At 63.7% G+C, this 113,765-nt stretch carries 106 protein-coding genes and 1 tRNA gene (1 of these 107 cut by a window edge); 65 read left to right on the top strand and 42 right to left on the bottom strand.

Going from position 1 to position 113,765, the window contains the following annotated elements; genetic code table 11:
- The first annotated feature begins 8 nt into the window (after positions 1-8).
- Positions 9-299, top strand: coding sequence for a DUF1778 domain-containing protein (locus tag D0T21_RS21635; protein ID WP_199538517.1), 291 nt, complete (start codon positions 9-11; stop codon positions 297-299).
- A gap of 148 nt (positions 300-447) precedes the next feature.
- Positions 448-666, top strand: a complete 219-nt coding sequence (locus D0T21_RS32535; RefSeq protein WP_229211588.1) for a GNAT family N-acetyltransferase — start codon at positions 448-450, stop codon at positions 664-666.
- Positions 667-670: 4 nt separating this feature from the next.
- On the opposite strand, the gene D0T21_RS21625 is transcribed toward D0T21_RS32535, so the two are convergent.
- Genes D0T21_RS21625 through D0T21_RS21615 form a run of 3 tightly spaced genes read right to left on the bottom strand, consistent with a single transcriptional unit; the run spans position 671 to position 2,752 of the window.
- Positions 671-1,123 carry a GNAT family N-acetyltransferase gene (locus D0T21_RS21625; RefSeq protein WP_116991363.1) on the bottom strand — a complete coding sequence of 151 codons (453 nt, stop codon included), beginning with the start codon at positions 1,121-1,123 and terminating at the stop codon, positions 671-673.
- Positions 1,120-2,001 (bottom strand): N-acetylmuramic acid 6-phosphate etherase, encoded by an 882-nt coding sequence (gene murQ / locus D0T21_RS21620; protein ID WP_116991362.1) that lies wholly within the window; start codon positions 1,999-2,001, stop codon positions 1,120-1,122. The genes D0T21_RS21625 and murQ overlap by 4 nt, the downstream gene beginning before the upstream one ends.
- A gap of 10 nt (positions 2,002-2,011) precedes the next feature.
- A complete protein-coding gene (locus tag D0T21_RS21615) occupies positions 2,012-2,752 on the bottom strand; it encodes a GntR family transcriptional regulator (RefSeq protein ID WP_008443158.1) in 741 nt (246 codons plus the stop codon).
- 166 nt (positions 2,753-2,918) lie between these two features.
- Between D0T21_RS21615 and D0T21_RS21610 the strand changes: the two genes are divergently transcribed.
- The 11 genes from D0T21_RS21610 (at position 2,919) to D0T21_RS21560 (ending at position 15,080) form a co-directional block, all read left to right on the top strand.
- Entirely contained in the window at positions 2,919-3,353 is a 435-nt protein-coding gene (locus D0T21_RS21610; RefSeq protein WP_116991361.1) for a YchJ family protein, read from the top strand.
- Between the two features lie 45 nt (positions 3,354-3,398).
- Positions 3,399-5,021, top strand: a complete 1,623-nt coding sequence (locus D0T21_RS21605; RefSeq protein ID WP_020703867.1) for a carboxyl transferase domain-containing protein — start codon at positions 3,399-3,401, stop codon at positions 5,019-5,021.
- Between the two features lie 13 nt (positions 5,022-5,034).
- Complete coding sequence (locus D0T21_RS21600; RefSeq protein WP_229211587.1) at positions 5,035-5,904, top strand: dienelactone hydrolase family protein; 870 nt, start codon at positions 5,035-5,037, stop codon at positions 5,902-5,904.
- Between the two features lie 2 nt (positions 5,905-5,906).
- Complete coding sequence (locus tag D0T21_RS21595; protein ID WP_116994513.1) at positions 5,907-6,704, top strand: enoyl-CoA hydratase/isomerase family protein; 798 nt, start codon at positions 5,907-5,909, stop codon at positions 6,702-6,704.
- A gap of 51 nt (positions 6,705-6,755) precedes the next feature.
- Entirely contained in the window at positions 6,756-8,084 is a 1,329-nt protein-coding gene (gene bioA / locus D0T21_RS21590) for an adenosylmethionine--8-amino-7-oxononanoate transaminase (protein WP_116991358.1), read from the top strand.
- A 2-nt stretch (positions 8,085-8,086) separates the two neighbouring features.
- A complete protein-coding gene (gene bioF, locus D0T21_RS21585; RefSeq protein WP_116991357.1) occupies positions 8,087-9,271 on the top strand; it encodes an 8-amino-7-oxononanoate synthase in 1,185 nt (394 codons plus the stop codon).
- A 1-nt stretch (position 9,272) separates the two neighbouring features.
- Positions 9,273-10,055, top strand: a complete 783-nt coding sequence (gene bioD, locus D0T21_RS21580) for a dethiobiotin synthase (protein WP_116991356.1) — start codon at positions 9,273-9,275, stop codon at positions 10,053-10,055.
- A 17-nt stretch (positions 10,056-10,072) separates the two neighbouring features.
- A complete protein-coding gene (bioB, locus tag D0T21_RS21575; protein ID WP_116991446.1) occupies positions 10,073-11,122 on the top strand; it encodes a biotin synthase BioB in 1,050 nt (349 codons plus the stop codon).
- A 64-nt stretch (positions 11,123-11,186) separates the two neighbouring features.
- Positions 11,187-13,223, top strand: coding sequence for an acetyl/propionyl/methylcrotonyl-CoA carboxylase subunit alpha (locus tag D0T21_RS21570; protein ID WP_116991355.1), 2,037 nt, complete (start codon positions 11,187-11,189; stop codon positions 13,221-13,223).
- Between the two features lie 11 nt (positions 13,224-13,234).
- Positions 13,235-14,167, top strand: a complete 933-nt coding sequence (locus D0T21_RS21565; protein WP_116991354.1) for a glyoxylate/hydroxypyruvate reductase A — start codon at positions 13,235-13,237, stop codon at positions 14,165-14,167.
- Between the two features lies 1 nt (position 14,168).
- A complete protein-coding gene (locus D0T21_RS21560; RefSeq protein WP_116991353.1) occupies positions 14,169-15,080 on the top strand; it encodes a hydroxymethylglutaryl-CoA lyase in 912 nt (303 codons plus the stop codon).
- Between the two features lie 10 nt (positions 15,081-15,090).
- On the opposite strand, the gene D0T21_RS21555 is transcribed toward D0T21_RS21560, so the two are convergent.
- From D0T21_RS21555 to D0T21_RS21530, 6 genes are all read right to left on the bottom strand, one after another.
- The gene (locus D0T21_RS21555; RefSeq protein ID WP_116994512.1) at positions 15,091-17,445 is read right to left on the bottom strand and encodes a beta-galactosidase; all 2,355 of its coding nucleotides are present in this window, start codon (positions 17,443-17,445) and stop codon (positions 15,091-15,093) included.
- Entirely contained in the window at positions 17,446-20,211 is a 2,766-nt protein-coding gene (locus D0T21_RS21550; RefSeq protein ID WP_116991351.1) for a TonB-dependent receptor, read from the bottom strand.
- Between the two features lie 271 nt (positions 20,212-20,482).
- Positions 20,483-21,217 carry a hypothetical protein gene (locus D0T21_RS21545; protein WP_116991350.1) on the bottom strand — a complete coding sequence of 245 codons (735 nt, stop codon included), beginning with the start codon at positions 21,215-21,217 and terminating at the stop codon, positions 20,483-20,485.
- Between the two features lie 85 nt (positions 21,218-21,302).
- Positions 21,303-22,043, bottom strand: a complete 741-nt coding sequence (locus D0T21_RS21540) for a LytTR family DNA-binding domain-containing protein (RefSeq protein ID WP_116991349.1) — start codon at positions 22,041-22,043, stop codon at positions 21,303-21,305.
- Positions 22,044-22,045: 2 nt separating this feature from the next.
- Positions 22,046-23,353 carry a sensor histidine kinase gene (locus tag D0T21_RS21535; protein ID WP_158568034.1) on the bottom strand — a complete coding sequence of 436 codons (1,308 nt, stop codon included), beginning with the start codon at positions 23,351-23,353 and terminating at the stop codon, positions 22,046-22,048.
- A 164-nt stretch (positions 23,354-23,517) separates the two neighbouring features.
- A tRNA-Pro gene (locus tag D0T21_RS21530) sits at positions 23,518-23,594 on the bottom strand.
- A gap of 123 nt (positions 23,595-23,717) precedes the next feature.
- On the opposite strand from D0T21_RS21530, the gene D0T21_RS21525 reads away from it, so the two are divergent.
- On the top strand, positions 23,718-24,353 hold the full coding sequence (locus tag D0T21_RS21525) for a hypothetical protein (RefSeq protein ID WP_116991347.1): 636 nt from the start codon (positions 23,718-23,720) through the stop codon (positions 24,351-24,353).
- Between the two features lie 3 nt (positions 24,354-24,356).
- On the opposite strand, the gene rsmI is transcribed toward D0T21_RS21525, so the two are convergent.
- Entirely contained in the window at positions 24,357-25,265 is a 909-nt protein-coding gene (gene rsmI / locus D0T21_RS21520) for a 16S rRNA (cytidine(1402)-2'-O)-methyltransferase (protein WP_116991346.1), read from the bottom strand.
- A 10-nt stretch (positions 25,266-25,275) separates the two neighbouring features.
- On the opposite strand from rsmI, the gene D0T21_RS21515 reads away from it, so the two are divergent.
- The 6 genes from D0T21_RS21515 to cynS all read left to right on the top strand — a co-directional run bounded on the left by D0T21_RS21515 (position 25,276) and on the right by cynS (position 29,438).
- Positions 25,276-26,700, top strand: coding sequence for a penicillin-binding protein activator (locus D0T21_RS21515; RefSeq protein WP_229211586.1), 1,425 nt, complete (start codon positions 25,276-25,278; stop codon positions 26,698-26,700).
- A 7-nt stretch (positions 26,701-26,707) separates the two neighbouring features.
- Positions 26,708-27,058 (top strand): YraN family protein, encoded by a 351-nt coding sequence (locus tag D0T21_RS21510; protein WP_116991344.1) that lies wholly within the window; start codon positions 26,708-26,710, stop codon positions 27,056-27,058.
- 57 nt (positions 27,059-27,115) lie between these two features.
- Positions 27,116-27,712 carry a phosphoheptose isomerase gene (locus D0T21_RS21505; RefSeq protein WP_116991343.1) on the top strand — a complete coding sequence of 199 codons (597 nt, stop codon included), beginning with the start codon at positions 27,116-27,118 and terminating at the stop codon, positions 27,710-27,712.
- Positions 27,705-28,355: a BON domain-containing protein gene (locus D0T21_RS21500; RefSeq protein WP_116991342.1), complete on the top strand. Its 651-nt coding sequence runs from the start codon at positions 27,705-27,707 to the stop codon at positions 28,353-28,355. Before D0T21_RS21505 ends, D0T21_RS21500 begins: the two co-directional genes overlap by 8 nt.
- 50 nt (positions 28,356-28,405) lie before the next feature.
- The gene (locus D0T21_RS21495) at positions 28,406-28,921 is read left to right on the top strand and encodes a peroxiredoxin (RefSeq protein ID WP_116991341.1); all 516 of its coding nucleotides are present in this window, start codon (positions 28,406-28,408) and stop codon (positions 28,919-28,921) included.
- A gap of 73 nt (positions 28,922-28,994) precedes the next feature.
- A complete protein-coding gene (gene cynS, locus D0T21_RS21490) occupies positions 28,995-29,438 on the top strand; it encodes a cyanase (protein ID WP_116991340.1) in 444 nt (147 codons plus the stop codon).
- Between the two features lie 21 nt (positions 29,439-29,459).
- On the opposite strand, the gene D0T21_RS21485 is transcribed toward cynS, so the two are convergent.
- The 4 genes from D0T21_RS21485 to D0T21_RS21470 all read right to left on the bottom strand — a co-directional run bounded on the left by D0T21_RS21485 (position 29,460) and on the right by D0T21_RS21470 (position 32,577).
- Positions 29,460-30,743 (bottom strand): DUF3034 family protein, encoded by a 1,284-nt coding sequence (locus D0T21_RS21485; protein ID WP_373886682.1) that lies wholly within the window; start codon positions 30,741-30,743, stop codon positions 29,460-29,462.
- 64 nt (positions 30,744-30,807) lie between these two features.
- Complete coding sequence (locus D0T21_RS21480; RefSeq protein WP_116991339.1) at positions 30,808-31,230, bottom strand: PaaI family thioesterase; 423 nt, start codon at positions 31,228-31,230, stop codon at positions 30,808-30,810.
- A 58-nt stretch (positions 31,231-31,288) separates the two neighbouring features.
- Positions 31,289-31,993 (bottom strand): anti-sigma factor domain-containing protein, encoded by a 705-nt coding sequence (locus tag D0T21_RS21475; RefSeq protein WP_116991338.1) that lies wholly within the window; start codon positions 31,991-31,993, stop codon positions 31,289-31,291.
- The gene (locus tag D0T21_RS21470) at positions 31,990-32,577 is read right to left on the bottom strand and encodes a sigma-70 family RNA polymerase sigma factor (RefSeq protein ID WP_116991337.1); all 588 of its coding nucleotides are present in this window, start codon (positions 32,575-32,577) and stop codon (positions 31,990-31,992) included. The genes D0T21_RS21475 and D0T21_RS21470 overlap by 4 nt, the downstream gene beginning before the upstream one ends.
- Before the next feature lie 145 nt (positions 32,578-32,722).
- On the opposite strand from D0T21_RS21470, the gene D0T21_RS21465 reads away from it, so the two are divergent.
- The 5 genes from D0T21_RS21465 to D0T21_RS21445 all read left to right on the top strand — a co-directional run bounded on the left by D0T21_RS21465 (position 32,723) and on the right by D0T21_RS21445 (position 38,960).
- Entirely contained in the window at positions 32,723-34,741 is a 2,019-nt protein-coding gene (locus D0T21_RS21465; RefSeq protein WP_229211585.1) for a TonB-dependent receptor, read from the top strand.
- Positions 34,742-34,836: 95 nt separating this feature from the next.
- Positions 34,837-36,363 carry a DUF4331 domain-containing protein gene (locus D0T21_RS21460; protein ID WP_116991336.1) on the top strand — a complete coding sequence of 509 codons (1,527 nt, stop codon included), beginning with the start codon at positions 34,837-34,839 and terminating at the stop codon, positions 36,361-36,363.
- Positions 36,360-36,599 carry a hypothetical protein gene (locus tag D0T21_RS21455; protein ID WP_116991335.1) on the top strand — a complete coding sequence of 80 codons (240 nt, stop codon included), beginning with the start codon at positions 36,360-36,362 and terminating at the stop codon, positions 36,597-36,599. The genes D0T21_RS21460 and D0T21_RS21455 overlap by 4 nt, the downstream gene beginning before the upstream one ends.
- A 61-nt stretch (positions 36,600-36,660) precedes the next feature.
- The gene (locus D0T21_RS21450) at positions 36,661-37,836 is read left to right on the top strand and encodes a hypothetical protein (protein WP_116991334.1); all 1,176 of its coding nucleotides are present in this window, start codon (positions 36,661-36,663) and stop codon (positions 37,834-37,836) included.
- The gene (locus D0T21_RS21445; protein ID WP_116991333.1) at positions 37,833-38,960 is read left to right on the top strand and encodes a HupE/UreJ family protein; all 1,128 of its coding nucleotides are present in this window, start codon (positions 37,833-37,835) and stop codon (positions 38,958-38,960) included. The genes D0T21_RS21450 and D0T21_RS21445 overlap by 4 nt, the downstream gene beginning before the upstream one ends.
- On the opposite strand, the gene D0T21_RS21440 is transcribed toward D0T21_RS21445, so the two are convergent.
- The 5 genes from D0T21_RS21440 to yfcF all read right to left on the bottom strand — a co-directional run bounded on the left by D0T21_RS21440 (position 38,944) and on the right by yfcF (position 42,577).
- Complete coding sequence (locus D0T21_RS21440) at positions 38,944-39,606, bottom strand: uracil-DNA glycosylase (RefSeq protein ID WP_116991332.1); 663 nt, start codon at positions 39,604-39,606, stop codon at positions 38,944-38,946. The two genes, D0T21_RS21445 and D0T21_RS21440, sit on opposite strands and share 17 nt — an antisense overlap.
- Before the next feature lie 242 nt (positions 39,607-39,848).
- Positions 39,849-40,085, bottom strand: a complete 237-nt coding sequence (locus D0T21_RS21430; RefSeq protein ID WP_116991330.1) for a type II toxin-antitoxin system Phd/YefM family antitoxin — start codon at positions 40,083-40,085, stop codon at positions 39,849-39,851.
- A 143-nt stretch (positions 40,086-40,228) separates the two neighbouring features.
- On the bottom strand, positions 40,229-41,215 hold the full coding sequence (gene lipA, locus D0T21_RS21425; RefSeq protein WP_116991329.1) for a lipoyl synthase: 987 nt from the start codon (positions 41,213-41,215) through the stop codon (positions 40,229-40,231).
- Between the two features lie 31 nt (positions 41,216-41,246).
- Entirely contained in the window at positions 41,247-41,933 is a 687-nt protein-coding gene (gene lipB / locus D0T21_RS21420; RefSeq protein WP_116991328.1) for a lipoyl(octanoyl) transferase LipB, read from the bottom strand.
- A gap of 14 nt (positions 41,934-41,947) precedes the next feature.
- Positions 41,948-42,577, bottom strand: coding sequence for a glutathione transferase (gene yfcF, locus D0T21_RS21415; protein WP_116991327.1), 630 nt, complete (start codon positions 42,575-42,577; stop codon positions 41,948-41,950).
- A gap of 122 nt (positions 42,578-42,699) precedes the next feature.
- Between yfcF and gcvA the strand changes: the two genes are divergently transcribed.
- Complete coding sequence (gcvA, locus tag D0T21_RS21410; protein ID WP_116991326.1) at positions 42,700-43,599, top strand: transcriptional regulator GcvA; 900 nt, start codon at positions 42,700-42,702, stop codon at positions 43,597-43,599.
- A 91-nt stretch (positions 43,600-43,690) separates the two neighbouring features.
- On the opposite strand, the gene D0T21_RS21405 is transcribed toward gcvA, so the two are convergent.
- From D0T21_RS21405 to D0T21_RS21390, 4 genes are all read right to left on the bottom strand, one after another.
- Positions 43,691-43,966 (bottom strand): DUF493 family protein, encoded by a 276-nt coding sequence (locus tag D0T21_RS21405; protein ID WP_116991443.1) that lies wholly within the window; start codon positions 43,964-43,966, stop codon positions 43,691-43,693.
- Positions 43,967-44,045: 79 nt separating this feature from the next.
- A complete protein-coding gene (locus tag D0T21_RS21400) occupies positions 44,046-44,858 on the bottom strand; it encodes a hypothetical protein (protein ID WP_116991325.1) in 813 nt (270 codons plus the stop codon).
- Positions 44,859-44,884: 26 nt separating this feature from the next.
- Positions 44,885-45,670 (bottom strand): DUF2491 family protein, encoded by a 786-nt coding sequence (locus D0T21_RS21395; RefSeq protein WP_116994511.1) that lies wholly within the window; start codon positions 45,668-45,670, stop codon positions 44,885-44,887.
- A gap of 1 nt (position 45,671) precedes the next feature.
- A complete protein-coding gene (locus D0T21_RS21390) occupies positions 45,672-46,472 on the bottom strand; it encodes a hypothetical protein (RefSeq protein WP_116991323.1) in 801 nt (266 codons plus the stop codon).
- 86 nt (positions 46,473-46,558) lie between these two features.
- Here D0T21_RS21390 and D0T21_RS21385 point away from each other — a divergent pair, with 86 nt between their 5' ends.
- Positions 46,559-47,044 (top strand): phage regulatory CII family protein, encoded by a 486-nt coding sequence (locus tag D0T21_RS21385; protein ID WP_116991322.1) that lies wholly within the window; start codon positions 46,559-46,561, stop codon positions 47,042-47,044.
- Positions 47,045-47,307: 263 nt separating this feature from the next.
- Here the strand turns inward: D0T21_RS21385 and D0T21_RS21380 are convergent, their stop codons facing one another.
- Together D0T21_RS21380 and D0T21_RS21375 are read right to left on the bottom strand one after the other, a co-directional pair.
- Entirely contained in the window at positions 47,308-49,269 is a 1,962-nt protein-coding gene (locus D0T21_RS21380; RefSeq protein ID WP_116991321.1) for a DUF6600 domain-containing protein, read from the bottom strand.
- Between the two features lie 88 nt (positions 49,270-49,357).
- Positions 49,358-49,999 carry a LysE family transporter gene (locus D0T21_RS21375; protein WP_116991320.1) on the bottom strand — a complete coding sequence of 214 codons (642 nt, stop codon included), beginning with the start codon at positions 49,997-49,999 and terminating at the stop codon, positions 49,358-49,360.
- 149 nt (positions 50,000-50,148) lie between these two features.
- Between D0T21_RS21375 and D0T21_RS21370 the strand changes: the two genes are divergently transcribed.
- Positions 50,149-51,087 carry a DUF808 domain-containing protein gene (locus tag D0T21_RS21370; protein WP_116991319.1) on the top strand — a complete coding sequence of 313 codons (939 nt, stop codon included), beginning with the start codon at positions 50,149-50,151 and terminating at the stop codon, positions 51,085-51,087.
- Positions 51,088-51,145: 58 nt separating this feature from the next.
- Positions 51,146-53,224 (top strand): EAL domain-containing protein, encoded by a 2,079-nt coding sequence (locus D0T21_RS21365; RefSeq protein ID WP_116991318.1) that lies wholly within the window; start codon positions 51,146-51,148, stop codon positions 53,222-53,224.
- Here D0T21_RS21365 and D0T21_RS21360 read toward each other — a convergent pair.
- Positions 53,221-54,006 (bottom strand): glutamate racemase, encoded by a 786-nt coding sequence (locus D0T21_RS21360; RefSeq protein ID WP_158568033.1) that lies wholly within the window; start codon positions 54,004-54,006, stop codon positions 53,221-53,223. The genes D0T21_RS21365 and D0T21_RS21360 overlap by 4 nt on opposite strands.
- 119 nt (positions 54,007-54,125) lie before the next feature.
- Between D0T21_RS21360 and D0T21_RS21355 the strand changes: the two genes are divergently transcribed.
- The 11 genes from D0T21_RS21355 (at position 54,126) to D0T21_RS21305 (ending at position 65,742) form a co-directional block, all read left to right on the top strand.
- On the top strand, positions 54,126-55,757 hold the full coding sequence (locus D0T21_RS21355; RefSeq protein ID WP_116991316.1) for a PAS domain-containing methyl-accepting chemotaxis protein: 1,632 nt from the start codon (positions 54,126-54,128) through the stop codon (positions 55,755-55,757).
- 2 nt (positions 55,758-55,759) lie between these two features.
- On the top strand, positions 55,760-57,193 hold the full coding sequence (hemN, locus tag D0T21_RS21350; RefSeq protein ID WP_116991315.1) for an oxygen-independent coproporphyrinogen III oxidase: 1,434 nt from the start codon (positions 55,760-55,762) through the stop codon (positions 57,191-57,193).
- Positions 57,190-57,948: a sulfite exporter TauE/SafE family protein gene (locus D0T21_RS21345; RefSeq protein ID WP_116991314.1), complete on the top strand. Its 759-nt coding sequence runs from the start codon at positions 57,190-57,192 to the stop codon at positions 57,946-57,948. Before hemN ends, D0T21_RS21345 begins: the two co-directional genes overlap by 4 nt.
- Positions 57,927-60,416, top strand: coding sequence for a heavy metal translocating P-type ATPase (locus tag D0T21_RS21340; protein ID WP_116991313.1), 2,490 nt, complete (start codon positions 57,927-57,929; stop codon positions 60,414-60,416). The genes D0T21_RS21345 and D0T21_RS21340 overlap by 22 nt, the downstream gene beginning before the upstream one ends.
- Entirely contained in the window at positions 60,416-60,571 is a 156-nt protein-coding gene (gene ccoS / locus D0T21_RS21335; RefSeq protein ID WP_116991442.1) for a cbb3-type cytochrome oxidase assembly protein CcoS, read from the top strand. The genes D0T21_RS21340 and ccoS overlap by 1 nt, the downstream gene beginning before the upstream one ends.
- Before the next feature lie 97 nt (positions 60,572-60,668).
- Positions 60,669-62,096, top strand: coding sequence for a cytochrome-c oxidase, cbb3-type subunit I (ccoN, locus tag D0T21_RS21330; protein WP_116991312.1), 1,428 nt, complete (start codon positions 60,669-60,671; stop codon positions 62,094-62,096).
- A gap of 14 nt (positions 62,097-62,110) precedes the next feature.
- A complete protein-coding gene (gene ccoO / locus D0T21_RS21325; RefSeq protein WP_116991311.1) occupies positions 62,111-62,725 on the top strand; it encodes a cytochrome-c oxidase, cbb3-type subunit II in 615 nt (204 codons plus the stop codon).
- Position 62,726: 1 nt separating this feature from the next.
- Positions 62,727-62,891, top strand: a complete 165-nt coding sequence (locus tag D0T21_RS21320; RefSeq protein ID WP_116991310.1) for a cbb3-type cytochrome c oxidase subunit 3 — start codon at positions 62,727-62,729, stop codon at positions 62,889-62,891.
- Entirely contained in the window at positions 62,884-63,816 is a 933-nt protein-coding gene (gene ccoP, locus D0T21_RS21315; protein ID WP_116991309.1) for a cytochrome-c oxidase, cbb3-type subunit III, read from the top strand. The genes D0T21_RS21320 and ccoP overlap by 8 nt, the downstream gene beginning before the upstream one ends.
- Entirely contained in the window at positions 63,813-65,198 is a 1,386-nt protein-coding gene (ccoG, locus tag D0T21_RS21310) for a cytochrome c oxidase accessory protein CcoG (protein WP_116991308.1), read from the top strand. The genes ccoP and ccoG overlap by 4 nt, the downstream gene beginning before the upstream one ends.
- A gap of 10 nt (positions 65,199-65,208) precedes the next feature.
- Positions 65,209-65,742 (top strand): FixH family protein, encoded by a 534-nt coding sequence (locus tag D0T21_RS21305; RefSeq protein ID WP_199538516.1) that lies wholly within the window; start codon positions 65,209-65,211, stop codon positions 65,740-65,742.
- Here D0T21_RS21305 and fnr read toward each other — a convergent pair.
- From fnr to D0T21_RS21290, 3 genes are read right to left on the bottom strand one after another with little or no spacing between them, the layout of a single operon-like run.
- A complete protein-coding gene (gene fnr, locus D0T21_RS21300; RefSeq protein WP_116991307.1) occupies positions 65,739-66,497 on the bottom strand; it encodes a fumarate/nitrate reduction transcriptional regulator Fnr in 759 nt (252 codons plus the stop codon). The genes D0T21_RS21305 and fnr overlap by 4 nt on opposite strands.
- Positions 66,498-66,543: 46 nt before the next feature.
- The gene (locus D0T21_RS21295) at positions 66,544-67,062 is read right to left on the bottom strand and encodes an RNA polymerase sigma factor (RefSeq protein ID WP_116991306.1); all 519 of its coding nucleotides are present in this window, start codon (positions 67,060-67,062) and stop codon (positions 66,544-66,546) included.
- Positions 67,059-67,289, bottom strand: a complete 231-nt coding sequence (locus D0T21_RS21290; RefSeq protein ID WP_116991305.1) for a DUF2892 domain-containing protein — start codon at positions 67,287-67,289, stop codon at positions 67,059-67,061. Before D0T21_RS21290 ends, D0T21_RS21295 begins: the two co-directional genes overlap by 4 nt.
- A 199-nt stretch (positions 67,290-67,488) precedes the next feature.
- On the opposite strand from D0T21_RS21290, the gene D0T21_RS21285 reads away from it, so the two are divergent.
- The 4 genes from D0T21_RS21285 (at position 67,489) to D0T21_RS21270 (ending at position 75,227) form a co-directional block, all read left to right on the top strand.
- Positions 67,489-68,235 carry an alpha/beta fold hydrolase gene (locus D0T21_RS21285; RefSeq protein WP_116991304.1) on the top strand — a complete coding sequence of 249 codons (747 nt, stop codon included), beginning with the start codon at positions 67,489-67,491 and terminating at the stop codon, positions 68,233-68,235.
- Between the two features lie 34 nt (positions 68,236-68,269).
- The gene (locus D0T21_RS21280) at positions 68,270-71,878 is read left to right on the top strand and encodes a response regulator (protein ID WP_373995379.1); all 3,609 of its coding nucleotides are present in this window, start codon (positions 68,270-68,272) and stop codon (positions 71,876-71,878) included.
- Positions 71,879-72,093: 215 nt separating this feature from the next.
- Positions 72,094-74,469, top strand: a complete 2,376-nt coding sequence (locus D0T21_RS21275; protein ID WP_116994510.1) for a catecholate siderophore receptor Fiu — start codon at positions 72,094-72,096, stop codon at positions 74,467-74,469.
- Between the two features lie 77 nt (positions 74,470-74,546).
- Entirely contained in the window at positions 74,547-75,227 is a 681-nt protein-coding gene (locus D0T21_RS21270) for a Fe2+-dependent dioxygenase (protein WP_116991302.1), read from the top strand.
- A 1-nt stretch (position 75,228) separates the two neighbouring features.
- Here D0T21_RS21270 and D0T21_RS21265 read toward each other — a convergent pair whose 3' ends face one another.
- Positions 75,229-75,876, bottom strand: a complete 648-nt coding sequence (locus D0T21_RS21265; protein WP_158568032.1) for a TMEM175 family protein — start codon at positions 75,874-75,876, stop codon at positions 75,229-75,231.
- A gap of 63 nt (positions 75,877-75,939) precedes the next feature.
- Entirely contained in the window at positions 75,940-76,347 is a 408-nt protein-coding gene (locus tag D0T21_RS21260) for a DUF4440 domain-containing protein (protein ID WP_147328151.1), read from the bottom strand.
- 90 nt (positions 76,348-76,437) lie between these two features.
- Here D0T21_RS21260 and D0T21_RS21255 point away from each other — a divergent pair, with 90 nt between their 5' ends.
- The 3 genes from D0T21_RS21255 (at position 76,438) to D0T21_RS32765 (ending at position 77,496) form a co-directional block, all read left to right on the top strand.
- Positions 76,438-76,941: a hypothetical protein gene (locus D0T21_RS21255; RefSeq protein ID WP_116991299.1), complete on the top strand. Its 504-nt coding sequence runs from the start codon at positions 76,438-76,440 to the stop codon at positions 76,939-76,941.
- Positions 76,942-77,164: 223 nt separating this feature from the next.
- A complete protein-coding gene (locus D0T21_RS32525; RefSeq protein WP_229211583.1) occupies positions 77,165-77,359 on the top strand; it encodes a hypothetical protein in 195 nt (64 codons plus the stop codon).
- Positions 77,360-77,367: 8 nt separating this feature from the next.
- Positions 77,368-77,496 carry a hypothetical protein gene (locus D0T21_RS32765; RefSeq protein ID WP_301546347.1) on the top strand — a complete coding sequence of 43 codons (129 nt, stop codon included), beginning with the start codon at positions 77,368-77,370 and terminating at the stop codon, positions 77,494-77,496.
- Between the two features lie 11 nt (positions 77,497-77,507).
- Here D0T21_RS32765 and D0T21_RS21245 read toward each other — a convergent pair whose 3' ends face one another.
- The 3 genes from D0T21_RS21245 to glmS all read right to left on the bottom strand — a co-directional run bounded on the left by D0T21_RS21245 (position 77,508) and on the right by glmS (position 82,810).
- Entirely contained in the window at positions 77,508-79,094 is a 1,587-nt protein-coding gene (locus D0T21_RS21245; protein WP_116991298.1) for a bifunctional aspartate transaminase/aspartate 4-decarboxylase, read from the bottom strand.
- A gap of 22 nt (positions 79,095-79,116) precedes the next feature.
- The gene (aspT, locus tag D0T21_RS21240) at positions 79,117-80,799 is read right to left on the bottom strand and encodes an aspartate-alanine antiporter (RefSeq protein ID WP_116991297.1); all 1,683 of its coding nucleotides are present in this window, start codon (positions 80,797-80,799) and stop codon (positions 79,117-79,119) included.
- Between the two features lie 181 nt (positions 80,800-80,980).
- Positions 80,981-82,810 (bottom strand): glutamine--fructose-6-phosphate transaminase (isomerizing), encoded by a 1,830-nt coding sequence (glmS, locus tag D0T21_RS21235; protein WP_116991296.1) that lies wholly within the window; start codon positions 82,808-82,810, stop codon positions 80,981-80,983.
- A gap of 139 nt (positions 82,811-82,949) precedes the next feature.
- Between glmS and D0T21_RS21230 the strand changes: the two genes are divergently transcribed.
- Positions 82,950-83,402 (top strand): Lrp/AsnC family transcriptional regulator, encoded by a 453-nt coding sequence (locus D0T21_RS21230; protein WP_116991295.1) that lies wholly within the window; start codon positions 82,950-82,952, stop codon positions 83,400-83,402.
- A gap of 371 nt (positions 83,403-83,773) precedes the next feature.
- Here the strand turns inward: D0T21_RS21230 and glmU are convergent, their stop codons facing one another.
- Positions 83,774-85,138, bottom strand: a complete 1,365-nt coding sequence (glmU, locus tag D0T21_RS21225) for a bifunctional UDP-N-acetylglucosamine diphosphorylase/glucosamine-1-phosphate N-acetyltransferase GlmU (protein WP_116991294.1) — start codon at positions 85,136-85,138, stop codon at positions 83,774-83,776.
- 40 nt (positions 85,139-85,178) lie between these two features.
- Here glmU and D0T21_RS21220 point away from each other — a divergent pair, with 40 nt between their 5' ends.
- The 5 genes from D0T21_RS21220 to D0T21_RS21200 all read left to right on the top strand — a co-directional run bounded on the left by D0T21_RS21220 (position 85,179) and on the right by D0T21_RS21200 (position 88,375).
- A complete protein-coding gene (locus D0T21_RS21220; protein WP_116991293.1) occupies positions 85,179-86,060 on the top strand; it encodes a DUF6279 family lipoprotein in 882 nt (293 codons plus the stop codon).
- A 53-nt stretch (positions 86,061-86,113) separates the two neighbouring features.
- A complete protein-coding gene (rsmD, locus tag D0T21_RS21215) occupies positions 86,114-86,770 on the top strand; it encodes a 16S rRNA (guanine(966)-N(2))-methyltransferase RsmD (RefSeq protein ID WP_116991292.1) in 657 nt (218 codons plus the stop codon).
- A 108-nt stretch (positions 86,771-86,878) separates the two neighbouring features.
- Complete coding sequence (coaD, locus tag D0T21_RS21210; protein ID WP_116991291.1) at positions 86,879-87,379, top strand: pantetheine-phosphate adenylyltransferase; 501 nt, start codon at positions 86,879-86,881, stop codon at positions 87,377-87,379.
- Between the two features lie 12 nt (positions 87,380-87,391).
- Positions 87,392-87,649, top strand: a complete 258-nt coding sequence (locus tag D0T21_RS21205; protein WP_116991290.1) for a YfhL family 4Fe-4S dicluster ferredoxin — start codon at positions 87,392-87,394, stop codon at positions 87,647-87,649.
- A 132-nt stretch (positions 87,650-87,781) separates the two neighbouring features.
- Positions 87,782-88,375 (top strand): chalcone isomerase family protein, encoded by a 594-nt coding sequence (locus D0T21_RS21200; RefSeq protein ID WP_116991289.1) that lies wholly within the window; start codon positions 87,782-87,784, stop codon positions 88,373-88,375.
- Between the two features lie 43 nt (positions 88,376-88,418).
- Here D0T21_RS21200 and D0T21_RS21195 read toward each other — a convergent pair whose 3' ends face one another.
- Positions 88,419-88,700, bottom strand: coding sequence for a hypothetical protein (locus tag D0T21_RS21195; protein WP_229211582.1), 282 nt, complete (start codon positions 88,698-88,700; stop codon positions 88,419-88,421).
- Between the two features lie 170 nt (positions 88,701-88,870).
- Here D0T21_RS21195 and D0T21_RS21190 point away from each other — a divergent pair, with 170 nt between their 5' ends.
- Positions 88,871-89,839: a LysR family transcriptional regulator gene (locus tag D0T21_RS21190; protein WP_116991287.1), complete on the top strand. Its 969-nt coding sequence runs from the start codon at positions 88,871-88,873 to the stop codon at positions 89,837-89,839.
- Positions 89,840-89,852: 13 nt separating this feature from the next.
- Here the strand turns inward: D0T21_RS21190 and D0T21_RS21185 are convergent, their stop codons facing one another.
- Both D0T21_RS21185 and D0T21_RS21180 read right to left on the bottom strand, forming a co-directional pair.
- On the bottom strand, positions 89,853-91,418 hold the full coding sequence (locus tag D0T21_RS21185; protein WP_116991286.1) for a methyl-accepting chemotaxis protein: 1,566 nt from the start codon (positions 91,416-91,418) through the stop codon (positions 89,853-89,855).
- Between the two features lie 56 nt (positions 91,419-91,474).
- A complete protein-coding gene (locus tag D0T21_RS21180; RefSeq protein ID WP_008443393.1) occupies positions 91,475-91,930 on the bottom strand; it encodes an Lrp/AsnC ligand binding domain-containing protein in 456 nt (151 codons plus the stop codon).
- A gap of 212 nt (positions 91,931-92,142) precedes the next feature.
- Here D0T21_RS21180 and putA point away from each other — a divergent pair, with 212 nt between their 5' ends.
- A complete protein-coding gene (gene putA / locus D0T21_RS21175; RefSeq protein ID WP_116991285.1) occupies positions 92,143-95,796 on the top strand; it encodes a trifunctional transcriptional regulator/proline dehydrogenase/L-glutamate gamma-semialdehyde dehydrogenase in 3,654 nt (1,217 codons plus the stop codon).
- Between the two features lie 55 nt (positions 95,797-95,851).
- Here the strand turns inward: putA and D0T21_RS21170 are convergent, their stop codons facing one another.
- From D0T21_RS21170 to D0T21_RS21160, 3 genes are all read right to left on the bottom strand, one after another.
- Complete coding sequence (locus D0T21_RS21170; protein ID WP_116991284.1) at positions 95,852-96,493, bottom strand: formylglycine-generating enzyme family protein; 642 nt, start codon at positions 96,491-96,493, stop codon at positions 95,852-95,854.
- A gap of 2 nt (positions 96,494-96,495) precedes the next feature.
- Positions 96,496-97,182, bottom strand: a complete 687-nt coding sequence (locus D0T21_RS21165) for a 5'-methylthioadenosine/adenosylhomocysteine nucleosidase (protein WP_116991283.1) — start codon at positions 97,180-97,182, stop codon at positions 96,496-96,498.
- A 332-nt stretch (positions 97,183-97,514) separates the two neighbouring features.
- The gene (locus D0T21_RS21160; protein WP_229211581.1) at positions 97,515-100,307 is read right to left on the bottom strand and encodes an EAL domain-containing protein; all 2,793 of its coding nucleotides are present in this window, start codon (positions 100,305-100,307) and stop codon (positions 97,515-97,517) included.
- A gap of 389 nt (positions 100,308-100,696) precedes the next feature.
- Here D0T21_RS21160 and D0T21_RS21155 point away from each other — a divergent pair, with 389 nt between their 5' ends.
- The 8 genes from D0T21_RS21155 to D0T21_RS21120 all read left to right on the top strand — a co-directional run bounded on the left by D0T21_RS21155 (position 100,697) and on the right by D0T21_RS21120 (position 110,411).
- Positions 100,697-101,734, top strand: coding sequence for a nitronate monooxygenase family protein (locus D0T21_RS21155; RefSeq protein WP_116991281.1), 1,038 nt, complete (start codon positions 100,697-100,699; stop codon positions 101,732-101,734).
- 29 nt (positions 101,735-101,763) lie between these two features.
- Positions 101,764-103,392: a GMC family oxidoreductase gene (locus tag D0T21_RS21150; protein ID WP_116991280.1), complete on the top strand. Its 1,629-nt coding sequence runs from the start codon at positions 101,764-101,766 to the stop codon at positions 103,390-103,392.
- 123 nt (positions 103,393-103,515) lie between these two features.
- Positions 103,516-104,286 carry an ABC transporter ATP-binding protein gene (locus tag D0T21_RS21145; protein WP_116991279.1) on the top strand — a complete coding sequence of 257 codons (771 nt, stop codon included), beginning with the start codon at positions 103,516-103,518 and terminating at the stop codon, positions 104,284-104,286.
- Entirely contained in the window at positions 104,286-104,993 is a 708-nt protein-coding gene (locus D0T21_RS21140) for an ABC transporter ATP-binding protein (RefSeq protein ID WP_116991278.1), read from the top strand. Before D0T21_RS21145 ends, D0T21_RS21140 begins: the two co-directional genes overlap by 1 nt.
- Before the next feature lie 59 nt (positions 104,994-105,052).
- The gene (locus D0T21_RS21135; RefSeq protein WP_116991277.1) at positions 105,053-106,261 is read left to right on the top strand and encodes an ABC transporter substrate-binding protein; all 1,209 of its coding nucleotides are present in this window, start codon (positions 105,053-105,055) and stop codon (positions 106,259-106,261) included.
- Between the two features lie 92 nt (positions 106,262-106,353).
- A complete protein-coding gene (locus tag D0T21_RS21130) occupies positions 106,354-107,238 on the top strand; it encodes a branched-chain amino acid ABC transporter permease (protein ID WP_116991276.1) in 885 nt (294 codons plus the stop codon).
- A gap of 10 nt (positions 107,239-107,248) precedes the next feature.
- Entirely contained in the window at positions 107,249-108,232 is a 984-nt protein-coding gene (locus tag D0T21_RS21125) for a branched-chain amino acid ABC transporter permease (protein WP_116991275.1), read from the top strand.
- A 121-nt stretch (positions 108,233-108,353) separates the two neighbouring features.
- Entirely contained in the window at positions 108,354-110,411 is a 2,058-nt protein-coding gene (locus D0T21_RS21120; RefSeq protein WP_116991274.1) for a 3-hydroxybutyrate oligomer hydrolase family protein, read from the top strand.
- Between the two features lie 3 nt (positions 110,412-110,414).
- On the opposite strand, the gene D0T21_RS21115 is transcribed toward D0T21_RS21120, so the two are convergent.
- Entirely contained in the window at positions 110,415-111,581 is a 1,167-nt protein-coding gene (locus D0T21_RS21115; protein WP_116991273.1) for an iron-containing alcohol dehydrogenase, read from the bottom strand.
- A gap of 145 nt (positions 111,582-111,726) precedes the next feature.
- On the opposite strand from D0T21_RS21115, the gene D0T21_RS21110 reads away from it, so the two are divergent.
- Together D0T21_RS21110 and mnmG are read left to right on the top strand one after the other, a co-directional pair.
- Positions 111,727-112,491: a TSUP family transporter gene (locus tag D0T21_RS21110; RefSeq protein WP_116991439.1), complete on the top strand. Its 765-nt coding sequence runs from the start codon at positions 111,727-111,729 to the stop codon at positions 112,489-112,491.
- Between the two features lie 167 nt (positions 112,492-112,658).
- A protein-coding gene (gene mnmG, locus D0T21_RS21105) for a tRNA uridine-5-carboxymethylaminomethyl(34) synthesis enzyme MnmG (protein WP_116991272.1) crosses the window boundary here: on the top strand, positions 112,659-113,765 show its 5' portion. The gene runs 825 nt beyond the window's last position; only the first 1,107 of its 1,932 coding nucleotides appear in the window; it begins with the start codon at positions 112,659-112,661; its stop codon lies beyond the right edge, outside the window.

Genomic DNA, 113,765 nt, shown 5'->3' with positions numbered 1-113,765 from the left:
ATCGAGACATGTCCACACCAGCCGATACCCAAAACACGCCAGAAACGCTCACCATACGCATGGGTTCGAAAGAACGCAACCTCATCGAGCGCGCCGCCAAAGCCTCTGGCAAAAATAGCAACGATTTCATCCTCGATGCCTTACGGCGAGCAGCAGACGACGCGCTACTGAACCAAGTCAATATTGTCGTAACGCCGGAAGCCTACGCGGAGTTCCTGGCAAGGCTGGATATGCCCCCCGCACCCAACGCGCACCTTCTTGAAACCATGCAAACCAAGGCGCCTTGGAATAAAAAATGATCATACGGCCACCGGAGCCGATGACCAGCCAGCATGCCACCAATCGCTTTTCGTGCGGAGTCGATAGCCTGGATGTATGGCTTAAACGTCGCGCCATGCAAAATCAGGCGAGCGGTGCATCGCCATCGACAAGCGTCTTCAAGGCAGAATGCTGGGGCGCGCATTGGTTCGAGATGCCAGCTATCGCATTCTTCAAGCCGCCGAATCAATCGGTATCCGTGGCATCATCACGCACGCACTGACACCGGCGGCCAAATCGTTCTATGAGCAAGTCGGTTTCGTTGTTTCGCCGCTGGACGCTATGACGCTGATGATCACGCTTTCGGATTTAACCGCAGCGTTGAGGGCGCCCCGCAGTCAGGTGTGATTGGCTACAGCAGCTTGCGGTAGACGATGAAGCCGGACTTGTCCGCGACTTTGTCATACAGCTGCATGGCGGTGTGGTTGGTTTCGTGGGTTTGCCAGTAGACCCTCGGACTGCCTGCGGCACGGGCTTGCTCGTACACTGCCTCAATCAGCTTGCGCGCCACGCCCTGGCCTCTGGCGGCTTCAGCGGTGAACAAGTCCTGCATGTAGCAACTGAGGCCTATCTGTGTCGTGCCGCGATGGTAGAGATAGTGGGCGAGGCCGACCAACTGGCCCTCATGCACAGCCACCAGCGCATGCACCGGCTCGCTCTCGTCGAAAAAGCGCGACCATGTCGTGCGGGTGATTTCCTCAGGAAGCGCCGTATCGCCATGGCGACCGTAGAATTTGTTGTACCCCAGCCATAACAAATGCCAGGCGTCGTAATCCTCTTGCGCTACCGCCCGTATCTCGATCATGGCGTCAAAGCCCGACGGACATTGCCGTCCGATGCGTCGAGCAGGTTTTGCGCGTCTTCGATGGAGGTGTTTTTCAGCAACGCGACGATCGCGACCTTGACGTGGAAGTGGCAGCGCTCCAGCACGCCGCGCGCGATGTCGGCATCGACGCCGGTGGCGTGCATGGTCAGCCGCACCGCGCGCTCGACCAGCTTGACGTTGGTGGCGTGCATGTCCACCATCAGGTTGCCGTAGACTTTGTTCAAGCGCACCATCAGCGCGCTCGACAAGGTGTTCAACACGATCTTCTGCGCCGTGCCCGCCTTCAGCCGCGTGCTGCCGGAGATCACTTCCGGCCCGGTGTCGATGGTGATGCCGATGTCGGCGCCCGCCGTCAGCGGCGTGCCGACGTTGTTGGCGATGCCGACCGTCAAAGCCCCCACCGTGCGCGCCGCCTGCAAGGCGCCCAGCACATACGGCGTGGTGCCCGACGCCGCCACCAGTAACACCACGTCGTTGTAGACCGGATAGAGCAGGCGCAGATCGGAAGCGCCCTTGGCGCGATCATCCTCCGCCCCCTCCACCGCCTCGAACATGGCGCCGAGGCCGCCGGCCAGCAAGGCAATGGCGCGCTCATGCGGCCATGAGAAAGTAGGGAACAGCTCCACGCTGTCGAGTATGCCCAGCCGCCCCGAGGTGCCGGCGCCGACATAGATCAGCCGTCCGCCGGCGGCAATGCGCGGCGCCATCGACTGCACGGCGGCGGTGATGCTGGGCTCGGCGGCTTGCACCGCCCGCAGCGCGTGGGTCTGGTCCTCGACCAGCGCCGCCACCAATGCCTCAACCGAATATTGATCCAGCTGCGCGTGCTGCGTACTCGGCGTTTCGGTTTTTAGCATAGGTTTTAAATTACGTAGCGCGACGCATCTCCGCGACGAAGTCATAGTGATCGCTGTGGCAATACGAGTGAGTCAACTCCATCGCCTCGCCCGATTCCAGATAGGCAATACGGGTAATGTACAGCACCGCCTGCCCCTCGGGAACACCCAATTGCTTGGCCAGCTCGGCCGAAGCGTTCATCGCGCGGATGTGCTGCAAGGCCCGCGCCGGCGCCTGGCCTATGCTTTCCAGGTACTGGTACAGCGAGGCGCCGACCGCGTTCGGGTCGTTCAGCACGGTCTGCGGCAGCACCGACACCTCGTACGCCATCACCACGTCGTCGGCCAGGCGCAAACGCTCCAGCCGCGCCACCTTGGAATACGGCGACAGGCCCAGGCTCAGCTGCTCTTCCGGCGTCGGCGTCACCACCGCGCGCTTGAGCCAGCGCGAACCGGGGATGTGGCCGCGCTGCTGCAATTGTTCGGAAAAACTGGTCAGGTTGGACAGCGGCTGCTCGATGCGCGGCGCAATATAATTGCCCGATCCGCGACGGCGCACCACCAATCCCTGGTCCACCAGCTGGTCGATGGCCTTGCGCGCGGTCACCCGCGACACGTTCAGCAACTCCGACAAGGTCCGCTCGGACGGCAGCGCCTGGTCCACCTGGTAGCGGCCGTTATGCACATCATCGCTTAATTTGCGGGCAATTTGCATGTACAGCGGCGTACTGTCATTGGCATCCGCCTTGAATTCAAAACTGGTCTGGCTCATTCAAATCTCCTCACGCCTCTAGTGTAATAGCGTTACAGAAAACATGTACGCATCAGGACGTTGAAAATAACAATATTTGTACACATAGCATAACGGCAAGCCCGGCGGAATGCGGCTATTTGGCGGATAATGCTGGATCGCCACACCAGCCCGACCACCTGAATTCATGTCCAAGAAGTCCACCGCCCCCGCGGCCTGCCCCTGCGGCGGCCCCTCCCTGGCAAGCTGCTGCGGCCCGTATATCGACGGCGCGGCCATCCCGCCGACCGCCGAAACGCTGATGCGTTCGCGCTATACCGCCTATGTCCAGCGCAACGAGCCCTACCTGATGGCCACCTGGCACGCCAGCACCCGTCCGGCCGAGCCGATTATGAGCAACGAAGAAAAATTGCAGTGGCTGGGACTTGAGGTAAAATCTGCTTTACGTTTACGTCAACGTAAAGCAGAAGATGCCGACCTGACCACGGATACGGTGGAGTTTGTGGCACGGTTCAAGACCAATGGCCGGGCCCAGCGTCTGCACGAAATTAGCAATTTTGTACGCGAGCCGGCCGAAGGCGGGCTGCGCTGGTTTTACGTTGACGGTAGTTTTCCAGAATAAATCATCAGGACGCGGCGGAGACACCGCGCAGAAAAAGGAAAAGCAATGCCGCAGATCGAAAGCAAACTCAATCCCCGCAGCGAGGATTTCAAAGCCAACGTGGCCGCCATGCAGGCCGTCGTCGATGACCTGCGCGACAAGGTCGCCAAGATCGCCCTCGGCGGCGGCGAGGCGGCATCGGCCAAGCACGTCGCCCGCGGCAAACTGCTGCCGCGCGACCGCGTGCAGATGCTGCTCGATCCCGGCACGCCTTTCCTCGAACTGTCGCAGATGGCGGCCTACGGCATGTACCAGGACGCCAACGGCGCCGACGCCGCGCCGGCCGCCGGCATCATCACCGGCATCGGCCGCGTGGCCGGCCAGGAATGCGTGATCGTCTGTAACGACGCCACCGTCAAGGGCGGCACCTACTACCCGATCACGGTCAAGAAGCACCTGCGCGCGCAGGAGATCGCCGACCAGAACAACCTGCCGTGCATCTACCTGGTCGACTCGGGCGGCGCCAACCTGCCGAACCAGGACGACGTCTTCCCGGACCGCGACCACTTCGGCCGCATCTTCTACAACCAGGCCAACCTGTCGGCCAAGGGCATCCCGCAGATCGCGGTGGTGATGGGCTCCTGCACCGCCGGCGGCGCCTACGTGCCGGCGATGAGCGACGAATCGATCATCGTCAAGGAACAGGGCACCATCTTCCTCGGCGGCCCGCCGCTGGTGAAGGCAGCCACCGGCGAAGTGGTCACCGCTGAAGACCTGGGCGGCGGCGACGTCCACACCCGTTTGTCCGGCGTGGCCGACCACCTGGCGCAGAACGATCTGCATGCGCTGTCGCTGGCGCGTACCATCGTATCGAATCTGAACCGCACCAAGCCGCAGCAGGGCGCGTTGCGCGAGGCGGCGGAACCGAAGTACGCCACCGAAGAACTGTACGGCGTGATCCCGGTCGACACCCGCAAGCCGTTCGATGTGCGCGAAGTCATCGCCCGCATCGTCGACGGCAGCGAATTCGATGAATTCAAGGCGCGCTACGGCACCACGCTGATCTGCGGCTTCGCCCACATCTTCGGCATGAAGGTCGGCATCATCGCCAACAACGGCATCCTGTTCTCCGAGTCCGCACTGAAGGGCGCGCACTTCATCGAGCTGTGCGCGCAACGCAAGATCCCGCTGGTGTTCCTGCAAAATATCACCGGCTTCATGGTCGGCCGCAAATACGAAAACGAAGGCATCGCCCGCAACGGCGCCAAGATGGTGACGGCAGTGGCGACGGCCGCCGTGCCCAAGTTCACCGTCATCATCGGCGGCAGCTTCGGCGCCGGTAACTACGGCATGTGCGGCCGCGCCTTCTCACCGCGCTTCATGTGGATGTGGCCTAACGCCCGCATCTCCGTCATGGGCGGCGACCAGGCGGCGTCGGTGCTGGCCACGGTCAAGCGCGACGGTATCGAAGGCAAGGGCGGCTCGTGGACGGCGGAGGAAGAAGCCGCGTTCAAGCAGCCGATCAAGGATCAATACGAACACCAGGGCCACCCATACTACGCCACCGCGCGCCTGTGGGACGACGGCGTGATCGACCCGGCCGACACCCGCATGGTGCTGGGCCTGGGCCTGTCGGCCGCGCTCAATGCCGAAATCCCGGACACCAAGTTCGGCGTCTTCAGGATGTAAGCGGACGATGACCATGCAGACCCGATACCGTCACGGACTGGCAGCGCTGCTGCTGGTGGCGGCTTGCGCCTCGGCGCAGGCCGGCCCGCTGCCGGTGGTCGATGCGAGCATGGGCGAGCAGGTCATCGCCATCCCCGCCAGGATAGCCGGCGCCGACATCACGCTGCAAACCACCATCTACAAGCCGCCGGGCGACGGTCCGTTCCCGGTGCTGTTCATGAATCACGGTAAAGCCGGCGGCGACGCTCACCAGCAGGAGCGGGCGCGCTATCCGGTCATCAGCCGCGAGTTTATCAAGCGTGGCTACGCGGTGGTGATCCCGATGCGGCTGGGTTTTGCCGGCTCGGGCGGCACCTACGCCAACTCGCACTGCCAGGCTACGGAAAACGGCGAACAGCAGGCTGCATCGCTGTACTCCGCCATGGCCTACGTAATGAAGCAGCCATGGGCCGACCAGCAGCATGTGATCCTGGCCGGCCAGTCGCACGGCGGCCTGACCGCGATCGCCGCCGGCAGCCATAACATCAGCGGCGTGCAGGGCATCATTAACTTCGCCGGTGGCGTCAACAGCCGCTCCCACTGCGACTGGAAGACCGCGCTGGTCGATGCCTTCAAGGCCTATGGGGCGGTGAGCACCACGCCAAGCATCTGGTTCTACGGCGCCAACGACCAGCACTTCGGCCCCAAGCTGGCGGCCGATATGTACGCGGCCTACACCGCCGGCGGCGGCAAGGCGCAGCTGGTGGCCTACGGACCGTTCAAGCGCGACGCGCACGGCATGAGCTCCAGCGCGGACGGCGTCGCCATCTGGCTGCCCGAGACCACGCGCTTCCTGCAAAGCGTCGGCATGCCGACCGAAATCAAATACACGATCAAGGACTAGAGATGAGCTTAGAGATCGGCTTTACCACGCTGACCATCAGCCGCGAAGGCAAGGTCGCCACCGTCACGCTGAACCGCCCGGACGTGCGCAACGCCTTCAACGAAACCACTATCGCCGAGATCACGCAAGCCTTCGGCGAGCTCGGTGCCGAAGCAGACTTGCGCGCGATTGTGCTGGCGGCGAACGGCCCGGCCTTCTGCGCCGGCGCCGACTTGAACTGGATGAAAAAAATGGCGGGCTACACGCACGCCGAAAACCACGCCGACGCTCTGCAACTGGCGGAGATGCTGCGCACGATCTACCTGTGTCCCAAGCCCGTGGTGGCCAAGGTGCAGGGCGATTGCTACGCCGGCGGCATGGGGCTGGTCTCCGCGTGCGACATCATCGTCGCGGTCGACCAGGCCAATTTCTGCCTGAGCGAAGTGAAACTGGGACTGATCCCCGCCACCATTTCGCCATATGTGATCAAGGCCATAGGCGAGAACGCATCGCGCCGCTACTTCCTGACCGCCGAGCGATTCGGCGCACAGGAAGCGCTGCGCATCGGCTTCGCGCACGAAGTGGTGGCCGCCGACGCGCTCGACGCCAAAGTAGCGGAAATCGTCAAGGCGCTGGTCAACAACAGCCCGAACGCCGTGCAGCAAGCCAAGGTGCTGGTGCGCGACGTGGTTGGGCAAACCGTCAACGATGCGCTGCTGGCCGATACCGCCGAGCGCATCGCCCATATCCGCGCCTCGGAACAGGGCCGCGAAGGCGTGGCCTCGTTCCTTGAGAAGCGCAAGCCGTCATGGCTGAGTTAATACCGTTCTCCCCGCGCAGCGGGGAGAACAAAAAAATAGTTTGGAGCTTCTTTGGAATTGAATAAACAAAGCGACTGGGTAGCACGCAGCCTGCGCAGCGTATGGCATCCGTGCACCCAGATGCAACACCACGAGACTGTGCCCCTGATTCCGGTCAAGAGCGGCAAGGGTGCGTGGCTGTACGACCATGAAGGCCGCCGCTACCTCGATGCGATCAGCTCCTGGTGGGTGAACCTGTTCGGCCACGCCAACCCGCGCATCAACGCCGCGCTGAAGGACCAGCTGGACACGCTGGAACACGCGATGCTGGCCGGCTTCACGCACGAACCGGTGATCGAGCTGTCGGAAAAACTGTCGGCGCTGACCGGCCATGTGCTCGGCCATAGCTTCTACGCCAGCGACGGCGCATCGGCCGTGGAAATCGCGCTGAAGATGAGCTTCCACTCCTGGCGCAACAACGGCAAGAGCGGCAAGCAGGAATTCGTCTGCCTCAAGGGCAGCTACCACGGCGAGACCATCGGCGCCCTGGCCGTCACCGACGTCGCCCTGTTCAAGGATGCCTACGGCCCGCTGCTGCGCGCCTCGCAAACCGTGATGTCGCCGGACGCCCGCAATGCGGCTCCCGGCGAAACCGCCGAAGACATGGCCCACAAAGCCGCCGCCGACGTCGAACGCCTGTTCATCGAACGCGCCGACAAGATCGCCGCCATCATCATCGAACCGCTGGTGCAATGCGCCACCGGCATGGCGATGCACGACCCGCTGTACCTGAAGCTGGTGCGCGAACTGTGCGACCGCCACTCGGTACACCTGATCCTCGACGAAATCGCCGTCGGCTGCGGCCGCACCGGCACCTTCTTCGCCTGCGAGCAGGCCGGCGTATGGCCGGACTTCCTGTGCCTGTCGAAGGGCATCAGCGGCGGCTACCTGCCGCTGTCGCTGGTGATGACGCGCGACGAGATCTACCAGTCCTTCTACAGCAACGACGTCACGCGCGGCTTCCTGCACTCGCACTCGTACACCGGCAACCCGCTGGCCTGCCGCGCCGCGCTGGCGACGCTGCAAATCTTCGAGGAAGACGATGTACTGGCCGCCAACCGCGTGAAAGCCGCGCGCCTGACCGCAGCGCTGCAACCGCTGGCGCAGCACAAGCAGGTGCGCAACTTCCGCCAACGCGGCATGATCTGGGCCTTCGACGCCATCGACGCCACGCCGGACTTCTCACGCCGCTTCTTCGCCACGGCGGTGGAGCACGAGCTGCTGATGCGCCCCATCGGCTCCACCGTCTACATGATGCCGCCGTATATCCTCAACGACGAGGAAATCGACGGCCTCGCCGCCAACACGCTGGCCGTGTTCGACAAAGTGATGGCGGGCTGACCATGGAAATGCTGAACCAACTCAAGCAGCAGCTGCAAGCGCTGGAAGAACAGGACCTGATCCGCACCCGCCGCACGGTCGACACGCCCTGTGGTCCGCGCGTGTCGGTGGGCGGCCGCGAACTGCTGGCCTTCTGCACCAACGACTACCTGGGTCTGGCCAACCACCGCAAGATCAAACTCGCGTTGCAGGAAGGCGCGGCGATGTATGGCGTCGGCAGCGGCGCCTCGCACCTGATCAGCGGCCACGGTCGCGCCCACGCCATGCTGGAAGAGCGCCTGGTGGAATTCGTCGGCGCCCATCTGGTGTCGCCGCGCGCGCTAACCTTCTGCACCGGCTACATGGCCAACCTGGCCATCGTCACCGGCCTGACCGCCGGCGACCGCGACGCCGACATCTTCTCCGAATCGCTGAACCACGCCTCGCTGATCGACGGCGCCCGCCTGTCGCGCGCCAACGTCAAGGTCTACCCGCATGCCGACCTGGAAGCGCTGGCGCAGATGCTGGCCGCGTCCAAGGCCGCTACCAAGCTGGTAGTGACGGACAGCGTCTTCAGCATGGACGGCGACCTGGCGCCGCTGCCGCAGTTGCTGGCCTTGTGCGAACAATACGGCGCCTGGCTGGTGGTGGACGACGCCCACGGCTTCGGCACGCTGGGCGCCAACGGCCACGGCGCGCTGGAGCACTTCGACCTGCGTTCGCCCAACCTGGTCTATATGGGCACGCTGGGCAAGGCGGCCGGCGTCAGCGGCGCTTTCGTCGCCGCGCACGAGACGGTGATCGAAACGCTGATCCAGAAAGCCCGTCCCTACATCTTCACCACCGCCACGCCGCCGGCGCTGGCGCACGCGCTGCTGACCAGCCTTGAACTGCTGGAAGGCGACGAAGGCCGCAACCGCCGCGCACAGCTGCAAGCTTTGGTGGCACAATTGGACGATGGCCTGCGCCTGAAGCGCTGGCAGCGCCTGCCCTCGATGACTGCGATCCAGCCCATCCTGATCGGCGATAATGCCGAGACCATGCGCGCCGGCGCGGCCCTGTACGAGCAGGGCCTGTGGGTCGGCACCATCCGTCCGCCGACCGTGGCGCCAGGCACCTCGCGCCTGCGCGTGACGCTGTCCGCAGGGCATAGCAGCATGGAAGTCGCGAAGCTGATAGCCGCGATCAATGCATTGGAAAGGACTTGATATGAGTCTCGACGATCCCGTCATAGCTGTGGACACACCGCGCACGCAGGTGCAACCGGCGCCCGCCGCCACCGGCATCCCGCCGCGTTTCAGCTGTTTTGTCACCGGCACCGACACCGAAATCGGCAAGACGCTGATCTCATCGGCGATGCTGCATGCGCTGGTGCAGGCCGGCGTGCGCGCCTGCGGCATGAAGCCGGTGGCCGCCGGCGCCGAACTGCGCGACGGCGTTTTGCACAACGACGACTGCGACCAGCTGGCCGCCGCCGGCAATGTCCACCTGCCGCAATCGATCACCACGCCTTTCCTGCTGAAGGAGCCTGCCGCGCCGCACATCGCCGCCGCGCTGGAAGGCGTGACGATTTCGCCAGTGCCCATCCTGGCGGCCTACGTCGAAATCAACGCCGCCTCCGATGCGACGGTGGTGGAAGGCGTGGGCGGTTTCCGCGTGCCGCTGAACGATGATTTCGACACCGCCGACCTGGCCGAGCAGCTCGACCTGCCGGTAGTGCTGGTGGTCGGCCTGCGGCTGGGCTGCATCAGCCACGCGCTGCTGACGGTGGAAGCGATCGAAGCGCGCGGCCTGCGGCTGGCCGGCTGGGTCGCCAACGAAACGCAGGACGACATGGCCTTCGCCGACGAAAACGTCGCCGCACTGGAGCAACGCATCAGCGCACCGCTGCTGGGCCGCGTGCCGCGCCTGGCCGAACCCGGCGCGCAAGCCGCCGCCGCATATATCGATTTTACGCAGCTGCCAAATTGGCCAGCTCAAAACAAACTTTGAACGAAGAAGGAATCACGATGTCCCAGAACACCCTCCAAGAACCGAAAACCGTAGCGCTGCACCGTCCGACGGCCGCCATCACCTTGCCGCCTGCCGCGACGTGGCCGCTGGATGACGTGATGGCTTTGTTCGACCTGCCGTTCAATGACCTGATGTTCCGCGCACAGCAAACCCACCGCACCAACTTCCCTGACGGCGACGTCGAACTGGCCACGCTGCTGTCGATCAAGACCGGCGGCTGCGAGGAAGACTGCGGCTACTGCCCGCAGGCGGCGCGCTACGACACCGGCGTCGAAGCCAAGAAGATTCTCGACATCGACACCGTGCTGGACGCAGCCAAGCAGGCCAAGGACAACGGCGCCACCCGCTTCTGCATGGGCGCCGCATGGCGCAGCCCTAAAGACCGCGACATGGACAAGGTCGAAGAGATGGTGCGCGAAGTGAAGGCGCTGGGCCTGGAAACCTGTGCCACGCTGGGCATGCTGGAAGAAAAACAGGCCGAGCGCCTGAAGGCCGCCGGCCTCGATTACTACAATCACAACCTGGACACCGCGCCTGAGTTCTACGACAACGTGATCTCGACCCGCGAATACCAGGACCGCCTGGACACGCTGGGCCGCATCCGCGAAGCTGGCCTGAAGGTTTGCTGCGGCGGCATCGTCGGCATGGGCGAGTCGCGCTTGCAGCGCGCCGGCTTGATCGCGCAGCTGGCCAACCTGAATCCGTATCCTGAATCGGTTCCGGTCAACCACCTGGTGCAGGTGGAAGGCACACCGCTGTACGGCATGGACCCGCTGGACCCGTTCGAATTCGTGCGCACCATCGCCGTCGCCCGCATCACGATGCCGAAGGCGCGCGTGCGTCTGTCGGCAGGCCGCCGCCAGATGGGCGAAGCGGTGCAAGCCATGTGCTTCCTGGCCGGCGCCAATTCGATCTTCTACGGCGACAAGCTGCTGACCACCGATAACCCGGAAGCGGAAGACGACCGCGCGCTGTTGAACAAATTGGGCCTGAAAACCCGCGGTGCCGTGCTGGACTCGGCACCGAAGGAGAAGTGCGGCTGCTAATCCAGCCCGTCGATACACCACACGATAAAAAAACTTCCAGCCACAAGCTGCAAAGAGAGAGACCATGTTTACAAAAATACTGATCGCCAACCGTGGTGAAATCGCCTGCCGTGTAGCCGCTACCGCGCGCCGCATGGGCATCAAGACCGTCGCCGTGTACTCGGAAGCGGACGCCAATGCCAAGCACGTCGCAGTGTGCGACGAAGCGGTGCTGATCGGCCCTGCAGCCGCCAAGGAAAGCTATCTGCGCGGCGAGAAAATCATCGCCGTCGCCAAGGCCACCGGCGCGCAAGCGATCCATCCGGGCTATGGCTTCCTGTCCGAGAACGCCGAATTCGCCGACGCCTGCGCCGAAGCGGGCCTGGTGTTCATTGGCCCGCCTGCATCGGCGATGCGCGCGATGGGCTCCAAGTCCGCCGCCAAGCAGCTGATGGAGAAGGCCAACGTGCCACTGGTGCCCGGCTACCACGGCGAACAGCAGGACGCCGACTTCCTGCACGCGCAGGCCGACAAGATCGGCTACCCGGTGCTGCTGAAGGCTTCGGCCGGCGGCGGCGGCAAGGGCATGCGCGTGATCGAGAACTCGGCGCAGTTCAAGGACGCGCTGGCATCGTGCAAACGCGAGGCGATCAGTTCCTTCGGCGACGACAAGGTGCTGGCGGAGAAATACCTCCAGCGTCCGCGCCACATTGAAATCCAGGTGTTTGCCGATACCCTCGGCAACTGCATCTACCTGTTCGAGCGCGATTGCTCGGTGCAACGCCGCCACCAGAAAGTGCTGGAAGAAGCGCCTGCGCCGAACATGCCGGCCGAACGCCGCGCAGCGATGGGCGAGGCCGCCGTCGCCGCCGCCAAGGCCGTCGGCTACGTCGGCGCCGGCACGGTGGAGTTCATCGCCAACCAGGACGGCTCGTTCTACTTCATGGAGATGAACACCCGCCTGCAAGTCGAACACCCGGTCACCGAAATGATCACCGGGACCGACCTGGTGGAATGGCAGCTGCGCGTGGCCGCCGGCGAGCCGCTGCCGAAACAGCAGCACGAACTGGCCATCAACGGCCACTCGATCGAAGCCCGTATCTACGCCGAGAATCCAGAGAAGGGCTTCCTGCCGTCGATCGGCACGCTGCGCCACATGGAAACGCCGGGCGCGGTCGCCTTTGAGCTGGGCGGCGCCGTCAACCTGCCGGCCGGCGTGCGTATCGATTCCGGCGTGCGCGCCGGCGATGCGATCTCGCCGTTCTACGATCCGATGATCGCCAAGCTGATCGTCTGGGGCGCGGACCGCAAGCAGGCCTTGGCCCGCATGGCGCAAGCGCTGTCGCAGTACCAGATCGTCGGCCTGGCCACCAACATCGCCTTCCTGAAACGCCTGGTCGAAGGCCAGGCCTTCTCGACGGCCGACCTGGACACGGGCCTGATCGAACGCAATCACGACGCGCTGTTCCCGGCCGCGCAAGCTGCGCCGGATGCAGCACTGGCGCTGGCCGCCGTGTCTCTGATCGAATCCGAAAAGGACCGCTCCGCCGCGCAATCCGGCCCCAACGCCGCCGATCCTTGGGGCCAGGCGCTGGGCTGGCGCATGAACCATCCGTACGTGCGCGCGCTGTCCTTCGGCGACGAATTCGCGGCGGCCAAGCCGTATGGCGTCAACGTCAGCTACCGCGCCACCGACTGGCTGTTCAGCGTCGGCACGGCGCAGCCGCAGGTACTGAGCCTGATGTCGCAGGACGGAAATGACTTCAGCATCAAGCTGGGCGAGCAGGCGGTACACGGCACCGTGCGCCGCGACGGCGACATGCTGCACGTGTTCACCAACGGCGCGCACTATCCGCTGGCCTACAACGATCCGATGGCGCACGCCGGCGAGACCGAGGCCGAAGGCGGCCGCCTGACCGCGCCCATGCCGGGCAAGGTGGTCGCGGTGCTGGCCACCAAAGGACAGGAAGTGAAGAAGGGCGACGCCCTGGTCATCATGGAAGCCATGAAAATGGAACACACCATCGCCGCGCCGCACGATGGCGTGGTCGACGAAATCCTGTACAGCGTGGGCGACCAGGTGGCCGACGGGGCGCCGCTGCTGGCGTTCAAGACGGCGTAAAGGAGGACATCATGCGTATTCTTTTACATCGGGCGGACGGCAAGACCGAGCCTTGGATCAAGGACTTTGCCAAGTACCTTCCGGAAGCCGAAGTCGAAATCTGGCATGCCGGCGAAAAGTGCCAGGCATGCGACTACGCGGTTGTGTGGTCGCCGCCGGAAGCGATGCTGCCGGACCTGGCGCAGGTCAAGGCGATCTTCGTCACCGGCGCCGGCGTTGACGCGCTGCTCAAGTTCAGCGACGCACTGCCGCCGCACATTCCCATCATCCGCCTGGAAGACGCCGGCATGGCGTTGCAAATGGCGGAGTATGTGACCTATTCGGTGCTGCGTTATTTCCGCCGCTTCGACGAGTACGAAACCCAGGCGCGCGCCGGCCAGTGGCTGCCGCTGCCGCAGCATCCGAAAGAAGATTTCGCGGTCGGCGTATTGGGCATGGGCGTGCTGGGTAAGCGCGTGCTGGAGGCGCTGGCGCCGTTCGGCTTCCCGCTGCGCGGCTGGAGCCGCACCGAGAAGAGCATGCCGGGCGTGCAGTGCTTCCACGGCGCCGACGGCCTGGACACCTTCCTGCGCGGCAGCCGCGTGCTGGTCTGCATGCTGCCACTGACGCCGGACACCAACAACCTGCTCAACCGCACCAACATGGGCAAGCTGCCGCAAGGCTCGTACCTGATTAACGTCGCGCGCGGCGCGCATGTGGCCGAGCCGGACCTGCTCGCGCTGATCAAGTCCGGCCACATCGCCGCCGCCACGCTGGACGTGTTCCGCAACGAGCCGCTGCCGGCGCAGCATCCGTTCTGGCAGGAGCCGCGCATCACGATCACACCGCACATTTCGGCGCTGACCTTGCGCCGCGAGAGCGTGCAGCAGATCGCCGAAAAAATCCGCAAGACCGCGAAGGGTGATACCGTCGCCGGCGTGGTCGACCGCAATAGAGGATATTGATATGAACAGTTTGCCGAAACAGGTAAAGATCGTCGAAGTCGGCCCGCGCGATGGCCTGCAAAATGAAAAAGAGAGCGTGCCCGCCGAAGTGAAGATCGAGCTGGTGAACCGCCTGACCAGCGCCGGTTTCCAGAACATCGAAGCGGCATCGTTCGTGTCGCCGAAGTGGGTGCCGCAGATGGCCACCAGCAAAGAGGTGATGGCCGCGATCACGCGCAAGCCGGGCGTGATCTACTCGGCGCTGACACCGAACATGCAGGGCTTCGAAGCGGCGCTGGCAGCCAAGGCGGACGAGGTGGTGATCTTCGGTTCGGCCTCGGAAGCGTTCTCGCAAAAGAACATCAACTGCTCGATCGCCGAATCGATCGCGCGCTTCGAAGGCGTGGCGAAAGCGGCCAAGGATAACGGCCTGCGCCTGCGCGGCAGCATCAGCTGCTCGTTCGGTTGCCCGTATCAGGGCGAAGTGCCGCTGGATGCGGTGGCCGACGTCGTGGGCCGCATGCGCGACCTGGGTTGCGACGAGATCGACATCGCCGACACCATCGGCGTCGCCACGCCGCGCAAGACGCAGGCGGTGATGGAGACGGCGATCCGCGCGTTCCGGCTCGACGGCTTGTCCGGCCACTTCCACGACACGTACGGACAGGCGCTGGCCAACATCTACGCCAGCCTGGAGCTGGGCATCACGATTTATCACTCGTCGGTATCGGGCCTGGGCGGCTGCCCATACGCCAAGGGCGCCACCGGCAACGTGGCCACCGAGGACGTGCTGTACATGATGCAGGGCCTGGGAATTGAAACCGGCATCGACCTCGATATCGTGGTCGACGCCGGCCAGTTCATTTCGCAGTTCTTGGGCCGCAAAGGCGCCAGCCGCGCGGGCAACGCCATCGCCGCCAAGCGCGCCGGCTGATCCGCACCGGCTATTCGCGGACCAGTTTGTCCGCGACGTACATGCGGTACTGCCTGATACGCCCGGTGACGGTGTCGGGCCCCTGGCGCGGCATGTAGCGCACGCCCGCCACCTCCACCTGCTGACCCAGATCGATGATCAGCTGGTGCGGGTGGCCGGTCCCACCGGCAAACGCGGTGTGCCAGTGATCCGACGCTTGGCCGTTGATCGCATTGAGCGCCGAGCCATCCTCCTTCTTCAACTCCTCGCTGCTGGCGTAGGCGATCGTCCAAGATTGCTGGTTGATGGTCTTGCCGTCCTTGCCCAGCAATGAAATCTCAGCCACCGCCGCATACTGCTTGCCGTCGAAGGCGCTCAGCGATTCAAGACAGAACTGGCGTCCCTTGACCGGCGCGGCGAACAGCACATCCTGGGTCGCGCCACCGGCGGCAAACTCGCCCGCCTGCGCCGGCGTGACGCCTTCCAGCGCCGGCTTGACCGTGCTGGGTGGCCGCGCCAGATCCAGCTCAGGATTGAGCTGGTCGAGTATCGGCTCCGTCAACCCGGCGATGCGGGCGCTGCGTGGGCCGGTCAGGTCGAGCACCACGATTTCGTTGCGGCCCTTCCTGATCCACGGGCCGGGCAGGTACATGGTCTGCGTCGGTCCGATGCTCCAGTAGCGGCCCAGGCAACGGCCGTTAATCCACACGATGCCCTGTCCCCAGCTCGACATGTCGAGGAAGGTATCAGCCTGCCGGCCGGCCTCGAAGCCGCCGTGCCAGAAGGCCGGTCCTTTGGTGCGTCCGCGCTTGAACGACAGCGGCGGCAGCACGCCATCGGCATCGAAGTCGATGGCGCGGATTTCCCAGTTCTCCAGCGTCTGCGCCGCGCCGTCCTTGGTGGTGAACGTCACCGGACCATGCAGGCCCTTGCGGTCGTGGACCTCCAGCCCAAAGTTCACCCGCGCGATGGTGTACAGCAGGATCTCCACCGTCACGGCCTTGCTGCGCGCCGGCACGGCAACCGAGAAGCGGCGATGGCGCGTATCCAGCGTCCCCACCTGCTTGCCGTCGATGTAGACCCAAGCCAGGTCGCGCACCTTGGCGGCGGCGAGCAACCCCGCCGGACCGGCCGGCAGCCGCACGCGATAGGCAACCAGGCCGCGGCTGATGTCGTACTGCTCGATCGGCTCCGGCGAAACGGCCTTGATCGTGCGCGCCGGCAGGTTGGCCAGCACCGGCGCCGACTCGCTCAGCGCAAACGCATCGATGCGCATGACGGGATTGCGCGCCGGCGGCTCGGGCAGCACTTCACCCGCCGCCAGGAACGGCCGCATGCCTTCGCGATAGGCGTTGAACTTGGCGCCCATCCATCCGGCTTCACTGATCGGCGCGTCGTAGTCGTAGCTGGTGGTGTCCGGCCGGAAGGGACGATCGCAGCCGCCCCACAGGCCGAAGGTGGTGCCGCCGTGCGCCATGTAAAGGCTGAACGAACCATTCGCCTTCAGCATGGCCTGGATGTCGATGACGGCGCTCGTATTGTCGCCGCGACGGTGCGGATTGCCCCAGGTGTCGAACCACCCCGAGTAGTATTCGCCGCACATCAGCGGCGCCTGCTGCACCGCCGCCAGCGCCTTGAAGCCGCTGGCCGGATCGCTGCCGAAGTTGGCCACCGAGAGCATGCCGGCGATATGGGTCTTGGCCACCGCGTTGGTCGGATTGCACTGGAACAGCGGCACGTCGAACCTGGCGTCGAGCAGCGCCTGGCGCAGCACGCGCATGTAGTCCAGGTCTTCGCCGAAGAAGCCGTACTCGTTCTCCACCTGGACCATCAAGATCGGGCCGCCCTGGGTCACCTGCATAGTCCCCAGCACGCGGCCGACTTCATTCAGGTAGCGCCGCGCCGGGTCGATAAAGGCCGGATCGCGCGTGCGAAGGAAGGCGTCGCCCGGATTTTTCTTCAACAGCCACCACGGCAGGCCGCCCATCTCCCACTCTGCGCAGGCGTAGGGACCGGGACGCAGGATCACCCACAGCCCTTCCTGCTGCGCGAGCCGGCAGAATTCCACCGCGTCGCGCTGGCCGCTCCAGTCGAACTTCCCTTCGCGCCACTCGTGGTAGTTCCAGAACAGATAAGCGCACACAGTGTTCAAGCCCATCGCCTTGATGGCTTTCAGGCGGTGCGTCCAGTACTCGCGCGGCACGCGGGCGAAGTGCATTTCGCCGCAGCGGATCTGGAACGGTTTGCCGTCGATGAGAAAATCGCTGGCGCCGACCGCAAAGCGCGGCGCGGCTTGCGCGCCGGCGTGGATCGGCAGCAGGGCGCCGCCGGCGACGGCAGCAGCGCCTTGCAGCAGGCGGCGGCGGGGCAGGTTCGCTCGCGTCATTTAGAACGCCACTCGCAGGCCAACGTTGGCGCGGCGGCCGACATCTTCCAGCGTAAGGAACTGCGATTCGTTGTTGGCATATTCGTGCATCCGGGCGTTGTTCAGGTTGATGAAGTCCGCGTACAGGGCCATCTTCGGCGTCAGGTTGTAGCGCAGGCTGGCGTCGCTCTGGCCGTAGGCTGCGCGGGTGCGCGGCAGGGTGCTGCCGCCACCGCAATCGACGGAGAAGTGGTTGCGCCAGTTGTAGCTGACCCGCGCCTGGAATTTGTCGTTCTCGTAGAACACCGAGCCATTGTACGACTGCGGCGACAAGCCAGGATAGCCGCAGGCCGGCGCGCCGGTGTCGGTGTCGCGGGTCGCGCTCGCGTCCACATAGGTGTAGTTGGCGGCGACGCCGAATCCCTTCAGCCAGGAGATGTTGTTGTCGAAGGCGTACTGGCCGGCCAGTTCCACGCCCTTGATCTTGCCTTCCTGTCCGTTGCGCACGCGGGTGTCGTGAACCACTTCGGTGTACTGCGGGATTTTCATGTCCACCATCTTGGTCTCCAGGAAGTTGGAGACATCCTTGCGGAAGATGGCGAGGCTGACGTAGTTGGTCTTCGACAGATACCATTCATACGACAGATCGTAGTTCTTCGACTGCATCGGCTTCAGGTAGGGATTGCCGCCACCGGTTTGCACGTCGCCGTAACGGCCGCCGTAGGAATTACTCACGCCCATCTGGTTCAGCGTCGGACGGGTCTCGGTCTTCGATGCGGCCAGGCGCAGCAGCATATCCGCCGTCAGGTCGAACTTCAGATTGGCGGACGGCAGGAAGCTGTTGTAGCTGTTGGTGACGGTGTTGACGGCGGTCGGGCCCCAGTTCAGGATGTAGGTCGTGTCGTTGGGGCTCTTGGTTGCCGACAGCAGGACGCGGCTGATGCCGGTCGACGCCGAGTTCACGTGCACCACGCGCATGCCGGCGTTGGCCGACCAGCCGGCGCCTTCCCATTTGGAGTCCAGGAAGAAGCTCGATACCTTCTCCTTCACGCCCCACATATCCGGCTTGGTGTAGTCGATCGCCATCGGGCCGTTCGGGTACTTGCTCTTGTCCAGATACAGCGCCGGATCGTTGGATTGCGCCAGCAGCGACGGCTGGTTCAGATAGTTCATGTACTCGTACGGATTGAAGCTGAGATAAGCGCTTGGAATCTGCGCGCCATTGCCCAGGAAGTTATCCATCGGCGTTACCGTGAACAGCGACGATGGCAAGCCGACGTGATAGCCGCTGAAGGCATTCCAGGCGTCGTTATTCCACTGGGTCCGCTCGACGTTGCGCTGCGAGTAGGCCATGCCGGTATCGATGCCCTTGAAATAGCCCATCTCGTGATTCCAGGCCAGGCTGAAGCGTCCTTCCTGCAGATCGTCGAGATTGCGGATGTCGCCATAGGAGACGGCGTGCGCGCGCACCGCGGTCGGATCGGCGATGCCGTCGCCGAACACCAGGCCGGGGGTGGCGCCGAAGGTCAGCGTGTCGCCATTCTTGGGCACCATGCCGGCCACGATCCACATATTCGGCGACTTGGAAGTGGTGCGCGAGCTGGAGATATCGCCTTCCAGTTTCAGCTCCGGCGCCAGCGCCCATTTCGAGTTCAGGCCGAACGCCTGCGTGGTGGACAGGCGATCGCCGCCCTTGACGATCATGTCGTTCGAGTTGGCTTCGCCCAGCAGCTGGCCGCTACCGGCCAGCGCCGGGTTGTTGGCGTAGAAGATAGAACCGGGCCGCAGGAAGCTGGTGACCTGGTTGTTGGAGTCATACTTGACGCCGAGCTGCACCGGGTTGTTCCAATCGGAGAACGCGATCACGTCGTTCTTTTGGTCGAGGCGCGAGTACAGGGCGTCCGCCGTCAGTTTCCAGGTCGGCGACGGGTTGTATTGCACCGTCAGATTGCCGACCAGGCGCTTGCGGCTTTCGTTCTCCTGCTGGAAGCCATAGCTCTGCGGCATGTAGAGCTTTTTGGTGGTCACGTCGGCCATCGTCAACCCTTTGGAGTTGAGGTCGCCATTGATCATGGACACGTCGCGGTAGTTCCAGGCGTCGTTGACGGCTTTGTTTTGCTTGGAGGCGCGGTCGGTGTAGGAGAGAGAGCCGGTCACGCCGAAGCTGCGGTCCGCATTGGCAAACGAGTACATGCCGCTGATATTGGGCGTGTTCTTCTTGGAGTTGCTATCGTAGGAGTCCGAGACATTGACCACCGAGCTGTGGCCCAGCTTGCCCGACAGCGGCCGCGCGGTCTGGATATCCACCGTCGAACCGATGCCGCCCTCCGGCAGGAAGGCTTGCGACGTTTTGTAGACCAGCGCTTTCGAGATCAGGTCGGAGGACAGCAGGTCGAAGGAGAATTCGCGGCCGCCGGTGTCGCTGGTCATGGTGCGGCCGTTGACCAGCACATTGTTGAACTCCGGGCCCAGGCCGCGCACGGAGATATAGCGGCCTTCGCCGTTGTTGCGCTGGATCTGCACGCCGGTAACGCGCTGCAGGGATTCGGCGATATTCGTGTCCGGGAATTTGCCGGCATCCTCGGCCGACACCGCATCGACCACGCCGTCCTGGATGCGCTTGGTGGTCAGCGACGAGGACAGCGAGGCGCGGATGCCGCTGACGACGACAACGGGACCGGTATCGAGCGGCTTGGCCTCGCTCGACGTTTGCGCGGACGCGCCCATCATCATCAACATTTCAGCTACGACGGCGGCGATGATTGTTTTCGAAGTATTCAATTTCATTGTGTCTCCAGATTTTTAATTTTAGGAATGAATGAATGTGCGAATGCCTGCCTGTCACGGCGCTAAGCTCTAATAGTTGGAAACAGGCGCTCGCCGGATGCGGCGAGCTAGCAGGCGATGGGCCAGTTGAGCGTAGTCGGTTGCATGGTCTCTCCGTAATTTTTGAATGCGCGTTTTCCCCGCGCTCGTTTCATATTACGCAAGAGCTTATTTGGCAACCAATTTCATATTTAATAGGATCTATGAACTATTCGTATAGCTCGCTTGCGGCTCAGCGCGTCACGGCCGGCACGAAATCGAATTCCAGCAGCGCGTCGTCCGGCCAGTCCTGGTCATGGACCGGGGCCAGGTAGACCTTGCCGCCATCCTCGAGCAGGCTGGCCGACAGCTGGCTGCGGCGGCCATTCCAGCTGAGATACATCGCGGCGACCGGACGCGGTGCGATATTGTCGACCTTGATCCGCGATGTCACGCAAGGCTGGCCCGCCGCGTTCATCAGCTTACGGATCACGTAGGGGAGTTCGTATTGCTCGACCGCCCAGCGCACCGCGCACTCCAGCCGCAGATCGCCCAGGCGACGCGCGTTGGGCGGCACACCCGGCGTGTGCACGTCCGGACGCCAGCGGAACGTGCCTGGTTTGCGATTGAGCAGCAGCTCGGCATCCTCCTTGCTGGCGGCCTCGCTGCGCGGCACGGAGAACGTGCCGTCTTCGGCGACCGCAAGCGGCAGGCTCATCTCATCGCCCGCGATGCGCAGCTTGATGTTCTGGAGCGAGGCGTTGGCCGTCCTGGGCAACAGCACAAAGCGCAGTGACGCGCCGGGCGCCATCTGGTGCTGCTGCTCGAAGACGTCCAGTCCGGCGCTGAAGGCGCGGTAGGTTTTCCAGTCAGGGTCCTTGGCACCGCTGACGACGACCGCTTCTGGAACGTCCTGGCCGCCGCTGAATGCCGGATTCAGTACCAGGCACTGCAACAATAACAGGCCGGTTTGTGTCATGCGTTTCATGGTTTTCATGCAAGGAGATTAACACAACTATATAAGCACTTATATAAATATTTGAACGATGCCGGCGGCGTGCCGTGCGCCGGGCTTACATCTGCCGGAACTGCCGGCTGTACGCCTCGCTGACCTGGAGTTTTTCCGCCCGCCCCTTGAGCTGGATTTCCATCGCCCCGCCATAACGGTCGATGTGGTCGATGGCCTGATAGTTGACGATGGCGCCGCGATGGATTTGCGCGAACTGGCTGGGGTCCAGCTGCGCGACCAGGCTTTTCAGCGGCAGCCGTATCAGCGCATCGCCGGCCGCCGTGACCACCCGCGTGTATTTGTCTTCGGACTGGAAGTACAGCACATCGCTGACCATGACCAGCCGCACCGTGTTCGCCACCGAGGCCTTGATCCACTTCATGTAAGGCGCCGCCGCGGGATTGCCGAACACCTGCTGCCAGACGCCGGGCGGCACCTGGAACGGATCGCGGCTGCGGGTCTTCAGGCGCTTGATGGTTTGCAGCAGCCGCGCGGCGTTGAGCGGCTTGACCAGGTAGTCGGCGGCGCCGGCCTCGAAGGCCTGCACCGCGTATTCCGCATACGCGGTCACGAAGACGATCTGCGTCGATTCCGGAATATGCCGCGCCACTTCCAGCCCGCTCAGGCCGGGCACCTGGATGTCGAGGAACACGATGTCGGGCTGCCGCGATTCCAGCAGCGCCACCGCTTCGATGCCGTTCTCGGCCTGTCCCACGATCTCCAGCTCAGGCCACAGCGCGCGCAGGTGATCGGCCAGTTCGGCCATCAGCAGGGGTTCGTCTTCGACGATGACAGCGGTGGGCATGTTCACTCCTTCCCGGCCGGCAGTGGCACGCTAAGTGCGGCGTCGACGCCGCCGGACTGCGCCGCCGTCACCGCCAGCGACGCCGCATCGCCGTACAGCAGTTGCAGGCGCTCGTGGATATTCGCCAGGCCGAAGCCCTGGCCCATCTGGTCGGCCAGGCCGGTGCCGTCGTCGCTCACCAGCACCCGCAATCGGGCGCCGTTCGAGGTGGCGACGATGGCGATCTCGCCGGGCCGGCTGGCGCGTTCCAGGCCGTGCTTGACGGCGTTCTCGACCAGCGAAATCAGCATCGCCGGCGGGAAGGGCAGCGCCAGCAACTCAGGCGCCGCATCGATACGGAAACGCAGGCGGTGGCCCATGCGCACCTGCATGATCGACAGATAGTTGCGCGCCAATTCCAGCTCCCGCTCCAGCGTCGACGACACCGAGCGCATATCCGGCAGGGCATTCTGCAGGTAGCCCACCAGATAGTCGAGCATTTGCTGGGCGGCGCCGGCGTCGGTGCGGATCAGGTATTTCAGATTGGCCAGCGTGTTGAACAAAAAATGCGGCTCGACCTGCGCCTGCAAGGCGGACAGCTTGGCGTTGAGGGCCACCCGTTCAAGTTCGCGCTCGCGCCTGGCCGCCTTCAGCGCGTGGTCGCGCTGCTCCAGTTGAGTCCGCAGATGCGCGGCCACCGCCTCAACGGCGCGCAGCGCGCTGCCGTCCTGCGCCCAGAAAAAATCCAGGCCGAAGCGGCGCCGGATGCGGACCTGGATCGCCTCGCCAGGCTCACCGACGATGGCCACTTCGATACTGCGTCCCGACCACAGCGGCCGCCATGGTCCCAGCCAGATCTTCCCCTGGAACATATTGCGCGCAAACACGGGCGGACGGTGATAGCCCAGCGCCACGCCGATGGCCAGGCCGGACAGCGTTTCGGCGCACAGGTCGATGGTGCTGAGCGGATCGAGCGGCGAGACCAGCAAGACGCAGGGCCGCGAGGAGATCATCGCCTCGCTCAGCGGCGTGCCGGCTTCGCGCAATTCGGCCAGCGTGCGGCGCACGCTACCCAGACCGACCATGCCGCCGAGGAAGAGGGGATAGCATGCGATGAGCACCGACCAGCCCCAGCGCGGCCAGTGCCCCATGACCGGTCCCGCCGAATAAGCGGCGGCCATGAACAGCATGCAGAGCAGCGCCAGCACGATCGCCATGCTGGCGGCCGGGCGCAGTATCGATTGCCACAGGTAGCGGCGCATCAGCGACCGGTCGTGCTCGACGACCTGCGGCCTGACAAGAAAAGACGGTTTGGTGGTGGACATCATCATAGGCTCCAGCCTGGGGCAACGGGAAAACATTCTATCCGCTGGCTGGCGATGCGACGCCGCTTGCGATCAACGGCCCAAAAACGAGGATGAACAGGGCAATTTTCCGGCGCTGGATAAAAAAAAGACCCAAGAGCCGAAACTCTTGAGTCTTTTTTCTTGAATCTTGGTCGGAGTACAAGGATTCGAACCTTGGACCCCCTGGTCCCAAACCAGGTGCGCTACCGGACTGCGCCACACTCCGAAGAAGCAAGATAATACAAGCTGCTCCAGTATCCGTCAAGTGTCACTATGAAATCAGTATGTACCATGGCGATTTTTTTTCAATGTGAGATTATGGCGGTGTGCATAAATTATCTAAAAAGCCATGAGCGCGACCTTTGAGCAATTCCAACCCGCCCCGATGCGGCGGCCGGGGATCGTCGCGGGCATCGCCGTCTCGCTGGTGCTGCATGCGGCGCTGATCTTCGGCTACCGGCTGGCGGCCCCCACCGCCCCTGACGAGCAGCGGCCGGCCAAGACCATGACGGTCTGGCTGCGAACACCCGAGCCGCCCAAGCCGGTCGTGGCCAAGGTGGAGCCGCCGCCCAAGCCGAAACCGGAGCCTGTCCAGGCGCGCAAGCGCGAACGGCCGCGGCTGGCCAGCCGCGCCAGCCCGCCAGCGCCAGCCGCCGAGCCAGCCCCGGTCACAGCGCAGGCGATCACGCTGCCGGCGCCGGCCAGCACCGCGCCCGATCCGTTGCATCCGGAACTGCAACCGAAGAAATTCGACATGAACGAGGCGCTGAAAACCGCTCGCAAAGAGGCCAACGCCAAGGATCCGGCCCGCGCCGGCTTGCCGGTGGCGCAGCTGGAAGACCATCCGCTGTATCCTCAGCGGGAGAGTCAGCTGGCGCGCGACATCCAGGGCGCCAAGCGGCCCGACTGCAAAAACACCGGCGCCGGCCTGCTGTCCCCGCTCATCTGGCTGCTGGACAAGAAAGACAGCGGCTGCAAATTCTGATGACTATTCGTCGCCCTTGAGCTGCAAGGCGCGGTCGTACAGCGCGTTTTTCTTGCGGCCGGTGATCAGCGCCGCCAGGTTGGCCGCCTGCTTAACCGAGCATTCGGTCAGCAGAATCTTGAGGATGCGTTCAGCCTCCACATCCTGCTCATCCTCGGCCGCCGGCGCACCGGCCAGCAGCACGACGAACTCGCCTTTTTCGCGATGCGCATCGGCCTTGATCCACGCTTCCGCCTCGGACAGCGGACAACGGTGGATTTCCTCGAACATCTTGGTCAGCTCGCGCGCGAACACCACCTGGCGCTCCGGCTCGAACACCGCCGCCAGCGCCGTGGCGCAATCGAGGATGCGGTGCGGCGCCTCGTAGAACACCATGGTGGCCGTCACCGCGCGCAGCGTGCCGAGGAAGTTCTCGCGCTGCTTGGCCTTGGCCGGCAAAAAGCCCACGAAGTAAAACTGGTCGTTCACCAGGCCGCTGGCCGACAAGGCCGTCACCGCCGCCGAGGCGCCCGGCAGCGGCAGCACACGCAAGCCGGCCGCCCGCACCGCGTCGACGATGCGCGCGCCCGGATCGGACACGGCCGGCGTACCCGCATCCGACACCAGCGCGATGCGCTCGCCGGCCTGCAGGCGGGCGATCAGCGTTTCCGCCACTTCGCGCTCGTTGTGCTGGTGGGCGGCGATCAGCGGCTTGTGCAGGCCGAAACGGGTCATCAATTGGGCGGTGTTGCGGGTGTCCTCGCAGGCCACGGCGTTGACCAGGCTCAAGACATGCAGCGCCCGCAGGCTAATATCCGTCACATTGCCGATCGGGGTCGCCACGACGTACAAGGTTGCGCTAGGATAGGTCTGGTGCGCCATTTCGCCCATCACGGGCAGGGTGGCGATGGAGCTGGATTCTTGTGCGGTCATTGGGGGTAGGATGAATAGTGTGAGGTTGTCGCTGCTGTGTGCGATTGCGGCCCTGGTCAGTGCGTGCAGCACGCCGTTCTGCAATGCGCCCGGAGGATTGTGCGCGCCCGGCTCATCAAATACAAGTGCCGCGCCCGCCGCACTGCCGCCGGCGCGCCCGGCGCCGCTGCCCAAGCCGCCGCCGGAACCGACGCCGCCGCCCGCCGAAACCTTCGCCGTCACGCTGCCCGGCATGGCCCCGCCAGCCCGCACCGCCCCCACCGGCGCCGGCCTGACCGTGACGCCGGACGCCGTTCCCGGCCCGGCGCGCGCCGCCGACGAGACGGCGCAACCGTCCAACGCGACTATCCGCATGACCTTGCTGCTGCCGCTGCGTTCCGAAACGCTGGGCCTGGCCGCGTCGTCGGTGCGGGCCGGCTTCCTGGCGGCCTGGGAGCGCGACCGCGACAACATCACCGTCACCGTGGTGGAAACCGGCGACGTGCCGCAGGACGTGCTGGCCAGCTACGCCCGCGCCCAGCAACAGGACGACATCATCGTCGGCCCGCTGGCGCGCTCCGCCGTGGCGGCCATCGCCGCCAGCCCGCTGCTGCAAAAACCGACCATCGCGCTGAACTATCCGGAAGGCTACGGCATGGCCGGCGCCGCGCCGCTGCCGCCGCTGATGCTGGCCATGGGCCTGTCGATCGAAGAGGAAGCGCGCCAGGCCGCCCAGTGGGCCGCCGCCGACCTGCCCGGCAGCACTGCCATCATTTTAAGCACCAGCACGCCCTGGCAGCGTCGCGTGGCGGCCGCCTTCGCCGCCCAGTGGCAGCGCCACGGCCTGCCGGTCAAGATGGTGGAGCTGAGCGCGCCCGACGGCTACCTCAGCGACCCGGAGCTGGTGCAACTGCGCGCCCGCCTGCGCGACGATCCGCCCGGCCTGCTGTTTTCCGCCATGAGCGCCGACCAGACCCGCCAGCTGCGCGGCGCCCTCGGCGACGCCTTCAACAGCGAGCCGACCAATCCGACCTTCAGCACCGCCGATGCGCTGCCGCCGCCGCCCGTTCCGGCGCCGGCGCCGCAATTGCGCGCGCTGCCGATCTACGGCACCTCGGCGCTGAACCCCGGCAGCGGCAGCAATAGCCCGACCCAGGAGCTGGACGGCGTGCGCCTGCTGGACCTGCCGTGGCAAATCCAGCGCGACCATCCGGCGGTGATGGTCTACCCGCATCCGCTGCAATCGAACAGCGCCGACATCGAGCGCCTGTACGCGCTGGGCATCGACGCCTATCGCGTGGCGCGCGAGATCGTCCGTCACCGCTCCGGCCGCTTCCAGCTGGACGGCGTGACCGGCCGGCTGACCATCGATTTCGGCCAGGGCGCGGCCAGTTTCGAGCGCGTCGAGCAGCCGGCGGTGTATAAAAACGGCGTGCCGCTGCCGGTCACGCCGTGAGACCGCCATGCCGCAGACCACCCAACAACGGCTGGGCCGGCTCGGCGAAGACCGGGCGCTGGCCCACCTGAGCGCCGCCGGGCTGGTGTTGGTCGAGCGCAATTTCCTGTGCAAGGCCGGCGAGATCGACCTGATCATGCAGCACGGCGCCCACCTGGTGTTTGTCGAAGTGCGGCGCCGGGCCCTCAGCCGGTTCGGCGGGGCGGCCGCCAGCGTCACCCCGGCCAAGCAGCGGCGGCTGATCCACGCCGCCCAGTTCTACCTGCTGCGCTACCGCAATGTGCCGCCGTGCCGCTTCGACCTGGTCGCCATCGACGGCGAAAAATTGTCATGGATACAAAATGCGCTGGAAATGTAAGCATTTTTAACAGCGCTTGTCCGGCTCGATGTGCGGCTGCACTATAATCAGCACACTATGAATAATCAACGCATACTCTCGCACTTCCACGAAAGTGCCGAAATCAAAATCCAGTCCGCCACCGTCCTCGCTCCGCACATCGCTCAAGCGATCGAGCTGATGTTCTCGGCGTTGTCCAACGGCAATAAGATTCTGGTGTGCGGCAACGGCGGTTCGGCCGCCGACGCCCAGCACTTCGCGGCCGAGCTGGTGGGGCGCTTCGAGCGCGAACGCTTCCCGCTGCCGGCCATGGCGCTGACCACCGACACCTCGATCCTGACGGCGGTGGCCAACGACTACAGTTACCGCGAGATCTTCTCCAAGCAGGTGCAGGCGTTCGGCCAGGCCGGCGACATCCTGCTGGCGTTCTCCACCTCGGGCAACTCGGCCAACGTGATGGCGGCGATCGAAGCGGCGCTGGAGCGCGAAATGCGCGTGGTGGCCATGACCGGCAAGGGCGGCGGCGCCATCGGCAAAATGTTGACCGACGCCGACGTGCACATCTGCGTGCCGGCCGACCGTACTGCCCGTATCCAGGAAGTCCATCTGGTGACCATACACTGCATTTGCGACGGCATCGACGTCGCGCTATTCGGAGGAGATGTGAATGACTAATCCCGGCGCAATCTGGAAAAAAGTACAACGGCCGCTGGCCATGAGCGTGCTGTGCGGCGCTATGCTGGCGTCGTTGTCGGGCTGCGTCGCGCTGGTCGCGGGCGGCGCCATTTCCGGGACGCTGGCCGCAACCGACCGCCGCACCCTGGGTGCGCAGACGGAAGACCGGGCGATCGAGGTCAAGGGCAGCATCAAGCTCAACAACGTCGTCGGCGATGCGGGTCATACCAACATCAACAGTTTCAACCGCCGGGCGTTGCTGACCGGCGAAGTGCGCGACGAGGCCATGAAGGCCGCCGCCGAGCGCGAACTGCGCGGCATCGAAGGCGTGGTGACGGTCATCAACGAGCTGGAAATCGCCGGCCCGTCGAGCTACACCTCGCGCTCCAACGATGCCCTGATCACCACCAAGGTCAAGGCCAGCCTGGTCGACATGAAGGATATCTCGGCCAACTCCTACCAGGTGGTGACCGAGCGCGGCGTGGTCTTCCTGATGGGTCGCGTGACCCAGCGCGAAGGCCAGATCGGCGCCGACGTGGCGCGCGGCGTGAGCGGCGTGAACAAGGTGGTCAAGGTGTTCGAATACATCACCGAGGAAGAGTGGAAGAGCTTCCAGCCGAGCAAGTCGGCGTCCAACCCGTAATCCGGAGGAGGTCTATAATGGCCTCATCTCCTTAGTCGCCTGGGTCCATCATGCAAAAGACGCAATCCCCCGCCTGGATCAAGCCAGTGCTGGCCGCCGTGCTGATCGGCGCCATCGGCTTTGGCGGCTACCTGTCGCTGAACAAGCGCCAGAGCGCGCCGGAAGTCACCTTCCTCAGCATCAAGGGCGAGAAGATCTCGCCGGAGAGCCTGCGCGGCAAGGTGGTGATGGTCAATTTCTGGGCCACCTCGTGCACCACCTGCGTGGCCGAGATGCCGAAGATGGTCGACACCTACAACAAGTTCAAGGGCCAGGGCCTGGAGTTCGTCGCCGTGGCGATGAGCTACGACCCGGCGAACTACGTGCTGAACTACGCCGAAACCCGCCAGCTGCCATTCAAGGTGGCGCTCGACGCCGACGGCTCGGCAGCCAAAGCCTACGGCAACGTGGCGATGACGCCGACCACCTTCGTCATCGGCAAGGATGGCAAGATCCTCAAGCGCTACCTGGGCGAACCGGACTTCGCCGCCCTGCACAAGCTGCTGGAAGAATCACTGCACGGCTAAAAGCCTGGAAGGCCGCTATCTGGCACGGCACTTGCATCGCATAGGACTCTCCTCAACCACCGGAAAGCCCATCATGGATCGCAACCAAGTCACGCAAAAAATCCTGTCCGTCAAAGTCGCCAAACAGCTGCGCTGGGCCGAACTCGCCGCCGAATTCGGCCAGAGCAAGGAGTGGACCACCGCCGCGCTGCTGGGCCAGATGACCTTCAGCCGCGTCCAGGCCGACAAGGCGCAGGCGCTGTTCGGCCTGACCGACGAAGAGGCGGCGTGGCTGCAGATCGTGCCATACAAGGGCTCGCTGCCGACCGCGGTGCCGACCGACCCGCTGATCTACCGCTGGTACGAGATCGTCAGCGTCTACGGCACCACCATCAAGGAACTGATACACGAGGAGTTCGGCGACGGCATCATGAGCGCGATCGACTTCTCGATGGACATCCAGCGCGAAGCCGATCCCAAGGGCGACCGCGTGCAGGTGGTCCTGAGCGGCAAATTCCTGCCCTACAAATCATACTAACGTGCATGGCGGCGCGCAGCGTCAAAAACCGGTTTGCAGCGACAGATACAGGCCGTGCTGCTGTTTCGGATTGAAGACCGTGATATCGCCCAGCTGCGCGTACGCCGCCGTCAGCGAGACATGCTTGGTCGGGAACCAGGCGACGAAAGCGTCGTAATACGCCTTCTCGTGGTCCACGCCCAGGTTGTGCGGCTTGCGGCGGTACTCTGCGCCGACCGCCAGCTTGCGGTTGACCAGGTAGGCAATCGACACCTCCGGCATCAGCCGCATGCTGTCGCCCTGGTCGCCGCCGAATCCCAATAAGCCCATCTGATTGGCGCGCGTCGCCCGCAGCGTGCCGTTTAGCAGCAGGCTCTGCTCGAACAGGATCTTGGTGGCCGCCACGTAGTAATCGTAGCCATGATCATCCTTGGCGCCCAACTGCATCACATTGGTCACGCCCAGCGCGCCCAGTCCGCCCACACCCTTGTTGCGCTTGTACAGGATGCCGACCGCCACCTGCGGCATCATGCTGTCCTGCTCGTAGACGGCGTCGCCCGCCACCTTCAGCTTCACGCCCAGGATGTCCTGCTTGATGTTGAGCTGGTTCAGCGGCGCCAGGCTGCCCTTGAATTCCTGTGTCGCCAGCGAGAGCTCCAGCCGGTCGGCGATGCCCACCGCCACGCCGTAGCTGTTGAGCTTGTAGTCCTGGGTGTCGATGTAGGTGTAGTGCGCATTGGCGCCCCAGCTGTCGCGCGTGCCGTAGCCGCTGATCAGCGCCCACGGCGTGATGCCGCCGCCGCCGGCGCCTTCCACCTGGCTGACGCCGCCGGTGGCGAGGAACTTGCCCATCTCCGGCTTGGCCTGCGTGGTCGTGGTCACGATGGCGCGCTGCATCGGCGCCAGCTTGGCGATCAGCTTGTTCGATACACGGCTGGGCACCTGATTCTGCTCCATCGCGATCTGCAAGTCCTCGGTCAGCGCGTTGAACATCGCATTGGTGATCTTCAAATCCTGGTGCACAGTGGTCATGTCGCGCACGGTGCCGACGCCGTCCATCGTCTTGTCGCGGTATTTGCCGGTGTACTTGCACGGACCGCCAGCGAATTCGCAGAACTGTTCCTGCAGGCGCACGTTGAGCTGCGCCATGTCGAAGTCGGCAAAGTTGTCCTTGATGCGCGGATCGGCCAGCACCAGCGGAATGAAGGTATCGACGATTTTCTTGATGCCGTCCTTGCCACCGAGGCCTACGTAGGTGGCGTCATCGGTGTAAGGCGTTTGCGCGGAGGCCAGCGACGAGACCAATAGCAAGCCGAGCACGGCCATCCTGGAGAATGTCATCATCTCGGGTCCTTACGCGTGGGATGTGTGTCCAACGCCAATTTAGCAGTTATTTCGGGTACAGAACCATCTGTGTGCAGCGGAACAACGCTATCGTCTTACCAGTAGCCTTGTTGCTGACGATGGCGTCCCACACCTGCGTGGTGCGGCCCAGATGCACCACCTTCGCGGTCGCCTCGACGACGCCGTCGCGCGCCGTGCCCAGGTGATTCGACTTCAACTCGATGGTGGTGAAACTGTGCGCGCCTTCCGGCAGGTGCGAGAAACAGGCGTAGCCGCAAGCGGTGTCGGCCAACGTCACCACGCTGCCCGCGTGCAGGAAGCCGTTCGGCGCCAGGTGCTGCGGCGTGACGGCGAACTCGGCGACGATCTCGCCTTCGCGCACGCCGGTGATGACGATGCCCAGGAGGTCGGGCAACGTCCCCTTGCCGAACTGGTTGAAGTATTCCGGGTTGAACTTGCTGGCGTCCATGACTGCCTTTCGCGAATGGGGCTTGCGCCCGACATCCGCGATGATAGCAACTTTCCCCTTACATCACCCGGACCCAGTTACCCTTGTACAGAATCGGTCCAGTCGGCCCGTTCGGATCCGGCGAGCCACCCTTCGGTTCCAGCGTGACCGCCAGCAGCGCCACGTCGTCGCCGATGGCCTTGCTGGTCATCGCCAGCTTGACCTCGCCACGCTCGCTCAGCAAACCCAGCGAACGCGGATGGCCCGACTTCGGCACCGCCCACAGTTCCAGCGATTTGTCGCCCGGCACCGCCGCCGCGCCGACCACCCGCACCGTCATCGCCTGATGGCGGCTGTCGCCGGTCAGCAGCAGCGCGGTCTGCGCCTTGTCGTCGGTCAGCGTGGCCACGTAGTCGAGCTGCGGCGCCTGCAGCGTGCGCACGCTGATCGTCACCACCAGCAAGGCCGCCACGGCGGTCGACACCACGCCCAGCGAACGCCAGAACGTCAGCGAATCGTTGCGCCAGAACTGCCACGCCGCATATGCGCGCGGCAGGTTCAGGCGGCGCTCGATGCCTAGCCACACCTGCTTGCGCGGCTGCTGCGCGCTGGAGAACTCGGCCAGCGGCACCAGCCGGTCCTGCCATTCGACGACGATGCGGCGCAGCGCGGCATCGTTATGCAGATGGCCTTCGAAGCGGCGGCGCGCGCCGCCCTTGAGCGTGCCCAGCACGTATTCCGCCGCCAGCTTGTCGCGCAGCGCAGCGTTGTCGCGGAGGTTCATGCGCGCTCTCCCTTGGCCAGGCAAGTCTTCAACTTGTCGAGGCTGCGGCGTATCCAGGTCTTGACGGTGCCGATCGGCAGCGCCATCTGCTGCGCCACTTCGCTGTGCGACAGGTCATGGAAAAAAGCCAGGCCCAGCACCTGCCGGTGCAGCCCTTCCAGCGCCGACATGCAGTAGGCCAGCGCCTTGGCGTCGCGGCTCATTTCCAGCGCCTCGATGGGCGTGGCTCCGGGATCGTGCAGTGCATTGATAACCTCGCTGTCAAACTGTTCGCCGTCGATTTCGGTGGTCACATCGCTGCGGCGTAACAGATCGAAAGCCTTGTTGCGGACGATGGTCGTCATCCAGGTCATGGGTGCGGCCAAATGGCTTTGATAGGTGCCGGCGTTGTTCCAGATCGCGACGAAACTTTCTTGCAGCACCTCTTCGGCCAGTTCGCGCTTGATCAATATACGCAGCGCGAAGCCAAACAGTTTCGCCGAAGTCGCATCGTAGAGCGAACGAAAGGCGACCGCGTCGCGCTTGGCCGCGCCTTGCAGCCAGATGCGCAGCTGCTGGGGATCGAGAGTATTCGCGTCTGACACTGCGGGCCTTCGGGAAGTGGGGAAAAGTAGCAAGCGTGAGAAAAATACCATATCGCGCATGCGCGCGACCACATATTTATTTTGAATCCGACCGCCACGCCGCTGCGTACATGGCTCATCGAAAAGGCAACGCGGGAGCAGAATTGTGAGCAAGAGCGTGATCAAGAACGGTATCGCCGGACTGGCCGCCGCAGCCTGCGCGGCCGGCGCCGGCGCCACCGAAGACGGCGCGCCGGCCGCACGCGTGATCGTGCTGGCGCACTACGACAACGCGGTCGGCACCTCGGACGCGGCCAGCCAGGGCACGGTCACGTCCAGCCTGATCGCCAGCCGCCCGGCGCTGCGCACCGGCGAGCTGCTGGAATTCGTGCCCGGCATGATCGTCACCCAGCACAGCGGCGACGGCAAGGCCAACCAGTACTTCCTGCGCGGCTTCAACCTCGACCACGGCACCGACTTCGCCACCTACGTCGACGCCATGCCGGTCAATATGCGCAGCAACGCCCACGGCCAGGGCTACTCGGACCTGAACTTCCTGATCCCGGAGCTGGTGCAGCGCATCGACTACAAAAAGGGCAGCTACTTCGCCGACGAGGGTGATTTCTCATCGGCCGGGGCCGCCCACATCCGGCTCGCCGACCGCCTGGCGCAAGGTTCCGCCAGCCTGACGCTGGGCAGCTACGGCTACCAGCGCGGCGTGCTGGCCGACTCGTTCGCGGCGGCCGGCGGCACGCTGCTGTACGGCCTGGAACTGAGCCGCAACAACGGCCCGTGGCAGACGCCGGAACAGGTGCGCAAAACCAGCGGCACACTGCGCTACACGCGCGGCGACGCGCAGGACGGCTACAGCATCACCGCCATGGCCTACCGCAACCGCTGGAACGCCACCGACCAGCTGCCGCAGCGCGCGCTGGACGACGGCCGCCTGGACCGCTACGGCAGCGCCGATCCGAGCGACGGCGGCGACACCTCGCGCACCAGTCTTGCGTGGGCTATGCACCAGCGCCGCGAGGGCAGCATCACCGAAGCTTCAGCCTATGTGGTGCGCTCCAGCCTGGACCTGTACAGCGACTTCACCTACCTGCTCAACGACCCGGTCAACGGCGACCAGTTCCAGCAAAGCGAGCGCCGCACGATGGCCGGCATCAATGCGAGCCAGACGTGGGTCAGCCAGCTTGCCGGTGTGGACATGCGCAACAAATTCGGCGTGCAGACGCGCTACGACCACATCGCGCCGCTCGGCTTGTACCACACGGTCGCGCGCCGGCGCATCGCCACCGTCAGCGAAGACCGCGTCAACGAAACCAGCGCCGGCCTGTATTGGGAAAACACCAGCTACTGGTCGCCGGCCTTGCGCAGCATCGCGGGGCTGCGCTATGACGCCTACCGTTTCAACGTCAACGGCGGCGGCGCCGAAGCGCACAAGGCCTCGCCCAAGCTGTCGCTAATCTTCGGCCCGTGGAACCAGACCGAGTACTTCGTCAACTACGGCGCCGGCTTCCACAGCAACGACGCGCGCGGCGTGCTCAAGGCCGCCGATCCGGCCACGCCGCTGGTGGGCACGCGCGGCGCCGAGCTGGGGGTGCGCAGCGAATGGCTGCCCGGCCTGCAAAGTTCGTTGTCGCTATGGACCCTCGATATCGATTCCGAACTGGTGTTCGCCGGCGACAGCGGCGACACCGAGGCGAGCCGCCCCAGCCGCCGCCGCGGCATCGAGTGGAGCAACCACTACATCGCCGCGCCGTGGCTGTTGTTCGATCTCGACTTGTCGGCCTCGCGCGCCCGCTATCGCCGCAACGACCCGGCCGGCAACTACGTGCCGGAGGCGTTGGACAAGGTGGCCTCGTTCGGCGTGACGGTCAAGGATATCGGCCGCTGGTCCGGCGGCTTCGAACTGCGCTACTTCGGTCCGCGTCCGCTGATCGAGGACAACAGCGTGCGCTCCGCCGCCGCCACGCTGGCCTACGGCCGCATCAGCTACCAGCTGGACCGCAAGACCAGGCTGACGCTGGACGGCTTCAACCTGTTCAACCGCCGCGCCAGCGACATCGATTACTACTACGCGTCGCGCTTGCCGGGCGAGCCGGCGCAGGGCGTCAACGGCGTGCACGTCCATCCGGTCGAACCGCGCACGCTGCGACTGACATTGAGCAGGAATTTTTAAGCGATAAATCTTATCTAATTTGAATCCGGCGCGCGGCCAGCACCGTATATCAAGACGCAGTACCTGGCAGATCAACCTATAGGGGAGAAAACGAAATGCAAACTATCGTCAAACACGCGATGCGCGCGGCCGTCATCGGCGCAGTGGCAAGCGCATTCGCACCAGCGGCCATGGCATCCAGCCACCGCGAGGCACCGTTCGTCGCGCAGAGTCCCAAAGTCGACGGCACCGACTTCTACATTTTCCGCAGCTATGAAAGCGGCCGCGCCAACTTCATCACCCTGATCGCCAACTACATCCCGCTGCAGGATGCCTACGGCGGCCCGAACTACTTCGCCATGGACCCGAACGCGCTGTACGAGATCCACATCGACAACAACGGCGACGCCAAGGAAGACCTGACCTTCCAGTTCCGCTTCAGCAACGCCAACAAGGACACCAAGCTCACCGTCGGCGGCAAGCAGGTGTCGATCCCGCTGGTGATCAACGGCGGCGCCATCGCCGGCCCCAACGCGCCCGGCGCCAATGTGCGCGAGACCTACACCGTCAACGTGGTGCGCGGCGACCGCCGCACCGGCACCAAGGCCGCCGTGACCAACGCGGCCGACGGCACCAGCACCTTCGACAAGCCGCTCGATAACATCGGCAACAAGTCGATACCGAACTATGCGGCCTATGCCGCCGCCCACATGTACAACGTCAACATCCCCGGCTGCAGCACGCCGGCGCGCATGTTCGTCGGCCAGCGCAAGGACCCGTTCGTGGTCAACCTCGGCGAGACCTTCGACCTGGTGAACATCAAGGCCCCGGCCACCGAGTTCAGCGCCAACGCCGAGAAGGCCGCCAGGGACGACCTGGCCGACAAGAACGTGACCTCGATCGAACTTGAAGTGGCCGCCTCCTGCCTGACCGCCGCCGGCAGCAGCGATCCCGTGATCGGCGGCTGGACCACCGCCAGCGTGCGCCAGGCGCGCCTGCTCAATCCGACGCCGAATTCCAGCGCACCGTCGAAGGAGGGCGGCGCCTGGACCCAGGTATCGCGCCTCGGCATGCCGCTGGTGAATGAAGTCGTCATCGGCCTGAAGGACAAGGACACCTTCAACAGCAGCAAGCCTTCCGGCGACGCGCAGTTCGCGACCTACGTCACCAATCCAACGCTGCCAGCATTGATCGAAATCCTGTACGGCAGCGCCGGCGCCAAGGCGCCGACCAATTTCCCGCGCAACGACCTGGTGGCGGCCTTCCTCACCGGCGTCAAGGGCCTGAACCAGCCGGCCACCGTGGTCGCTTCGGAGATGCTGCGCCTGAACACCTCGACGCCCGCCGTCGCGATGGGCGCGCAGAACCGCCTGGGCGTGATCGGCGGCGACAATGCCGGCTTCCCCAACGGCCGCCGTCCCGGCGACGACGTGGTCGACATCGCGCTGCGCGTGGTGATGGGCAAACTGTGCACGCTGAACCTGGGCTGCGCGCCCACCGACGCACCGGCCGGCGGCCTGCACTTCACCGACGGCGCCTACCTGGACGACAGCTTCTTCACCGCCGCCTTCCCCTACCTGAAGACGCCGATCGCCGGTTCGCCGCAAACCTCGGGCGTGCCATCCAACCGGAGCGCGCCATGAAGTACCTTGGCCTGATTGCGCTGCTGGTGCTCAGCGCATGCGGGGGCAGCACCCACTATGAAGACCACACGCCGGTCACGCCGCCGCCACCGCCGCCGGTGGTGACGCTCGACGCGTTCTACACGGCGGTACTGGCCATCATCGGCGATGGCAGCGAAACCTCCTCCGAGCCGATAGCGACAGACAGCATCGTCGCCACCGCGCCGGAGGATACGGAACCGGTCGCATACAAGTAAGCCATGCGCTACAAGGGCGTACGCAATTTTCGTGCGCCCTTTCCGCCGTTTTGAGGTCATCATGAAGAAACCATTATTTGCGCTGCTGTTGTCGTGCTTTGCCGCTGCGGCGCAGGCGGCGCCATACATACCCGCCAGCGGGCAGCAGGTCATCGAGACGTTGCCGCGCCGTGGCGATCCGGCGCAACAGGAACTGCGCCGCATGCGCAGCGAATTGAATGCGCGCCCCAACGATATGGCATTGGCCACCGGCCTTGCCACGCGCTACATCGGCCTGGCCCGCAGCGAAACCGATCCGCGCTATCTGGGCTACGCGCAGGCGGCCCTGGCGCCGTGGTGGTGGCTGTCGTCGCCGCCGCCGCCGGTGCGCCTGCTGCGCGCCACGCTGCTGCAAAGTACCCACCAGTTCAAGCCGGCGATGGACGATCTGAAGGCCGTGCTGGCGGCCGATCCGGCCAACGCGCAGGCGTGGCTGACGCAGGCCACCGTGCAAACCGTGCAAGGCGACTATGCCAGCGCCACCGCCAGCTGCGCCCACCTGTCGGCGATGTCGATAGAACTGATCACCATCACCTGCATCGCCAACGTCGGCGCGGCGACCGGGCGTTCCGTTAAAAGCGAACAGCTGCTGGACCTGACGCTGGAACGCAGCAGCAACGCGCCAGCCGAGCTTCAGGTATGGGCCTTGACGTTGCTGGCGGAGATGGCGCAACGGCGCGGTGCGGCGAACATCGCCGAGGCGCGCTACAAACGTGCGCTGGCACTGAGCCCGCGCGACAGCTACCTGCTGGGCGCCTATGCCGATTTTCTGCTGGAGCAGCGGCGCGCGAACGAAGTCGCCGCGCTGCTGAAGGACCAGACCCGCATCGACGCGTTGCTGCTGCGTCGCGCACTGGCGTTGCAGCAGCGTGGCGACGCGCGCGTGGCCTTGGCCGCAGATGTGAAGGAACTGGCGGCCCGCTTCGACGCCGCCGCCCAACGCGGTGACACCGTACACCAGCGCGAACAGGCGCGCTTCGAACTGATGCTGCGCCACGATCCGGCCACCGCGCTAACGCTGGCGCGCAAGAACTGGGCTGTGCAAAAGGAAGCGGCCGACATCCGCATCTATCTGGAATCCGCAGTGCAGGCGCGCGACGCCAACGCCGCCAGGCCAGTGCTGGACTGGGTCACGCTGAATCACACCGAGGACGTGGCCGCATCGCGCCTGATCCGCCAACTGCAAGCGGGGACATGATGAAACGCCTGATGCTATTTTTTGCACTGCTGTGCGGCGCGGCGTTGCCGGCCTATGCGCACAAGCCCAGCGACAGCTATCTGTCGCTGGAGGTGCAGGGTGAGCGCGTCACCGGCCAGTGGGACATTGCGCTGCGCGACCTGGATTTTGCCATCGGTCTCGATCAGGACGGCGACGGCAAGCTGACGTGGGACGAGGTCCGCACGCGGCATGCGGCGATAGCGGCATATGCGCTGGAGCGCTTGGGCATCGCCACCGACAAAGGCGCCTGCCGCATCGATACCAACCAGCAGCTGGTCGACGACCACACCGACGGCGCCTACAGTGTGCTGCGCTTTCGCGCCGCCTGCCCCGGCCCGGTAACGGCGCTGACCATCAACTACCAGCTGTTCGCCGATCTCGATCCGCAGCACAAAGGCTTGCTGCGCTTGACGCACGACGGCGCGACATCCACCGAGATTTTCGATCCATCGCACGCGCGCCAGACCTTGTCGCTGGCGTCGCCGGACCACTGGCAGCAATTCGCCGCCTACGTGAAGGACGGCGTGTGGCATATCTGGATAGGCTACGACCATATCCTGTTCCTGCTGTCGCTGCTGCTGCCGGCGGTGATGCTCGGTGCGCGCGGCACGCCGTCGGCCAGCCTGCGCGAGTCCTTCATCGACGTGCTGAAAGTGGTGACGGCCTTCACGCTGGCGCACTCGCTGACGTTGACGCTGGCCAGCCTGTCGCTGATATCGCTGCCATCGCGCTGGGTGGAATCGGCGATCGCGGCGTCGGTGGTGCTGGCGGCGTTGAACAACATCTATCCGCTATTCCGCAGCCGGCGGCCGGTGGCGGCGTTCGGGTTTGGACTGATCCACGGCTTCGGCTTCGCCAGCGTGCTGATCGACCTTGGCCTGCCGCAGGGCGCGTTGCTGACCAGTTTATTCGGCTTCAACCTGGGCGTGGAGATCGGCCAGTTGTGCATCGTCGCCGCCTTCCTGCCGTTGGCGTTCGCATTGCGCGGCACCTGGTTCTATCGTCGTTTGCTCAGCGGTGGTTCGGCGGCGATCGCGCTGGTGGCAGCAGTGTGGCTGGCCGAACGCGCGTTCGACATGAAGCTGATCACGCCCATTGGATAGGTGTCTGGCCGTGAGCCGCCAGATAGTCATTCGCGCGCGAGAACGGTTTGCTGCCGAAGAAGCCCTTGTGCGCCGAGAACGGCGACGGATGCGGCGAGGTGATGACCAGGTGTTTTCGCCCGTCGATAAAGGCTTTCTTCGATATCGCGTAGCTGCCCCACAGGATGAACACGAGATGCTCGCGTTGTTCGGACAGGTGGCGGATGGCGCTGTCGGTGAAGGTCTCCCAACCTTTGTGGGCATGCGAGCCGGCCTCGCGGGCGCGCACGGTGAGCACGCTGTTCAGCAGGAACACGCCTTGCTGCGCCCAATCCGTCAGATCGGTCTGGCGGCGGTCGAGGCCAAGGTCGTTGCGCAGTTCCTGGAAGATGTTCTGCAAGCTCGGTTGCGGGCGATTGCCTTCCGGCACCGAGAAGCAAAAACCCATCGCCGCGCCGGGAGTGTGATACGGGTCCTGCCCGAGGATGACGACCTTGACGTCATCGAACGGCGTCAGATCGAAGGCCTTGAAGATGTTCTTGCCGGCCGGGCAGCACTGATGCGCCGCATACTCCGCCCGCACGAAGGACGTCAGGCTTTCCCAGTAAGGCTGTTCAAACTCCTGCTCCAACCGTGCCTTCCAGGAAGCCTCGATACGAACGCTCATTCATCCCCCGACTCAGACTATTTCGACAAGTTCGGAATAGTCCGCCAAAACGCGGTCGGCGGTCAACAGTTTCATGGTTTCGCAGATGGCCTGGGCAACCAGCATGCGGTCAAATGGATCGCGATGGATTGGAGGTAACAACCCCACCTGCGCTGCCGCGATACGGGCGCGTGAACGCCGGGGCAACTTTCGACTGTCTTGCAGCCACCAGAGCAAGACATGGGTGTCTAGTAGAAGCTGCACTATTTGCCTTCGAATGCAGCCTGTATGTCTTCAGGGAGTGGCCCATCAAAATCATCGGCGATCCAGATCTTTCCCTTCATTGAGCCGGGCTTTCGCAATGCTCCATGAGCGTGGATCGCTACCAGTCGGACAAGAGGTTTGCCACCTGCGGCGATGATGACTTCCTGGCCATTGGAAGCATCCTCGATCAGTGTCGATAGCCTGATTTTCGCTTCATCAATATCGAATATCGCCATGTTCATCTCCGGGCAAACTAATTCCAGTCTAGCTTGCGTAAAGATGAAGACAAGGCACGTATATGACGATCCTCTGATATCGATCAACGAAAAAAAAGCAAGCCGTCTTGCGAGGGCTTGCTTCTCTTGGTGTTGCTGAATTTCTAGCCGGCGGCCAGCACGTTGTGCGCCTGCTCGTCCGCGTGGTAGGAGCTGCGGACCATGGCGCCGACGGCGGCGTGCTTGAAGCCCATCTTGTAGGCTTCGGCTTCGAACATCTTGAACACGTCCGGGTGCACGTAGCGGCGCACCGGCAGGTGGCTGTTCGACGGCGCCAGATACTGGCCGATGGTCAGCATGTCGATGTTGTGCTCGCGCATGTCGCGCATCACTTGCAGGATCTCTTCGTCGGTCTCGCCCAGGCCGACCATGATGCCGGACTTGGTCTTCACCGCAGGGTACAGATCCTTGAATTCCTTCAGCAGCTGCAAGGAGTGCATGTAATCCGAACCCGGACGCGCTTCCTTGTACAGGCGCGGCACGGTTTCCAGGTTGTGGTTCATCACGTCCGGCAGGCCGTCCTTGAAGATGTCCAGCGCCTTTTGCAGGCGGCCGCGGAAGTCCGGCACCAGCACTTCGATCTGGGTCTTCGGCGACAGCGCGCGGGTGTTCTGGATGCACTCGACGAAGTGGCCGGCGCCGCCGTCACGCAAATCGTCGCGGTCGACCGAGGTGATCACCACGTAGCTCAGGCGCAGCTCGGCGATGGTCTTCGACAGGTTGAACGGCTCTTCCTTGTCCAGCGGATCCGGGCGGCCGTGGCCGACGTCGCAGAACGGGCAGCGGCGGGTGCACTTGTCGCCCATGATCATGAAGGTCGCAGTGCCCTTGCCGAAGCATTCGCCGATGTTCGGGCAGCTCGCTTCTTCGCACACGGTCACCAGCTTGTTCTCGCGCAGGATGTCCTTGATTTCGTAGAAACGGGTCGACGCCGAGGCCGCCTTGACGCGGATCCAGTCCGGCTTTTTCAGGCGCTCGACTTGCTCGATCGGCACGATCTTGATCGGGATGCGCGCGGTCTTGCTGGCGCCTTTTTGCTTTTCGCTTGGGTTGTAAGCCGGGGCAACGCTGGTGGTGGTTTCAGAAGTCATTTGGCTGCGTGCCCTCGCGGGCAAAGTTTGGTTATTCGTGTACTGCGGGTTCGGCCACATGCGCCAGAACGCTGATCAGCTCATCGGCCAGCTGCTGTTGCACGTCGGACAACACTGCGGTCGCGCCGACGGTGCGCATATCGACTGTTTCCAGCCCGGCATAGCCGCAAGGATTAATCCAGGAAAACGGGGCCAGATCCATCGCCACATTCAGCGACAGCCCATGATAGGTGCAACCGTTGCCGCGCACTTTCAAGCCGAGCGCGGCGATTTTGGCGCCTTGTTTCGGTCCGCCGGCCATGTAGATGCCCGGCGCGCCGTCAACGCGCTCACCGACGAGATTATACGCGCCTAAGACGTTGATGATCGCCTGCTCGATTTTATTGACGAATTGCCGGGCGTACAGCTTGCCGCCCGGCTTGTTGCGGCGCAGGTCCATCAGCATGTAGATGACCACCTGGCCGGGGCCGTGGAAGGTGACTTCGCCGCCGCGGTCGGTCTGCACCACCGGGATGGCATCCGCGCCCGCCAGCAGGTGGCCGCGGTCGGCGCCCAGGCCCAGCGTGAACACGGGCGGGTGCTCGACGATCCACAGTTCGTCGCGGGTGTCCGGAGTGCGCGCGTCGGTGAAGGCGCGCATCGCGGCGAAAGTGCTGTCGTAGTCGGCGAGGCCGAGGTGGCGTATCAGCGCCGGCTCGGTTGGGGTAGGAGACGTCATGCCGCCATTATAAATCAGCCCGGCTGGTGACGCTCCAGCCACTGCTGGATGGACGGCCGCTGCCACTGGCCGGCGGCGTAGTCCTTGAGCTTTTGCGGCACCTCATCGCCGTTCAGGATCAGGCGGTTCAGCATCAGCGTCAGGTCGACATCGGCCAGCGACCAGGTATCGAACAGGTTGGGGCGGCCCTCCTGCACCAGCTGGCTGGCGGCGTGGATCAGTTTGCCGGCGGCGGCCTGGCCGGCGGCCGTCAGCGGCTGGCTAGCCTTGCCAAAAAATACAGTTTCCGTGTCCCGCTCGGCGCGCACCGGCAGCAGGTCGCTGCGCAGCCAGGCCTGGATCTGCCGCGCCTGGGCGCGCTGGCGACGGTCTTTCGGGTACAGCGCGATGTATTCCGGCGCCGGGAAGCTCTCTTCCAGGTATTCGGTGATGGCGGTCGACTCGGTCAACACAAAATCGCCCTCGACCAGCGCCGGCACCCGGGCGGTCAGCGCGCGCGCCGTGTAGGCGCTTTGTTTCTGCTGGCCGGCTTCCAGGTCCACGGTCTTGACGGTGAACGGCAAGCCTTTTTCGGTCAGCGCGACAAAGGCCGACATGGCGTAAGGACTGGTGAAAAGGCTGTCGACATACAGTTCAAAAGGCATGATGGCTCCGGCTAGAGTAGATTTATTCACATGGTAAGCCTTGCCGTAGCGCCTGTATAACGTTATATTTTCGTGATTCTAGCTAATTTTATTCACATAGTTATCCACAGCATGCCGACCTGATGAGCGCCAGCCGCCGCCTGCCCAATTTTTCCGCACTGCGCGCCTTCGAGGCGGCGGCACGCCACGAGAACTTCTCGCGGGCGGCGGAAGAGTTGCATCTGACGCATGGCGCGATCAGCCATCAGGTGCGCGCTTTGGAGGAGGAATTGGGGCGGCCGCTGTTCGTGCGCCATGGCCGACAGGTGAAAATAACTAGCGATGCGCTCAAATTTGCCCAGTTTTTAGGCAAATCCTTTGCCGATATCGCCGCCGCGGCCGACGCCATGCGGGCTTCCAGCGTCAACCAGCGGCTGACGATTTCATCGATTCCATCGTTTGCCGCGCGCTGGCTGGCGCCCCGGCTGGGCCGGTTTATCGACCTGTACCCGGATATCGAGGTGGTGCTGCAATCGAGCGGACAACTGCAGGACCTGGCGCGCGACGGCATCGATGTCGGCATCCGCTTCGGACGCGGCAACTATCCGGGGCTGGTGGTGCAGCGGCTGATGGGCGACGTCTACTACCCGGTAGTGAGTCCCCACTATCGCGGCGGGCGGCAACCCACAACACCACACGAGCTGCGCCAGCACACGCTGCTGCGCTCGGTGGAGCCGTGGTCGCCCTGGCTGCGCGCGGCCGGGGTCGACATGGCCGAGCCGTCAGGCGGCTTGATGTTCGAGGATTTGTCGATGCTGATACGCTCCGCCGCCGACGGCAACGGGGTGGCGCTGGTGCGCCATGTGGTGGCGATGCAGGAGATCGCCTCCGGACAACTGCTGCGGCTGTTCGATACCGCCACGCCGTGCCCGGATGAATACTTCTTCGTTTCGCCGCCCGGAGCGGCCGGCAGGCCGCAGGTCCAGGCGTTCCGCGACTGGCTGCTGGAGGAGATTGCCGTCTTCCAGCGCCAGCAAGCCTGACGTCGTCATTCCCGCGCAGGCGGGAATCCATACTTAGCTGGCTAAGCCAGCGTTCTATAGGTTCCCGCCTACGCGGGAACGACGGCGTTGATTACATGACGATTTTGACCATCGGGTGTGCCGACAGTTCGTTGTACAGCGCGTCGAGCTGCTCGCGGCTGATGGCGCGCACGGTCACGGTCAGGCCGGTGTAGTTGCCCTTGGGCGAAGGACGCACTTCCATTTTGCCTTCATGGAAATCCTTGTCGTGCTTTTGCACCACCAGCACGATGGTCGGGGCGAAATCGATATGAGTCGGGCCCATCACCTTGATCGGGAAGTCGCTCGGGTACTCGATGAGGGACTCTGACGGCGGGATCGCTTGCATATTCATTCCAATCAAAAAAGAAAACCGGCGGCGTCAACACGACGCCACCGGCCTCTATTGTAGCCAATTCAGCGCAGGCTTACGCTTTGCCCAGCGCCAGAGGGGCCGCTTCCTGCGGCGCGGCCAGCTGCGCCGGCTGCTGGCCGGACAGCCGCTGCAAACGCGCCAGCGCCGATTCGTTGGCGATGCCAGGCTGGCTGACCGACTTGCGGATCGCCTCCAGCTCGGCCGCCTGCTCGTACGGACGCTGGCCGATGTCGGTGACGATCTTCATGCCGGCCGCCTCGTTGCTGATGGCCTGGGCGCGGCGGGTCAGCGCGTTCAGCGCGCTGGAATTGCCGCGCATGCCGGACAGCCCGGCCAGCTGGCTCTGGCGCTCGGCGCGCAGGTTCTGCAAATCCTGCTGGGCGCGGGCCGAGGCCAGCGCCTGCATCGCCTTCTTCGCCGCCGAATCGAACTCGGCCAGCTGCTTGGACAGCGCGTCGACGATGGTTTGCAGTTCGTCCATGTACTGACGGGCGTCGGCTTCTTCCTGCAATTCCTGCGGCATGCGCGCCTTGTTGCCTTCCAGCTCGTCGCAGAACAGGGTGATGGTCGCTTCCGAGATCTTGCCGGCGGCCAGACGGTCGGCCAAGGTGCCGGCCGCCTGCTCGTCGGTGGCGATCAGCTGGCGCAGCTTGACCACGTCGGCCGCTTCCTTGTCGAAGGAGCTGCGGGCGGCGGCCAGTTTTTGCGCGGTCAGGCGCAGGCTGTCGGCCAGCCGGTCGCGGTCGGCCTCGGTGGCCGTTTCCGGATCAAAATTGGCGATCGCTTCGGAAACACGGTCGCCCAGCGCGCCAAAATGTTTGGAAATCAGGCGCGCGGTCAAACCCCAGCCATTCAAGTTGCTCATGTCAGTCGTCCTTAAAAAGTTGCGCGTCATTGGATAACGACGCGTTGCTGCTCAACCGGGATGCCAATGACGAAGTCGACATGGATCCCGCGTTTTGATGCATCGCCGTTCACGCTGCTGATGATTTCAGTCGTGATCAGCAAATATTCGTTGCCGCCGCCGCGCAGTTCGCGCACATACGGCATGAAATACATTTCCTGGCGCAGGCCGGTGCGGCCGCTGGCGTCGTCCAGCCGGGTCTCGGTGCCGGAGAACGGCGTGACGAACTCGGCGTTGGGGTCGCCGGCGTCGCGCCGGTAGTCGACGCCGTCGCGCTCGCCGAACACCAGGTCGAGGTCGGCTTCGTCCAGCCCGACATCGCCCAGCTGCTCGCGCCACAGCGTGTAGCTGCGGTCGCCCAGGCCGGCGCCGGCCAGGCCCATGTAGGCTTCCTGGTCTTCCACCGTTTCCGGGATCACGCGGGCCAGCTGGGTGCAATACATCACCTCGGCCACCTGGCCCTGGGCGTCCTGGTACACCTGCAGGAACTTCTCTTTCGACTCCCGGTCGCCGGTGTCCAGGTAGTAGCGGTACAGGCCGCCGCTCTGCTTGAGCCGGATCTGCGACACCGCGACGATGCGGGTGTCGCCCGCGTCCGGCAGCGTGATCAGCGAACCGTCGCCGGCCGCGCGCAGCAGCGGAGACTGCTGCAACTGGATCACGCTGCCGATGCGCGCTCCCAGCGGCAAGCCCTGGTCCGTGCGCGGCGCCTCTGCGCCGCCCAGCTTGGCCGCGCCATTGCGCAGGTAGTTGTATGCATCCGACCAGCCCATCTCAATTCCTTTCAAATGAATAATTCGTTGCATTGCCCGCCCGCAGGCGGCGCAGCTTGCGCACCGTGTACACCAGCGCCCACACCATCACGCTCAGCACACCTAGCCAGACCAACCAGCGCGCCACCGTGGCCAGGAAGGACGGCGCCGGCGCTGGGACTCGGGCGGCCGGGACCGGATCACCCAGTCCCGGCATGCCGTTGACCATGCCGGCCTGGACGGCAGCGCCGTCTGCCGGTACCGGTGCCGGTGCCTGGCCGGCGGCGGCTGGCGCCGTCGTGGTCGGGTACGACACCGGCTGATGGCTCTGGCTCATCGCCCGGCCCAGCATGAAGCCCAGCACGCCGTGCATCAGGCCGCTACTTGGCTGCTGCACGATGATCGGCGCCTGCTGGTACACCGGCGGCGCCTGATACACCGGCGATGGCTGCGGCCGGGAAACCGTATCGTTTAACGGCGGCGGCGCGGTCGGCGCGGCGGCGGCGGCCCGGCGGGCGTCCAGCGTTTTCAGCGCGTTGGCCTGGGCCGCGCTCTGGTCAAGGTCGCGCGAGGCGGCCGAGGTGTTGCGCGGCGTGGCCGAGGCCGGCGAGCCGGGCGCCTTGCCGAAAGCGCCGGGGCCGCTCTGGCGATCGGCCGGCGGCGCGACCGGCGAGCTCCGCGTGGAGTTGCTCTTTTGTGAAGAAAATCCACTTTTATACGACGACGATGTGCCAGAATGTGAAGACGTACGCGCCTCCGCCAGCCCATCGGTGCCTAGCGCAAGGCACAGCGTCAATAACAGTGCAGTATGGAAGGACTTCATGATGTCGTTTCGCAAAGAAGTTGAATGAAAATCAGCATAGCGCCGCGCGTCGGCGACTGCATCGGTAATAAAAGGCTCGCTTCACCATGACACGCAAATACCTCGACATGAATCAACACGACGCGCTCTACAAAGTGGCGCGCAGCTATCCCGGCGGCATCGACGCGTTGGCGCAGGCGATGGGCATCTCGGTCAACGTCCTGCGCAACAAGCTGGCGCCGACCATCGCCTCGCACTACCCTTCGTTCGAGGAAGTCTCGGCGGTGGTGGACCTGTGCCACAAGGCCGGCGTGGCCGACGCCCACCTGCCGCTGCACGCGCTGCTGGTGCGTCACGGCATGGCGGCCTTCGTCGTGCCGACCCCGGCCAACATCGGCGACGACGACCTGTCGCAGACCGTGTGCAAGGTGATGAGCCAGGTGGGGGCGGTGGCGGAAGCGGTATCGACCGCGCTGCTGGACGGCAAGGTCACGCCGGCCGAAGCGGACCTGATCGAACGCGAATTCCAGGGCGCGCTGTCGGCGCTGGGCGAATGGCGGGCGCGACTGCGCCTGAAGGCGGAGCAGGGCTAAACCGCCGCGCCAAAAAAAAGCCAGCCCTAGGGCTGGCGAAAAACTATTCTCTGATCGGAAATTGGGAAAAATCCGGAAAATAGTTGGGGCAAAGGGGAGCAGTCTCGACGGTCCTGCGTGGCGGATGCTGCCATCCTTGTTCTCACGCTTACCACCGGGTTTATCAATATTGCAACGTTATACATTGCGATAGATAAAGTCCATCCAAATGTGATGAACTGCTGTTTTGGCTCCCTGAACGACCTATTTCCCGGAGCAGGCGGTTACTCGCGATTTTGATGCCGGTTGTCGCCGCGGTCCTTGTTGCCTTCCTCCTTGCGGCGGTCCTGCTGCTTGTCGCGGTTATCCCGTTGTTGCTGCTGCGGCTGAGCCTGTGGTTGGGCTTGCGGCTGCTGGCGCTGCGGCTGCATGACCTGCGGCGCCGGCTGCTGGGGTTGCAGCTGAATTTGTTGCTGCGGCTGCGGCTGAATTTGCTGCTGAGGCTGCTGCACCGGGCGCCGCTCTTCCTGCTGCCGGTATGGACGGCGACTATCGTCCCGCTCACGATTGGCCGGGAAAGGCGTCGGCACGGTGGGCGCCGCTATCGGCGCCGCCGTGATCGGCGGATTGGCTCTCTGGATATTCGGCGTCACCGTGATCGGCGGATTGGCCTGCTGGATCGTCGGCGTCGGCGCCAGCACCGGATTGGCTTGCTGGACATGCGGCGTGCCCGGCATTTGGCCAGGCGCCTGGCCTGGCGTCTGGCCCGGCCGGCCGTACGGCCGCACATCGATGCGCACATCGCCCGGCTGGATGGTTTGCGGCGGCGCGTCCGGATGACCGAACTGCCCAGGCGCCAGCGTCGTCGTGGTCTGCGTCCGGCCCGGCTGCAAGGGCGCCGCCGGCTGCGGCACGGAAGGCGCGGTCAACACCCGCACCGGACGATCCGGGCGGCCGTCGTGGTCGCGCTCTTGCCAGCCACGGCGGTTGGTGTCCAGCGTGCGCGCGATCGACGGCTGCGGCGGCGCCACCGGCGCGGCGGTCGCCGCCAGACTGGCCGCCGGGATCACCTGCTGGCCGCGCGGCACCTGCACGGTGCGATGACGCCCCTCAAACTGATCACGCGGCAACACGGTCAGGCCGTCGCGCCGCACCACTTGGCCGGGCACGACCGTACGCGGCTCGAAAGACTTGCCGTTGTGGGTCCAGCTCATGCGCCGCTCGTAATCGATCGACACCTGGTAAGCCGGCACGTAACGCTCGCGCGGCGACAGCGGGAACCAGCCCAGGCCGGGCCGATGGTCGCGCACGAAACCGTCGCCGCCGACCCAGCCCACCAGCGCCGGCGCCCACACCGGCCGGCCGGCGGGCCGTCCCGGCGCCCAGCACCAGCGGCGTTCGACCATCACCCAGCGGCCGTAATGCGAAGGCGCATAGCCCCAGGGCGCGTTGTCGACCCAGGTCCAGCCCCATGGCGCCAGCCAGATCCAGCGGCCGTCGCGGTAGGGCGCCCAGTCGATCGCCACCGTGCGCGGGGTCCACAAGGCGCCGTATTCGACGCTCTCGGTCCAGCTGCCGTTGCGGTCCAGCTCCTCGTAGCCGGTCATGCCGGTGGAGACAAAACGGCTGCTCACCACGGCCTCGGCGGCGCGGTCGCGCTCGTCGGACCAGACATCGAAGCCGTCGCGCCGGGCCACGCTGGTGCTGACATCCACGCTGCTGACGTCGACATGGCGGCCGGGGCTGACCGTCACCGACGAACCGGCGCCGTCCACCCGCGCGCTGCCGGCCAGCATGCTGATCTGGCTGGTGTCGGTGACGCGCTCGGCGTCGACCCGCAGCAGGCCGGGTTCAAGCAGGGTGATGCGCGCCTGCGGCGTGCTCAGTTCGAAATCGCGCAGCAGCTCCGGGCTGCGCACGCGGATGCTGACGCTGCCGTAATTCAGGCGCAGGTGCAGCAGGTCGTCGTCCAGGTCGATGATTTCCAGGTCGGAATCGCCATCCAGCCGCACCGCCGTCGAGCCGACGCGGAATTCGGTGCGGGCGCCGCTGGCGGTGGTCAGGTGGCTGGCGCCGGTGACCGGCCAGTTCAGCGATGCGGCCATGGGCTCGTCGTCGCCGACCAGCGTGACCTGGCCCTGCACCGCGGAAATGCGGCCGACCATGGCGGGCGGGTCCGCCAGCGCGAACGAACTGAAGCCGGCCAGGGCGGCCAGCACGGCGATTTGGATCAACTTGCGGCTCATGGCGGCGTCTCCTTGTTTATTTATCATTTAACGCTGCTGCGAGGCATACGACTACCGGGATTACACCGCGTTACACATCTCAGGCAAATCAGGCACTTGCGCCGCCCCGCTTGACGAAGAACAAAGCCGCGCCGACCGCCATCAACAGGCCGCCGAACACCCGGTTCTGCTTCTTGACGGCGCCGGCGTCGCGGAAATAGCGCTGCATCGACGAGGCCAGGAAAGCGTAGCTGTGCATCACCACCAGGTCGATGCAGCACATGGTGGCGGCCAAAATCAGCAACTGCGGCAGCAGCGGCGCGCCCTGGGTTATAAACTGCGGCAACACCGCCACCATGAAAATAATCCCCTTGGGATTGGTGGCGTTGGTCAGGAAGCCGGTCAGGAAGCGTTTTCCGGCGCTCGGCACCACCACTTCCGCGCGGTCCTGCTGGGCGCTGACGCTGACCTTGGCGCGCCACTGGCTCAGGCCCAGGTATATCAGGTACAGCGCGCCCACCGTCTTGACCACGCTGAACGCCACTTCCGAAGCCAGCAGCAGCGAGCCGACGCCGGCGCCGGCGATGAAGAAGATCATCATCAAGCCGCTCTGCAAGCCGAGAATGGTGGCGGTGGTGCGGCGCACGCCGAACGACAGGCCGTGCGACATCGACAGCACCGCGCCCGAGCCGGGCGAGACGGCGATGATGCAGGCGGCGATGAAAAAGGTGATCCAGGTGGCAAAGCTCATGATAGTCCCGTGCGGTCAGCCGCAGCACCATGCTGCGGGGCAAAGTACATTGTAGCGGCGTTGGCGTCTCGCCGCCCGGCCCGTCATCGGTTAATATTGCTTATCAACCAAGGAATCCACATGACCCCTACTCCGCAGGAGCACCGCTAATGGCCGGCACCAGCCTGCTGGCGCTGATCGACGACATCGCCACCATCCTCGACGACGTCGCCCTGATGAGCAAGATGGCGGCCAAGAAAACCGCCGGCGTGCTGGGCGACGACCTGGCGCTCAACGCCCAGCAGGTGGCCGGCGTGCGCGCCGAGCGTGAGCTGCCGGTGGTGTGGGCGGTGGCGGTCGGTTCGCTGAAGAACAAGGCCATCCTGGTGCCGGCCGCGCTGGCGATCAGCGCCTTCGCGCCGTGGGGCATCACGCCGCTGCTGATGGTCGGCGGCCTGTACCTGTGCTTCGAAGGCTTCGAGAAAATCGCCCACAACCTGCTGCACCAGGACGAGGAAGACCAGCACCTGGGCGAACTGGCCGACGCCGTCAGCGATCCGGACGTCGACCTGGTGGCGCTAGAAAAAGACAAGATCCAGGGCGCGATCCGCACCGACTTCATTCTTTCGGCCGAGATCATCGTCATCGCGCTGGGCACGGTGGCCGAGGCCAGCTTCCTGCAACAGGTGACGGTGGTGGTCGGCATCGCCGTGGTGATGACGGTGGGCGTGTACGGCATCGTGGCCGGCATCGTCAAGATGGACGACGCCGGACTCTACCTGAGCCAGCGCGGCGGCAGCGCGGTACGCGCGCTGGGCCGGGTGCTGCTGGCGGCGGCGCCCAAGCTGATGAAGCTGTTGTCGGTGGTGGGCACGGCGGCCATGTTCATGGTCGGCGGCGGCATCCTGACCCACGGCCTGCCCGGCGCCCACGATGTGATCCACCACGCCGCCGAAGCGGTCGCCACGGTGCCGACGGCGGGACCGCTGCTGGCCTGGGCCACGCCGGTCACGCTGGATGCGCTGGCCGGCGTCATCGCCGGCGCGCTGACCCTGGCGCTGGTGATGCTCGGTGGAAAACTATTAAAACTATTTAAACAGAAAAAATAAGTCACCCGGCACGGAACTCCCTGACCCCTTTTCGCTCAAACAGCGAGGGAGGTAGGGTATGGAGAAATTGCAGCGGCATCTGCGCATGGCGCTGGACGCGGCGCGGATGATGATCTGGGATTCCGCGCTGGAAGATGGCAAGGTCATCGATAGCACGGTCAAGTGGATAGGCGCCGGCACCAGCCTGCTGGGCTTGCCGGTTGGCGACCTGTCGCAGCCGTTTTCCATTTTTTTACTCTCCGTTGAGCCCGAAGACCGCGAGCAATTGCTGGACACCATGCAGAACGCGGTCGACCGCCGCGTCGGCTATGAAGTCGAGTACCGGGTGCTGTGGCCGGACGGCAGCCGCCACTGGCTGGCCGCCAAGGCCCATGTGTTCTGCGACGAGCAGCAGCAGCCGGCCGGCACGCTGGGCATCGTCTGGGACATCACCGAACGCAAGGAAAACGAACAGGCCACGGCGCGCCAGCGCGAACTGGCCGCCGTCACGCTGCGCTCGATCGGCGAGGGCGTGATCACCACCAACGCCGACGGCGAAACCGACTACCTGAACTACATCGCCGAGCAGCTGACCGGCTGGACGCTGGAGCAGGCGCGCGGCCTGCCCATCTCCGCCACGCTCAAGCTGATCGACGACGCCGGCACGCCCATCCTGGAACACGTGGCGTTGCAATGCCTGCGGCTCAGGCAGGCGATCGGCATGTCATCGCAAAACCAGCTGGTCACGCGCGAGGGGCGCCACATCGCGGTGGAGGAATCGGCCGCGCCGATCTGGTCCGACACCGGCGAGCTGCTGGGCGCGGTGGTGATATTCCGCGACGTCAGCCACGAGCGCAAGCTCAGCAAGCAGCTGTCGTGGAACGCCAGCCACGACACACTCACCGGCCTGATCAACCGGCGCGAATTCGAAGTGCAGATCGCCGCCGTGCTGCACAGCGCCAAGGAAGAAAACCATGTGCACGCGCTGCTGTACATGGACCTGGACCAGTTCAAGATCGTCAACGACACCTGCGGCCACACCGCCGGCGACCTGCTGCTGCAACTGCTGTCGAAGATGCTGCAAACGCAGATGCGCGACAGCGACATCCTGGCCCGCCTCGGCGGCGACGAGCTCGGCGTGCTGCTGCCGCACTGCCCGCCCGACCAGGCGCTGCTGATCGCCGACCAGCTGCGGCAATCGATCAAGAATTTCCGCTTCGTGTGGGACCACCACACCTTCGAGCTGGGCGTGAGCATCGGCCTGGTCGAGATCAACCACCACAGCAAGTCCATGACCGCGCTGCTGATCGCCGCCGACCAGGCCTGCTACCTGGCCAAGGAGCGCGGCCGCAACCGCGTGCACCTGTACCAGGACTCGGACTTGCGGCTGGCGCGCCGCCAGGGCGAGATGCAGTGGGTGTCGCGCCTGAACGAAGCCTTCGAGCACCAGTACTTCCGGCTGTACGCCCAGCCCATCGTCGGCCTCGGCCCGCACGAGGAAACGCACGACGAAGTGCTGATCCGCATCCAGCCGGCCAAGGGCGATCTGATCCTGCCGGGCGCCTTCATCCCCGCCGCCGAACGCTACGACATGATGACGGCGATCGACCGCTGGGTGATACGCGCCGTCTGCCGCTACGTGCAGCGCACCCGCGGCAGCCCGGAAAGCCAGCCGCCGGCGCCGGCCCAGTACTCGGTCAATCTGTCGGGCGCCTCGCTGAGCGACGAGGGCCTGCACGACTACATCATCGAGCAGTTCGCCGAGCACGGCATCGCGCCCGAGCAGATCTGCTTTGAAATCACCGAGACCGCCGTGATCGCCAACCTGATCAAGGCGCAGGATTTCATGGCCGGACTGAAGGCGCTGGGCTGCCGCTTCTCGCTGGACGACTTCGGCAGCGGCCTGTCCTCGTTCGCCTACCTGAAGGCGCTGCCGGTGGACTTCCTCAAGATCGACGGCGTGTTCATCCGCGACATCGCCAACAACGCCATCAACCGCGCCATGGTCAAGGCCATCAACGAGGTCGGCCACGTGATGGGCATCAGCACCGTGGCCGAATACGTCGAGGACGAACCGACCCTGGCCGTGGTGCGCGAACTGGGCCTGGACTATGCCCAGGGCTACGCGGTCGGCACGCTGCGCCCCCTGGCTGCCTAGGCGGCCAGCTCGGCCTGCAAGGGCGTGCCCAGCGCGCGCAAGGCCGTGTTGAAATCATCCAGGCTCAGTTCGGCGCTGGCGGTGGCCACGCAGCGCGTGCGACCACCGCCGACGCTGGTGTGCGGCGCCAGTTCGGCCAGCACGCTGTCGGCCGGATCGAGGAATTGCACATCCGGCGCGGCCGCCACGAAAAAGGGCTTCAGCCACGGCAGGTGGGTGGACGACATCGTCATCACGTCCACCTGCGGATGGGCGGCGCGCAGTTCGGCGATGAAGCCGCTGATGGCGGCCTGGGTTTCCTGAGGCCTGTGGACAAAGGCGAAGTTTTCCACAAGATCCACCAGCGCCGAAGCATTCACCAGCAGCACCTCCGCATCGCCGCGATGGGCGTCGGCATAGGCCTGCATGGCGGCGCTGTCCACCATCGAGCGCACGCCCAGCACCGCCACCCGGCCGCTGGCCGAGCGCCGCACCGCCTCCGCCACCGGCGGGAAGATGCCGATCACCGGCACCGACACCGCCGCCCGCAGCGGCTCCAGCACCACCACGCTGGGCGCGTTGGACGCCAGCACCACCGCCACGCAGCCCTGCGCCTGCAAATATTCGGTAGCACTTTGCACAACGTTCAGCAACTGCTGCGGCGTTTTCGCGCCGTAGGGAAAACTGGCGCGGTCGGCGAAATACACGATGTCCTGCGCCGGGAAGGCCGCCCGCACGCGTTCGACGATGGCGTAGCTGCCGATCCCGGCGTCAAAAATTCCTATAGGACGTTGCAGTTCCATGATTTCCTTTGCTATCCCAATCCGGGGATTTTTGATCCACATCAATAAAATTGCAGGTCGGACTACGTAAACTGATCGGGTCAATTGCGATAGAGCAATAAATCGATCGGAGTCCCAACATGCGTAACAACCAGCCCGTCAGCAACCGTGAAATGGAAGTACTGGACGACCAGGCCATCGTCTCAAAAACTGACTTAAATGGCAATATTGTCTATGTAAATCCCTATTTCACGCAAATCAGCGGATTCAGCGAGGCGGAGCTGATGGGCGCGCCGCAAAACATCGTGCGCCATCCCGACATGCCGCCCGAAGCCTTCGCCGACCTGTGGGACTCGATCAAGGGCGGCACGCCGTGGACCGGCATCGTCAAGAACCGCTGCAAGAACGGCGACTACTACTGGGTGCGCGCCAACGTCACGCCGATCCGCGAAAACGGCAAGACCACCGGCTACATGTCGGTGCGGGTCAAGCCCACGCGCGCACAGATCGACAGCGCCGAACAGGCCTACCGCGCCATCCGCGAAGGCGGCAAGCACGGCATCCGCATCAAGAACGGCCAGGTGATCCGTTCCGGCGCCGGCACGCTGCTGTCGCGCCTGAGCCATGTGTCGCTGGCGATGCGCATCTGGTTGGCCACCAGCGTGGTCAACGTGCTGCAGGTGATCGTCTGCGCGGCCGCGCTGATGGGCGGCGGCGGCAACAGCTACGGCATTTTCGGCGCCACCTTCGCCGGCCTGCTGATCAACGTCTTCCTGTGGTACACCATGCGTTCCTCGGTGCTGCAACCGTTGGGCCGCGCGCTGCACGGCGCGCGCGCCATCGCCGCCGGCGACCTGTCCGGCTCGTTCGACACCGAGTCCACCGACGAAGTGGGCCAGCTGCTGCGCGCCCTGCAGCAAATGAACAGCAACCTGATCGCCACCATCCGCGACGTCCGCAACAACGTCGAGACCATGGCCGTGGCCACGCGCCAGATCGCCGCCGGCAACGCCGACCTGTCCGGCCGCACCGAGGCGCAGGCCGCCAGCCTGGAGGAAACCGCCTCCAGCGTCGAGCAGTTCTCGGCCACCGTCAAGCAGAACGCCGACAATTCGGCGCAGGCCAACCAGCTGGCGCAGAACGCCTCCAACGTCGCGGTGCAGGGCGGCGAGATCGTCGCCGACGTCATCGCCACCATGGACGAGATCAACAGCTCCTCGCGCAAGATCGTCGACATCATCGGCCTGATCGAAGGGATCGCTTTCCAGACCAACATCCTGGCGCTGAACGCGGCCGTCGAGGCGGCCCGCGCCGGCGAACAGGGACGCGGCTTCGCGGTCGTCGCCGGCGAGGTGCGCAACCTGGCCCAGCGCAGCGCCACCGCCGCCAAGGACATCAAGAACCTGATCAACGTTTCGGTCGGCAAGGTCAGCGACGGCATGGTGCAGGTCGACCGCGCCGGCGCCACCATGAAGGAAGTGGTGGCCTCTGTGCAGCAGGTGACGGCCATCATGCACGACATCTCGGTGGCCTCGCACGAGCAGAGCATCGGCGTCGACCAGGTCAACGCCGCCATCGCCCACATGGATCAGGTGACGCAGCAGAACGCCGCGCTGGTGGAAGAAGCGGCCGCCGCCACCGCCAGCCTGGCGCTGGAGGCGGGCGGCCTGACGCAGGCGGTCAGCCTGTTCAAATTCGGCAGCACGCACAAGGTGCGCACGATGCGCCCACCGGTTCGCCAACCACAAACCATGAAACGTCTCGCGGCCTGAACATGAATACCACTGAGAACCACACCGGCGGCACATTCCCCAGCGTCGAATTCGACGCCGCCATCATCGGCAAGCTGAGCCAATCCGGCCCACGCTACACCTCGTACCCGACGGCCGACCGCTTCCAGCTGGACTTCGGCTACGGCCAGTTCCTGGAGGCGGTGGCCGGCCTGCGCATGCGCCGCAGCCGGCGGCCCTTGTCCTTGTACATCCACATCCCGTTCTGCGACACCATCTGCTACTACTGCGGCTGCAACAAGATCGTCACCAAGGACCACAGCAAGGCCGCCACCTACCTCGGCTACCTGAAGCAGGAAATCGACATGCAGGGCCGCCTGTTCGCTGGCATGGGCCAGATCGAGCAGCTGCACTTCGGCGGCGGCACGCCGACCTACCTGAGCGACCGCCAGATGGGCGACCTGATGGCGCACCTGCACGCCAACTTCCAGTTCGCGCCGGACGCCCAGGGCGAGTACTCGATCGAGATCGATCCGCGCACCGTCAGCGTCGAGCGCGTGCACTCGCTGCGCGCGCAGGGCTTCAACCGCATCAGCCTGGGCGTGCAGGACTTCGATCCCGAGGTGCAGAAGGCCGTCAACCGCATCCAGCCGGAGGCGGAAACCCGCGCCGTGATGGACGCCGCGCGCGAAGCCGGCTTCCGCTCCATCAGCATCGACCTGATCTACGGCCTGCCGAAACAGAGCATGGCCAGCATGGAGCAAACGCTGGACAAGGTGATCGCCGCCGATCCCGACCGCATCGCCCTGTACAACTATGCGCACATGCCGCACCTGTTCAAGCCGCAGCGCCGCATCGCCGACGACGACCTGCCGACGCCGGCCGTCAAGCTGGACTTGCTGGCGCTGTGCATCCGCCGTTTGTGCGCGGCCGGCTACGTCTACATCGGCATGGACCATTTCGCCAAGCCGGAAGACGAGCTGGCGGTGGCGCAGCGCCAGGGCCGCCTGCAGCGCAACTTCCAGGGCTATTCGACGCGCGCCGAGGCCGAGCTGATTTCCTGCGGCGTGTCGGCCATCAGCGCGGTCGGCGCCACCTACAGCCAGAACGAGAAAACGCTGGAGGCGTACTACGAAAAACTCGACGAGGGCAAGCTGCCGGTCACGCGCGGCATCAAGCTCGATACCGACGACCTGCTGCGCCGCATCGTGATCCAGAAGCTGATGTGCAATTTCGAATTGTCGATCGCCTCGATCGAGCAGGCTTACCCGATCCGCTTCCCGCAGTACTTCGCGGCCGAGCTGGAAAAACTGAAAGCCTTCGAGGACGACGGCCTGGTGGAGACCGGTCCGGAATGGATCACCGTGACGCCGAAAGGCCGCCTGCTGATACGCAATATCTGCATGGTGTTCGACCGCTACCTGAGCCTGCCGCGCAGCGAAGGCCCGCAGCCTTTGCGTTACTCAAAAACGATATGAACGCCTTGCAGCTATTGCCGGTGATGGTGGTGGGGCTCGCGGGCAGCGTCCACTGCATCGGCATGTGCGGCGGCATCGTCGGCGCGCTGTCGGTAAGTACCGCGCCACTGCCGCGCAACGTGATACCGATCGCCGTCGCCCACAGCAGCGCCTTGCCGCGCGTGCTGTCGTACAACGCCGGCCGCATCGCCAGCTACATGGCGGCCGGCGCGCTGGCGGGCGGCCTGGCCGGTGGCGCGCACAGCATCGCCTCGCTGGCCGGGCTGCAACTGGGCTTCTACTGGCTGGCCAACCTGATGCTGGTGGCGCTGGGCCTGTACCTGATGGACGCCTGGCGCGGCCTGGCCTTGCTGGAGCAGGGCGGGCGCATGCTGTGGCAACGCGCGCAGCCGGCCATCGCGCCGATGATGAAATCGCTGATGCCGGCCCACCGCCCGCACCAGGCCTTCGCGCTGGGCCTGCTGTGGGGCTGGCTGCCGTGCGGCATGGTCTACAGCGTGCTGCTGACCGCGATGCTGAGCGGCTCGGCCAGCGACGGCGCCGCCGTGATGCTGGCCTTCGGCCTAGGCACGCTGCCGATGCTGACCGGCCTCGGGCTGATCGGCGCCCGCCTGCAACGCGCACTGCAACAACGCCGCGTGCGCATCGCCTGCGGCCTGCTGGTGCTGGCCTTCGGCCTGCTGGGCCTGGCGCGCGCGGCCGGCGGCATCGCGCCTGACTGGATGGACACTTTATGCCTGACACCACATCAATAAGCAGCGCCGCGCCGACTAGCGCCAATGCCGACGCCAGCATCTGCTATCACTGCGGCCTGCCGCTGCCGGCCGCCGTCAATCCGGCGTGGACCGTGCGCATCGCCGGGGCCGAGCACACCATGTGCTGCCCCGGCTGCGCGGCGGTGGCGCGAACCATTGTCGACCTGGGCCAGGAGTCCTACTACCGCGAACGTTCCGCCTTCGCCGCCAGCGCCGAGGGCGCGGACATGCTGCCGCCGGAACTGCGTCTGTACGACAACGCCGACCCGCGCTTCGCCCTCGATGAGGACAGCCGCGAAACCACGCTGGCGGTCGAAGGCATCCGCTGCGCCGCCTGCGTGTGGCTGATCGAACAGCGGCTGGCCAAGCTGCCCGGCGTCGACAGCGCCCAGCTCAACGTCGCCACCGAGCGCCTGTACGTGCGCTGGCGCAAAGATGCCTGCCAGCCCGGCGACATCCTGGCCGCGCTGCACGCGATCGGCTACGCCGCCTATCCCTACGACGCTCAGCGCCACGGCGAGCAGCAGCGCAAGGCCGCCAAGACCTTGGGCCGCCAGCTATTCGTAGCCGGCCTGTCGATGATGCAGGTGATGATGTACGTGGCGCCGGCCTACCTCGCCGAGTCAGGCACGCTGGACGACAGCATGGCCGCGCTGATGCGCTGGGCCAGCCTGTTGCTGACCTTGCCGGCCATCTGCTACTCGGCGCAGCCGTTCTGGCGCGGCGCCTGGGCCAGCCTGCGGGCGCGCGCGCCGGGCATGGACGTGCCGGTGGCGTTGGGCATCGCCGCCGCGTTCGGCGGCAGCGTCGCGGCCACCGTGCGCGGCCAGGGCGAAGTGTATTTCGACTCGGTGACGATGTTCATCTTCCTGCTGCTGTGCAGCCGCTACCTGGAGCTGCGCGCGCGCCGCAAGGCCGGCGCCGCGCTGGAGCGCCTGCAGCACGCGTTGCCGGCCTCGGCCACGCTGCTGGCGGACTACCCGGACAGCCACGCCGCCACCCTGGTCAAGGCCGCCGCGCTGGCGGTGGACGACGTCATCATGATCAAGCCGGGCGAGGCGGTGGCGGCCGACTGCGTCATCATCGACGGCCGCACCGTGCTCGACCTGTCGCTGCTCAGCGGCGAGAGCGCGCCGGTGGCCAAGGACGTCGGCGACGCGCTGCCGGGCGGCGCCATCAACGCCGGTGCGGTGATCCTCGCGCGCGTGAGCCGGCTGGCGCTGGACAGCACCATGTCCCAGCTGGTCAAGCTGATCGACCGCGCCGGCCGCGACAAGCCGCGCATCGCGCAATGGGCCGACCAGGTGGCCGGCTGGTTCGTGCTGGCGCTGCTGCTGCTGGCGCTGGCCACGTTCGCCTTCTGGTACTGGCTGGACGGCGACAGCGCCGCGCGCGCCTGGCCGATCGCGATCGCGGTGCTGGTGGTGTCCTGCCCGTGCGCGCTGTCGCTGGCCACGCCGACGGCGCTGGCCGCCGCCACCGACCGCCTGCTGCGGCAAGGCGTCCTGATCACCGGCCCGCAAACGCTGGAGACCTTGCACCGCGCCACCCACGTGGTGTTCGACAAGACCGGCACGCTGACCTTCGGCCGGCCGATGCTGCGGGAGATCCAGCAACTGGGCCTGATGCAGCCCGACTTTTGCCTGCAAGTGGCGGCCGCGCTGGATGCCGGCAGCACCCATCCGCTGGCGCGCGCTATCGTCAACGCGGCGGCGGCAGCCCAGGGCGGCGCGCGCGCCGACTGGCATCCGGTGGTGGCCGTCGAAGCGCCCGGCCGCGGCATCGAAGGCGTGCTGCACAATCGCCTGTACCGGCTGGGTAGCGCCGGCTTCGTCGCCGAGCTCAGCGGTACGGCGCCGCCGCACGACGCCGGCAGCGGCGTGACCCCGGTCTACCTCGGCGTCGACGGCCAGTGGCTGGCCTGCTTCCACCTGCACGACGGCTTGCGGCCGGACGCCCAGGCCACGGTCGACTATTTCCGCCGGGCCGGCAAGACCGTGGTGCTGCTCAGCGGCGACCACGACCGGCTGGCGCGCGAGGTCGGCGACCAGCTCGGCATCCACACCACCGTCGGCGGCTACCTGCCCGATGAGAAACTGGCCTTCGTCAAGCGCCTGCAACAGAAGGGCGCGGTGGTGGCGATGGTGGGCGACGGCATCAACGACGCCGCCGTGCTCAGCGCGGCCGACGTCTCGTTCGCGATGGGCGCCGGCGCCGCGCTGGCGCAAGCCCACGCGGACGCGGTGCTGCTGTGCGGCCGCCTGGACGCGGTGGCCGACAGCGCCCGCGTGGCGGCCCGCACCATGCGCGTGATCCGCCAGAACCTGGGCTGGGCCAGCGTCTACAACGCGGTGGCGATCCCGGCGGCGGCGCTGGGCTGGCTCAACCCGTGGCTGTCCGGCGTCGGCATGGCGCTCAGCTCGGCCGTGGTGGTGGCCAACGCGCTGCGCCTCAGAAGGGGACGATGATGGAAGCGCTCTACCTGCTCATCCCGCTCAGCGTGCTGCTGGTGTTTGCCGCGCTGTGGATCTTCTTCAGCGCCTCGGACGGCGGCCAGTTCGACGACCTGGTCGGCCCGGCGCTGCGCGTGCTGCAGGACGACGACAAGCCGCCAGTGGAATGAGCTGATCCGGGAAATTTTGATTCACATCAAGGATTTTTGAGTCTCGCAAAAGTAACCTTTGATACACATCATTAAAGCGTTCTTGGGAGAACTTCAAGTGGACCTTGCACAGAACTACAACTACAAGATTGTGAAGCAATTCGCAATCGCCACCGTGGTCTGGGGTATCGTCGGCATGCTGGTAGGCGTCATTATCGCCGCCCAGCTGGCATGGCCGGCGCTGAACCTGGACATTCCATGGTTGACCTACGGCCGCCTGCGGCCTTTACATACCAATGCCGTCATCTTTGCGTTCGGCATCAGCGGACTGTTCGCTACCTCGTACTACGTCGTGCAGCGCACCTGCCAGGTGCGGCTGTTCTCGGACAAGCTGGCCGCCTTCACCTTCTGGGGCTGGCAGGCGGTGATCCTCAGCGCTGTCGTCACGCTGCCGATGGGCCTCACGCGCGGCAAGGAATACGCCGAGCTGGAATGGCCGATCACGCTGCTGATCGCGGTGGTGTGGATCGCCTACGCGGTGGTGTTCTTCGGCACGCTTTTAACGCGCAAGGTCAAGCACATCTACGTCGCCAACTGGTTCTTCGCCGGCTACATCATCGCCGTGACGATCCTGCACGTGGTGAACGGCGCCAGCATGCCGGCAACCTTGTTCAAATCCTACTCCGCCTACTCGGGCGTGCAGGACGCCATGATCCAGTGGTGGTACGGCCATAACGCGGTGGGCTTCATCCTGACCGCCGGCTACCTGGGCATGGTGTACTACTTCATTCCCAAGCAGGCCGAGCGTCCGGTGTATTCGTATCGTTTGTCGATCGTGCACTTCTGGGCGCTGATCTTCACCTATATGTGGGCCGGCCCGCATCACCTGCACTACACCGCGCTGCCGGACTGGACGCAATCGATCGGCATGGTGTTCTCGCTGATCCTGCTGGCACCGAGCTGGGGCGGCATGATCAACGGCATCATGACTTTGTCGGGCGCCTGGCACAAGCTGCGCACCGACCCTATCCTGAAATTCATGATCGTCTCGCTGTCGTTCTACGGCATGGCCACCTTCGAAGGCCCGATGATGTCGATCAAGACCGTCAACGCGCTGTCGCACTACACCGACTGGGGCATCGCCCACGTCCACGGCGGCGCGCTGGGCTGGGTCGGCTTCATCACCATGGGCTCGATCTACTACCTGCTGCCGCGCCTGGCCGGCCAGCAAAAAATGTATAGCACCAAGCTGATCGACCTGCACTTCTGGGTCGCCACCATCGGCATCGTGCTGTACATCGCCGCGATGTGGATCGCCGGCGTGATGCAGGGCCTGATGTGGCGCGCGGTCAATCCCGACGGCACGCTGACCTACACCTTCGTCGAAGGCGTCAAAGCCACTTATCCGTACTACGTGGTGCGCTTCCTCGGCGGCCTGCTGTACCTGAGCGGCATGTGCGTGATGGGCTACAACACCTGGATGACCTTGCGTAACCGCGAAACCGCCGTGGCGCGCATTCCCGCGCTTGCCGCCGGCCACGCCTGATATCGGAGCGAAGCATGAAATTTTCACATGATTGGATCGAGAGAAACCCCTGGCTGCTGATCGCGCTGGTGACGCTGGTGGTCAGCGTCGGCGGCGCCGTCGAGATCGTGCCGCTGTTCTTCCAGAAGTCCACCACCGAGCCGATCGCCGGCCTGAAGCCGTACTCGCCGCTGCGCCTGGCCGGCCGCGACATCTACGTGCGCGAAGGCTGCTACAACTGCCACTCGCAGATGATACGGCCGTTCCGCGCCGAGACCGAACGCTACGGCCACTACTCGGTCGCCGGCGAGTTCGTCTACGACCGGCCGTTCCAGTGGGGCTCCAAGCGCACCGGGCCCGACCTGGCGCGCGTGGGCGGCCGCTACAGCGATGAATGGCACCGCACCCACCTGGCCAATCCGCGCGACGTGGTGCCGGAATCGAATATGCCGAACTATCCGTGGCTGGCGCAGACCGCGCTGGCGCCGGAATCCATTGTCCCGAAGATGAAGGCCCTGAAGCGCCTGGGCGATCCCTACACCGACGCCGAGATCGCCGCCGCACCGGCCGAGCTGAAAGACAAGACCGAAGAAGACGCCCTGATCGCCTACCTGCAAGGCCTGGGCACATTAATCAAGACGAGGAACTAGCATGGCTATCGAGAACCTGTTTGACCGCGCCAGCAGCGTGATGACGGTGATTTCCTTCATCACGTTCGCCGGCATCCTGTGGTGGGCCTTCATCAGCAACAAGGAAGCCGATTTCGCGGAGGTGGCACATCTGCCGTTCGACGACGAGGAGAACAGTCATGGCTGATTTCACCAACGGTTTCTGGGATATGTACATCGTGGTGCTGACCTTGCTCGGCATCGCCGGCTGCGGCATCCTGCTGTATTCGCAATCCCAGATCAAGGGCAAGGCCGGCGAAACCACCGGCCACGTGTGGGACGAGGACTTGAGCGAGCTGAACACGCCGATGCCGCGCTGGTGGATGTGGCTGTTCTACATCACCATCGTGTTCGCGCTGGTCTACCTGGTGCTGTATCCGGGCCTGGGCAGCTACGCCGGCAAGCTGGGCTGGAAATCCTCGGGCCAGTACCAGGCCGAGCTGAAGCAGGCCGAGACCGACTACGGTCCGCTGTTCGCGCAATACCAGAAGCAGGATCTGAAAAAAGTGGCGGCCGATCCCAAGGCGCACGCCATCGGCGAGCGCCTGTTCCTGACCTATTGCGCGCAGTGCCACGGCTCCGATGCGCGCGGCAACAAGGGCTTCCCCAACCTGACCGACAAGGACTGGCTGTTCGGCGGCGCCCCTGAGACCATCAAGGAAACCATCCTGCATGGCCGCACCGGCGTGATGCCGCCGATGGGCGCGGCGTTGGGCTCGGACAAGGACGTGGAAAACGTCGCCCACTACGTGCTGAGCCTGTCCGGCTCGACCGCCGATCCGATCAAGGCGGTGTTCGGCAAGGACAAGTTCGGCGCCTGCATGGCCTGCCACAGCGCCGGCGGCACCGGCAACCAGGCCATCGGCGCGCCCAACCTGACCGACAAGATCTGGCTGTTCGGCGGCAGCGCCGAAACCATCATGGAAACCATCCGCAAGGGCCGCAGCACCACCATGCCGGCGTTCGAGGACTTCCTCGGCGACGCCAAGGTGCATGTGCTGGCCGCCTACGTGTGGAGCTTGTCGAACGACGTCAACCAGGTTGAAACAGCACCGGTCACGGCAGCAAAATGAACGATCCTGCACCACAAGTGATCAAGATGTATGCGGCGCGCGAGGAGATCTATCCGCGCGAAACCTCGGGCCGCTACGCCCGGCTGCGCTGGCTGTGTGTCTGGCTGACGCAGCTGGCGTTCTACTGCACCCCGTGGATGCAGTGGAACGGCCGCCAGGCCCTGCTGTTCGACCTGGTGGCGCGCAAGTTCTACATCTTCGGCCTGGTCTTGTGGCCGCAGGACTTCATCTACCTGGCGGCGCTGCTGATCATCTGCGCCTACCTGCTGTTCCTGGCCACCGCGGTGGCCGGGCGGGTGTGGTGCGGCTTCGCCTGTCCGCAAACGGTTTATACCGAAATCTTCCTGTGGATAGAGCGCCGGATCGAAGGCAAGCGCAGCGCCCGCATCGCGCTGGACCGGCAGCCGCCGTCGGCCGCCAAGTTCGCAAAAAAAGGCGCCAAGCACCTGGCCTGGGGCGCGGTGGCGTTGTGGACCGGCTTTACCTTCGTCGGCTACTTCACGCCGATCAAATTACTCGGCAACGAGGTGCTGACCCTGAGCTTCGGCCCGTGGGAATGGTTCTGGGTGCTGTTCTACAGCCTGGCCACCTACGGCAACGCCGGCTGGCTGCGCGAGCAGGTGTGCAAGTACATGTGCCCGTACGCCCGCTTCCAGAGCTCGATGTTCGACCGCGACACGCTGATCATCACCTATGACAACGAACGCGGCGAACCGCGCGCGCCGCTGTCCAAGCGCGAAGAAGTCAACGGCGGTTCCTGCATCGATTGCAGCCTGTGCGTGCAGGTTTGCCCGACCGGCATCGACATCCGCAAGGGCTTGCAGTACGAGTGCATCGGCTGCGCCGCCTGCGTCGACGCCTGCAACGGCGTGATGGACAAGATCGGCCAGCCGCACGGCCTGATCCGCTACAGCACCGAACGCGCGCTGCTGATGCATTACACGCCGACCGCGATCCGCCAGCGCACGCTGCGTCCACGGGTGAAGATCTACGCCGGCATCCTGGCGCTGATCGTGATGGCGGTCGGCGCGGCGCTGTGGCTGCGCACGCCGCTCAAGCTGGACGTGATCCGCGACCGCGGCGCCATGGGGCGCGAGGTGGAAGAGGGCATGATCGAAAACGTCTATCGTTTGCAGATCATGAACACCACCGAGCAGGCGCATACCTACCGCATCCAAGTCGGCGGCATGGCCACGCTGGCGCAGGTGACGCCGGACCTGGTGCGGCTGGAAGGCACCGAGACCAAGGCTTATCCGATCCGCCTGCGCAGCGCGCACGGCGCCGGCAACCCGGGCTCGAACAAGATCGAGATTGAACTGACCGCAGTCGACCAGCCGTCGCTGCACGTGAAGGAACATGCGGTGTTTTTCGTGCCGCGCTAAGGGGATGCAGATGAGTGCTTCGATGATGACGCAGGCGCCGTGGTGGAAGCAGCGCTGGCCGTGGCTGCTGATGCTGGGCCCGGCCGTGGTGGTGGTGGCCGCGACCTACACCGGCTGGCTGGCCTACTCGCGCCAGGACGTGCTGGTGGTGGGCGACTACTACAAGCAGGGCAAGGCCATCAACCAGGACTTGCGGCGCGACCGCCTGGCTTCATCGCTGGGCTTGTCGGCGGTGATAGGCTATGACGCCACGCAGGGTACGCTGAGCGGCCAGCTGCGCCGCACCGCCAGCGACCGCGGCCAGACTGAGCGGCTATTCGTGCACCTGTCGCACGCGACGCAGCCGGAAAAGGATATCCAGCTGGTGGTGCAGCCGGATGAGTTCGGCGTATTCCAGATCAACCTGCCGATGCTGGAGCGCAGCCGCTGGGTGGTGCTGATCGAAGGCGAGAAGCGCGACTGGCGCCTGGCCGGCACGTGGAGCTGGCCGGCGCAACGCCAGGTGACGCTGCAGGCCGACTTGCCTGAGCCCGCCGATAATTAAGCACAGGTCTGGGTGCCGGCGGTGATCGCCTTGAGCGTCGCCGGTTCCAGCAACTCGATCTCGCGATTGCTCACGCGCAGCAAGCCTTCCTTCTTGAACTTGGACAGCAAACGGCTGATGCTCTCGATTGTCAGGCCGAGATAGTTGCCGATTTCCTCGCGTGACATGCGCAGCTGGAAGATGTGCGGCGAATAACCGCGCGCCTCGTAGCGCGACGACAGGTTGACCAGGAAGGCGGCAAAACGCTGGGTCGCCTGCATATTCCCCAACAACAGCATCACGCTCTGCTCGCGCGTGATTTCCTGGCTCATCATGCGGTGGAAGTGGCGCAGCAAGGTTGGCATATCGGCCAGCAGCTGCTGCAGACTGTCGAAGGGAATCTCGCACACTTCGCTGTCCTCCAGCGCCACGGCGGTGCAATGGTGCAGGTCGGCGCTGATGGCGTCCATGCCCAGCAGTTCGCCGGCCATCTGGAAGCCGGTGATCTGCTCGACGCCGTCGCGGCTGACCTGGTAGGTCTTGAAGTGGCCCAGCCGGATCGCAAACAGGCTCTGGAAGGCGTCGCCGATACGGAACAGCGGCGTGCCGCGCGCCACCTTGCGGCGGCGGCCGATGATCTGGTCCAGCCGGTCCATGTCATTGTTGTCCAATCCCATCGGCAAGCACAGCTGGTGCATGCTGCACGTCGCGCAGCTGGCCTTGAGGATTTCAATCGTGGCGCCGGGTAGGACCAGGGAGGGAAGTTCTCGTATCATGGCCCTAGTCTAGACCATTAGTCGTCATCTTTGGCTTATTCCACAGTTAGCCGATCAGGTATTCGCGCGCCATTTTGCGCGCCCGGTGCAGCCGGCTTTTGACGGCGGCGCTGCTCTGGCCCACGTCGGCGGCGATCTCGGCGATCGACATTTCGGCGAAATCGCGCAACAGCACCACCTGCAGGTAATCGGCCGGCAAGGACTCCAGCGCGTTGACCAGTTCCAGCCGCAGGCCGGCCGTGTCCTGGCTGGCCAGCCATTGTTCGGCGCGTTCGTCGTCCCACGGGTCGTGGCCGAGCGCGGCGCGCCCCAGGCGGCGGCACTCGCGCTTGACCACCTGGAACAGCCAGCCGGAAAACGCCGCCAGCATGCGCACCGACGACAGCCGCCGCGACAGCACCAGCAAGGCTTCCTGCACGGCGTCGTCGACGTCGCCGACCAGGCAGTTGCGCTGGGCGTAGCGGCGGATGTCGGGCTGGCACAGCCGCAGCAGCTGCGCCAGCGCCGCCGGATCGCCGCGATGGGCGGCGTCCAGCACCGGTAAATGTTGTACTGCCAGGCTCATAGTCCCCCAGATTGTTTGGCCGCCTTAGCCTTATCGAGCCGGCGGCCGACCAGCGCGCACATCGGGCAGAAGCCGAACAGGCCGGAGGCGACGATGCCCGCCGCCGACGCCGCCAGCACCAGCCCCCACATTCCGCCCAGCACGGCGATGCCGGCCCAGGCCGCGATCACGCCAGCCACCACGCGCAGCGCGCGTTCCCAGTTCGGTACGTTCTTGACATAAAACATAGTGCACTCCAATTCGTTGCAGAGGAAGTCCCTCGGCAGCTAAGAGGCGGGCCAAGGCCATTTGGATTCGCGCTCCGGCCGAATTATCACAAATTATTTAAAATAATTATCTTGCACGCGATTAAATTGCGAGCTATAGTTCAACACATCAAGTAGCGCACTACTTGATCGCTAACTACTCAACCACAAGGACATCATCATGAAACGCACTCTGATCGCTACCGCTCTGCTGACTTCCGCACTGGGCGCCCACGCTGCCGCCCCAGCCTCCGACACCACCGTCGTCCTGGTACACGGCGCCTTCGCCGATGGTTCCAGCTGGGACAAGATCATCCCGCTGCTGCAAGCCAAGGGCCTGAAGGTCGTGGCCGTGCAGAACCCGCTGACCTCGCTGGCCGACGACGTCGCCGCGACCCAGCGCGTGGTGGATGCGCAGACCGGCAAAGTCGTGCTGGTGGGCCACTCGTGGGGCGGCACCGTCATCACCCAGGCCGGCACCAGCGACAAAATCAAGGCGCTGGTCTATGTGGCCGCGTTCGCGCCGTCCGAAGGCGAAGCCTCGGCCAACCTGGGCAAGGACTACGCCGTGCCGCCCGGCATCGCCACCCTGCAGGCCGACGCCGCCGGCTACCTGTGGCTGCCGACCGACTCGGTCGCCAAGAACTTCGCCCAGGACGTCTCCCCGGCCACCGCCGCGCTGATCGCCGCCACCCAGGGCCCGATCAATTCCAAGGCCTTCGGCGACGTCACCACCGTGGCGGCATGGAAAACCAAGCCCAACTACTACATCGCCGCCGCCAACGACCGCATGATCGCGCCGGCGCTGCAACAGGCGTTTGCCAAGAAACTGAACGCCACCACCATCACGCTGAAAACCAGCCACGTGCCGATGCTGTCGCAGCCGGCCAAGGTGGCGGAAGTGATCATTGCTGCTGCCCAGCGTTAATCCTGTTGCCAAGGCCGGGCTTTGATAGGAGAATTTGCTGTCTGTTTGGCATTTCTCCGATTCGCTGCCCGACCTCGCCTCCAAGGACGAAATGAAGTCACCCGGCATCAAGGCTAAAGTTGCGCTGGCCACCAGCATCACCTCGGTCCTGATGATCGCGCTGGTGACCGTGGTGCAGACCCACCGCATGCAGGACGACTTCACCAAGGTGCTGTTCTCGCAACAGACGGCGCTGATCAACCGCACCGCCGAAGAACTGGACGATAAGCTGCTGATGTTGCTCGATATCGTCACCGTCTCGGCGCGCAACCAGCCGCCGGCCATCGCCCATTCCCCCGGCCAGCTGCGCGCCTACTACCAGGACCGCGCGGTGCTGGCGCTGTTCGACGACCTGCTGGTGCTCAGCCCGCAAGGCACCATCATTGCCGACCTGCCGGAAGTGCCGGCCCGGGTCGGCATCGACGCCGGCGACCGCGACTACTTCAAGACGGTGATGCGCACCCGCAAGCCGATGATCACCGAACCGCTGCTGGGCCGCGCCGGCAGGCAGCCCATCGTACAGATGGTGGCGCCGGTGCTGGACGCCCACGGCGAGGTGGTGTGCGTGCTGGTGGGCGTGCTGCGGCTGTACAAGGACAATCTGCTGGGCCACCTGCGCAACGCCAAGGTCGGCCGCACCGGCTATTACTTCGCGCTGACCCGCGGCCCGGCGCCGGTGTACGTGCTGCATCCCGACCTGAGCCGCATGCTGCAGCCGCGCCAGGCCCACGCCAACGCCGCCACCACGCGCGCGCTGGAACAGGATTTCGAAGGCACGGTCGACAGCATCAACGGCGCCGGCAAGCGCACCCTCAACAGCTACAAGACGCTGAAGTCGGTGGACTGGGTGCTGGCCGCTTCGCTGCCGGCCGAGGAAGCGTTCGAGCCCTTCAACGGCGTGCTGTACCGGCTGGCGCTGTGGAGCGCCGTGGCCTCGCTGGCGGCCGCCGCGCTGATCGGCTGGGTCACCTCGCGGCTGCTGGCGCCGCTGATCCGGCTGCGCGACGCCATCGTCGCGCTGCGCGACCACCCCGGCAGCTTCACGCCGCTGCCCACCCACGCGCAGGACGAGGTCGGCCAGCTGACCAGCGCCTTCAACGCGCTGATGCACGAACGGCTGGCGGCCGACGCCCGCCTGCAAAGCCTGCTGGAGTTCGCGCCCAACGCCATCGTGGTGGTCGGCGTCGACGGCCGCATCGAAACCTTCAACCGCGAGGGCGAGCGCTGCTTCGGCTACGCGCGCGCGGCGGTGCTGGGCCAGCCGCTGGAAATACTGGTGCCGGAACGCCTGCGCGGCCAGCATGCGGCCCACCGCGTCAAGTTCTTTGCCGACCGCCTCAGCGCCGAGCCGGTGCGCATGGGCGACGGCACGGTGCTGTACGGCCTGCGCCAGGACGGCAGCGAGTTCCCGATCGAAGTCAACCTGAGCGCGGTGCGCACCGACCAGGGCACCAAGGTGCTGGCGGTGATCTCCGACATCACCGAGCGCCACCGGCTGGGGCTGGAGGTGGAGGCGCGCGCCGCCGAACTGGAGCGCGAGCGCGACCGCGCCGAGGCCGCCAACCGCGCCAAGAGCGAGTTCGTGGCCAATATGAGCCACGAAATCCGCACGCCGATGAACGCGGTGCTGGGCATGGTCTACCTGCTCGGCAATACGCCGCTGACGCCGCAGCAGCGCAAATACCTGAGCATGGTGCGGGTGTCGGGCCAGTCGCTGCTGGGCATCCTCAACGACGTGCTGGACTTTTCCAAGATCGAGGCGCGCCACATGGAGTTGTCGCCGGTGGAGTTCGCGCTGGACGACACCATGAACTCGCTGGCCACCCTGATGACCATGAACGCCGGCGACAAGGAGCTGGAACTGGCGATCAGCGTCGACCCGGCGGTGCCGCGTCAGCTGCGCGGCGACGCCATGCGGCTGCAGCAAATCCTGGTCAACCTGGCCGGCAACGCGATCAAGTTCACCGAACACGGCGAAGTGGTGGTCAGCATCGAGCTCAGCGCGCGCGACGCCGACCACGCGCTGCTGCGCTTCGAGGTGCGCGACACCGGCATGGGCATGACCGAATCCCAGCTGGCGCAGCTGTTCCAGGCCTTCTCGCAGGGCGACCAGAGCATCACGCGGCGCTTCGGCGGCACCGGCCTGGGATTGGCCATCACCAAGCGCTTGATCGAGCTGATGGGCGGGCAGATCGCCGTCCACAGCGAGCAGGGCCAGGGCACCAGGTTCTGGTTCAGCCTGCCGTTCGAGGTGCTGCCCGAGCTGCCGGACGAGCGCCGCAAGCCGGCGCTGGGCAATCTGCGCCTGCTGGTGGCGGACGACAACCGCACCAGCCGCGAGGTGATCGCCAAGCTGATCCGCGCCTGGGGCTGGCATGCCGACGAGGTCGATTCCGGCGCGGCCGCGCTGCACCGCTACCGCCAGAGCCAGCAGGCCAAGCAGGTCTACGACGTGGTGCTGGCCGACTGGCACATGCCCGGCATGGACGGCCTGGCCACGGCCAAGGGCATCCGCGAGGCGGCCGGCGGCGGCAAGCAGCCGATCGTGGTGATGGTCAACGCCTTCGCCCGCGACCATGCGGAGGAAATCTCCAACGCACCGGAAGCCGACGTGGTGCTGGTCAAGCCGATCACCAGCTCCAACCTGTTCGACGCGCTGCACCAGGCGCTGGCGGCCAAGATCGACGGCCTGCCGCAGGCGGTGGCCGAGGCCGGCATCGCCGGCAGCCTGGCCGGCCGCCATTTCCTGCTGGTGGAAGATAATGCGCTAAATCAAGTTGTGGCGCGCGGCATCCTCGAACACGCGGGCGCGACGCTGGACGTGGTGGGCGACGGCCGCCAGGCGGTCGACCTGCTGCGCACCAGCGCCAGCCGCTACGACCTGGTGCTGATGGACATGCAGATGCCGGTGATGGACGGTTTTACCGCCACCCGCATGTTGCGCCAGCAGCTGGGCCTGACGCTGCCCATCATCGCCATGACGGCCGGCGTGCTCGGTTCCGAGCGCCACCGTAGCGAGGAGGCCGGCATCACCGATTTCATCCCCAAGCCGATCGAGGTCGACGAAATGCTGGCGGTGCTGCAGCGCCACCTGACGGACCGGGCGCTACCGGCGACGCCGAGCGCCGACGATTTGCTGGCCGCCATGGCCGCCGCCGCGCCTGCTCCGGCCCCGGCTATGCCCGAGCCGGTGCCCGTCCAGGCGCAGCCGACGCCGGCTCCGACCGCCGCCATGCCGGCCGGCGAGGCCGCCGTCTTCAATATGGACAGCCTGATGCGGGTGATGGGCAAGGATGCCAAGGGCCGCGCCGTGATGGTCAAGATGGTGCGCGGCGCCGTCGACACCGGCATGGAACCGGCCGACCTGGCCGGCCAGGCGCTGCAGGAAGGGCGGCTGCGCGATGCCGCCCGCCTGTTCCACAGCCTGCGCGGCGCGGTCGGCGTGCTGGGCGCCAAGCGCCTGATCCAGGCCACCGTCGAGGCGGAAAACGCCATCAACGAACAGCGCGACGACGAGCTCGAACAGCGCTACCAGACCGTCCGCGCCGAGCTGGAACACACGCTGGCCCAAGCCCGCGCCTGGCTCGACACCGAACAGTCCTGACCTCCCGCCGCTTCACACCCGTAACATTTTGCGTCCCCGGCCAGCCCCGGGACGCCGTGGTTTTTCGCATAGCGAAACGCTATTGATAATAATTCGCATTTACATATGCTCGCTTCATTGTTACAATCCTCCGCATGAAATCGCCATGATCCGGCAGCCAGACGCAAGAAAGCAGTAGCCCAGCGCAGCCAGCCGCCTACATTCTCGGAAGAAAGATGCAAATGATTAAGAGTCGCAAACACGCGCAATCGCGCTTCAATCAACAGATGAGCGCGGCATTGGCCGTGATGCTGCTGCCGGTCGCCGCCCATGCGGCCGACGCCGGCACCGACCCGGTGATCGTCGCCGGCAGCAACCAGACCTTGCAGGAAGTGCGCGTCAAGGGCGACGTCATCAACGACTTCAAGGCCGACAAAGCCTCGTCCGCCAAGTACACCGAGAAACTGGTCGACACCGCCCAGTCGCTGACCGTCATCAAGAAAGAACTGATCGAGCAGCAGGGCGCCGTCACGCTGACCGAAGCGCTGCGCAACACCCCGGGCGTGGGCGCCTTCTTCCTGGGCGAAAACGGCAGCACCACCACCGGCGACGGCGTCTACATGCGCGGCTTCGACGCCTCCGGCAGCATCTACGTGGACGGCGTGCGCGACGTCGGCTCGATCTCGCGCGACACCTTCAACATCGAACAGATCGACGTGCTCAAGGGCCCGGCCGGCACCGACAACGGCCGCAGTTCGCCGACCGGTTCCATCAACCTGGTCAGCAAGAAACCGCTGCTGGAAGACGCCTACATGGGTTCGGTCACGGTCGGCAGCGGCAGCCAGAAGCGCGCCACCGCCGACCTGAACAAGGTGATCAACGCCGACACCGGCACCGCCTTCCGCCTCAACCTGCTCGACCAGGACAGCGGCAATCCGGGCCGCGACGTGGTCAAGAACAAGCGCTGGGCGATCGCGCCGTCGGTGGCCTTCGGCCTGAACGGCCCGACCCGTGTCTACCTGAACTACCTGCACGTCGACCAGGACAACATCCCCGACGGCGGCGTGCTGACCATCGGCCTGCCGGGCTGGACCCCGCCGGCGCCGGTCGTCATCACGGCGGCCACCGCCACCAAGCCGGCCGTGCTGGGACCGAGCTTCGCCTTCATGGCCGGCGCCAAGCCGGTCGATCCGAAGAACTTCTACGGTTCGGTGCTGGACTTCGACAAGGTCAAGGCCGACATGTTCACCGCCCGCATCGAGCATGACTTCGCCGGCGGCGCCAGGCTGCAAAGCACCACCCGCTACGGCCGCACCAAGCAGGACTACCTGCTGACCTCGTTCATGTCGACCGGCGCCAACCTGCGCAACGTCGTGGCCGGCTCCAGTCCGGACAGCTGGATGATGGCGCGCACCAACCTGAACTACAAAGACCAGCTGAACGAAATCATCACCAACCAGACCACCGTCACCGCCGACCTCGACGGCGGTGCGCTGAAGCACACGGTCGTCGCCGGTGTCGAGCTGATCAACGAGAAGCAGACCAACTACACCAACGTCAACGCGCCGGGCGCGATCGGCCTGCCGCTGGTCAGCATCTACCACCCGGATGCAAGCCAGCCGGTGACGGCCGCGCAGGTGAGCACCGTGCGCAACGGTGCCCGCGGCGACGGCACCACCACCACCGAAAGCGTGTACGTGTTCGATACCGCCAAGCTGGGCGACAAGTGGATCTTCAACGCCGGCGTGCGTCTGGACCACTACAACACCACCTACAACGGCGTCACCGTGCAGGCCGCGGCCACGCCGCAGACCATCCCGGTCGGCACGCTGCTGGGCAGCTCGCTGACGGCCTCGGACAACCTGCTCAACGGCAAACTGTCGGCGCTGTACAAGCCGACCGCCGACAGCAGCGTCTACGCGCTGGTGGCGACGTCGAAAGCGCCGCCGGGCGGCACCAACTTCACGCTGAGCTCGGCCGCCAGCAGCGCGGGCAACCCGAACTACGATCCGCAAATCACCACCAACTACGAGTTCGGCTCCAAGTGGGATCTGCTGAAGCAGAAGCTGTCGCTGTCGGCCGCGGCCTACCGCACCGACGTGCGCAACGAGATCGAAGTCGACCCGAACAACGCGGCCAACTTCTTCCAGACCGGCAAGAAGCGCGTGCAGGGTATCGAACTGGGCGTGACCGGCGAACTCATGCGCAACTGGCTGATCAGCGCGGGCTACACCCGCATGTCGACCCAAGTGGTGTCCGGCAAGGTGGTGACCGCCGCCGGCGACAACCTGCTGAGCTACACGCCTAAACAGGCGTTCACGCTGTGGACCTCGTACACGCTGCCGGTGGGCCTGCAGATCGGCGGCGGCGCCCGCTTCAGCGACAAGCTGATGCGCGGCACCGACGGCGCGGTCGGCACCCCGGCCTATGCCGATTCGTACTGGGTGTATGACGCCATGGCTTCGTATCCGATCAACAAGCACGTCGACCTGCGCCTGAACGTCTACAACCTGGCCGACAAGCAGTATGTGCAGGCGATCAACAAGTCGGGCTACCGCTACACCCCTGGCGCGCCGCGCTCGGCCAGCCTGACCGCCAACTTCAAGTTCTAAGCGCAGGCGCCGCCTGCCGGCACCGCGCACAGGCCTCGCCCATTCCGGCGAGGCCTTTTTTTTGAGGAGAGTTTTCCATGATGCTGCATATCCCCGGCGTACTGAGCCGTGAACAAGTGGCCGCCATGCGGCGCCGGCTGGACCAGACCGACTGGGTCGACGGCCGCAGCACGGTCGGCGCCCAGGGCGCGCTGGTCAAGCAGAACCGCCAGCTGGCCGAGGGCTCGGCGCTGGCGCAGGAGCTGGGCGCGGAAGTGCTGGCGGCGCTGGCGGCCAGTCCGCTGTTCTTTGCGGCGGCGCTGCCGCTGCGCACCTGTCCGCCGCTGTTCAACAGCTACGCCGGCGGCGAGCACTACGGCGCCCACGTCGACGGCGCGCTGCGGCGCGTGGCGGCCACCGGGCAGTGGCTGCGCACCGATGTGTCGTCGACCTTGTTCCTCAGCGATCCCGAGGACTACGACGGCGGCGAGCTGATCGTCACCGACGCGTATGGCGAGCATGAAGTCAAGCTGCCGGCCGGGGATTTGATCGTGTATCCGTCGACCAGCGTGCACCGGGTCGAGCCGGTCACGCGCGGGGCGCGAGTCTGTTCCTTCTTCTGGACCCAGAGCATGGTGCGCGACGACATGCGGCGCAGCCTGCTGCTGGAGCTGGACCAGAACATCCAGAGCCTGCGCGCGCGCCTGGGCGACTGCCCGGAACTGGTCGGCCTGACCGGGCATTACCACAACCTGCTGCGGCAGTGGAGCGAGGTCTAGCTCAGGCGGTGGCGGTGGGGCGCGCGTAGCGGCGCTCGATGCGCGCGCCAAGCGGGCGCAGCATGGACATCAGCACAAACACGAAGTTGGCCTTGCCCGGTGCCACATAGCCGATCAGCAGCGCCAGCGTCGCGATCAGCATCACGCCGAAGCCGCGCACCAGCGTCGCGCGGTAGGCGCCGAGGTTCATCGGATGCACGCACAGGCCGGGATGGCGGTAGATATGGCGCGCCACCAGCAGCGTGGACACGCTCAGCCAGATCATCACGCCGGAATACACCATCTGCCCCGTCATCGAAGCGATCTGGCCGTTGACCGCCGAGGCGAACGGCAGCAGCGAGGCGCCGGACAGGCTGAGGATGGTCAACCACAGCAGGCCCTGGTCGGCATGCCGCACGTAGCTGTACAGGCGGTGGTTGGCGATCCAGAAAATCGCCAGCACGAAAAAGCTGATCAGCCACGAGATCAGGTTGGGGATCAGGCCCACCAGCGCGCCTTGCAGCGCCGCTTCGCTGGCCAGGTGGGCATGTTCGGGCAGGCGTAAATCGATCACCAGCAAGGTCATGGCGACGGCGAAGATGCCGTCCACCAGGGCTTCGATACGGTGTTTGCTCATCTGCGGCTGGCCGTCATGGCTCAAGTCTGTCATCGCTGATCCTGTTGTTAATTGAACAGCAGCCATTCTTGCCGCGATATGCGGAAATTGCAACTTTCAGCGCTTGGCCAGGCGGGTCGCGTGGTAGCGGTCGATCAACCAGATGCCGCCGTCGCGTTTGAAGACCGCCGTTTCCAGAAAGCCGTAGGGGGTTTCCGCGCCATCGCTGGCGATCCAGACGGCATCGTTGCTGACAGTGGTCCAGGCCACATCGCCCTGCACCTGGCTGCGAAATCCGTGCAGGCTGGCCCGTTGCCGGCCCAGCGCGGCGCTGGACCTCAGCAGCGCCACGACGGCGGCCCTGTCCAGGATACGGTCCTGCTCGATCATGAGGAATTCCGCCGTCAGCCCGGCCTCGACCGCGCCCCAGTCATGGAGTTCCAGCGCGCGATGCCAGTCCGTCAGGGCCGCCTCGGCGGCGCGGGTGTCAGATTCCAGGGTCTGCATGGTCATCCTCTCTGCCAAATGGGAATAGCATCGGCCAAGGTTAGCATGGACACCAGCCTTCGGCTCGGTTATCGTAGCAAAAGATCAACAATCACTTTAAGGAAAATAATGCGCATTTCGCAGGCAGTACGCTCCGGCTTGACCCTGATTGCCACCCTGCTGTGCGCCGGTTGCGTCGCCATCGTGCCGCAGTCCGGCCCGGCGCCGTCCAGCACCAGCATCAACGGCGGCTCGCCGTTTTGCCAGGGCTCGCCGGACGGCAAGGCGGTGGCCTGCGGCGGCACCGCCGCCTTCTGCCAGAAATCGTCCGACGGTAGCGCGGTCGCCTGCGGTGGCAAAGCCGCTTTCTGCGAAACCTCGTCCGACGGCAAGCAAGTCGCCTGCGGCGGCGCGGCGGCGTTCTGCGCCAAATCGAAGGATGGCGGCAAGGTGGCCTGCGGCGGCGCCGCGCCGTTTTGCGAGAAATCGGAGAATGGCCAGAACGTCGCCTGCGGCGGCAAAGCGCCATTCTGCGAGCACTCGGCCGACGGCCACAAGGTTGCCTGCGGCGGCGCGGCGCCGTTCTGCCAGGCCTCGTCTGACGGTTCGTCCGTGGCCTGCGGCGGGCAGTAAAGCGAGCCAGGAGAAAAAATGAAGATGAACGCCACCCTGATCATGACGATATGCCTGTCCGCCGCAGCGGCAGGCGCCCAGGCGCAGCAGTCGCCGCGCCAACTGGCCGGGGAGGCGAGAACTGCGCTGGAAAAGAACGACTACACGAAGGCCATCAGCAGCTATCGATCCGCGCTGGACGGCCATCGTCAAGCGGCCCAAGTACTACGCCGCGATCCGTCCGTTGACCTTGCAAACCGGCCAGGCCGAGCCTGCAGTGCGCGCCGCGATGCGCAAGTTCAACGGCCTGTACAACAAGGCAACCTTCCCCGATGTCTACTTCCTGATCGGTAATATGAACTCCGGCGGCATGGCCACGCCGGACGGCCTGATGATCGCCGCCGAGATGTACGGTGGCGTACCAGGCGTGCCGACCTGAGCTACTTCATGGGCTTCCGCATTTGCCAGGCCAACTACCAGAACGCCAAGGACAAGAAGCAGGCGATCGTCGACATCCTCAACGCCAAGGACTTCGAACGCCTGCTGGCCGACAGCGGTTACGGACGGCCGCAATAACGGCATGCTGGTCAGGACCGCGCGCCAAACTCCCGATACGCGTCGTCCGCCATTTTTCTCAGCGCCCGGCCGATCGCCGCATACTCGAACTCGTTCAGATTCGCCAGCGAGGCGCGTCCCGCCGGCTGCTGGGTGCCGAAGCCTTGGCCCGGCAGCAGCACGATGCCGGTCTCGGCCGCGATACGGAACAGCAGTTCGCCACCGCTGAACTTCTGCTTCACCCATGCCGCAAAGGCTTCGCCGTGCATCTTGCGCGCGAGGTCTTCCAGATCCAGCAAGGTGTAATAGTCGACGCCGTTCGGATCGGTTTCCACCGCCACGCCCAGCTCCCGGTACAGCGCGGCCTGGCGCCGGCGGATGATTTTCTTCAGCGAGGTCTTGTAGACTTCATTTTCATCCATCAAGGCAAACAGCGAGAACAGCACCAGCTGCACTTGCTGCGGCGTGGACAGGCCGGCCGTGTGGTTGAGCGCCACCGTGCGGCTATCCGCCACCAGGCGGTCGATGAATTTCAAGCCGCGGACATCCGGCGTCAGCGTACTGTAGCGGCGATCCAGCGCTTGCTTGTCCGCTTCGGGCAAGGCCGCCAGTTTCTGGTCGAGCACGTTGTCTTCATGCGTGGCGATGACGCCGAGCCGCCAACCGGTGGCGCCAAAATATTTTGAATACGAATACACCAGCACCGTATTGTTCGGGCAGGTGGCGAACAGCGAGCGGAAGTCGTCGGCAAAGGTGCCGTACACATCATCGGTCAGGATGATCAGGTCCGGGCGGTCGTGCTTGACGATGTCGGCCAGCCGCTGCAGGCTGCGCTCGTCCAGTTTGACCGATGGCGGATTGCTGGGATTGATGCAGAAAAAAATCTTGATCGCCGGGTCTTTCAGCTTGTCGAGCTCGGCGTCGGAATACTGCCAGCCATTGGCCGGATCGGCGTTGATCGCCACTTCCTCCAGCGCATACTCGTCGAGCTGGGGAATCTCGATGTACGGCGTGAAGACCGGCAAGCCGATGGCGACCTTGTCGCCTTTTTGCAGCAGCTTATTCTGCTTGAGCGTATTGAAGATGTAGGTCATCGCCGCCGTGCCGCCCTCCACCGCGAACAGGTCGATGGCGCCCGGCGGCAGGGTGTCGCCGACCATTTCCTTGACCACGTATTGCTTGGCGATCTGCTCGCCTATCCTGAGCATGCGCGGTGGCACCGGATAATTGCAGCCCAGGATGCCCTCGACCATTTCATGCAGGAAGCCCGAGGCGGACAGGCCCAGCTGATCGCGGACATAGCTCAGCGCGCGCGACAGGAAGGCGATGCCCTCCTTGTCATGATGCTCGGAAGTGAAACGCTCGAAGCGCGCTTCGATGCCGTCGATGTTGGGCAGGCCGCCGACGCTTTTCTGCAGGTAGGAAAACGATAGTTCCGATTCCGCCGTGGCAAACAAACCCAATTGGAAAAAGGCCCGGCGCGGCAGCGTGGCAAGGAAGTTCGGATTGCCGCGCCCGGCGTTGAGCATAGTCCGGTTCTTGTCAGCGGAAGCAAGCTTGATCAACTCGTCCTTCAATTCGAACGGGCTGAGTTTGGCATAACGGCTGTAGTCAGTCATGGGGAATCGCTCCTTGGAAAGGTCAGGCAAAAGCGACCACCAACGGGCCGAGCAAGGTCAGGAAGACATTGGCCAGCGCATAGGTGACGGCGAAAGGAATGGTCGGCACGGAATTGCCGGCCTTGTCGAGGATCTCGCCAAAGGCCGGATTGGCGCTGCGTGAACCGGACAGGGCGCCGGCCAGCACGGCGGCGTTGTCGTAGCGCAGCACATAGCGGCCGAACAGCATGGTGATGAGCAGCGGGATGATCGTGACCGCCACACCGACCAGGAAGATCGACACCCCGTGCTGCGCGATGGTCGTCACCGCCTGCTGGCCGGTCTGCAAGCCCACCACGGCAACAAAGCCGGCCAGGCCGAGGTCGCGCAACAAGGTCGATGCCGCCGTCGGCATATTGCCCAGTGTCATATGACGCGTGCGGTACCAGCCAAACAGCAGGCCGGACAGCAGGGCGCCGCCGCCGCTGCCCAGCGTCAGCGGGATCGAGCCGATATGCGCCGTCAGCAGGCCGACCAGCAGGCCGCAGACCAGGCCCATGCCATGAAACACGAAATCGGTCTTGTCGCTGGCGATGATCATCGGTCCCACGCGCCGCGCAACCCGCTGCACATCATCGACGGTGCCATACAGCGTGACCACGTCGCCCGTCGCGATGCCGGTATCGGCCGCCAGCACCACTTGCTGCCCGGCGCGTTTGACTTCAACCACGAAGATGCCGTGCTTCAGCTCGCGGCCGGTCTGCGCCCGGATCTGCGCTACCGTATGGCCGGAAAATTCGGCATTCGAGATGACCACGTCGCGCGTGACCACCACCACATCCATCCCGGCCGACGACTGGACTTCGGCGCCAAGCAGCGGAGCAGCGGCGACCACCGCGCTGCGTCGGCCGACGACGAGGACGATGTCGTCACGCAGCAGCGCCAGGCCGGGATCGTTGCCGATCAACTGGCCATTGCGTTTCACGCGTTCGATCGAAATCCCCGGCGCCGCCTCCATGCGCTCGAGGTCGGCCAGGGTCTTGCCTGCCGCCTGGTCGATGGAGAACAAGCGTCCGACCAGCTCCGGCAAGGCCGACTGTTCGCCTTCGGCATGGGTGCCGGACAGCATGGCCGCTTCCGCCTTGATGGCGTCGTCGCGTATGCTGCGTCCCATCAGCCATTCCAGTGCGTTGACACACACGATGATGGCGCCGAAGGAGCCGAAAATGTAGGTCACCGCGTAGCCGATGGCGACATTGGCCTGCAGGCGCTGCACTTCGTCGGCGGCCAGGCCCAGTTTGGTGATCGCCGCCCCGGCGGTACCGATGATGGCGGACTGGGTCAGTCCGCCGGCAGCCACGCCGGCAGCCAGGCCTTTGTCGAGGCCGAGCACACGCGCCAGGATAATCACCGTGATCAGGCCGCTGACGGCCAGCACCACCGCCATCGCGATCTCACGCAGGGACTGGCGGCCTAGTGAACGGAAGAACTGCGGTCCGCTTTCAAAGCCGACCGCATAGATGAACAAAGCAAACAGTACCGACTTGATGCCGCTGTCGATATGCACGCCAAACTGGCTAATGGCAACCGCCGCGAGCAGCGAGCCGGCCACGCCGCCAAGCTGAAAAGAACCCAGGTGGAATTTGCCAATCCAGTAGCCGCCGGCCAGGGAGAGAAACAATGCTATTTCGGGGGATTGCTGAAGGATGGATTGAATGAATGCCACAGAAGTCTCCCAGCTAAAATGCCATACAAGATGAACAAGAAATCAGAAGCGTGCTCGGGCATTCTATAGCACATTTACAAAAAAGTAATATTGCTATTGTGCAGTGTTCACCTCCTTTTTGAGGGCATAAAAAAAGCCCTTACGATTTCTCGTAAGGGCCGTTGACACGATTGCCGCTGAATTACTCGACCGTAACCGATTTTGCCAGGTTACGCGGCTTGTCCACATCGGTGCCGCGTGCCAGCGCCGAGTGGTAGGCCAGCAGCTGCAACGACACCACGTGCAGGATCGGCGACAACAAACCATAATGTTCAGGCAGACGGATCACATGCACGCCTTCGCCCGAGGTGATGCGCGAGTCGACGTCGGCAAACACGTACAGCTGGCCGCCGCGCGCGCGTACTTCCTGCATATTGGACTTCAGCTTTTCAATCAGCGCATCGTTAGGAGCGATGGTGACGACCGGCATTTCTTCCGTCACCAGCGCCAGTGGGCCGTGCTTCAGTTCGCCAGCTGGATAGGCTTCAGCGTGGATGTAGGAAATCTCTTTCAGCTTCAGCGCGCCTTCCAGCGCGATCGGGTAGTGCATGCCACGGCCGAGGAACAGCGCGTTTTCCTTGCGGGCGAAATCTTCCGACCAGGCGATGATCTGCGGCTCCAGCGCCAGCACGGCGGAGATCGCTACCGGCAGGTGGCGCATGGCTTTCAGGTGCTGCTCTTCTTCCTCTTCGGTCAGGCGGCCGTTGACTTGGGCCAGCGACAGGGTCAGCAGGAACAGCGCGGCCAGCTGGGTGGTGAAGGCCTTGGTCGAGGCCACGCCCACTTCCACGCCGGCGCGGGTGATATAAGCCAGTTTGCATTCGCGCACCATGGCGCTGGTGGCGACGTTGCAGATCGTCAGTGTGTGTTCCATGCCCAGGCTGCGCGCGTGCTTCAGCGCGGCCAGGGTGTCGGCGGTTTCGCCGCTTTGCGAAATCGTCACCACCAGCGTGTTCGGGTGCGGCACGCTGTCGCGGTAGCGGTATTCGCTGGCGATCTCGACGTTGACCGGGATCTTGGCCACCGATTCGATCCAGTACTTGGCGGTCAGGCCGGAGTAATAGCTGGTGCCGCAGGCGAGGATCAACACGCGGTCGATCTGCCTGAAGACGTTGTAGGCGCCGTCGCCGAACAGTTCCGGCATGATGCCGGTGACGCCTTCGAGCGTGTCGCCGATGACGCGCGGCTGTTCGAAGATTTCCTTCTGCATGTAGTGGCGGTATGGGCCCAGCTCGGCCGCGCCGGTGTGCGCCTGCACGGTCTTGACTTCGCGGGTGACCGGCTTGCCGTCGATGTCGACGATCCAGGTGCGGCCCAGTTGCAGGTCGACCACGTCGCCTTCTTCCAGGTAGATGATCTGGTCGGTGGTGCCGGCCAGCGCCATCGCGTCCGAAGCGACGAAGTTTTCCCCCTGGCCCAGGCCGACGATCAGCGGCGAACCCTGGCGCGCGGCGACCACGCGATGCGGCTCTTCGCGCGAGAACACGGCGATCGCATACGCGCCATGCAGGCGCTTGACGGCTTGCTGGACGGTGTCGAACAGGTCGCCGTTGTACATGTGGTCGACCAGGTGGGCGATCACTTCGGTGTCGGTCTGGCTCTGGAAGACGTAGCCGAGCGCGGTCAGTTCGGCGCGCAGTTCGTCGTGGTTTTCAATGATGCCGTTGTGAACCAGCGCGATGCGCGCCTGTTCGGTGGTCGGCGAGAAGTGCGGGTGGGCATTGTGCGAGGCCGGCGCGCCGTGCGTGGCCCAGCGGGTGTGGGCGATGCCGGTGAAACCTTGCATGCCGCCTTCGGCGATCTGCTTTTCCAGGTCGGCCACGCGCGAGGTACTACGCGAGCGTTGCAACTGACCATCCACATGCAGGGCGACGCCGCAGGAGTCATAGCCACGGTATTCCAGGCGCTTCAGGCCTTCGATCAGGATGGGAGTGATGTTGCGTTGCGCTACCGCGCCGACGATGCCGCACATAGAAAACCTCGCTAAAAATAAGTGTAGCCATGCTAGAGCAGTACTTCTGAAATAAGCTTTCTAAATCCTGTATATTTTGGAATATTCTTTCATCACGTCTAAAGCGTGAAATATTATTTCATTTTCTAGGATTATTTTTATGGATGAGATAGATCGTCGCATTTTGAATGCGCTGCAAGTTGATTCGTCGCAAACAAACAGCGAGCTGGCGCTGACGGTCCATGTTTCCGCGCCGACTTGTTTGCGTCGGGTCAAGCATCTGACCGAGAGCGGGGTGATCCAGCGGCAAGTGGCCATCGTGGCGCCGGAGAAGGTCGGCCCCAGCCTGACGGCGATTGTGGAAATCTCGCTGGATATCCAGGCCGCCGAGCGCATGGCCGAGTTCGAGGCCCATGTGGCGGCCGACGAGGCCGTGTTGCAATGCTACCGGGTGGCGCCGGGGCCGGATTTCGTGCTGATCGTCCAGGTGGCCGACATGCCGGCCTATCACGCGCTGGCGCACCGCCTGTTCGCCACGCAGACCAATGTGCGCAATGTCAAAGCCTACTTTTCCACCTTCCGCAGCAAATTCGAGACGCGGATCGCGGTCTAGCCACTTATCCCTGCCTTGTTCAGGTGCTTTTGCACAGGCTTATCCACACTGACTAAAACGCGGGAAATGTTTTCCCGCGTTTTCCACGGCTTTTCCAAGGGCTTTGCACTGGCTTATACCCAAGCTTATCCACAGTAAAAAGTTGTCCTGATTTACTCACATGATTTCCCACAGGCTTATCCACAGCCCAGGCTGAATCGCGGCTGCATGCCGTGGCAAGGGGTCACTTTTTTGATGCAAGGGGAGTTGTCCAACACTTTTCCCTGGCTTATACGCCGCTTCTTCAGGGCTTATTAGCAGGCTTCTCCACATTGTTATCCACAAATGAAAAAACCGGGACGCATCCCGGTTTGGTGTGGAGTGTGGTGCTATTACTTCGGCTTTTTGACCGGGCGGCTCCAGCCGTCCAGGGTGATCTGGCGTGCGCGGGAAATCGTCAGCTTGCCGGCCGGTGCATCCTTGGTCAGCGTGGTGCCTGCGCCCAAAGTCGCACCCTTGCCGACGGTTACCGGAGCGACCAGCTGGCTGTCGCTGCCGATAAAGGCGTCATCTTCGATCACGGTGCGGAACTTGTTGACGCCGTCATAGTTGCAGGTAATGGTACCGGCGCCAATGTTGACGCGCGAGCCGATCGTCGCATCGCCAATGTAGGCCAGGTGATTGGCCTTGCTGTGCGCGGCGACCTGGCCGTTCTTGATTTCGACGAAGTTACCCACATGCACATCCTCCGCCAGCACGGTGCCGGGACGCAGGCGCGCATACGGGCCGATGATGGAAACTTCGCCCACCACCGCCTCTTCGATATGGCAGAAGGGCTTGATGTGGGCGCCGGCCAGGATGCGGGAATTGATGATCACGCTGTGCGGTCCGACACGCACGCCGTCAGCCAGCTCGACCTTGCCTTCAAACACGCAGCCGACGTCGATGGTGACATCGCGGCCGCAGATCAGTTCGCCGCGCACATCGATGCGGGCAGGGTCCATCAGCGTCACGCCCTGTTCAAGCAATTTCAGGGCGATATTGCCTTGATGGATGCGTTCCAGCTCGGCCAGCTGCACCTTGCTGTTCACGCCGGCCACTTCCCACTGCGCCGACGGCTGGGCCGAAACCACAGGCACGCCATCCGCCACCGCCATGGCGACGATGTCGGTCAGGTAGTACTCGCCCTGGGCGTTGTTGTTCTTCAGCGCGCCCAGCCATTGCTTCAGGCGCGCGGTCGGCACCACCAGGATGCCGCTGTTGATCTCTTTAATCGCACGTTCGGCTTCGTTCGCATCTTTTTGCTCGACGATGCGCACAATTTTGCCATTTTCACGGACGATGCGGCCGAGCCCGGTCGGGTCGTCCTGCACCACAGTCAGGATGCCCAGCTTGTCGTTGCCGGCCACGTCCACCAGCGCTTGCAGCGAAGCGGAGGTGGTCAGCGGCACGTCGCCGTACAGGATCAGGGTGGCGGCGCTGTCGTCCAGTTCAGGCAAGGCCTGCATGACGGCGTGACCGGTGCCCAGCTGCGGTTCTTGCAGCGCGGTGGCGACCTTTTCCGGCTGCGCAGCCAGCATCTCCAGCACCGCAGCGCCCCCATGTCCGTAAATCACGCATAATTGGCTGGCAGACAGGCTGCGCGCCGTATCCAGCACATGCGACAACAGCGGCTTGCCCGCCAGCGGATGCAGCACTTTCGGCAACGCGGATTGCATGCGTTTGCCCATGCCGGCTGCGAGGATAACTACGTTCATAGGTGCCAAATCAGAGAGTTAATTAAAGCGAAAGTTTAACATGCCAGATATCCACAACCGCGCACTGCGCCGCCTTTTCCTGATCGTCCTGATGGCGGTCCTGGCCGGATGCAGCTCGCTGCGCCTGGCCTATAACCACGGCGATACGCTGCTGTACTGGTGGCTGGACGCTTACGTCGACTTCAACGCCGATCAAAAGGGCTGGGTCAAGAAGGATATCGACGATCTGTTCCACTGGCATCGCAAAACCCAGCTGCACGACTACGTGCAAGTCCTGCAAACGGGACAGCGCCAATTGGCCGGCAACCCGACGGCGGCCGACCTGATGAACGACTACGACGATATCAAAAGCCGCACCCAGCTGCTGCTGTTCAAGGCGCTGCCGGAACTGGCGGACCTGGTGCGCTCGCTGCAGCCCGAGCAGATCGCCGCGCTGGATAAGAAGTTCACTGCCAACAACGCCGAGTTCCGCAAGAAGAATATGAAGGGCGACAAGGAGGCGCAGCAGAAGTTCCGCTTCAAGAAATCGATGGAGCAGTTCGAGCTGTGGTTCGGCAACTTCAGCGCCGAGCAGGAAGCCCAGATCCGCAAGGCTTCCGACGCCCGCCCGCTGGACAACGAGATCTGGCTGGACGAACGCATGCGCCGCCAGAAAAACATCCTGACGCTGGTGCAGAAGGTCCAGCGCGAAAAGCTGGGCAAGGACGCCACCATGGCGCTGCTCCACACCTTGATCAAGGACAGCTTCGAGCGCCTCGAGCATTCCGAGCGCAAACAGTTCTTCGACACCTACAATGAGTCCACCGTGCAGTTGGTCTTGACCGTCATCAAGATCGCCACGCCGCCCCAGAAAGCCCACGCGCAGAAGCGCATGCAAGGCTGGATCGACGACTTCAACAGCCTGGCGGCGGAACCCCGCTAAGGCCCATATGGTATAGTGGCCCCTGTTGAATCAATGACTTAGAACACAGCCACATGCAAAAAAAGCCCGCCACCAAGCCCGCGAAACCAGCCAAAGTACCGGTCCACGGTCCCCAGCACAGCAACCAGGTGCGCATCATCGGCGGCGCCTGGAAGCGCACGCCGCTGCCGGTGCTGAGCGCCTCCGGCCTGCGTCCGACGCCGGACCGCGTGCGCGAAACCGTGTTTAACTGGATCAATCACCAGCGCGACGGCAATTGGGCCGATGCGCAGGTGCTGGACTTGTTCGCCGGCAGCGGCGCGCTGGGTTTCGAGGCGGCCAGCCGCGGCGCGCAATCGGTGACGATGATCGACACCGTGGTGCCGGTGGTACGCCAGCTGGAAGACATCAAGGCCAAGCTGAAAGCCGAGAACGTGCAGATCATGCGCGCCGACGCCCTGGCCGTGGCCCAGTCGGCCGCCGCGCGCGGTCAGAAATACGACCTGATCTTCCTTGATCCGCCGTACCAGCAGGAGTTCCTCGAACGCTGCCTGCCGCTGTGCACGCGCATTTTGAAAGAGAGCGGCCTGATCTACGCCGAATCCGGCCTGGCGCTGGAGTTCGAAGAGGACGCCGCGCCGGAGTGGATGGCGCCGTGGGAAGTGCTGCGGGCTGACAAGGCCGGGATGGTGTTCTATCATTTATTAAAGCACAAGCAAACGGCAGCCTGAACGGCCCGCATTTGCCGCTAAAAGGGCTGCAAGCAGCCCCAAATTAAGGCAAACAGGGATTTTCAGGCATAATGCGCGTTCTATATTGGTGCACTGCAAGGAGCCGCGATGGTAGTAGCCGTTTATCCAGGAACTTTTGATCCGTTGACCCGTGGTCACGAAGATCTGGTGCGTCGCGCATCCGGTCTGTTCGACACGCTGGTGGTGGGTGTTGCCGACAGCAAGAACAAGAAACCGTTCTTCTCGCTGGAAGAGCGCCTGACCATCGCCAACGAAGTCCTGGGCCACTATCCCAACGTCAAGGTCCAGAGTTTCTCCGGCCTGCTGAAGGATTTCGTGCGCGAGCATGACGCCCGCGTCATCGTGCGCGGCCTGCGCGCCGTGTCCGACTTCGAATACGAGTTCCAGATGGCGGGCATGAACCGCTACCTGCTGCCGGATGTCGAAACCCTGTTCCTGACCCCGTCCGACCAATACCAGTTCATCTCCGGCACCATCGTGCGCGAGATCGCGGTGCTGGGCGGCGACGTATCGAAGTTTGTTTTCCCATCGGTCGACCGCTGGTTGCAAAAGAAAATTGCCGCCAACAACGCCGCCGAGCAGCAATAAGCGAGTTCCATCATGGCCTTGATGATCACCGACGACTGTATCAATTGCGACGTTTGCGAGCCTGAGTGCCCGAACGATGCGATCTACATGGGCGCCGAAATTTACGAAATCAATCCGGACAAGTGCACCGAGTGCGTCGGCCATTTCAATGAGCCGCAATGCCAGCAGGTGTGCCCGGTCAGCTGCATCCCCTTCAATCCCGCCTGGCGCGAGACCGAAGAGCAATTGCGCGACAAATTCGACCGTTTGCAAGCCGCCAGCAAGGCCTGACGAGCCTGAAAAAGCATGACCGTGCGGCCAATTTGCGCCGCCACGCGTTTTTGCGCGACTCCCGATGGTATATTCCAGCAACGCCTACATCGCGGGCGAGATGCGGGCATCTATCATCCTCGGAGACAACTCATGAATCGCAGAAATATCATCAAGAGCCTGATGGCTGCCGCCTTCCTGGCCGGCAGCTTTAGCCTGCCCGCCTTTGCCGCCGTGGAAGTGGCCGGCGTTAAATTCGACGACACCATCAACGTTGCCGGTAAAGAACTGAAGCTGAACGGCGCCGGTCTGCGCACCAAGGTCATCTTCAAGGTCTACGCCGCCGGCCTGTACCTGTCCGAAAAGAAAACCTCCGTGCCGGACGTGCTGGCCACCCAGGGCCCGCGCCGCGTGTCGATCACGATGCTGCGCGAAGTGAGCTCGGAAGACTTCGGCAAGGCCTTCCTGGAAGGCCTGAACAACAACACCGACAAGAACGAACGCAGCAAAATTGCGACGCAGACGATGAAGTTCGGCGAAGTGTTCGCGCAGATCCAGGCGCTGAAGAAGGGCGACCAGATGCTGCTGGACTGGACCCCGGGCGAGGGCACGCAGTGCTATCTGAACGGTAAGAAAATCGGGGAGTTGATGCCGGACATGGCGTTCTACAACGCCGTGCTGCGCATCTGGCTGGGCGACCATCCGGTCGACAGCTCGCTGAAACCTGCCCTGCTGGGCGAGAAGTAATGTTGCGGCGCGGTACCGGAGGCCCGGTACCGTTGCTTAAAACTTAGGCGCGTGCAGCCATGGCGCGCAGTTCGGCCGCATGGCTGGGATCACGTTCCATCGCATTGAGCATGCGCTTGAGCATCATTGCATCGCGCATCTGGCGGCGCTGCAACTGCTCTTCCTTGCTGCGTTTCGGCTTGATGACCAGCATGGCGGCACGCGCCAGGCCGCGCAGCAGCGGTTTGAACAGGACGATCAGCGCGCAGACGGCGCCGCTGACCAGCGCCAGCTCACCGGCGGCGATCAAGGAAAAATTTTGTACGACTGAGATGATGGTAGACATGTTGTAGCACTGCATTTAGAATCAAGTGTAACTATAGTGCAGCGCAACATAAGTATCCAATTTACTTCCCCGATAACAATTATTCGTTTGGTGAATGGGATGCCTATCATTGACGAGAAATCCATATTTCTCGATACTGTACCGACCCCAACCCCACATCCCGAGCCAACATGAGCTTTTTGACGCTGGACTTGAATTTGTTACGCGTCTTCGACGCCGTGATGACAGAGCAGAACCTGACACGCGCCGCCGGCCATTTGGCCATGACCCAACCCGCTGTTTCCAACGCCATCAAGCGCCTGCGCGAAAGCCTGGGCGACGAATTGCTGATCCGCACTGCCTACGGCGTCAAGCCGACCCCGCGCGCCGAGGCGCTGTGGCCGTCGGTGCGCAGCGCGCTGGCCAGCCTGGAAGCGGCCGTGGCGCCGGAAACCTTCGACGTCTCCGCCGCCCACGCCACCTTCCGCATGGCGATGGCCGACGCCACCGCCGCCTTCTGGCTGCCGTCGCTGATGCGCTCGATCGAGAGCGAAGCGCCGGGCGTCAACGTGCGCATGGTGCCGCTGACCACGCGCGAGCCGCGGCCGATGCTGCTGCGCGGCGATATCGACCTGGCGGTGGGCTTCTTCCCCGGCGTGGCGGCGCAGTTGTCATACGAGACCGGCTCGCCGATCCGCCATGAGCGACTGTATTCTGGACATTATGTGTGCGTGATGCGGCGCGACCATCCGCTGTCCAAGGTCGACCTGACCTTGGACAACTATTGCAAGGCCAATCACCTGCTGGTGAGTTTTTCCGGCCGCGCGCACGGCCTGGTGGACGAGGCGCTGGCGCAAATCCAGCGCGAGCGCCGCATCCTGCTGACGGTGAACCAATTCTTCACCGCCGGCCGCGTGGTGGCCAATTCGGACCTGATCACCGTGTTGCCGCGCCACCTGATCGCCTCGACCGGCATGACCGACGCGCTGATTTCCAAGGAATTGCCGTTCACCTTGCCGGCCGTGCACCTGGACATGCTGTGGCACGAGCGCGATGCCCGCAGCCCGGCCCACAAGTGGCTGCGCATGCATCTGGAAGGCATGAACACCGTGGCCCAGCGCACCGCGCCGGGCACGGCGCCCAAGAACGACACGTACTGAACGGCGGTACTGATTACTGGTGGCTGGAGCGGTAGCCGATGCGGAAACCGCCCCAGTGCTTGCCGTTCACATAAATCGGCGCCGACAGGTCGTGCATCACTTCGCCGGTATCGCGCTTGTAGGTTTGCAGCAGGAAGGGCTTGGTGTTCGAGCCGCAGCGCTTGCCGGTGCGGTCGCTGAAGATGCGCTTGGTGCGGTTGTTGACGATATCGACGTCGTAATTGCCCGTCAGCGGCTGCGAAAACTTCTTATTGTGGGTGGGGAAATATCCATTGTTATCCACAGCGCCGGCGTAGGCCAGCTGCGGCATGGCAACCAGCAAACCTTCCTGCAACTGCGGCAGCGCCCGGTCGGTGAAATCGTCGAAGCGGGTCTTGTGCTTGGGCGGGTCGGTGTTCGGGATCGGCGTGTAGGTGCGGTCGAACAGCGCATCGCGCGTGATCTTGCCGGAAGAGATAGCCGCCTCGAATATCCGTCCCACCTGTTCGGCCGTTTGCTGCGCGGCGATGCGGATCGCATCGTGCGAGGTTTCTATCGACGATTCCCCCAGCGCGCCGGTGATGACTTCGGCCCGCTCAGCCAGCGCCATCGCCGAACTGGCGGCGCGCGGCAATTCCTTTTCTGTGGATAACAAGCTGTCGCGGATGCTGGCAATGGCCGTGGCGATTTCTTCAGTCGTGGCGACGTGCTCGCGCGACGCCCGGGCGATCTCGCCGATCTCTTCCTCCGACACGCCGGACGAACGCTCGATATTGCCCAGCAAACCATGCACCGTTTCCACATTGCCGGCCGCATCGCTGACCTTCAGCGCCAGCGAATTCATGCCGGTGGCCGCCTGTTCGGCCTGCTGATTAATCTCGCGCACCATGGTGCTGATTTCGTCGGTGGCTTCCTTGGTGCGCAGCGCCAGCTGGCGCACCTCGCTGGCGACCACGGCGAAACCACGCCCCTGTTCGCCGGCGCGCGCGGCCTCGATGGCGGCATTCAGCGCCAGCAGGTTGGTGCGGGCCGAGATTTCGCTGATGGCCTCGGTAAAACTATAAATTTTGCGGGAATTCATTTGCAGGCTGGCCATGACAGCCGCTGCGGTCTGCGCATCCTGGCGCGCCGTGTTGATGCGTTGCAAGCCGTGATCGGCCTCGGTGCGCCCTGCCACCGTCTCGCCGCGCACCTGGGCGGCGATCTTGGCGGCGCGCTCGGCATTGGCGGCAATGGCGGCGGTAGCCTGCGCATTGTGGGCCGCGCTGCGGACGATGACCCCGGCCGTGCCCACGTCCAGTTCGATTTTCTTTTTGACGGAATCGACGAAATACGAGGTTTCCGCCGCGCCGATCATGATGGCGTCGATTTCGTCGCCGACCACCTGGGCGAAGCGGCGCACGCCGCCCTCGTCCTTATTCAGGCCGGCGGCCCAGCGGGCCACCAAAGCCCCGGTCAGCGCCGCCGGCGCCGCCGTATAGACCAGCGCGGCGCCGTCGCCGGCCGCCAGCTTGAACAAATATGCAAGGCAGGTACCACCAGCCGTCGCGCCCAATAACCACAATCCACGTTGCACCAGCTTGTGCTGCAAAAGCTTCATCTGTCCCCCGTTTTACCAGGCGCCTCGGGCGTCTCGACTAATTTATTTCCTTGATGCTATTTTATGGGCAACTTGGTGGTATTCTTCACCTCTTCCATGACGGCGTAGGTATGCGTTTCGCGTACGCCCTTCTGGAGCAGGGTTTTACCCAGGAATTCGCGGTAGGCCGCCATGTCCTTGACGCGGGCTTTGACCAGATAGTCGAAGCCGCCGGCAACCATGTGGCACTCCAGCACTTCCGGTATCACCTGCACGCTATGTTTGAAGGCGTCGAACACTTCGGGTGTCGTGCGATCGAGCACCACTTCGATGAAAACGAGCAGGGACACATCCAGCAGCTGCGGATTCAATTGTGCCGTGTAGCCCATGATGTAGCCAGATTCGTGCAACTTGCGCACGCGTTCCAGGCAAGCGGCTGGTGACAGGTTCACCCGCGCCGCCAGTTCCACATTGCTGATGCGGCCATCGCTCTGCAATTCCATCAAGATTTTTTTGCTGATCTTGTCTAACATTTCCGGGAACTCCCAAATAAATATTATTTGGTTAAATTGTCGCACTAAAAACAATCTATTGCTAGCCCCCTGCAATACCAGAATTAATCCAGAAGAAATCCCACTACAATCGAATCATCAGCAGTTGACTCAGATTCACGCTCTCCAGCACTCGCAGGCAGAGCGTTTTTTTGCAATCAGCTGCGCCAAAATTTTCCTTCTGAGAGTATTCAATGCAAGCAGCAGCAGCCACCGGTTTTACCCCTTTCGCCGCCATGCAGGCCGAAATCCTGCGCGACCCGATTCCCCTGCGCGCAGCAGTGACGGCAGCCTATCGCCGCGATGAAGTCAGCGCCGTTCAGTGGCTGCTGGAACAAATCAAAAACAACGATGCCGGCACCCTGCAGCAGGCCCAGCAACTGGCACATAAACTGGTCAGCTCGGTGCGCGAACAGCGCACCCGCGCCTCCGGTGTTGATGCCCTGATGCACGAGTTTTCGCTGTCGTCGGAAGAGGGCGTGGCGCTGATGTGCCTGGCCGAAGCACTGTTGCGTATTCCCGACAACGCCACCGCCGACCGCTTGATCGCCGACAAAATCAGCAAGGGCGACTGGCGCAAGCACCTGGGCGAATCGCCTTCGCTGTTCGTCAACGCCGCCACCTGGGGTCTGCTGATCACCGGCAAGCTGGTCTCCACCAGCAGCGAAACCGGCCTGGGCTCGGCACTGACCAAGCTCATTTCCAAGGGCGGCGAACCGCTGATCCGCAAGGGCGTGGACCTGGCGATGCGTATGCTGGGCAACCAGTTCGTCACCGGCCAGACCATCGACGAAGCAATCAAGAACGGCCAGTCCAACGAAGCGCGCGGCTATCGTTACTCCTACGACATGCTGGGCGAAGCGGCGCTGACCGAGGCCGACGCCAAGAAATACTACGCTTCCTACGAAACCGCGATCCACGCGATCGGCAAGGCCTCGAACGGCCGCGGCATCAAGAACGGCCCCGGCATTTCGGTGAAACTGTCGGCGCTGCACCCGCGCTACAGCCGCGCCCAACGCACCCGCGTGCTGGAAGAACTGCTGCCGCGCGTGCGCGAACTGATGCTGCTGGCCAAGCACTACGACATCGGCCTGAACATCGATGCGGAAGAGGCCGACCGCCTGGAACTGTCGCTGGACCTGGTTGAAGCACTGGCCTACGACCCTGAACTGGCCGGCTTCGAAGGCATCGGCATCGTCGTGCAGGCTTACCAGAAGCGTTGCCCGTTCGTCATCGACTACCTGATCGACCTGGCCAAGCGCAGCGGCCGCAAGTTCATGGTGCGTCTGGTCAAGGGCGCGTATTGGGATGCCGAAATCAAGCGCGCCCAAGTCGACGGCATGAGCGGCTATCCGGTCTACACCCGCAAGGTCTACACCGACGTGTCCTACCTGGTGTGCGCGCAAAAGCTGCTGGGCTCGACCGGCGTGATCTATCCGCAGTTCGCCACCCACAACGCGCAAACCCTGTCGACGATCTACACCTGGGCCAAGCGCGACGGCGTGACCGACTACGAATTCCAGTGCCTGCACGGCATGGGCGAATCGCTGTACGACCAGGTGGTCGGCAAAGACAACCTGGACAAGCCTTGCCGCATCTACGCCCCGGTCGGCACCCACGAAACGCTACTGGCCTACCTGGTGCGCCGCCTGCTGGAAAACGGCGCCAACTCGTCCTTCGTCAACCAGATCGTTGACGAAGCGATCCCGGTCGACTCGCTGGTCAAGGACCCGGTCGCCCAAGCGCGCGAACAGGGCGGCCTGCCGCATACCGGCATCGCCCTGCCGCTGGACATGTTCGGCGACCGCAAGAACTCGGCCGGTTTCGACCTGGCCAATGAAGACGTGCTGCGTAATATTTCGGCAGCACTGGCCGCGCCGCGCAGCTGGCGCGCCGCGCCTTTGCTGGCGGGCGGCCTGAGCGCCGGCCAGCCGACGCAGGACGTGAGCAATCCGGCGCAACGCAGCGACATCGTCGGCCAGCTGGTGGAAGCCAGCGCCGCCGACGTTGAAACCGCGCTGACCAGCGCCAGCACTTTCGCCATGGATTGGCAGACCACCGAACCGTCGCTGCGCGCCGATGCACTGAACCGCGCCGCCGACCTGTTCGAAACCAACGCCATGGAACTGATGACGCTGGCGATCCGCGAAGCCGGCAAATCGCTGCCGAACGCCATCGCCGAGCTGCGCGAAGCGGTCGATTTCCTGCGCTACTACGCTGGCGAAGTGCATGGCTCGACCAACACCCTGGCGCTGGGTCCGGTGACCTGCATCAGCCCGTGGAACTTCCCGCTGGCGATCTTCACGGGCCAGGTGGCGGCCTCGCTGGCGGCCGGCAACGTGGTGCTGGCCAAGCCGGCCGAGCAGACGCCGCTGATCGCCCACCGCGCCGTCGAGCTGCTGCACGAAGCGGGCATTCCGCGCGCCGCGCTGCAATTCCTGCCGGGCCGCGGCGAAGTGGTCGGCGCCGCGCTGACCGCCGACGCGCGCGTCAAAGGAGTGATCTTCACCGGCTCGACCGAAGTGGCGCAGCTGATCAACCGCACCCTGGCCAAGCGCGCCGTCGCTGAAAACGCCGATATCCCGCTGATCGCCGAGACCGGTGGCCAGAATGCCATGATCGTCGATTCGTCGGCCTTGCCTGAGCAAGTGGTGCAGGATGCGATTTCGTCGGCTTTCGACAGCGCCGGCCAGCGCTGCTCGGCGCTGCGCGTGCTGTTCCTGCAGGAAGATATCGCCGACAAGACCATCAAAATGCTCAAGGGCGCGATGCAGGAGCTGAAAGTCGGCTGCCCGGACCGCCTCGTGACCGACATCGGCCCGGTGATCGACGCCGAAGCCCAGCAAAACCTGCTGGCGCACATCAACAAGCTGAAGGCGACCGCGCTGAACTACTTCTCGCTGGACCTGCCTTCCAGCGTGACAGCGGCCGGCACCTTCGTGCCGCCTACCGTGCTGGAGATCCGTTCGCTGTCCGAGCTGACGCAGGAAGTGTTCGGCCCGGTCCTGCACGTGATCCGCTACAAGCGCGCCGATCTGCCGAAGCTGATCGAGCAGATCAACGAAAGCGGCTACGGCCTGACCCTGGGCGTGCATTCGCGCATCGATGAAACCATCGACTACATCACCTCGCGCGCGCATGTCGGCAATATCTACGTCAACCGCAACATCGTCGGCGCGGTGGTCGGCGTCCAGCCATTCGGCGGCGAAGGCAAATCCGGCACCGGCCCGAAAGCCGGCGGTCCGCTGTACCTGAAGCGTCTGCAACGCGGCGCCATCACCAGCGCCCAGCACGAGAGCCAAGCGACGCCCGGCTTGGATGCGCTGGCAGTCTGGTCAAAAATGCATGGCCACGAGCGTGCCGCCACCCTGGCCGAGCAATACAGCCGTACCACGATGCTGGGCAGCGTGACCGTATTGCCTGGCCCGACCGGTGAACGCAACACGCTGGCGCTGGTCGCACGCGGTTCCGTGGTGTGCGCAGCCGGCACGCAAGCTGGCCTGCTGAACCAGATCGCGGCGACGCTGGCGACTGGCAATATCGCGTTGCTGACGGCGGAATCGTCCAAATTGCTGCCTGCGGACCTGCCGGCGGTGGTCAAGGACCGCATCCAGGTGGTTGGCTCGCTGGAAAGCTTCGCTGGCGATTTCCAGATCGCATTGGTGGAGACCATGCTGGTCGCCGGCCTGCGCACCTCGCTGGCGGCCCGTAGCGGGGCGCTAGTGGGCTTGATCGACACCAACGAGGATGGCGCCATCCCCCTGTGGCGTTTGCTCGCTGAGCGCGCTCTGTGCGTGAATACGACCGCAGCCGGCGGCAACGCCAGCCTGATGACGCTGGACGCATAACTGTAACGATTACCTGTTGTTGTTTTGGGGGCCAGGATAAAACCTGGCCCTTTTTTTACGCCTGCGATCTGACGACCCTGAATCCGAGATCGTCAATGGCATAGGTGGGATGGCTGCGGCGGCGGTTCGTCGCCAGGCAACCGCGTTCGACATCCGACCAGCCGCCACCCCGGAATACCCGATACAAGCCATAGACCGCGGGGTCGTACTGGTCTTCGCACCATTCCCAGACATTGCCCAGCATATCGTGCAGCCCCCACAGATTGGGCTGCTTCAGGCCGACCACGCAGGAACGGCCGCCGGAATTCTCCCGGTACCAGGCGATGTCGTCGAGTTCGCCATAACGTGGGCCGTTAGTGCCGGCCCGGCATGCATATTCCCATTCCGCCTCGGTGGGCAGGCGATAGCCGTCGCTGCCAGGGATACGGGTGGCGCTGTCTTCATGAAGTTCGTAGCACAGCCTCAATCCTGCGCTAGCCGACAAGCTGTTGCAGAACCGGACGGCATCGATCCAGGAGACGTTTTCCACCGGACTGTGCGGGGAATCGTGGGATGCTGGCCACGCGCCGCTGACTGCCGCGTATTCGGCCTGGGTGACCGGATAGCGGCCGATCTCAAACGATGGAAGTTCGACTACCCATGCGCGACCGGTTCGGTCATCCCGCATTGCGATGGTCCCTGCCGGGATGATCACCATTTCTATGCCTTGCAAAAGTTTTCAATCACCTCAAAAGCATAACGCGAAGCCACGGTTTTGATGAAATGCATGAAATCGACGGCCGCATCGTCATTGGCGTTGTCCGAGATCGTGCGGATGACGGCAAACGGGATGCCCAGCTCGAAACACACTTGCGCGACCGCTGCGCCTTCCATCTCCACTGCCAATAAATCAGGAAAAGCAGCTTTCAAGGCCTGAATTTGAGCCAGTTTGCCTATGAATTGATCACCGCTGGCGATCAATCCCCGGTGTACCCGCGTGGTTTGTGCGGCGGCGACAGCCAATCGCTGGGTCAGGGCCGTGTCGGTCGCGAAGCGCGACAAGCCTGTCAGCGGGATCTCAAACTGTGGAAAAAGCGGGCTGGCATCGAAATCATGCTGAACCAGCTCTTCAGCAACGACGATATCACCAACTTGTACATTTTTATCCCCGCTTCCAGCAACGCCGGTGAAGACGATGTGGGTAACTCTGAACTTTTCCACAAGGATGGAAGCTGTCATCGCTGCTGCAACCTTGCCTATACGCGATAGAACGCACACAGCGTCGATTTCCCAGAGTTTCCCGCCCGTGTACTCCCGCATGCCATGGACGAGCTTGTAGGGGCTCTCAAGGGCTTCTATCAGCCCGTGCTGTTCTTCAGCCAAAGCGCTGATGATGCCTAAACGCATAGTTTTCCTTGGTTTGTAGAGGTGGAGGCTGTGGATTTCGAGCTGCTTTTCCACAGCAGTTTACAAAAAACGATCGATTTTAAGGCGTTTTTTGTGGTCTGGAGTGTTTTTAAAACACGAGGAGGTCTTCAGATTTCGCGTTTTACGGGTTTAGTAGTTTACAAAGGATTTATATAAAAATAGTAGTAATAGTAAACGACCAAAAGCCTGTGGATAAGTCATGTATACGTTTACAAATCATCCGTTTACGAGAAAGATAAGCGCTTGCATAAACGCTGTACCAGTTCAGGAGCAATTCTGTATAAAATGGCGGCCTTTGGACAACTTGGTCCTTACTCACAAGTCGTCCTGTGGATATCCAGCGAGTTATTCACAGGTGCCTGCTCACTTTTGATCTGTTTTTCCAGTTCTTCGCCTGAAATCGGCTTGGAAATCAGGTATCCCTGCCCTAAATCGCATCCTGCGGCTGTCAGAGCCGCCAGTTGTTGAGGCGTTTCGATGCCTTCGGCGATTACTTTGATGTTCAGCTTGTGCGCCATGGCGATAATTGCCTCGCAAAGCACGATGCCGTCGGTGCCGCTGGACAGATTTGAGACAAAAGTTGGATCGATTTTGATGTAATCGATATCGAATCGCTTCAAAAACGCCACCGAGCAGTAGCCGGTGCCGAAATCGTCCAGTGAAATCTGCATGTGAGCATGCTGGAAAGCCAACATTCGTTCCGAAACCGAGTTGGCGGTGTCCAAAAGCAGGTTTTCCGTCACTTCGATGATGATGCTGTTGGCATTCAGGTGCAGTTCCTCGAGAAAATCCAGCCATTGCTGGTAGTTGCTGCCGTCGTCGCGGAACTGCCAGGCCGATTTGTTCACGCTGACCTGGAAATCGGGCAATCCCAGCGCCTGTAATTTCTGCACTTCCTGTGCCGCCTGCTTGAAAACCCAGTCGCCGATGCCGACGATCATGCCGCTGCTTTCGGCGATGCTGATAAATTCAGCAGGATTCAGCAGTCCGCGCACCGGGTGCTGCCATCGCACCAGTGCTTCCGCCTTGCAAATCTTGCCGCTGGCCAGGTCGATAATCGGCTGGAACAAGATCCGCAGTTCGTTGTGATTGACCGCTTCGCGCAATTCGTTGACCAGGGTCATGCGCACGCGGGTGGCTTCCTGCATGAACGGAGCGAAATAATTGAAGCGGTTGCGGCCCTGTTGCTTGGCTGCGTACATGGCCTGGTCGGCGTTTTTGATTAAAGTATCAGCATCGGCGCCGTCTTCAGGGTAGAGCGTGATGCCGATGCTGCTCGAAATACGGGCAATATGCTTGTCGCCGTCATTACCCAGGTTGAACGGCGTGCTCATTTGCTTGAGAATTTCCTGGGCTGTGCGCACCACATCGCCGGCGTTACGCAACTCGCTGAGGATGATGGTGAATTCGTCACCGCCCAATCGCGCCACCGTATCGGTGCCGCGCACGGTGCTGGACAAACGGCTTGCCACTTCTTTGAGCAGCAAATCGCCTTTATCGTGGCCCAGGGTGTCGTTAATTTCCTTGAAGTGGTCAAGATCCATGAAAACCAGCGCCATCGGCAGATGGGAGCGGTCGGTTTTTTTCATTTCCTGGCGCAAATGCTCGTGGAACATGCGCCGGTTCGGCAAGCCGGTCAGCGCATCGAAATTGGCCTGGCGCCAGATCAATTCTTCCGATGCTTTCTTTTTCGTGATGTCGCTCAGCAGCGCCACGTAGCGGAATGGATTGCCGACCTCGTCGTAGACGGTGTTGAAGCGCATCGCGACCAGGTACTCATCGCCGTCTTTATGCTGATGCCAGAGTTCGCCTTCCCATTGTCCGGTTTGGGCGATCGATTCAAACATGCGGGTGAAGAAGTTGATGTCCTGGCGGTTGGTCGTCAATTCATAGCCGCGGTGGCCGATGACTTCTTTTTCCGTATAGCCGCTCAACAGGGAGAAGGCTGGATTCACGGTCAATATGCGTCCATCGGCGTCGGTGACCATCATGCCTTCGCCGCTGTTTTGGAAAAGCAGGGCAGCCAGTTTCATGGATTCTTCGTTTTTCTTGCGTTCTTCCTCGTTGGCCAGCAGCTTTTGCTCCATTTCCCGACTGGCGGCGTACAGGGCGCGGAAGCGCAGTTCGCGTTCCTCCTGCTTGGTGTAGGTGCGCAGCGAAAAATGACCGGCGCCTGCCATCAGTATCAGCAGCATGATCAAACCAGCGCCGGCAATCAGATAGTTTTGCTGGAGTAGCCTGGCTGATTCCGCATCGTTGCTGCCAACGACGATGATCAAGGGAAGGTTTTCAAACACCCGATAACTGAACACGCGGGTAAGGCTGTCGGCACTGCTGACTGTTTTGAAAGTCCCCGAACTGGCGCGGCGTACGTTGTCGAACAGGTCGGTCGGTCCCTGATCGCGTGCAAACGATTGTTCAAAATTGGGCACACCTGCGATCACTTTGCCGCCGCTGTGTAGCAGCGTAATCGAGATATCTGAGTTGAAACGCGAATTTTCAAACACCGTGACGTAGCGGTTGACGTTGAGGGGCGCGACGATCACTCCCAGGAATTCACCCTTGGCGCTTTCCACACGACGGCTGAGAAAAAACAGTCTTTGGTTGCTGCGTCGTCCTATCGACGGTTCGCCGATGAACAATTTGCCACGCATGGCGACATTCAGGTGGGCTTTGAAGTAATCGCGATCACCGTATCGGGTGCCGGAAATATTGTTGCCGGTGGAGGTGGCGATCGCATCGCCTTTGGCATCAAGAAAACTGATCCAGTACTCGCTGTTGAAACCTGAACCGCGCGAGGACAACAGCTCCGACATTGTTTCCGGTGACCGTCGCTGTTGGGGAGTCAGAACTTTGATGGCGTTGGCAAATCCCATCAGCGACAAGTCGACCGACTGTATCGAGTACAGCACATGCGCTTCCATCGCTTTGACGTAGTGCTCGGTCTGGGTTTTGACCGCGAGTTCACGTTCGACGTAGGCGGTGCGGAATTGAGAAACGACAACAGCAATGGCAAGCGCAGCCATGAGGAAAAGGCCGGTGATCAGACGTCGCCGAAAGCGCAGATAAGCCGGCGACCGCATATTTTTGCGCTGTGAGGACAAAATGTCTCCGCCAGGGGCTGTTTGTTTGCGAATTCAGTATAGGGGAAAGCAGATGTTGGCGAAATCTTATTTCCGTTCCAGTGGGGTATCAGGCCGTTCCGGCGCAGCCGCCTGTGGTTTTTGGGTTTATGGTTTACTCTAAAGATGTATATATAAAAATAGTAGTAGTTGTTAACGCAGACACTTTTCTGTGGATAAGTGTTCATTTTGGATTAAAATCAGGCGTTTACGGGCTGCATAAGCGGGCGAGAAAGCCGTGTATGAGCAAAGAACTGTTTTGGGATAAGAAAAAGCGTCCCCAAAAATTTTTTGTTTACTCACATTTCGTGCCTGTGGATATCCATAGACTTATCCACATGTCGTAAACGCCACTTTATGCGAGAAATCAGATGAATCTGGCATCAATTTTTCCTCATCCCATCATCCAGGGACCTACGGCCGGCGGCAATAACACACCCGCACAAGTGGCTGCGGTCTCCAATGCCGGCGGGCTGGGTTCGCTGGCTTGCTCCTTACTTGCGCCGGACACCATCCGCACCCAGACCGCGCAGATCCGCGCCCTGACCGACAAGCCGTTTTGCCTGAATTTCTTCGTGCTGGAGACGCCCAAGCCGGATCCGGACGAAGTGGCCCGCGCCAAGGAATGGCTGAAGCCGATCGCATCGTCGCTGGGCTGGACCGAAGTGCCGACGCCCGCCAAATGGTGCGAAGACTTTGCCGCCCAGTTCGAGGCGCTGATCGAATTGCGTCCCGCCGTAGCCAGTTTTACCTTCGGCATCCTCAGCACCGAGCAGATCCGCCGCCTGCATGATGCCGGCATTTTCGTCATCGGCACCATCACCCACGCCGACGAAGCGCTGGCCTGGCAAAGCAGGGGCGCGGATGCGGTGATCGCTTCCGGCACCGAATCCGGCGGCCATCGCGGCACCTTCATCGGCGCGCAGGAAGACGCCAAACTGACCACCTTCGAGCTGCTGCCGACCATTGTCGAGGCGGTGCATATTCCCGTGATCGCCGCCGGCGGCATCATGGATGGCGCCGATATCAAGCGCGCGTTGAATGGCGGCGCCCAGGCGGTGCAGATGGGCACGGCGTTCCTGGTGTGCGACGAATCGTCCATCAATCCGATTTACAAGCAGCGCTTGCTGACGGCCGGCGATCATCCGACCCGGCTGACGCGCACGTTTTCCGGTCGCTATGCGCGCGGCCTGGAGAACCGTTTCATGCTTGAAATGGCTGCGGTGGAAAAACAGATCCCCGCCTATCCGATACAAAACGCACTGACCGGCGCCATCCGGGCGGAGGCGGGCAAGCGCGGCGAGACGGAATTGATGTCGCTGTGGTGCGGTACCGGCGTCGCGCGCGCCAGGCCGATGCCGGCGGCAAAACTGGTTGAAACATTGCTGGCGGAGATAGCAGCCGCCTGACCGAAACAGCACTCTTGGAGGAGAAGTTTTTGGAATCAGCAGGCATTTACGATTACATCATTATTGGTGCTGGCTCGGCGGGCTGCGTATTGGCAAACCGGTTGAGCGCAAACAGAAACGCGAATGTCCTGCTGATCGAGGCGGGTGGTAGAGACGATTATGTGTGGATCCATATTCCTGTCGGTTATCTGCATTGCATAGATAATCCACGGACCGACTGGATGTTCCGCACCGAAGCCGATCCGGGCCTGGGCGGGCGCAGCCTGCTCTACCCGCGCGGCAAGGTGCTGGGCGGTAGTTCCTCCATCAACGGCATGATCTACATGCGCGGCCAGGCCAGCGACTACGACCGCTGGGCCGAGCTGACCGGCGACGACAGCTGGCGCTGGCAGTCGGTGCTGCCGCTGTTTAAAAAGAGCGAGGATTATCACGGCGGCGCTTCCGAACTGCATGGCGCCGGCGGCCCATGGCGCGTGGAAAAGCAGCGTCTGTCGTGGCAAATCCTGGACGCGTTCCGCGATGCGGCGGAGCAGGTCGGCATCCAGAAAGTGGACGACTTCAATCGCGGCGACAACGCCGGCTGCGGCTATTTCGACGTCAATCAAAAACGCGGCATCCGCTGGAATACGTCGAAGGCGTTTTTGAAACCGGTGTCGATGCGGCCCAACCTGACCATCATGACCGGCTGCCACGTGGAACGTTTGCAGATCGAAATGAGCGATCGCGGACCGGTGTGTAAAGGTGTGATTTTCACCGGCGGCGGCACGCAGTTCACGGCCATCGCCGACAAAGAAACCCTGCTGGCGGCTGGCTCCGTTGGTTCTCCACAAATTTTGCAATGCTCGGGCATCGGCGCGGCCGGCAGCTTGCGCCAGCATGGCATCGAGCCGCTGGCCGATCTGCCCGGCGTCGGCGAAAACCTGCAAGACCATCTGCAACTGCGCATGATCTACAAGCTCGGCGGCGGCGCGCGCACGCTGAATACGATGGCTGCCAGCTGGTACGGCAAGATGAAAATCGGCCTCGAATACGCGATGTTCCAGAGCGGGCCGATGTCGATGGCGCCTTCGCAGCTGGGCGCCTTTGCGCGTTCGGATGCCGCGCAGGCCACGCCGAATCTGCAATATCACGTGCAGCCGCTGTCGCTGGAAAAGTTCGGCGAACCTTTGCACGCTTTCCCAGCATTCACGGCCAGCGTTTGCAATCTGCGTCCGACCTCACGCGGCCATGTGCGCATCGCCAGCGCGGATTCCTATGCGCCGCCGAAGATTTCGCCGATGTATTTGAGCACGCTGGAAGACCGCAAAGTCGCCGCCGCCGCCTTGACGTTGACGCGCAAGATCGTCGCCGCGCCGGCCTTGCAGCGCTACGCGCCGGAAGAATACAAGCCCGGTATCCAATACCGAACCGAGGAAGAATTGGCCCAGGCGGCAGGCGCGATCGGCACCACGATTTTCCATCCGGTAGGCACCTGCAAGATGGGCCGCGCGGACGATCCGAGCGCCGTGGTGGACAGCGCGCTGCATGTAATTGGCATACATGGATTGCGCGTAGTTGATGCTTCCGTTATGCCGTTCATAACCTCGGGAAATACCAACTCTCCCACCATCATGATCGCGGAGAAAGCTTCAGAGCTGATCCGTTCAGAGTGGAAATGAAACCCTGTGCCCGCTAGGTCTAGATCAAAAGTCGACCGTAGTTATACTGTATTGTTAGCCAATTTGTTACTGTGTATGATCTAAAAAAATTTAGTAGTTTGAAAAGAATAACAAGGAGACAGGATGTCCGGCGTTATCTTGGAAACAAAGCATCTGACCAAGGAATTCAAGGGTTTCACCGCGGTCAATGATGTGAATTTAAAAGTGCAGCGCGGCCACATCCACGCGCTGATCGGCCCCAATGGCGCCGGTAAAACCACGTGCTTCAATCTGCTCACCAAGTTCCTGGTGCCCACCTCGGGCCAGATCCTCTTCAACGGCAAGGACATCACCGCCGCCAAGCCGGCGCAGATCGCCCGCATGGGCGTGATCCGGTCGTTTCAGATTTCCGCTGTCTTCCCGCACCTGACGGTGCTGCAGAATGTCCGCATCGGATTGCAGCGCCAGCTCGGCACCAGCTTCAATTTCTGGCAGAGCGAACGGTCGCTGAGCAAGTTGAACGATCGCGCCATGCAGTTGCTGGCGGAGGTCGACCTGACCGAATTCGCCGACACCATCACCGTCGATATGCCTTATGGCCGCAAGCGCGCTTTGGAAATCGCTACCACGCTGGCGATGGAACCGGAGCTGATGCTGCTGGACGAACCGACCCAGGGCATGGGCCACGAAGACGTGCACCGCGTGACGGAATTGATTAAGAAAGTTTCAGCCGGCCGCACGATCCTGATGGTCGAACACAATATGAAAGTGGTGTCCGGCATCTGCGACAAGATCTCCGTTTTGCAGCGCGGCGCGATGCTGGCCGAAGGCACGTACGCCGAAGTTTCAAGTAATCCACAGGTGATGGAAGCCTACATGGGTACCGAAGCCGCAGTACTGGAAGGAGCCCACTGATGACGGCCGCTCTGGAAATCTCCAACCTGCAAACCTGGTACGGCGAATCGCATATTCTGCACGACGTGAACCTGACGGTGCAGCCCGGCGAAGTGGTCACGCTGCTGGGCCGCAACGGCGCCGGTCGCACCACCACGCTGCGCGCGATCATGGGCTTGACCGGCGCCCGCAAGGGTTCGATCAAGGTCAACGGCGAGGAAGCGATCGGCTTGCCGACGCACAAAATCGCCCACCTCGGCATCGGCTATTGCCCGGAAGAGCGCGGCATCTTCTCGTCGCTGTCGACCGAGGAAAACCTGATGTTGCCGCCGCAACTGGCGACCGGCCAGAAGGGTATGTCGGTCGAGGAAATCTACGCTATGTTCCCCAACCTGGAAGAGCGCAAGCACAGCCAGGGCACGCGCCTGTCAGGTGGCGAGCAGCAGATGCTGGCGGTGGCGCGCATCCTGCGCACCGGCGCGCGCCTGCTGTTGCTCGATGAAATCTCCGAAGGCCTGGCGCCGGTCATCGTGCAGGGCCTGGCCCGGATGATCACCACGCTCAAGGCCAAGGGCTACACCATCGTCATGGTGGAACAGAATTTCCGGTTTGCCGCCCCGCTGGCGGACCGGTTTTATGTGATGGAACACGGTCAGATCGTCGAGACCTTTGTTGCATCGGAATTGAGCGCCAAGATGCCGGTCCTGACCGAGCTTCTGGGTGTCTAAAGGGTTGGAAATAAGTGTACAAAAATAAGCAAACACTACTTCTTGAAAACGGAGACAAAATGAAACTCAAAGCCATCACCATCGCAGCCACCGCCGTGTGCGCACTCGGCCTGTCCTTTGCTGCCCAAGCCCAGGTTTCCGGCGACACCATCAAGATCGGCCTGATCACCGATATGTCCGGCCTGTACACGGACATCGACGGCGCCGGCGGTGCCGAGGCCATCAAGATGGCGATTGCCGACGCCGGCGTGGTCATCGCTGGTAAAAAGGTCGAATTCATCTCCGCTGACCACCAGAACAAGGCCGACATCGCCGCCTCCAAGGCGCGCGAATGGTTCGACCAGCAGGGCGTCGACATGCTGATCGGCGGCACCAACTCTGGCGCCAACCTGGCCATGGCCAAGGTCGCGGCCGAGAAGAAGAAAGTCTTCATTTCGATCGGCGCCGGCTCGGCCCGTTTGACCAACGAGGAATGCTCGCCGTACACGATTCACTACGCCTACGACACTATCGCGCTGGCGCGCGGCACCGGCGGCGCCATCGTCAAGCAAGGCGGCAAGAGCTGGTACTTCATGACCGCCGACTACGCCTTCGGCCAGTCGCTGGAAAAAGATACCGCGGACGTGGTGAAAGCCAACGGCGGCAAGGTGCTGGGTTCGGTCAAGCATCCGCTGTCGGCGTCGGACTTCTCGTCCTTCCTGTTGCAGGCGCAGTCGTCGGGCGCGCAGATCCTGGGCCTGGCCAACGCCGGCGGCGACGCGATCAACTCGATCAAGGCCGCCAACGAGTTCGGCATCACCAAGAAAATGAAGCTGGCCGGCCTGCTGATCTTCATCAACGACGTGCACTCGCTGGGCCTGAACCTGACCCAGGGCATGTACCTGACCGACGGCTGGTACTGGGATGCGAACGCCGACACCCGCGCCTGGTCGAAGCGCTACTTCGAGAAGATGAAGAAGGAACCGTCGATGCTGCAAGCGGCCGACTACTCGGCGGCGGCCAACTACCTGAAAGCGGTCAAGGCCGTCGGCAGCGACGACACCGACAAGGTCATGGCCTACCTGAAGGCGAACAAGATCAACGACATGTTCGCCAAGAACGGCGTGATCCGTCCGGACGGCCGCATGGTGCACGATATGTACCTGATGGAAGTGAAGAAGCCGGCGGAATCGAAATATCCATGGGATTACTACAAGGTCGTCGCCACCATTCCAGGCGACCAGGCTTACGCCACCAAGGCGGAAACCAAATGCTCCCTGTGGAAATAAGCTGAGTTGTACACAGGCCGGGCGCCCTTGCCCGGCCTTTTTCTGGTGCCACGCCTGCCCGTCCGGGACGGCGATCTTTATATTGTGATCTCATGGAAATATTCGGCTACCCCTTGCCCATGATTATGAGCCAGCTGATGCTGGGCCTGGTCAACGGCTCCTTCTATGCCATGCTGTCGCTCGGCCTGGCGGTGATCTTCGGCCTGCTGAACGTGATTAACTTCTCGCACGGCGCGCTGTACATGATGGGCGCGTTTGTCGCCTGGATGGGCATGGCCTACCTCGGCCTGAACTACTGGGTGATGCTGGTGCTGGCGCCGTTCATCGTCGGCGTGTTCGGCATCGTCATCGAAAAAACCATGCTGCGCTGGCTCTACAAGCTGGACCATCTTTACGGCCTGCTGCTGACCTTCGGCATCACCTTGCTGGTCGAAGGCGTGTTCCGCTCGTTCTACGGCGTTTCCGGCCAACCGTTCCAGGTGCCGGAGGCGCTGGCGGGGGCGACCGACCTCGGCTTCATGGTGCTGCCGAATTACCGCGCCTGGGTGGTGGTGGCGTCGCTGGCGGTGTGCCTGTCGACCTGGTTCGTCATCGAGAAGACCAAACTGGGCGCCTACCTGCGCGCCGGTACCGAGAATCCCAAGCTGGTCGAAGCCTTCGGCATCAACGTGCCGCTGATGGTCACGCTGACCTACGGCTTCGGCGTCGCTTTGGCGGGCTTTGCAGGGGTGCTGGCGGCCCCGGTGATCCAGGTACAGCCCCTGATGGGTCAGAACCTGATTATCGTCGTATTCGCCGTTGTAGTGATCGGTGGCATGGGTTCGATCATGGGCTCCATCCTCACCGGCCTCGGCCTGGGCATCATCGAAGGCCTGACCAAAGTGTTCTACCCCGAGTTTTCGTCGACGGTGGTGTTCCTGGTGATGGTCATCGTGTTGCTGATCCGTCCTGCCGGCTTGTTCGGCAAAGAAAAATAAGAGGCCGCACATGAATAAGAACTTAGGTTATCTCGTCGCCTTCGCCATCGCGCTGGCGGCGCCGTTTGTCGGCTATCCGATCTTCCTGGCCAAGCTGTTGTGCTTTGCGCTGTTCGCCAGCGCCTTCAACCTGTTGATCGGCTTTACCGGTTTGCTGTCGTTCGGCCATGCGGCCTTCTTCGGCGCCGCCGGCTACGTGGCCGGCAACGCGATGAAGGTGTGGGGCTTGCCGGTTGAGCTGGGCCTGCTGGCCGGTGTCGCGGCCGGCGCCCTGGTCGGCCTGGTGATGGGCGCGCTGGCGATCCGCCGCCAGGGTATCTACTTCTCGATGATCACTTTGGCGCTCGCGCAGATGGTGTACTTCGGCGCGCTGCGCGCCGGCGAATTCACCGGCGGCGAAGACGGCTTGCAAGGTGTTCCACGTGGAAAATTGCTGGGCCTGGTCGACCTGTCCAACGATACCGCGCTGTACTTCTTCGTGCTGGGCATCGCCGTGCTGGCCTTCATGCTGATTGTGCGCACCGTGCATTCGCCGTTCGGCCAGGTGCTGAAGGCGATCAAGGAAAACGAGCCGCGCGCGATTTCGCTGGGCTACGATGTGGACAAGTACAAGCTGCTGGCCTTCGTGCTGTCGGCCGCGCTGACCGGCCTGGCGGGCGCCTCCAACATGCTGGTGCAGGGTTTCGAAACGCTGACCGACGTGCACTGGAGCATGTCGGGCCTGGTGATCCTGATGACGTTGGTGGGCGGCATGGGCACGTTTGCCGGTCCGATGCTGGGCGCCATCCTCGTCATCGCGCTGGAAAACAAGCTGGGCGATTTCGGCATCTTCATGGTTGCCCACACCGGCATCGAATGGTTCAACACCATCGGCGAGGCGGTCAACATGGTGATCGGCTTTATCTTCATCGTTTGCGTGTTGTTGTTCCGGCGCGGCATCGTCGGTGAAATCATCGCCAAGTTCGCTGTCAACAACGGCAAAAAAACAGCTTGATGTAGCGCACACGCCGGACGTTCTGTCCGGCGTTTTTTTTTCATCGGTAGTAAATTTTCGTCTGGCCACCGGCCGGAGTGGGAGTAGTCCGTCTGTAACTTTTATCGACATAGAGGATGACATGCATATCAACAAAATCACGCTGGCGCTGGCCGGCATTGCGCTGACCGCTTGCGGCGCCAATGAACACGACACGGCCGAGGACTTGAACGTGCTGCCGGCGTACCTGGGCACCATCAGCAGCAAGACCTACGACGGCACCACCGACGATTTGCTGACCGCCGGCCTGGGCGCGACCGGCCTGGCCGGCGCCACGCCGGCATATGTCGACCCGGCCAATCCCACTGCCGCCGAGCTGCGCCGCAACGCCATCTACGCCAACTACCGCGCCGTGCTCGACATCAACGTCAACAGCGGCTACGGCACCTTGTACGGCCCTAATGTGGACGCCAAGGGCGGGATCGGATCGGGGCAGGGCATGATCGCCGGCACCGAGTACATCGCCTACTCCGACGACGGCACGGGCAACCAGAACGTGACGCTGATGGTGCAGATACCGAACGGTTTCGACATCAACAATCCCTGCATCGTCACCGGCACCTCGAGCGGATCGCGCGGCGTGTACGGCGCCATCGGCAGCGCCGGCGAATGGGGCCTGAAGAACAACTGCGCCGTGGCCTACGCCGACAAGGGCAGCGGCAACGGCCTCTACACGTTTGACGACGACAGCGTGAACCTGCAGAACGGCGTGCGCGCCACCCGCACCGCGGCCGGCAAGAACGCCATCTTCGCACCGGCATTGAGCGATGCCGACCGCGCCGCGTTCGCCTCGTCGTCGCCGGCGCGCATCGCCTTCAAGCACGCACACTCGCAGCAGAACCCGGAAAAGGATTGGGGCAAGGTCACGCTGCAATCGCTGGAATTCGCGTTTTACGTGCTGAACGAAAAGTACGGCGTGCTGGCCAAGGATAACAAAAGCCACATCGTGCGCCTGACGCCGAAGAACACGGTGACGATCGCCTCCAGCATTTCCAACGGCGCCGGCTCGGCTCTGCTGGCTGCGGAACAGGACACCAAGGGCCTGATCGGCGGCGTGGCGGCCACCGAGCCACAGGTGCAGCCCAAGGCCGCCACCGGCTACATGGTGCGCCAGGGCGGCGTCAACGTGACGGGGCAGGGCAAGGCGCTGTTCGACTACTCGACCTATGCCGCGCTGTACCAGCCATGCATCGCATCGACCGCCGCCGTACCGGGCCGCTGCACCGCGCTGGCCGCCAAAGGCTTGTTGACCGGCACCGACCTGCCGTCGCAGCAGGCCGACGCCAAGGCCCGCCTGAAGGCCTACGGCTGGCTGGTGGACTCCGATATCCTGCAAGCGGCGCACGCCGGCACCAACATCCTGGTGGCGGTGACGTACGCCAATGCCTACGGCAAGTTCTCCGTGACGGACAAGGTGTGTGGATTCTCGTTCGCCCCGACTGACGCGACGGGTGTGCCGGTGGCCTTCACTGCGGCGCAAAAGGCCAGCAGCTTTGCCACGCAAAACGGCATCATCGGCAGCGTGCTTTACGAGAATTCGGTGGGCGGCGCCAAGGCCTACAGCCTTGGCGTATCGCCGAGCAGCACTCTGGCGGACCAGTCGCTGGACGGTTTTCTGTGCCTGCGCTCGTTGGCGACGGGTGTGGATCCGGTCACCGGCGGCGCCCTGAGCGCGACGCTGGCGGCGCAAAGCGCACGCGTGATGGCGGGCATGGCCGAGGTAGCGGCGACCGGCAATCTGCACGGCAAACCGGCCATCATCGTGCAGGGACGCAGCGATACCCTGATCCCGGTCAACTTTGCTTCACGCGCATATCTGGGCTTGAATGCATCGGCGGAGGGTGGGGCGAGCAAGCTGCGCTACATCGAAGTGACCAACGCCAACCACTTCGACTCGTTCACCAACGCGCTGCCGGCCAATATCGTGCCCTTGCACGTCTACCTGTTCCGCGCGCTGGATGCGATGCTGGCCAACCTGCGCAGCTCGGCCGTGGCGTTGCCGCCTTCGCAGGTGGTGCGCACGGTGCCGCGCGTCGATAACACCACGCTGATCACCGTGGCCAACGTACCGCCGATCGCCGCAGCGCCTGGCGCCAATGCCATCACGGTCACCGGCACCACGGTCGATGTGCCGAACTAAGGTCTACAACGCTGCAGCGTAGATCGCCCTCGCATCGTCGCGCGTGACGGTGCGGGGGTTATTTCCCAACAAGCGGGTCTGGAGCATGGCGTCATCCGCCAGCCGGTCCAGATCCGTTTCCCTGATCCCCACCTGCTGCAAAGTCCGCTCTATCCCCGTGATGGTGGCTATTTGTTGCATCGCAACAACCAGCGCCTCAGCCCTCGCCTCGGCGCTGCCGCTGACCTCGGGCACGACGATCTCCGCCAGTTCCGCATACAGCGTGGCCGCCTCCGGCGCATTGAAACGCAGCACATGCGGCAGCACCAGCGAGTTCGACAGCCCATGTGGAACGTGAAATATGCCCCCTATCGGATACGCCAGCGCATGCACCGCCGCGACCGGCGCGTTGGAAAACGCCTGTCCCGCCAACATCGCGCCAAGCAGCATGGCCTGCCGCGCCGCCAGGTCGCGACCGTTTTCGCAAGCCCGGATCAGGTTGGCCGACAGCAGACCCAGCGCTTTGCGCGCAAAGATATCGGACAGCGGGTTCTTTTTATGGCGGCTGGTGTAGGCCTCGATGGCGTGCACCATCGCGTCGATGCCGGTCGCAGCGGTGACCATGGGCGGCAGGCCAATGGTCAGCTCGGCATCCAGCAATGCCAGATCGGCATAGAGTTGCGGCCCGACGACGCCCATTTTTGTGGTAGTGCCGGTGGTGACGATGGCGATATTGGTGACCTCGGAACCGGTGCCGGCGGTGGTCGGAATCTGTACCAAAGGCAGCCGCGCACCCTGCACATTGCCAATGCCGTAGATGGCGCTGAGCGGTTGGTCGCTGCCGGCCAACACCGCGATCAGCTTGGCGACGTCCATCGAGCTGCCGCCGCCGAGGCCGATGATGAGGTCTGCCCGGTGCTTGCGGGCTGCAGCCACAGCATCCAGCACCACCTGCTCAGGCGGGTCCGCCACGACCTTGGAATAGACTTCCACCGCCACCCCGGCGGCGCGCAGGCTGGCGGCCGGAGCCTCGACCAGGCCGGTTGCCAGGAAGCCGGGATCGGTGACGAGCAGGGCGCGCTTGGCCGCCGGGAAGCGCTGGACGATATGTTCGCCCAACCGTCCGGCTGCGCCCAGCTCGGAAACGATGTGGGCGACGGTGCTGAATGCGAACGCTGGGAAGTCGGTCATGGCGGTTCCAGGGTGGTGGATTTCACGTGAAGCTTACCTCAAGCGAGGCCCCCGTGCCTGTCTTGGGCTATGCAGGATGTGCATGAACCGCTCCGAATTTCTTCCGTACAATATAGCCTTCGCAAGCGTAAAGGATGGCAAGGTGATGGTCGATTATCTGGTGTTGGGAGTGGCGGCGTTCGGTGCGGGTCTGGTGGATGCGGTGGTTGGGGGCGGGGGACTGATACAGCTCCCGGCGATGTTCTCTGTGTTTCCCAACATGGCGCCGGCCACGCTGATCGGCACCAACAAGCTGGCCAGCATCTTCGGCACCAGCGTTGCGGCGGTCAGCTACGCGCGCCGGGTTGCCATCGCTTGGTCGGTCGCGACACCGGCCGCACTGGCCGCGCTGGTCTTCGCCTTCCTCGGCGCGTACACGGTGACCAAGGTCTCGGCCGAATTCATGCGCCTACTGTTGCCGGTTGTGCTGGTGGCGGTCGCCATCTACACCTTCGCCAAGAAGGACTTCGGCAGCGTGCACGCGCCCATCCACTCGGGCGCCAGGGAGCAGACGCTGGCGCTGCTGATCGGCGCCGGCATCGGCTTCTACGATGGCTTCTTCGGCCCCGGCACCGGCAGCTTCCTGGTGTTCCTGTTCGTGCGTATCTTCGGCTTCGACTTCCTCGGCGCTTCGGCCGTGGCCAAGGTCGTCAACGTCGCCTGCAACTTTGCCGCGCTGATCTGGTTCGGCTACAGCGGCCACTTGATTTGGCAACTGGGCGCGACAATGGCGGTGGCTCAGATCGCCGGCTCCATCATCGGCTCGCGCATGGCGATGAAGCACGGCAGCGGTTTTGTGCGCAAACTGTTCCTGGTCGTGGTCACCATCCTGATCATAAAGACTGGCTACGATGCATGGTTGCGTTGGTGACACTGTTTCACGTGGAACCAAAAAAGGGCTCTTATTGGGAACGATAAGGGCCCTTTTTCAATGTTTCACGTGGAACAATTTGGCGATATTTTTTTGCTTAAAAAAGTCGCAGCAGCAAAAAGACTCTATAATCTGACCTTGATCCCTTCGCTTTAACCAATTCCAACATGCTATTTCCTACAAAATTCGACGTCATCGTCGTCGGTGGTGGTCACGCCGGCACCGAGGCTGCCCTCGCTTCGGCCCGCATGGGCCAGAAGACTTTGCTGCTCACGCATAACATTGAGACGCTGGGCCAGATGTCGTGCAACCCATCCATCGGCGGTATCGGCAAAGGCCATCTGGTCAAGGAAGTCGACGCCATGGGCGGCGCCATGGCCATCGCCACCGATGAGTCGGGCATCCAGTTCCGCATCCTGAACTCGTCCAAAGGCCCTGCCGTGCGCGCCACCCGCGCCCAGGCCGACCGCATCCTGTACAAGCAAGCCATCCGTTCGCGCCTGGAAAACCAGCCCAACCTGTGGCTGTTCCAGCAGGCTGTCGACGACCTGATGGTGGAGGGCGACCGCGTGATCGGCGCCGTCACCCAGATCGGCCTGAAGTTCCTGGCGCCGGCCGTGGTGCTGACCGCCGGTACTTTCCTCGACGGGAAGATCCACGTCGGCCTGCAGAACTACTCGGCCGGCCGTGCCGGCGATCCACCGGCGATCTCGCTGTCGGCCCGCCTGAAGGAACTGAAGCTGCCGCAAGGCCGCCTGAAGACCGGCACGCCGCCGCGCATCGACGGCCGCAGCATCGACTTCTCGCTGATGACCGAACAGCCTGGCGACCTCGATCCGGTGCCGGTATTCTCGGTGATGGGCAATGCCGCCATGCACCCTGAGCAGATGCCGTGCTGGGTGACGCACACCAACACCCAGACCCACGACATCATTCGTGCCGGCCTGGACCGCAGCCCGATGTACACCGGCGTCATCGAAGGTGTCGGCCCGCGCTACTGCCCGTCGATCGAAGACAAGATCCACCGCTTCTCGGCCAAGGAATCGCACCAGATTTTCCTGGAACCAGAAGGCCTGACGACCAACGAATTCTATCCAAACGGCATCTCCACCAGCCTGCCGTTCGACGTGCAGATCGCCCTGGTGCGTTCGATGAAGGGCATGGAAAATGCCCACATCCTGCGCCCCGGCTACGCCATCGAATACGATTATTTCGACCCACGCGGCCTCAAAGCCTCGCTGGAAACCAAGGCGGTTGGCGGCCTGTACTTCGCC

The sequence above is a fragment of the Duganella sp. BJB476 genome, assembly GCF_003416895.1.
GTDB lineage: Bacteria > Pseudomonadota > Gammaproteobacteria > Burkholderiales > Burkholderiaceae_D > Rugamonas.
The sequence above is the reverse complement of the archived record's forward strand: the minus strand, read 5'-3'. Positions and strand labels throughout refer to the sequence as shown.

Coding starts and splice junctions, on each gene's coding strand:
- D0T21_RS21635 (WP_199538517.1), top strand. CDS start 9: ATGTCCACACCAGCCGATACCCAAAACACGCCAGAAACGCTCACCATA.
- D0T21_RS32535 (WP_229211588.1), top strand. CDS start 448: ATGCTGGGGCGCGCATTGGTTCGAGATGCCAGCTATCGCATTCTTCAA.
- D0T21_RS21625 (WP_116991363.1), bottom strand. CDS start 1,123: ATGATCGAGATACGGGCGGTAGCGCAAGAGGATTACGACGCCTGGCAT.
- murQ (WP_116991362.1), bottom strand. CDS start 2,001: ATGCTAAAAACCGAAACGCCGAGTACGCAGCACGCGCAGCTGGATCAA.
- D0T21_RS21615 (WP_008443158.1), bottom strand. CDS start 2,752: ATGAGCCAGACCAGTTTTGAATTCAAGGCGGATGCCAATGACAGTACG.
- D0T21_RS21610 (WP_116991361.1), top strand. CDS start 2,919: ATGTCCAAGAAGTCCACCGCCCCCGCGGCCTGCCCCTGCGGCGGCCCC.
- D0T21_RS21605 (WP_020703867.1), top strand. CDS start 3,399: ATGCCGCAGATCGAAAGCAAACTCAATCCCCGCAGCGAGGATTTCAAA.
- D0T21_RS21600 (WP_229211587.1), top strand. CDS start 5,035: ATGCAGACCCGATACCGTCACGGACTGGCAGCGCTGCTGCTGGTGGCG.
- D0T21_RS21595 (WP_116994513.1), top strand. CDS start 5,907: ATGAGCTTAGAGATCGGCTTTACCACGCTGACCATCAGCCGCGAAGGC.
- bioF (WP_116991357.1), top strand. CDS start 8,087: ATGGAAATGCTGAACCAACTCAAGCAGCAGCTGCAAGCGCTGGAAGAA.
- bioD (WP_116991356.1), top strand. CDS start 9,273: ATGAGTCTCGACGATCCCGTCATAGCTGTGGACACACCGCGCACGCAG.
- bioB (WP_116991446.1), top strand. CDS start 10,073: ATGTCCCAGAACACCCTCCAAGAACCGAAAACCGTAGCGCTGCACCGT.
- D0T21_RS21570 (WP_116991355.1), top strand. CDS start 11,187: ATGTTTACAAAAATACTGATCGCCAACCGTGGTGAAATCGCCTGCCGT.
- D0T21_RS21565 (WP_116991354.1), top strand. CDS start 13,235: ATGCGTATTCTTTTACATCGGGCGGACGGCAAGACCGAGCCTTGGATC.
- D0T21_RS21560 (WP_116991353.1), top strand. CDS start 14,169: ATGAACAGTTTGCCGAAACAGGTAAAGATCGTCGAAGTCGGCCCGCGC.
- D0T21_RS21555 (WP_116994512.1), bottom strand. CDS start 17,445: ATGACGCGAGCGAACCTGCCCCGCCGCCGCCTGCTGCAAGGCGCTGCT.
- D0T21_RS21550 (WP_116991351.1), bottom strand. CDS start 20,211: ATGAAATTGAATACTTCGAAAACAATCATCGCCGCCGTCGTAGCTGAA.
- D0T21_RS21545 (WP_116991350.1), bottom strand. CDS start 21,217: ATGAAACGCATGACACAAACCGGCCTGTTATTGTTGCAGTGCCTGGTA.
- D0T21_RS21540 (WP_116991349.1), bottom strand. CDS start 22,043: ATGCCCACCGCTGTCATCGTCGAAGACGAACCCCTGCTGATGGCCGAA.
- D0T21_RS21535 (WP_158568034.1), bottom strand. CDS start 23,353: ATGATGATGTCCACCACCAAACCGTCTTTTCTTGTCAGGCCGCAGGTC.
- D0T21_RS21525 (WP_116991347.1), top strand. CDS start 23,718: ATGAGCGCGACCTTTGAGCAATTCCAACCCGCCCCGATGCGGCGGCCG.
- rsmI (WP_116991346.1), bottom strand. CDS start 25,265: ATGACCGCACAAGAATCCAGCTCCATCGCCACCCTGCCCGTGATGGGC.
- D0T21_RS21515 (WP_229211586.1), top strand. CDS start 25,276: ATGAATAGTGTGAGGTTGTCGCTGCTGTGTGCGATTGCGGCCCTGGTC.
- D0T21_RS21510 (WP_116991344.1), top strand. CDS start 26,708: ATGCCGCAGACCACCCAACAACGGCTGGGCCGGCTCGGCGAAGACCGG.
- D0T21_RS21505 (WP_116991343.1), top strand. CDS start 27,116: ATGAATAATCAACGCATACTCTCGCACTTCCACGAAAGTGCCGAAATC.
- D0T21_RS21500 (WP_116991342.1), top strand. CDS start 27,705: ATGACTAATCCCGGCGCAATCTGGAAAAAAGTACAACGGCCGCTGGCC.
- D0T21_RS21495 (WP_116991341.1), top strand. CDS start 28,406: ATGCAAAAGACGCAATCCCCCGCCTGGATCAAGCCAGTGCTGGCCGCC.
- cynS (WP_116991340.1), top strand. CDS start 28,995: ATGGATCGCAACCAAGTCACGCAAAAAATCCTGTCCGTCAAAGTCGCC.
- D0T21_RS21485 (WP_373886682.1), bottom strand. CDS start 30,743: ATGGCCGTGCTCGGCTTGCTATTGGTCTCGTCGCTGGCCTCCGCGCAA.
- D0T21_RS21480 (WP_116991339.1), bottom strand. CDS start 31,230: ATGGACGCCAGCAAGTTCAACCCGGAATACTTCAACCAGTTCGGCAAG.
- D0T21_RS21475 (WP_116991338.1), bottom strand. CDS start 31,993: ATGAACCTCCGCGACAACGCTGCGCTGCGCGACAAGCTGGCGGCGGAA.
- D0T21_RS21460 (WP_116991336.1), top strand. CDS start 34,837: ATGCAAACTATCGTCAAACACGCGATGCGCGCGGCCGTCATCGGCGCA.
- D0T21_RS21455 (WP_116991335.1), top strand. CDS start 36,360: ATGAAGTACCTTGGCCTGATTGCGCTGCTGGTGCTCAGCGCATGCGGG.
- D0T21_RS21450 (WP_116991334.1), top strand. CDS start 36,661: ATGAAGAAACCATTATTTGCGCTGCTGTTGTCGTGCTTTGCCGCTGCG.
- D0T21_RS21445 (WP_116991333.1), top strand. CDS start 37,833: ATGATGAAACGCCTGATGCTATTTTTTGCACTGCTGTGCGGCGCGGCG.
- D0T21_RS21440 (WP_116991332.1), bottom strand. CDS start 39,606: ATGAGCGTTCGTATCGAGGCTTCCTGGAAGGCACGGTTGGAGCAGGAG.
- D0T21_RS21430 (WP_116991330.1), bottom strand. CDS start 40,085: ATGGCGATATTCGATATTGATGAAGCGAAAATCAGGCTATCGACACTG.
- lipA (WP_116991329.1), bottom strand. CDS start 41,215: ATGACTTCTGAAACCACCACCAGCGTTGCCCCGGCTTACAACCCAAGC.
- lipB (WP_116991328.1), bottom strand. CDS start 41,933: ATGACGTCTCCTACCCCAACCGAGCCGGCGCTGATACGCCACCTCGGC.
- yfcF (WP_116991327.1), bottom strand. CDS start 42,577: ATGCCTTTTGAACTGTATGTCGACAGCCTTTTCACCAGTCCTTACGCC.
- gcvA (WP_116991326.1), top strand. CDS start 42,700: ATGAGCGCCAGCCGCCGCCTGCCCAATTTTTCCGCACTGCGCGCCTTC.
- D0T21_RS21405 (WP_116991443.1), bottom strand. CDS start 43,966: ATGCAAGCGATCCCGCCGTCAGAGTCCCTCATCGAGTACCCGAGCGAC.
- D0T21_RS21400 (WP_116991325.1), bottom strand. CDS start 44,858: ATGAGCAACTTGAATGGCTGGGGTTTGACCGCGCGCCTGATTTCCAAA.
- D0T21_RS21395 (WP_116994511.1), bottom strand. CDS start 45,670: ATGGGCTGGTCGGATGCATACAACTACCTGCGCAATGGCGCGGCCAAG.
- D0T21_RS21390 (WP_116991323.1), bottom strand. CDS start 46,472: ATGAAGTCCTTCCATACTGCACTGTTATTGACGCTGTGCCTTGCGCTA.
- D0T21_RS21385 (WP_116991322.1), top strand. CDS start 46,559: ATGACACGCAAATACCTCGACATGAATCAACACGACGCGCTCTACAAA.
- D0T21_RS21380 (WP_116991321.1), bottom strand. CDS start 49,269: ATGAGCCGCAAGTTGATCCAAATCGCCGTGCTGGCCGCCCTGGCCGGC.
- D0T21_RS21375 (WP_116991320.1), bottom strand. CDS start 49,999: ATGAGCTTTGCCACCTGGATCACCTTTTTCATCGCCGCCTGCATCATC.
- D0T21_RS21370 (WP_116991319.1), top strand. CDS start 50,149: ATGGCCGGCACCAGCCTGCTGGCGCTGATCGACGACATCGCCACCATC.
- D0T21_RS21365 (WP_116991318.1), top strand. CDS start 51,146: ATGGAGAAATTGCAGCGGCATCTGCGCATGGCGCTGGACGCGGCGCGG.
- D0T21_RS21360 (WP_158568033.1), bottom strand. CDS start 54,006: ATGGAACTGCAACGTCCTATAGGAATTTTTGACGCCGGGATCGGCAGC.
- D0T21_RS21355 (WP_116991316.1), top strand. CDS start 54,126: ATGCGTAACAACCAGCCCGTCAGCAACCGTGAAATGGAAGTACTGGAC.
- hemN (WP_116991315.1), top strand. CDS start 55,760: ATGAATACCACTGAGAACCACACCGGCGGCACATTCCCCAGCGTCGAA.
- D0T21_RS21345 (WP_116991314.1), top strand. CDS start 57,190: ATGAACGCCTTGCAGCTATTGCCGGTGATGGTGGTGGGGCTCGCGGGC.
- D0T21_RS21340 (WP_116991313.1), top strand. CDS start 57,927: ATGCCTGACACCACATCAATAAGCAGCGCCGCGCCGACTAGCGCCAAT.
- ccoS (WP_116991442.1), top strand. CDS start 60,416: ATGGAAGCGCTCTACCTGCTCATCCCGCTCAGCGTGCTGCTGGTGTTT.
- ccoO (WP_116991311.1), top strand. CDS start 62,111: ATGAAATTTTCACATGATTGGATCGAGAGAAACCCCTGGCTGCTGATC.
- D0T21_RS21320 (WP_116991310.1), top strand. CDS start 62,727: ATGGCTATCGAGAACCTGTTTGACCGCGCCAGCAGCGTGATGACGGTG.
- ccoP (WP_116991309.1), top strand. CDS start 62,884: ATGGCTGATTTCACCAACGGTTTCTGGGATATGTACATCGTGGTGCTG.
- ccoG (WP_116991308.1), top strand. CDS start 63,813: ATGAACGATCCTGCACCACAAGTGATCAAGATGTATGCGGCGCGCGAG.
- D0T21_RS21305 (WP_199538516.1), top strand. CDS start 65,209: ATGAGTGCTTCGATGATGACGCAGGCGCCGTGGTGGAAGCAGCGCTGG.
- fnr (WP_116991307.1), bottom strand. CDS start 66,497: ATGATACGAGAACTTCCCTCCCTGGTCCTACCCGGCGCCACGATTGAA.
- D0T21_RS21295 (WP_116991306.1), bottom strand. CDS start 67,062: ATGAGCCTGGCAGTACAACATTTACCGGTGCTGGACGCCGCCCATCGC.
- D0T21_RS21290 (WP_116991305.1), bottom strand. CDS start 67,289: ATGTTTTATGTCAAGAACGTACCGAACTGGGAACGCGCGCTGCGCGTG.
- D0T21_RS21285 (WP_116991304.1), top strand. CDS start 67,489: ATGAAACGCACTCTGATCGCTACCGCTCTGCTGACTTCCGCACTGGGC.
- D0T21_RS21275 (WP_116994510.1), top strand. CDS start 72,094: ATGCAAATGATTAAGAGTCGCAAACACGCGCAATCGCGCTTCAATCAA.
- D0T21_RS21270 (WP_116991302.1), top strand. CDS start 74,547: ATGATGCTGCATATCCCCGGCGTACTGAGCCGTGAACAAGTGGCCGCC.
- D0T21_RS21265 (WP_158568032.1), bottom strand. CDS start 75,876: ATGACAGACTTGAGCCATGACGGCCAGCCGCAGATGAGCAAACACCGT.
- D0T21_RS21255 (WP_116991299.1), top strand. CDS start 76,438: ATGCGCATTTCGCAGGCAGTACGCTCCGGCTTGACCCTGATTGCCACC.
- D0T21_RS32765 (WP_301546347.1), top strand. CDS start 77,368: ATGGGCTTCCGCATTTGCCAGGCCAACTACCAGAACGCCAAGGACAAG.
- D0T21_RS21245 (WP_116991298.1), bottom strand. CDS start 79,094: ATGACTGACTACAGCCGTTATGCCAAACTCAGCCCGTTCGAATTGAAG.
- glmS (WP_116991296.1), bottom strand. CDS start 82,810: ATGTGCGGCATCGTCGGCGCGGTAGCGCAACGCAACATCACTCCCATC.
- D0T21_RS21230 (WP_116991295.1), top strand. CDS start 82,950: ATGGATGAGATAGATCGTCGCATTTTGAATGCGCTGCAAGTTGATTCG.
- glmU (WP_116991294.1), bottom strand. CDS start 85,138: ATGAACGTAGTTATCCTCGCAGCCGGCATGGGCAAACGCATGCAATCC.
- D0T21_RS21220 (WP_116991293.1), top strand. CDS start 85,179: ATGCCAGATATCCACAACCGCGCACTGCGCCGCCTTTTCCTGATCGTC.
- rsmD (WP_116991292.1), top strand. CDS start 86,114: ATGCAAAAAAAGCCCGCCACCAAGCCCGCGAAACCAGCCAAAGTACCG.
- coaD (WP_116991291.1), top strand. CDS start 86,879: ATGGTAGTAGCCGTTTATCCAGGAACTTTTGATCCGTTGACCCGTGGT.
- D0T21_RS21205 (WP_116991290.1), top strand. CDS start 87,392: ATGGCCTTGATGATCACCGACGACTGTATCAATTGCGACGTTTGCGAG.
- D0T21_RS21200 (WP_116991289.1), top strand. CDS start 87,782: ATGAATCGCAGAAATATCATCAAGAGCCTGATGGCTGCCGCCTTCCTG.
- D0T21_RS21195 (WP_229211582.1), bottom strand. CDS start 88,700: ATGTCTACCATCATCTCAGTCGTACAAAATTTTTCCTTGATCGCCGCC.
- D0T21_RS21190 (WP_116991287.1), top strand. CDS start 88,871: ATGAGCTTTTTGACGCTGGACTTGAATTTGTTACGCGTCTTCGACGCC.
- D0T21_RS21185 (WP_116991286.1), bottom strand. CDS start 91,418: ATGAAGCTTTTGCAGCACAAGCTGGTGCAACGTGGATTGTGGTTATTG.
- D0T21_RS21180 (WP_008443393.1), bottom strand. CDS start 91,930: ATGTTAGACAAGATCAGCAAAAAAATCTTGATGGAATTGCAGAGCGAT.
- putA (WP_116991285.1), top strand. CDS start 92,143: ATGCAAGCAGCAGCAGCCACCGGTTTTACCCCTTTCGCCGCCATGCAG.
- D0T21_RS21170 (WP_116991284.1), bottom strand. CDS start 96,493: ATGGTGATCATCCCGGCAGGGACCATCGCAATGCGGGATGACCGAACC.
- D0T21_RS21165 (WP_116991283.1), bottom strand. CDS start 97,182: ATGCGTTTAGGCATCATCAGCGCTTTGGCTGAAGAACAGCACGGGCTG.
- D0T21_RS21155 (WP_116991281.1), top strand. CDS start 100,697: ATGAATCTGGCATCAATTTTTCCTCATCCCATCATCCAGGGACCTACG.
- D0T21_RS21145 (WP_116991279.1), top strand. CDS start 103,516: ATGTCCGGCGTTATCTTGGAAACAAAGCATCTGACCAAGGAATTCAAG.
- D0T21_RS21140 (WP_116991278.1), top strand. CDS start 104,286: ATGACGGCCGCTCTGGAAATCTCCAACCTGCAAACCTGGTACGGCGAA.
- D0T21_RS21135 (WP_116991277.1), top strand. CDS start 105,053: ATGAAACTCAAAGCCATCACCATCGCAGCCACCGCCGTGTGCGCACTC.
- D0T21_RS21130 (WP_116991276.1), top strand. CDS start 106,354: ATGGAAATATTCGGCTACCCCTTGCCCATGATTATGAGCCAGCTGATG.
- D0T21_RS21125 (WP_116991275.1), top strand. CDS start 107,249: ATGAATAAGAACTTAGGTTATCTCGTCGCCTTCGCCATCGCGCTGGCG.
- D0T21_RS21120 (WP_116991274.1), top strand. CDS start 108,354: ATGCATATCAACAAAATCACGCTGGCGCTGGCCGGCATTGCGCTGACC.
- D0T21_RS21115 (WP_116991273.1), bottom strand. CDS start 111,581: ATGACCGACTTCCCAGCGTTCGCATTCAGCACCGTCGCCCACATCGTT.
- D0T21_RS21110 (WP_116991439.1), top strand. CDS start 111,727: ATGGTCGATTATCTGGTGTTGGGAGTGGCGGCGTTCGGTGCGGGTCTG.